Genomic DNA, 114063 nt, shown 5'->3' on the forward strand with positions numbered 1-114063 from the left:
CGCGGACCGTCGAGGTCGACCTCCATGATCTCAAGCGGCTTTCCGGCAGCAACGGCCACGGCGGCGCGGGTTTTCATTTCTCTCTCCCAAAACTTACTTGCCGGGACGATCGCCCCGCCTTGCGATTGAAAATCATGCGGCCTTGGCCGGCCCCGCCGGGAACACGCCCGACATCACGGTAAAGCCTTTGATGCGCTTGACGCGATCGCACCAGCGCCGGATCGCCGGATAGTCCTGGCGCCCAATGCCGCCTTCCTCCGACAGCATGACATAAGGAAAACAGGCAATATCGGCGATGGTCGGATGATCGGCCGAGCAGATCCAGCCGCGGCCCTGCTGCTCGCCGAACCACAGATGCTCGTCGAGGATACGGAACAGCCGGTGCGCGCCGGAGCGCGCGGCATCGATGTCGAAATCGTAGAACAGCGCGTCGTGCAGGCGGGCGGCCGACGCCGTCGAAGTGATGCCGTCGGCGAAGGCCAGCCACTGGCTGATCTCGCCGAGCAAGGCCGGGTTGTCCCGGGGGTACCATGTGCCCGACGGATCGTATTTCGACGCGAGATAGACCAGGATCGCCTGGGCGTCGCGCAGGATCAGCCCGTCATCATCGATGACCGGCAGTTGGCCGAGTGGATTGAGCTTCAGGAACCATTCCGACTTGTGCTCGCGGCCGGGGTAGAAGTCGACCGGCACGGTCTTGTGGTCAATGCCGAGAAAACTCATCAGCAGCCGCAGCTTGTAGCAATTGCCCGACAGCTCGTAGTCGTAAAGCGTGATCATCGGCTGCTCCTAGATGTCCAGCACGAGGCGTGCCGATTTGGCGCGCGAGACACAGGTCATGATCTTGGTTCCGGCCTTGCGCTCGGCATCGTTGAGGTAGACGTCCTGATGGTCAGGCTCGCCTTCGATCACGGTGGCGACGCAGGTGCCGCATGCGCCCTGCTCGCAGGATGAAGCAACGTCGATGCCGTTCTCGCGCATGACCTGCATAATGGACTTGCCGGCCGGCACCTGAAGCGTGACGCAGGACCGCGCCAGCGCCACCTCGAAACTCGAACTGTCGTCGATCTTGTTGGTGTTCTTGAAATATTCGAAATGGATGGCGGTATCCGGCCAGCCCTGCTCGGCGGCGATCTTGCGCGCGGCTTCCAGCATCGGGCCGGGGCCGCAGATGTAGAGGTGCATGCCGTCCCGGTAACCGGCGAGAATCCCTCGAAGTTCGGCGCCGGTCGCGTGCGGCGAAAGCCCGAGATGCGGCTTCAGCGCATCGCCGAGATGCTTCAGCCGATCGGCGAAAGCGAGGTGCTCTTCGCCTTGCGCGAAATAGTGAAGCTCGTGCGTCAGTTCCTGGTTCTTCAGCGCCTGCGCCATTGCGAGAAGCGGCGTGATGCCGATGCCGCCGGCGACGAACAGCGTCTTGATCGCATCACGGCGCAGCGGGAAATTGTTGCGCGGCTCGGAAATCGCCAGCACGTCACCCTCGCGCACGGTCTCGTGCATGCATTTCGAACCGCCCTTGGAATCGCGCTCCAGCTTGACGCCGATGACAAAGCTGTCGGTCTCGCCGGGGCCGTTGGTTATCGAATACTGCCTGATCTCCCCATTGGGCATGTGGACGTCGATATGGGCGCCAGGCTGGAAGGTGGGCAGCAGTCCCTTGACAGGGCGAAGCTCGAATGCGGCAACGCCGTCGGCCGCCTGCCATTTCCTCGCCACGCTGACGCGCAGCGCCGCCTTGCGGCCATGCGCGGTCACCGCGGGCATTTCGGAGAGTTCGGCCGACACCCTTTCGTAGACCGGTTCGATCGGCGCCGGCGAAGGTGCATTTGCCGCCTCCCGCTCGGCCTCATCGCGCAGCTTGGAAAGCCGCTCATTGTGATGGCGCAGGATGGCGATGCGCGCGGCTGCTTCGACCTCCTGATCGAGCACGCCACGGATCACCGAACGGTTTGAATCGACTGGCTGCACGAAGAACACGCCGCGCGTCTCGGCACTACCATCGTGCGAGCGCAGCGCCACGGCAAAATCCCGCGCGGCCTCGATGGTGGTTTCCGCGCCCTCGCCTTCGATCGCTGCGTTGGGCTGAAAGCGATAGGCTCTCAGCCTTTCCACGACCTTGTCGGCCGGCGCGTTGACCGGAATTCCGCGCAAGACGAGCAGCTTGCCTTCGGTCAGCGCGGCAACCGGCACCTCGCCACGAGGCTCCTCGGACGACCAGACAAGACCGTAGCGTTCGACCGCCGGGAAGGTGCGGTTGGTGATGGTGCGGGCCGGCGCGTCGGCAGGATGCGCGGGAATGTAGGTGCAGCCGGCGGTGCGGTTCGAATAACGCCAGCCGTGATACTGGCACTTCAGCTCGCGCCCGTCATTAATGCCGATCGACAGCCTGACGCCGCGATGCAGGCAGCGGTTTTCCCAGATGTTGACGTAGCCGTCATCGGCACGCCAGACGGCGAATTCCCGGCCGAGCAATTGACCATGGAAAACGTGGCGGTACGGCAAATCATCGGAAGCGGCGATCGGATGCCACTGGCTTCTGGCTTCTTCCAACATCAATCGTCTCCAAGAATCTCGTCAGGCCGCAACCGGAATGACACCGTAGGTCACGCCCTTCTGGCTGAGCCAGCGCCGGTAGGCGATGGCCGACTTGTCGGCCCGGATGGGCGTTTCGGCGCGCGGATCGAGCGGCAGGCGTTTGGGCACCTGATTTTCCAGGATCGGCTTGTCCTGGCCGAAGATCGTCTGCTGAAAGCGCTTAATCACCTTGTCTTCATTATCTTCGTCGAGCACGCAAAGCAGCATGTGAGCGCGCACGTGCTCCTGGTCGACCGGCTGCAGGAAGATGGCGATGACGTCTCGCCGTGCCTCGTCGACCGGGCTCGATTTATAGAGCACGGAGCAATAGGGGTGCGGCACTCGATAGACATAGTCCACGTCGGCGCCGCCACCGGAAGCCGTCGAAGCCATCGGCTGGAAGAAGCGGCAGCGCGTGGCCAGGATCTCGTCACGATCTACCGAGATCTCGACGTCGTATTCCTTGACCTCGGTGTGCGGCTCGACACCCAATATATCGGCATGGACATAGGGGAAGTGACCCATGTCGAGAAAGTTCTCGATGGCGCGCGGTGCCGAGACGTTGACGCCAAACGTGGCCGCGTTGAGCTTGCGGCGGTCCGGCTCTTCATATTCCGGGATCGGAAACAGCTCGGCCGGTGGAGAGCCGAGCGAAGTCCAGACATAGCCGTAGGCGCTTCTTGCCGGCAGCCTGTCGGCGCCTGGAATACGATCCACCCCTTCTACATCGGGACGTGAGCGCCAGACGACGGGCTCACCATCCGTATCGACCGCAAAACTGAGGCGCTCCTCGAGCAGAACGGTGTCGTGGACACCGCCGGGAACGGTCTCGGCGATCGCCCCTACGGGATGCCAGAGATTGAGGATCACGGGATCCGAGCATTTTGTCATCGTTTTATCCTCTGGATGTCCTCAGACGTCATCAGGCTTGTGCCGGTATCGCGCCATAGGTGACGGCCCGATCACGCAACCAGCGCCGGTAGGAAACCGACACGGCATCGGCACGGATCGGGGTCTCGGCACGCGGATCGAGCGGCAGGCGCTTGGGTACCTGGTTCTCCAGGATCGGTTTGTCCTGGGCGAAGATCAATTGCATGAAGCTGCGCACCGTTGCCGCCTCCATGCCTTCCTTAAGATAGCAGAGGTAAGGATGCGCGATGCAGTTTTCCTCGTCCACCGGCTGCACGAACAGGGTAATGACGTCGAGCCGGTCCTTCTGGATCGGGTTGCTCTTGTAGAGAGCCACCGTGTAGGGCCGGATCACCTTGTAGATGTAGTCGACGACAAAGCCTTGCTTGGCGGTCGGCGAAGCCACCGGCTGATAGAATTTGCACTCGGTCGCCAGCACTTCGTCCTGCGCTGTGATCTCAACCTTGTAGGGCGCGACCTCGGTATGCGGCTCCTCGCCGAGCCAGCCGGTGTGAATGAAGGGAAAATGCCCCATGTCGAGAAAATTCTCGACCGCGCGGAGGCCCGACACCTTGACCGCGATCGAACCGCCGCTGACAAGATGCCGGTCTGCCTCATTGGCCTCGGGGATATAGATGATGTCGCGCGAGGGCTTGTCCAGACAGGTCCAGATGAAACCATAACGCTGGGCGCTTTTCAGCGTGGCGCCCGTGTCGCTGCGAACGACTTCGATCTTGTTTGAACATTTGTGGACGGAGAGATCGACTCCAAGCAGGCATGTGGCGAACGGCGTATCCTGGCTTAGCGATTCCTGATCCGCGACGATGTGCCAATCATTCAGAAGCTCGCGGTCAACGCAACGGGTTGCCATCGGCTTCCCTCCCAACTCGGCTAGCCCTTCACCATGAACCTAGCCCGACGTTTCGAGATGACGAAACCACAAGATTGGATACCAATCAACATTTTTTTGTCGTCCAAAATCCCTTTTTGTGTTGACAGATTATGATGATTGAATTCCGATATGGGAAAGCTGAACTTGGGATATGTCGTGTCCTGACGGGGCATGTCGCCATCACGAAAGCCTGCTGATCATGTCGTCGAAATGGCGGAGAACCATGCCTTGAGCAGCCGTTCCCAGACCATCGCGGATACGCTGACCCGCGCCATCATCGACCATCGCCTCGTGCCCGGCTGCAAGCTCGGCGAACGCGAACTCTCCGAAATATTCAACGTGAGCCGCATTGTGGTGCGCCAAGCCCTGATCCGGCTCGCCGATGACGGGCTGGCCCAGATCGAACGCAACCGCGGTGCCTTCGTCGCCAAGCCGAGCATGCAGGAGGCGATGGAGATCTACGACGCGTTGACGCTCGTCGAACAGGGCGTCGCAGCACAGCTCAGCGATCGCCTCGGGCCGGCCGGCTGGGCCGAGCTGCGCCAGCATGTCGAGCGCCAGCGCCAGGCTGTTGCCGCCGGCAACGATGCGCTGGCCGACGTGCTTGGCCAAGAGTTCCACACCGTGTTCGTACGCCTCAGCCGCAACAAGGTCATGCAGGAGATCCACGCGCAGCTGGTGCGCCGCACGACGCTGCTGCGCTCCCTCATTTCAGCCGATTTCGACTATTGCAATCTGCTGGACGACCACTCGCGGGTCGTCGACCTGCTGGAGAAGGGCCGGCTGAAACCGGCCATGGACTTGATCGACACCCACCACCGCGCGGTGGTGCGCGGCTACATCATGGATCGCGCAGTGTTTCCAGAGATGACGCCTGCCGAAGCGCTGGCGCCCTATCTCGACGGCAAGGCCGACGGCGCGACTGTGCCGCTGCGAAGGTTGTCGAATGCGTCCGGCGACGGCGACGCGGCAACGCATCTCCACCTCCATCTCCCCAGAACAGACCGGGCACCGACAAGCCGGGCATCAACAAAAAAGACCAACAGAGGGCTACCATCATGAACAAATTGACGAGACGCGAATTCCTGAAATACAGCAGCGCGGCCGGCGCGGCTCTTGGCGCGGGAGCGCTGAGCACCATCGCACAGGCGCAGGAGGTGCTGAAGATCGGCGCCGTCTACGTCTCGCCGGTCGCCGAGATCGGCTGGACCAAGCAGCACAGCCTCGGCGTCGAGGCCATCAAGGCCGAATTCGGCGACAAGGTCGAGCTCACCGTCATCGACAACATCTTCATGCCGCAGGACGCCGAGCGTGTATTCCGCGAACTGGCCAGCGCTGGTAACAGGCTTATCTTCGGCACAAGCTTTTCGCATGGAACGCCGATGCAGAAGGTGGCGCCGCGCTTTCCCAAGGTGGCGTTCGAACACTGCTCGGGCATCGTCCACCTCGCCAATCTGGGAACCTTCGAAGCGAAATATTACGAAGGCACCTTCGTCGCCGGCGCGGCGGGTGGCTACATGTCCAAATCGGGCAAGATCGGTTTCATCGGCGGCTTTCCGATCCCCGACATCGTCGGTCCGGCAAATGCGCTGCTGCTTGGCGCGCAGAGCGTCAACCCAAACGCGACCTGCAACACCATCTTCCTGAATTCCTGGTTCGACCCGGGCAAGGAGAAGGAGGCGGCCAAGACGCTGATCTCTCAAGGCTGCGACGTGGTCTGCTCGATGACGGACACCGCGACCGGCGTACAGGTCGCCGGCGAAGGCGGCGCCTGGTCGATCGGCTATGCCAGCGACATGTCGAAATTCGCCTCGGGCAAGCAGCTGACCTCTTTCGTTCTCGATTGGACCAGCGACTATGTCGGCGCAGCCAAGGCCGTGGCCGCCGGTACCTGGAAGCCGGAAGTACGCTGGGACGGATTGGCGGCCGGCGTGGTGAAAATGGCCCCCTACAATGAGGGTATCCCCGCCGATGCGCGCGCCAAGCTCAAGCAGCTCGAGGCCGACATCGGCAGCGGCAAGCTTCATCCCTACGCCGGGGAGTTGAAGGATCAGGACGGCAACGTCAAGGTTGCCGCCGGTTCGGTTCTGGCCGATGACGACATTCGCGGCATGAACTGGTTCGTGAAGGGGATGATCGGCAGGCTGAGCTGATCGCCGTAAAAGTGCCGGGAGACGCCCAAGTCCATATCTTCGGCGTCTCCTTGCCTGGTTCCCGTCCAACCTCGCTTCACGCCACGGCAGGACCCGCCATGCATCCGCGACTAGAACTGCGCAACATCTGCAAGCGTTATCCCGGCGTCGTCGCCAATGACGATGTGTCGCTCTCGATTCAACCCGGCGAGATCCATGCCGTGCTGGGCGAAAACGGCGCCGGCAAATCCACTCTGATGAAAATCATCTATGGGGCGACGCAAGCCGATTCCGGCGAGATCTTTTGCGATGGCAATCCGATCGCCACGCACACCCCGGCGATGTCGCGCGCGCTCGGCATCGAAATGGTCTACCAGCATTTCGCGCTGTTCGAATCCGTTTCGGTGGTCGAGAACATAGCGCTCTCGGCCAGCAGCGCGTACGACCTGCCCTTGCTCGCCGACAAGATCCGCGATCTGTCACGCCGCTACGGCATGCCCATCGACCCGCATCGCCAGGTGCACGACCTGTCGGTCGGCGAGCGCCAGCGCGTCGAGATCGTGCGCTGCCTGCTACAGTCGCCGAAACTGCTGATCCTCGACGAGCCGACCTCGGTGCTGACGCCCCAGGCGGTGGTGAAGCTGTTCGAGACGCTCCGCCAACTTGCCGCCGAGGGCTGCAGCATCGTCTATATCAGCCACAAGCTCGACGAGGTGCAGGAGCTCTGCGACACCGCCACCGTGCTGCGCAACGGCAAGGTCACCGGTACCGCGCGTCCGAAGGAGACGACATCGCTGGAGCTTGCCCGCATGATGGTGGGTTCGAAGCTGCCTGAAATGCATGTCGGGCCGCCGACGCCAAGCGACAGACCGGTGCTCGAGGTCAACAGGCTTTCGGTGAAGGCCCGGGATCATTTCGGCGTCGACCTGAAGGACGTTTCCTTCAGGGTGCATGGCGGCGAGATCGTCGGTCTGGCCGGGGTTTCCGGCAATGGCCAGGCCGAGCTGATCGCCTTGCTCAGCGGCGAGCGCACGCATGAGCGCAGCGACGCCATCCGGATTTGCGGAACCGGCGCAGCCCGCCTTCGCCCGCACGAGCGCCGCAAGCTCGGCGTTGCCTTCGTTCCCGAAGAGCGGCTCGGGCGCGGCGCCGTGCCCTCGCACACACTGTGGGAGAATGCGGTGCTGACCGCGCACCGCTTCGGCACGGTGCGCAACGGGCTGGTCGACCGGCGCCGGGCCAAGGCGTTCGCCGCAGGCATAATCGACAGGTTCAAGGTCAAGGCCAACGGGGCGCAGGCGATCGCGCAAAGCCTGTCCGGCGGCAATCTGCAGAAATTCATCGTGGGGCGTGAAATTGCGCTCCAGCCGAAGCTCCTCCTGGTGTCTCAGCCGACCTGGGGGGTCGATGTCGGCGCGAGCGCCTTCATCCGGCAGACCATCGTCGATCTCAGCCGCGCCGGCGCGGCGGTGCTCGTCGTCTCCGAGGAACTCGACGAGTTGTTCGAGATCTGCGACCGGCTGCTGGTCATTTGCCAAGGGAAGGTTTCCCCGCCGCTGGAGCGCAAGACGACCGATCGCGAGGAGATCGGACTTCTGATGACGGGCCGCGGCATGGGCAACGGCGCATTGGCGAACGGAGGTGGCAACAATGCGCTTCAAGATTGAACAAAGGCCGGAGCCCTCCTCGCTGATGCGCGTCGCCGCGCCGGCACTGGCGACCCTGTTGACCGTCGTCGTCGGATCGATTTTCTTCGCCTCCCTCGGACATGATCCGCTGGCTACTCTCCATGCCTTCTTCATCGAGCCGCTCTCTTCCCTGAACGGCGTGTCCGAATGGCTGCTCAAGGCCTCGCCGCTGATCCTCATCGCTTGCGGGCTGGCGGTCGGCTTCCGCGCCAATGTCTGGAATATCGGCGCCGAGGGCCAGTTCACCATGGGGGCAATCGCGGCCAGCGGCGTGGGGCTTTTCTGGCCGAACCCCGAAAGCGTGCTGCTGTTGCCGCTGATGTTCATCGCCGGTATGGGCGCTGGCATGGCCTGGGCGGCAATCCCCGCCTTTCTGCGCGCCCGCATGAACACCAACGAGATCCTGGTCACGCTGATGATGACCTATATCGCGACGCTGTTCCTGTCCTATCTCGTGCACGGACCGTGGCGAGATCCGGCCGGCTTCAACTATCCGCAGACGGCACTTCTGCCGACGGCGGCCCTGTTCGAATCTTTTGACCCCGCCTATCGGCTCAACCCGTCGATCTTCATCACGGTCGTCGCCGTGCTCCTGATGTGGCTGTTCACCGACCGCAGCTTCCTCGGCTACAAGATGTCGGTGAGCGGGGCTGCACCGCTTGCCGCCCGCTATGCCGGCTTTCGCGAATCGGCTGCGGTCTGGATCGGACTGCTGGCGGGAGGTGCCGCGGCCGGCATCGCCGGCATGGCGGAAGCCGCCGGGCCGCTCGGGCAGCTCTCGCCTCAGATTTCGCCAGGCTACGGCTTCGCGGCCATCATCGTTGCCTTCGTCGGACGGCTGAACGCCTTCGGCATCGTGCTTGGCGGGCTGTTGATGTCGCTGCTTTTCCTCGGCGGCGAAGGTGTGCAGATGACACTCGGCCTGCCTTTGGCCCTGACGCGGATCTTCCAGGGCATCCTGCTGTTCTTCCTGCTCGCCGCCGATTTCTTCATCTTCTATCGCGTTCGGCTGGTGCGACCCGTCCGGCACACGCATGCGCTGGAGACGGCACGATGAGCGGATTTCGGATCGTGCGGGAGATAGCCTGATGGACCTGTTCATCGCCATCTTCACCGGCACCGTCATTGCCGCCACACCGCTGATCTTCGCGGCGCTCGGCGAACTCGTGGTGGAGAAGTCGGGTGTCCTCAATCTCGGCATCGAAGGCATGATGCTGATGGGCGCCGCATTGGCATTCTGGGCCGTCACCGCAGGCTATCCCATGCCTGTCGCGATCCTGGCCGGCGCGTTGGCGGGTGCCGCCGCCTCGCTGCTGTTCGGCGTTCTGGCGCTGACGTTCCTGACCAACCAGTATGCAGCCGGCCTGGCGCTGGCGATCTTCGGTTCGGGCGTCTCGGCCTTCCTCGGGCGCGGCTTCGGCAGCGAGCCTATCGAGGCACTGCGCCGCCTCGACATCCCCGTTCTGTCCGATCTGCCACTGATCGGTCCGCTACTGTTCCGCTTCGATCCAATGGTCTATCTGGCCCTGCTGATGTTCGTCGCCATCAGTTGGTTTCTCTACCGGACCAAGGCTGGCCTGGTGCTGCGCACGATCGGCGAGTCGCCGCAGACATCGCATGCGATCGGCTACCCCGTGATCAGGATCCGCTACATGGCCGTGGTGTTCGGTGGGCTGATGGCAGGCCTGGCAGGCGCATATTTGTCGGTCGCCTACACGCCGCTCTGGGTCGAGAACATGACCGCCGGCAAGGGCTGGATCGCGCTTGCGCTGGTGGTCTTCGCCACCTGGCGGCCGCTACGCATCCTGCTTGGCGCGTGGCTGTTCGGCGGCATGACGATCCTTCAGCTGCAAGGTCAGGCGCTGGGGCTGGACATGCCGTCCGAACTGTTGTCGGCGCTGCCGTATCTCGCGACCATTATCGTGCTGGTGCTGATCTCACGAAACCGCCAGATGCTGGCCCTGCACTTCCCGGCCTCGCTGGCAAAACCCTTCCGCCCGACCAGTTGACCTTCTGCGAAATGCTACTTCTCTTGCTGGAGAAGGCTCAAGTCGATTTCGGTAATATGCCAGCGACCCAGATTGGCGGTATAGAGTTTGTCGCCCTTGAAGGCGATGTTGGTGGGGTGCGCCAACGTGGTTGCGGCGGGATCCTCGATCAGCACTTCGAGACCTCTGTTCTTTTGCCAGCGATAAATCCGGCTGGGCTCGTAACACGAGATGAACAAGGAGCCGTCGGGCGCAAAGGCAACTCCGTCCGGAACATTGTGCACGCCTTCGACGACGATCTCACGAGCCCCCGCCGTCCCGTCAGAGAGGACCGGTACATAGCTGACGCACGGCGCGTCGCTTTCCACCACGTAGAGACCACAACCGTCCGGCGCCATCGCCATGCCATTGGCGAACGACATGGGCTCGCTGCACCAAAGACCGCCCTCGCCCGTCTTGAGGTCGTAGCGAAAGATGCCGGAGCGATTGTCCTGGCCAACGCTGTCCGAAACGAAGAGCCAGCCCCTTGCCTCGTCGACGATCGGATAGTTCGGCACGCGAATGCCGGCCGACGCGAAGCGCTCCATGCGCGCTGTCGCGACGTCCCAGCGGAAAATCGCGGCATGCCTGAGATCGCAGGCAAAGCAGTTTCCCGCGCTGTCGAAAGCAATGCCGAGCAGAAAACCGTCGGTGCCGCCCATGCGCTCGACCGAGCCGCCATCGGCGGCCAGCCGCAGCAGGTCTCCGGTTTCGGTGCCGCACCAGATCGAGCCATCGAGGTGGACGGCGACGCCCTCCGGATGCGCGACGCGCGGGCTGGTGAAGATGCCATCGAAGAAAACGCGCGCGGCCGATATGTCGAGCAATGGTTTTGCCATGGGGTCTCAGCTTTCGACAAATGCTCTCTGCGCGGCGATGCAGCGTTCAACCATGGCGCGGTCGGCTTCAAGAATCTCGGCGATAAGCGCGCCGCGGTCCTTGGCGCTGACGAACTCCAGACGGCGCAGGCCGAGCGGGTCGATGCGGTTTCGCAAGGTGGCGAGCGTGCCGTCGAAAGGCAGCGAGACCTCGCGGCAGTCGGGATCGAACGACACCGCAAATCCGGTGGCGTCACGGATCCGCTGCTGCGTGACGCCAGGCATGGTTTCGACAACGATCAATTCCCTCGAAGTCTGATCGAGCCGGAAGACACAGAGATCGGTGAAGACCAGCGCCCTGCCGGTGCGATAGCCCATCGGCGCGCGCTCGGCCGGAGTCAGCACCCCGCGAGCCGAGCTGACGATTTCGACCTCATTTACCAGCGACTGGATCGAGTGGCGGGGGATGTAGAGCAGGTAATCGCGGTGCATGTTGGCAACATCGGCCATGCCGCCTTGCCCCGGCAACCGGATGAGGCCGCCGCTTGGTTTGCGCAGTGCGATCGTGTTGACCCGGCCGCGCCGGTCGACCTGTGCCGCGCCGACGATCTCGTGCGTCACCGCGCCGGCCTGGTAGTAGGTCGAGTAGGTGTCGTCGCCGCCGGCATGCGCCACCGCTGTTTCGCAATCGAGGCTTTCGATCAGCGACAGGACCATCGGGCTCGGCGCGATGTCGAGATGGCCGCAGCTCATCGTCGCGATGATCATGTCCGGCGCGTGCGTCGCCTTGGCCAGGCGGTATGCGACATTGGCCAGCGGCGAGACCGCACCCGCGCTGGCGAAGCTCTCATCGTCGAGTTCGGCAGCGATGCGGGCGGCAATGATCTCGTCGACGGACGCTTTCTTTTCGGCGTGCGCGAGCGCGGGCATGGCGAGCACTGTCGCCGCGCGTACCTTCGCGGCGCTTTGCAACAGCTTCGGCACGCCCTCGGCAGGGAGGCGCAGATTGTCCGCCAAGGGCGTTTCCCGGTCGGCGAACGCCTCCGACAATCGCTGATAATCGGTGACGTAAAACGGCAGACAGGAGGCCGGATAAGCGCCGCCCGGCGCCAAGGCAATGGCCGAAACCTGATTGCGGGTCAGCACGCTTTGGCGGCCGTCCCGGCGCAGCGTCCCGACCGGAACGATTTCCTCGACGGTGACCAGCACCTGGCGCGCCGCACCCGCCATGGCGAAGTCCAGCGCGCGGGGCCCGATGATCTGCACATTGCCGCTTTCATCCGCGCGCTGGGCATGGACGACGAATGTGTCGAGCCGCAGCGGCGGGACGAATCCGTTTTCGGTACCGGCAATCGGATCAGGTCTGGCGCTCGCTCCCGGCACGCGCGCCAGCATGTCCGATCCCAGCGGAAGCTGGAACGACATCGAGGGCAGGTTCTGCTGCGCCGCCCGCAGCGCCTGGATCATGGCCAGTGCCGTCCAATCGCGAACCGGTATCGCGCCGCTCTCGGCGGCTGCGCGGAATTTTGGCGGCAGGCCGAAAATGTCGAGGCTGGAGAAACAGAGGTCGATCTCTGCCACGGCATGCGCTTCGAGCAGCAGTTCGAGGGGCAAGCCGCCGGCCCAGCAGATGTAATGCAGATCCTTGACGCCCGACCGGGCTATCGCACGCAGCAATGCGATCGGCAGCCGGGCGAAATGGTGACCGCCGACGCCGAGCAAGTCGCCATGGCCGACCATCGCTGCCAGTCCCTCGACATCCGTGAAGCGCGGCCGGTTCGGCTTGACCAGGGACATTGCGGCACGGTTCGTCATAGCGCGGATGCCTCGATGCGATAGCGGGTGACGAACGGCTTTTCCGGCGAGAATTCGAGCGCGGTCGCAATGCCGGATTGTGCGATCGGATTGTCGGCCAACGCCGTCGCCGGGCCGAGCCCGAAGGGCGAGCAGATCGGCTCGATGCCGATGGCGAGATGGCGCTCGCTCCAGGGTGCCGCCTTGCGGCCGCGATTGGAGTACCAGAGCAGAAGGCTTGGGAAATGCTCCTTCTGCCAGGAAAGGTCCACCCGGTAGCCCTCCTCGTGGTTGACAAGCGCCGCCGCACCGTCGGTGCCCTCGATCTGCAGCAACTCCTCCGTAGCGGCAGCCAAAGGCAGCCGGGAGGCATCGACCGCTTTGCCGTTGCGCGACGGCACGGCCGTCAGTTCAAAGAACGTCTTGTTCCGGGCAAACAGCGCAGCGCCTGGTTCGACATCGTGAGGATAGGTGCGGCCCTCGTCGAAGCCACCGAATTGCAACGTGGCCGCGCCCGTCTCGAACGGCAGCCGAAACACCGGATGCAGGCCGATCGGCAGGCGGCAGGCACGGCGAACGACGATCTTCAACACAATGTCGATGGCGGGCGCCAACGGGTCGGGCCGCACGGTCCGTTCAACGTGCTCGACCGGACTTCCCTCGGGATAGGTAAGCGTCAGCGACAATGATCCGCGACTACTGGGACGCCATGTCCACTCATGATTGGAGCTATGGCCATGGATTTCTTCGCCTGATTCCGGCGGACCCATCGCCCGCGCCCAGTCCTCGGGCCATCCATCGGCCGGCACCGAATAGCCGAAGGGCACGCAGGGCCATTCGCCGCGAAGCTTGCGCAGGATGCCTGGCAGTGCTTGCGCCTGCGGTTCGTTCGACCACGGCGCAATGTGCATCGGCGATATCTGCCGACCGTCCTCCAGAATGAACGTAACCGGCGCCAGCATCGCGCCAAGCCGCTGGATAGTCAGCGCGCCATGCGCCCAGCCCAATCCGCGATAGTCTTCGCCCGCGTTCACGGCCCGCCCTTCTTTGCCTTTGTCGTGCTCCGCTCGGCGAACTCCCTGACGCGCTGCTGGCCGATCTCGCTTCGGTAGAGCTCACCCAATATGTTGCGCTCCATGGCGAGACCCTCCGCCAGATCGCCTGACACGGCATGCGCCGCCAGGACCTTCAGCCCTTCGATCGCGGCAGCGGGCTCGGCGGCGATCATTTCGGCCAGTTCCAGCGCGCGCGGCATCAGCCTGTCGACATCGACAATTTCGTTAACCAGACCCGCATTGACGAATTCAGAAGCCGGCACGATGGCGCCGGTCATCAGCAGGAAATTGGCGCGGTTGCGGCCGAGCTTGGTCACGCTGCGTTGCGTGCCGCCGCCGCCCGGGATCAGCCCGAGCTTGATCTCCGGCAGGCCGAGCTTGGCGAACTGATTGGCGATCACGAGGTCGCAACACAGCACCAGCTCCATGCCGCCGCCCAGCGCGAAGCCGTTGACCGCCGCGATCACCGGTTTGCGGTTGTTCTCGATGGCTCCGTACATGCGTGTGCCGGCAGCCTGGAAAATGTCGAACTCCGGTCCGGTCTGGGCAGCATATTCCTTGATGTCGGCGCCGGCCATGAAGCCGCGCCCTTCGCCGGTCACCACGATTGCGCCAACGCTCGCATCGCCCGACAGCGCCTCGAAGGCCTCGGTGATCTCGCCCTGCATCAGCCGGTTCATGGCGTTGAGCTGATCGGCGCGGCGGAAGGTGACGACGGCGACGCGGTCCGCGGTCTCGACCGTGAGTGTCTGGTAGGCGCGCATGGTCAGGCGGCGTCCACGGTCATGTCGCCGGATGCCTCCAGGGCCGCGATCTCGTCCTTCGAGAGGCCGAACTCCGCCAGGATCTCGCGACCGTGCTGGCCGACCAGCGGCGCCGGCCGTTCGATGGTCGCTGGCGTCTCGCTCATCTTGACCGCGGGTGCGACCACGCGCACCTTGCCGCCGCGCGGATGGTCGTAGCTGGTGATCATGCCCATGTGCTTGACCTGCGGGTCCTCCGCGGCGCGGCGAATATCCTTCACCTCGGCGCACCAGATGTCGGCCGCCAGCAACCGCGCCAGAAGATCCTGGGTCGCAAATTTCCTGGTCTCGGCATTCACCTTCTCGAAGACTTCATCGCGCTTGTCGAACAAAGTCTTGAGATCGTCGTAGACGGCAAGCTGCGGCGCCTGCAGCACTCCATACAGCGTCTTGAACGGGCTCATGGCGATCGACACGTAGCCGCCATCGCTGGTCTCGTAGATGCCGAACGGCGCCTGCATGCCGGGATGACCGATGCCGGAATTCGGCCGCACGAAATCCTCGCCGAGATTGAGCACGGCGACATATTCCTGGTTGAGATGCGCCAAGAGGCCGGCCAGCAGGTTGACCTCGATCTTTTGGCCCTTTCCCGTCTTCTCGCGATAATAGAGCGCCGACAGGATGCCGTAGACCATGTTCATGGCGCCGATCTGGTCGGCGAGGCCGGCGCCGGCGGGAACCGGGGCCTGGTCGCCGCGGCCGGTGTTGGCGATCAGCCCTGCGAGCCCCTGGATCAGCATGTCCTGGCCGGGGCGCTCGACATAAGGCCCTTCCTCGCCATAGCCCGAGCCCGAGCAATAGATGATGCGCGGATTGACGGCCTTGAAATCCTCATAGCCATAGCAGAGCTTGGCCAGCACGCCTGGGCGGAAATTCTGCACCACCACGTCAGCGCTTTTCGCCATCTCCATGATGATAGCATGCACCTTGCGGCTCTTCAGGTTGAGTGCGATCGAACGCTTGTTGCGGTTCCAGGCGAGGAAGTTCGGGCTCTCCGAACCGCCGACCCACTTGGCGAAAAAGGTCATGCCACGGAACATGTCGCCGGCGCCGGCGCGCTCGATCTTGATGACATCGGCGCCCATGTCGCCGAGCAGCTGGGTAGCGAACGGTCCCTGCAGCAGATGGCTGAAATCGAGGATGCGGACGCCTTCGAGGGCCTTGTTCATGTCATGTCTCGTTTCAAAATTTTCAAAGCAGTTCGGGAACGTAGCGCGGTGCCGCCGTCAGCCCGCCATCGACGCGCAGGTCGGTGCCGGTGGTGAAACCGGCGGCATCGGAGGCAAGATAGACGGCGGCCTCGGCCACTTCCGAAGGCTCGCCGATACGGCCGAGCGGATGCATCTTGACCCAGGCCTTGGCGAGATTGCCGCCGATCTCCTTGATGAGTTTATCGTTCATCGGCGTGTTGATGGTGCCCGGCGAGATCGAATTGACACGGATGTTCAGCGGGCCGAATTCAACCGCCATCTGGCGCGTCATCGCCATTACCGCGCCCTTGGCGCCGGCATAGGCGGTCCAGCCATCAAGCCCGATATGGCCCTGGGCGGAGGCCATGTTGATGATCGAGCCCGATTTCTGCGCGATCATGTGCGGCAGCGCGTATTTGCAGCCGCGAAACACGCTCGTTAAGTTGACCGCTATCAGCCGGTGCCACTGCTCGTCGGTCATCTCGTGCACCGGCATGCCGCCAATGGCGATGGCGGCATTGTTGACCAGTATGTCGAGGCGTCCCGTTTTCCTGACGGCGCTGTCGATGAGACCTGAAATGTCGACCTCCTGCGAGACGTCGCAATGCAGATAGTCGGCGCGGTGGCCGGCAGCGCGAAGCGCGGCCGCGAAATCCTCGCCCGCGCTGTCGGCGATGTCGCCCAGGAAGACATGCGCCCCTTCGCGCGCCATCGCCTGCGCGATCGCGTGGCCGATGCCGTCGGCCGCACCCGTGATGACGGCGATTTTTGCTTCAAGACGAGCCATATTCAGCCTCCATTCGCACGTCGGCGTTTCGCTTCATCGAGGGCGACCGCGGCAATGATGATCATGCCGGTGATGACCAGCTGCCATTCGGTCGGCAGGCCAAGCCCGCGCAGGCCGTTGGACAGGAATTGCAAGATCAGCACGCCCAGCGCCATGCCGGTCAGGCTGCCGATGCCGCCGGCAAGGCTGACCCCGCCGAGCACGGTGGCGGCAACCACCTGGAATTCGAAATTCAACCCCGCCGTATGCTGCGCCGAGCCGACGCGCGCGGCCAGGATGATGCCGGCGACCGTGGCCAGCAGCGCGCTGATGATGAAGCAGATGAACTTGACCCGCCGCACGTCGTAGCCTGCAAGGCGGGCCACTTCCTGATTGCCGCCGACGGCATAGATTTGCCGTCCGAACGGCCGGTGCTGCATCATGTAGGCGAAGGCGGCGAGCAGGACGATGGCGATGACAGCCGAATAGGGGATGATGTTGAAGAGCCGGCCATCCGACAGGGCAATGAAGCTGTCGAGGGCGGCATCGTCCGGGATCGCGCGCTGGCCGGTGTAGAGATAGACGCCGCCGCGCATGATGAACATCGTGCCCAACGTCACGATCAGCGAGTTGATGCCGGCATAGGCGGTGAGATAGCCGTTGACGACACCGATGATCAGCCCGAACAACAGCGCGCCGCCGACGCCGAGCAGCAGCGAATTGGTGTCGTTCATGATGATGATCAACGGCAGCGCAATGGTCGCCAGCAGCGAGCCGATCGAAATATCGACCTCGCCGGAAATGAAGACGATGGCGCAGCCAATGCCGGCGGTGAGCGCGAGCGAGGCCTGACCAAGCACATTGGTCATGTTGCGCACGGAGAAGAAATTCTCGACGGTGATGGAGAAGAAAGCCAGCACCAGCACGAGACATATCAGCAGCGCCAGTTCCTGCCGGGCAAAGAACCGCGCCAGCACGGACGGCTGGGCTTTCGCGGAGACTGTATTTGCAAGGCTCATGGTTTATCCGATCGCCGCATTGAGGATCTTCTCCTGCGTGGCTTCGTCACGCGGCATGATCGCGGTCAGGCGGCCTTCGCACATCACCGCGACCCGGTCGGCAAGACCGAGCAGCTCCGGCATCTCCGACGTCATCATGACGACAGCCAGGCCTTCGCCGGCGAGCCGGTCGATCAGGGCGAATATCTCCGACTTGGCGCCGACATCGATGCCGCGGGTCGGCTCGTCGACGACGATCACTTTCAGGCCGCGCATCAGCCAGCGTGAGATCAGCACCTTCTGCTGGTTTCCGCCCGACAGGTTCTTCACCTCTTGGAACAGGCTGGGCGTCTTGATGCGGAAGCGGTCGACATAATCCTGCACCGCTTTGTGTTCCCTGGTCTTGTCGACGAAACCCATGCGGGCGAAGGCGCCGAGCGAGGCGAGGCTGGCATTCTGGTAGACAGGCAGCTCGCCCATCAGCCCTTCGCTCTTGCGATCCTCGGTGAGCAGGCCGATGCCTAACCTGACGCCGGTGCGCGTATCGTGCGGCGAGAGGCGTTGACCGTCGACGGTGATCGTGCCCGAAGTGATCGGATCGTAACCGACGATCGCCTTGGCGAGTTCGGTGCGGCCGGCGCCCATCAGCCCGAAGAAGCCGAGCACCTCGCCGGCGCGCGCCTCGAACGACACATCGTTGAGCTTCTTCGCCGTGCCGAGCTTGTCCACGGACAGGGCTATCTTGCTAGCTGGCGCGCCGCGCTTGCGGGGAAACAGATTTTCGATGCGCCGGCCGATCATGTCCTGAATCAGCGTGTCGTTGGTGTGTTCGCCGATCGGCTTGGTCGAGATGTGGCGCCCGTCGCGCAGCACCGTCACCGTGTCGGCGATCTCGAACACTTCGTCGAGCTTGTGGCTGACATAGACCACCGCGATGCCGAGGCTGGCCAGCCGGCGGATGACTGTGAACAGCAGCGAAACTTCGTTCGGCGTCAGCGAGGATGTCGGCTCGTCCATCACCACCACGCGGGCCTCATGGGCGAGCGCGCGGGCGATCTCGACCATCTGCTGCTGGCTGACCGGCAGCGAGCCGGTGCGCGCCGCCGGATCGACATTGAAGCCGATGCGGTCGAAGAGCGCGGCTGAATCGGCGCGGATCTTCTTCCAGTCGATGGAGCCCGTCCTGCCGGCCGGATAGCCTTCCAGGAAGATGTTCTCGGCAACGGTGAATTCGGAGATCAGCGCGATCTCCTGGAACACGACCTTGATGCCTTCTTTCAAGCTGTCGCGCGGCGACTTGATGTCTACCTCGCGTCCGCGCATGCGGATGGAGCCGGCATCCTTGCCGTAGACGCCGGCCATGATCTTGATCAGCGTCGACTTGCCGGCGCCGTTCTCGCCCATCAGCGCATGGATCTTGCCGGGCTCGAGGGTGAAGTCGACATTGTCGAGCGCCACGACGCCGGGAAAGCGCTTGCCGATGCCGCGCAGTTCCAGCGCCGGTACATCGGTGTCGATGGCCGCGCCTTCGCCGGGATGCAGGAAATCAACGGACATTGGCTCTGTTCCGGATGATGTCGAGATAGGTTGCCAGGATGATGACGATGCCCGGCACCACCATTTGCAAATCCTGGTTCCAGCCGAGGATGATGATGCCGTTGTCGATCACCTTCAGCACCAGAACGCCAAGCAAGGTACCGAACAGCGAACCGCGGCCACCAAGCAGGCTGGTGCCGCCGAGGATGACGGCGGCAATCACCGTCAGCTCGAAGCCACGGCCGGCAGTCGGCTGGCCGGCGTTCATCAGCGACGACAGGATCATGCCGGCAACACCGACGCACAGGCCGGTAACGACGAAGGCCAACAGCTTGAGCCGTTCCGAGCGAATGCCTGACAGGCGCACCGCCTTTTCATTGGCGCCGACCGCGTAGAGATAGCGGCCGAGCGTGGTGAAGCGCAGCGTCACATAGGCAACCACGAAGATCAGGGCCGCCAGGATGACGGGGACCGGCACGGGGCCGACATAACCGGCGCCGAGATCGGTGAAGCTTGCCAATTGATTGTGGTTCTGCACCGCCTCGCGCGTGAACAAATAGACGCCGCCCTGCAGCATCATCATCGTGCCGATGGTGGCGATCAGCGAATTCACCCTGAGCCTGGTGACGACCAGCCCGTTGAACAGGCCGACCCCGCCGGCAAAGGCGAGCGCCGCCAGCATGCCGAGCGCAAGGCTATGGGTTGCATTGAGCACCGCCATGCCGATGCAGCCGACGAAGGCGAGCGACGCGCCGACCGACAGGTCGACCTCGGCGGTGATGATGAGCATGGTCATGCCCGAGGCGACGATCAGCACCAGAGCGCATTGGCGCAGGATGGCGATGATGTTGGCCTCCGAATAGAATTGCGGCGCCGCTATCGAGATGGCGATGCACAGCACGGCCAGGATTGCGCCCAGCACGAGCTGGCTGCTGCCCAGAAGGTTGCCGCCGATGAAACGCTTCGACGCGGAGACCTGTGTAAGCTCGCTCATTTCAGTCCATTCCCGGCCGTTTGCCTGGTCCCTCTGGAACCTGTCGTGTCGAACCCGGCATTTGTCTTGGCCACCGAAAGATCCTGACCGCCTGCCCTTCCCGCGACGCGGGAAGGGCGATGTCGGCCGGCCTTATTTCTTCAGGTCGGCGGAGGTCTTCATGCACTTTGCCGGCGGCTGCAGCGCGTTGACGGCATCCCATTTGATGGTGCGGGTGGTGCCGTCATAGTCATAGAACTTCTTCCAGTCGTCGCCGTTCATCGGCGCGGTCGGGCTGACGATGTGCTCCGGCACTTCCTCATTGTTGAAAAGCTTCACCGCGGCATCAATGGCGGTAAAGCCTTCCTTCTCGGGGAACATCGCGGCTTCGATGCGATAGGAAGGCTCGTTCTGCATCGCGTTGATGAAGGCAAGTCCCTCGCCGCCCGTGCCGACCGTCAACAGGCCATCCTGCGACTTGCCCGCCGCTTTCCAGGCCTGCAGGCCACCCAACGAAGAAGAATCGTTGATGCCGTAGATGATGTTGATATCGGCGTTCTTGGCCAGTGCCGCGGAGGACACTTCGAGAGCGCGGTCCGGATTGCCGCCGCCGTCGAGATCGTGGACCATGACTGCATCGGGGATGATGGTCTTCAGCCCGTCCATGAAGCCGTGCGAGCGCAGCACGGTGGCGGAAAGCAGCGGCAGGCCGACATTCATCACCTTGGCAACGCCGCCAAGCTTTTCCTTGGCGTATTTGCCGGCCTCGACGCCGGAGAAATAGCCGGTGTCGTAGTCGCAGATGGCGACCATGGTCGTCATGCCCTTGACCGGATTGCCTTCCAGCACGACCGGGACATTGGCGGCCTTTGCCTGGCGCAGAAGCGGCACCACGCCCTCTTCATTCACTGGGGTGATGATAAGCACGTCGACGCCCTTAGCGATGAAGTCTTCGGCCGCGGCGACCTGCTTGGCTATGTCGAGATTGGCATCCTGCACCTCGACCTCGATGCCGAGTTCCTTGCCGTGAGCCTTCATGCCCTTGATGACGTTCTGATACCACTCATGGGTGGCGTAGTTGGTGACGTAGCCGATGCGCTTGGGCATGTTCTCGGCATGCGCGGCGGCGGCGCCGAGCGCCAACACGGCGGCGGACGCAAACAGGATTGACTTGGACCAGAGCATTTTCTTCTCCCAGATTTATCGCTTTTGTTAGTCGCTGAACGGATAGTCCCGCCGTTCCGGGTCGGCACGTAAGGAGTTGGTGGCTTCGCCCCAGCCGAGTGCCGCCGAGATCTTCTCGGCGGCGGCGCGGGTGCGTTCGAAGACGGTTTCGCTGTCGAACCGCGCCGCCTTCTGCGGCAGCAGCGGCACGGTTAGCGCGGCGATGACGGCACCGGTGTGATCGCGCACAGGCATGGAGATATTGGTGCAGGCAGCAACGGCCAAGGAAGCGCGCATCTCATAACCGAGCCTGGCGACCTCGTTCAGCCGAGCCTCGATTTCGGCCCGCGTGCCCTGGCCCTCGCCGGCGGCCACGATGCGCTCGACGATGCGGTCGCGCTCGGCGCGGTTCGAATGGGCGAGCAGCACGGCACCCGAACTCGTTTCGAGGATCGGGAAATGCGACCCAAGTGCTACCGAGTAGCGCATCGGCAGCGGCGAATCGATCTGCAAAACCACCAGTGCGTTCTGGCCTTCGCGGACCACGAGATGGCAGCTCTGGTCGGCATTAGCGGTCAATTCGCGCATCACCGGCAGAGCGCATTCCACCAGCCGGTTTACCGGCGGATGCATGTGCGCCAGTTCGAACAGCTTCAGCGAGAGCCGGAAGCGGTCCGATTGCGTGCGGAAGATATAGCCCCGCTTCTCCAGCAGAAGCAGGATGCGGTAGATCTCGTGTATTGAGCGGCCGAGGCCGGTCGCGATCTCCGTCTGGGTCAGGGTTTCGGCGCTGGAGGCCATGAACTCCAGAACGTCGAGCGCCTTTTCCACCGCTGGCACGCGATAGCCGTTGCGGCCGCTTTCGCCCTCGTCCAGCGTCTGGGCAACGCTGGCGGCCATCAGGCGACGCTCCGTTCCGGCTGGACTTGCCTGGTTTCGCGGTAGAGGCTGTTGACGTGGCCTGCGAGTTCGGTCGCCGACATATCACCGGCTATGGCGGCGGCGGCATGCGGCGCGCATTCGCGGAAGAAGGCGATGAAGCCCGGATGGGTCGGACGCAGATAGGACGAGGCGATCGTCCGCAACGTCGAGCCGAAGAAATCGCCGGCAAGACGATTGACCCCAGCATCCTTCCAGGCCGCCAGAGAACCCGGTTGTCCGCCCGATTTCACATAGTCGCCGCGCTGGTATTCGGGCGAGCACAGGAACAATGCGTAGTCGATCGCAGCCTGCTTGTGCTTCGATTGGGCGCTGACGCCGATGCCGGCACCGCCGAGCAAGGCGCCGGCGGCTTGCGGGGTGGGCACGTCGGCGAAGCGCAGATGGGGCCTGTCGGGTTTCGAGGCGTAATTCACATAACCGAAGGCGAACGGCACGTAGACCACGTCGTCATGCGTGATCATGTGGTCGTAGCAGCGGATCGGATTCCACTTCGACGAGTCCGGGTGCGAAAGCGCCGCAAGCTCGCGCAATTGCGCAATCGCCTGCTCGACCATTTCCTTCGCCATGAATTGCTCGCCGTCTTCCTGGGGGCGGCCGAGCGTCAGAAGCAGGCACATGGCGTCGGTCGGCACAAAGGGCAGGCCGAGCCACTTGCCGTCGCTGCGCGCGCGCCGGCCAAGCTCCAGCACGTCTTCGTGCGTGCCGGGCACCGGACCGTAGCGCTCCAGCAAATCCGGCCGATAGGAGGCTACCTGGCAGGCGGCATCGATCGGCAGCGCCCACTGGCGGCCGTTCTTCTGGTAGGAGCGCCAGGACGCACCGACTGAATCACGCTCGAAGAAATGGATCTGTTCGGCCGACAGATAAGCGTCGAACGGAACCATCAGTTCATCCTGCGCGATGTCACCGATGAAGGGATGGTCGAACACGACCAGATCGTATGTGCCGAGCACCGGGCCGAGGGCGCCCTCACCGAATTCATAGAGGCTGCGGCGATCCCATTGGATTTCCAGGCCGGGATGCGCGGCGCAATAGGACTCGATGCTGCCGTCCAGCGGACCCCAGCATCGTCTATGATCCCACGCCAATCCGCGCAGCTTCGTCATGCCACTAAAAACCTCCCGGCGCCGGCAACGGCCGGCTCGCCATCGACACTAGCACTATTTTTCATATGCGCAACTTGTTTTCATTTGCGCAAAAAGCGCATACATCCTCCCGGCTGGCCGGTGCATGCTTCAGGCCAGATCGAAACGCTCCACGGCGCGCATGATGCCGCGCAGTTCAGCCAAACCCTTGAGCCGTCCGATAAGCGAATAGCCGGGGTTGATCTTTTTCTTGCCGATGTCGTCGGCAAGCAGATGCCCATGGTCCGGCCGCATCGGGATTTGCCAGTCGGCCCGGCCTTGCTCGCGACGGCGCTTTTCTTCCTGCATCAGAGCTAGGATAACGTGCGCCATGTCAGTGCCGCCTTCGAGATGCTCGGCTTCATAGAACGAGCCGTCCTCCTCGATGGTGATGTTGCGCAGGTGGACGAAGTGGATGCGGTCAGCGAATTCCTTGACCATGGCGACGATGTCGTTGTCGGCACGCGTGCCATAGGAGCCGGTACAGAAGGTCAGTCCATTGGCGGGACTGTCGACGGCGTTGAGGATAAAACGCGCATCCTGCGCCGTCGAAACCACGCGCGGCAGGCCGTAGAGCGAGAATGGCGGGTCGTCGGGATGGATGCACATGCGCACCCCCTCCTCTTCGGCCGCCGGAACGATTTCGCGCAGGAACCAGGCAAGGTTGTCGCGCAGTTCGTTGGGCCCGATCGAATCGTATTCCGCCAGGGCTTCGCGAAAACTGTCCCTGTTATAGCTGCGTTCGGTCGCCGGCAGGCCGGCGATGAGATTGCGCTCGATCCGGTCGATCTGCTCCGGCGTCAGCGTCTTCAGCCGCTTCTCGGCCTCGGCGATACGCGCCGGCGTGTAGCTAGCGGCACCATTCTTGCGCTGCAGCACGAAAAGATCGTAGGCCGCGAAATCGATAGCATCGAAGCGCAACGCATAGCCGGTTGTCGGCAGGCGATACATCAGGTCGGTGCGGGTCCAGTCCACCACCGGCATGAAATTATAACAGATCGTCTCGATGCCCGCCTTGGCGAGCACCCGGATGCTGTCGCGGTAGTAGCCGGCATAGCGCTCACGCTCGGGCGCGCCGATCTTGAAGGAATTGTGCACCGGAATGCTTTCGACGACCGACCATTTCAGGCCGGCCGCTTCGATGATCCGCTTGCGCTCGAGCACATCGGCCTCGGGCCAGGCGCGGCCGTCATAGATCTGATGCAGTGCTGAAACCACGCCGGTGGCGCCGGCCTGCCTGACATGTTCAAGCGTCACCGGATCATCGGGACCATACCAGCGCCAGCACTGTTCCATGAAGCCTCCTCAAGGTTTGGCGGTGACCATATTGTCGGACCACATAGCTGTCAACGGAGCCTTTCCACAGCCTTGCAGTTGATTTCCTGCCGATCGAGCCCTAGTCTGGTCCAACAAATAGCAAGGAGTTCTGCTGTGGAGCAGGCAAGCCACGATTTGATGGAGGCGGCGGACGAAGCCGGGATCAGCAGTTCCGCCGTCGACCATACCGTTCGGCAGATTCTCGACCTCATTCGCAATCGCGCCCTATCCGTCGGCGACGTGCTGCCCACCGAACGGGAGCTTGGCGAACTGTTCGGCGCCAGCCGCAACACGATACGCGAGGCGCTGCGCACCATCCGCACCTATGGGCTGATCGATCCCAAGCCACGCGTCGGCGCGGTGCTCGCCGATCGCCAGAACGTCGCGATCCAGAATTTTTTCGCCGCGCAGATGGACATATCGAAAACGTCCTTTCACGACATACAAGGATTTCGCCGCATCATCGAAGTGAGCGTCGGCGATCACATCATCCTCAATGCCAGTGCCGCCGAACTTGAAGCCCTGGACGAGGTCAATGGCCTGATCGAGACCAGCAAGGATGTCCAGGAAGCCGCGCAACGCGATTTCGATTTCCATCTGGCGCTGATGAAGCTCGCCGGCAACCGCATGTTGGTGCAGACCTATCAGTTCCTGTCGCCTGTCATCCTGCACATCATGACCGTCGGCAAATCCATCCGGCCGGTGCTGAGCGAAACACGCCACGCACATGGCGAGATCATCGCGGCGCTGCGCGCGCGCGACCGCATTGCCTATTGCTATCTCATGAGCCGGCATCTCGATTTCGGCTTGCGCTTCGTTCCCGACGACCTCGAACACGCCCGTATCTCGGCGGCAAACCCGGTGCAGCCGGGTCCGACATCTTCCAAGGATCTGCATCATGTCTGATTTTGAGAACAAGGTGGCGCTGATCACCGGCACGACCGGCATCGCGCTCGCCACTGCGCGCCGGCTGGCGCAAGGCGGCGCTGCGATCATCGCCTGCGGCATCGACCGGGCGGCCAATGCCGCCATGCAGGAAAGCCTCGCCAAGGCTGGAGCGAATGCGCTGGTGCAAACGGTGGACGTCTCCGTTTCCGACCAAGTGCGCGACGCGGTCGCGGCGGGCGTCGCGAGGTTCGGCGGCATCGACATCATCGTCAATTCGGCAGCGGTCCACCCCTACGGCACGGCGACCACGACCGACTGGGAAACCTGGAACCGGACGATGACAGTCAATGTCGGGTCGATCTACCTAACCGCGCATTTCGGCATTCCCGAAATGATCCGCCGAGGCGGCGGTGCCATCGTCAATGTCGCCTCGGTGCAGGGGTTCGCCTGCCAGCAGAACGTCGCCGCCTATGCCACGACCAAGGGCGCCATCCACACGCTGACGCGCTCGCTGGCGCTCGACTACGCCGCGGCCGGTATCCGGGTGAATTCGGTCAGCCCGGGCTCGATCCGCACGCCAATCCTCGAGAAGGCGGCGCGTGGCGACAATGGCAGCGACGCCGATGTCGAAGAAGCCTACAGGCGCTTCGGCGCCGCCCATCCACTCGGCCGTATCGGCGAGCCGGAGGAAGTGGCGGAGCTCATTGCTTTCCTGTGTTCATCGAAAGCCGGCTTCTGCACCGGCGCTGACTACAAGATCGATGGCGGCCTCACCGCCGGCATCGGCGTCAAGTAGGATGAAGATCGGACTTGGCCTCTATCGCGATTCGCTGACGCCGGAAAACTTCCGCTTCGCCCGGCAGGCCGGCGCGACGCATGTCGTTGCGCATCTGACCAACTATTTTCGCGGCCGCGATCCCTCGCTGTCGGCCGGCACCGAAACGGATGGCTGGGGCGATTGTTCGACGGATCGATTGTGGAGCTACGAGGATTTCACCGGGCTGGTGAAGACCGTACGCGACAATGGCCTGGAGATCGCCGGCATTGAAAACCTGTCGCCGCGCTTCTGGTCCGACGTACTGCTCGGCGGCCCCGACAGGACGAAGCAGCTCGAAGGCCTCAAGCGCCTGGTGCGTGACGCGGGCCGGGCCGGCATTCCCTGCATCGGCTACAACTTCTCGATCGCGGGCGTGTGGGGCTGGCAGCGCGGGCCATTCGCGCGCGGCGACGCCATGTCCGTGGGGCTCGATTTGTCCAACATCGATCCCGACCTGCCGCTGCCCGACGGCGTGGTCTGGAATATGCGCTACCGGCCGGGCCGGGCCGGCGCCGCGCCCGTCAGGGTCTCGCAAGAAGAACTGTGGGAACGGCTTGGCGTCTTCCTGCGCGAAATCGTACCGGTGGCCGAAGAGGCCGGCGTCGTGATGGCTGCGCATCCGGACGATCCACCCGCCGAGGCGCTGCGCGGCACGGCGCGCCTCGTCAACCGGCCGCAGAAATATGATCGGCTGATGGATATCGTCGACTCGCCCGCCAACGGGCTGGAGCTCTGCCTCGGCTCGCTGCAGGAGATGCCGCAGATCGAGGAGATCTACAGCCATGTGCGCCGTTTCGCGCGGCGTGGCCGCATCGGCTATATCCATTTCCGCAATGTGCGGGGCAAAGTGCCGAAATATCACGAGACCTTCGTCGACGACGGAGACATCGACATGGCCGAGATCGTGCGCATTCTGCGCGACGAGAACTATCAAGGCGTCATGATACCCGACCACACGCCTGAGATGGCCTGCGACGCTCCATGGCACGCCGGCAAGGCCTTCGCATTGGGCTACATGCGCGCACTGGTGCAGAACGCCGACGCGCTAGGTCCGGTACGAACCCGGGCACCCGACATGGCAGCGGAGTGAGTAGGGGACGCACGACTGACATTTTCGCGCCCGAAGGCGCCGCAAAAGCCCGCTTTCGATCGAGAGCGGGCTTTTGTTAGTCGGCTTCAGCTCCTAGCTCAGGATAGCGACGATCTCATATGAGTTCGGATCGACAATAACAATCCTGCCATCGGCCAGGAGGAAATATTCATAGCTCTCATAGGCAGGAACGATTTCGACGATCCGGTGCGGAAGTCGATGCAGCCGCACCTTCTGCTTCGGCACTTTCACGCCGACCGAAATGTCCACGTCGAGGTTCGAGACCGGTTCCACCTTCGTCTCCCGGATGACGTTGGTGATTTCGGTCTTCTGCTCGACGGATATATTGTTGATTGAAGCGGTTGAACTCTGGTCGGTCGTCGTACCGGCCTTGCCTTGCGCCTGCTGGTCGGTCGTCGCGCCAGCCTTGCCCTGCGCTTGCTGATCAGTAGTCGTACCGGCCTTGCCTTGGGCTTGCTGATCGGTAGTCGCGCCGGTTTTGCCCTGCGCCTGCTCGTCGGTCTTCATACCGGGCTTGCCTTGCGCCTGCTCATCGGTCTTCACACCCGCCTTGCCCTGGGCTTGCTGATCGGTCTTCACGCCCGCCTTGCCTTGCGCCTGCTCATCGGTCTTCGCTCCGGCTTTGCCTTGCGCCTGCTCGTCGGTCTTCACACCCGCCTTGCCTTGCGCCTGCTCATCGGTCTTCACTCCGGCTTTGCCTTGTGCCTGCTCGTCGGTCTTCATGCCGGCCTTGCCTTGCGTCTGCTGCTCGGTGCTGCCGCCCTTCTGGCAATCGGCCGAGCCGGCTGCGCAAGTGTCTGCCCCACGCGATTGGGTCGCTTCGCCCGACTGCTGCTGGGTCTGCGCGATTGCCGCCCCACATCCGAGGGTAAGCGCTAACATGCTGGTGATCAAAGTGGTTCTCATGGGAGGTCTCCTAGGATGGCAGTCCCTTCGCGGCAAAACTTTGCCACCCCGCGATTGTTCCACCGAAGGCTAATATATTCCGGAGCGGATGGAACTGCCGGCATTTTGCGAAGTTCGGCGCATGGGGCGTACCTGCCGAAATGCCGGTGGCGTCGTCGGCTCGGCGCCCTGCGCAACATCTGATGGAGACAGAAGTGGAAAAATATCTACTGGGAACGGCAGTGGGCATCCTGTTTCTTGCGGGGGCCGGAGTGGCCGCGGCGCAAGATGTGGTTATCCAGCCGGAGCAAGAAACCGTTATCAAGGAATATGTGAAGAAGCAGCCGCTGGCCTCGGTCAAGCTGCCCGGCGTGGAGCTCAATATCGGATCCACCGTGCCCGACACGGTCGAACTTCATGAGGTTCCGGATGTGAAATACCGCTACGTCGTGGTCGACAATCGAACAGTTCTGGTCGACCCGGAAACCCGGAAAATCGTTCAGGTCCTTCAATGACCGCATCTTCCAAAGCGCCCGCCCCGGCATGCGTCGAGGCGGGCGACGTGCGTCAGGATTCTGTTTTCATGCTCTGTTTTTCATGCATGTCTATGTTCCAAAACCAAGGCGTTTTGGACGACATGTATGGGCATGGCTACGACAACAGGTCAAATGCGATGTTGCGGTGCTTTTGAATTGCTGAGCTGGCAACAATGTCCGCCAGTTCTTTGTCGGAGAGAGTGCATTCTGGCAGTTCGTAACGGATGGCTGACACCGCCTGCGCCGTGGAAATCGGCCATTCGAGATTTCTGCGGGAATTGATGTAGTGATCGACAGCCCGGATCAGTTCCTTCGAGGTCATATCGATCACAGGCATCGGTTCCTCCTCCTCGTTTTTTTCCCCGGTTTTCTCACTGTGTTAACGGACGCCGAAGGCCGCCATCACAATTGTTAAGATGGCGGGCGAAAAGCTGTCGACTCCGAAAAAATAATTGACGGCAGGCGGTGGCCCGGGGTGCGCCTCCGGTTGCATCGGTGGAAATAGAACTGGGAGTGCAGCGGGTTGCGGTGTAGTGTCCCAAGTGACGGCCGCTGCAAAGGGAGAGTGCTTGCACCATGGACGGGGAAGCGGCGAAATCAGCCTTTCTGGGCGGGATTCGCGTTTTGATCGTGGAAGACGAATATTTTCTCGCCGATGACCTGCGTAAGGCTCTCGTCACACAAGGGGCGATAGTGCTCGGCCCGGTCGCCACGGCCGAGCCCGCAATCAAATTGCTGAACAGCGGTCAATGCGACTTTGCGATTCTCGATATCAACTTGCGCGGCGAGCAGACATTCGAGATTGCCCGAGAATCGTTGGCGAAAGGCGTTCCGACCGCCTTCGCCACCGGCTATGATCAGACGGCCATTCCAGCAGAGCTCGGCGGTATCAGGCGATTTGAAAAGCCCCTCGAATTCGGTAGCATTGTCGAGTTCGTTGCCGCGACAGCACACGATACGCGATGAACGAGAGAAGCGAGCCGGCGGTTGGCCTGAGAGCGAAGACCTTACGGCACCCGCTTATCCGCAAACTGTCCAATTTCACGGTCCTGTCCGTGGAAGAATGCGACGCCATCGAGAGCGCGACGACAAAGATCGCTGAATTCGCCGCCGGCGATGACGTCATCCAAAGGGGTGACAGGACAGGCGGGGTCAACCTGCTGCTCGAAGGATTTGCCTGCCGCTACAAGATTCTCGAGGACGGTCGACGACAGATCCTTGCCTATTTGGTGCCGGGCGACCTTTGCGATCTTCACGTGTTCCTGCTGCGGCGCATGGACCACTCGATCGGTGCTCTCAGCCGCTCCAAGGTTGCGGCGATCCCGCAGAGCGCCATCCTCGGCTTCACCAACAGCTATCCCAATCTTACGCGTGCGCTCTGGTGGACCACGCTGCTCGACGAGGCGATCACCCGCGAATGGGTCGTCAACATCGGCCAGCGGACTGCTTATGAGCGGATGGCTCACCTTTTTTGCGAGCTGTTCCACAGGCTTCACGCAATTGGTGAAACGGCCGGCAAGAGCTATCCCCTACCGGTGACCCAGGCGACCCTGGGCGATACGCTCGGTCTTTCGAACGTGCACATCAACCGTACGCTTCAGGATCTCAGGCGCGACGGCCTCATTTCGTTCAACAACGGCACCGTAACGATCAAGAACCTGGTGAAACTGGAGGCGGCGGCTTTTTTCAGTCCCGATTACCTTCATCTTTTAGACGTCACGGAGCCTTTTGCATGACCAGGCACGGGCTCATCGAGTGGAGCGCAAAATGAAGCATCATAGGGAACCTGGCCGGCTTCTGCCGGTTCGGCGTGACCGGAAGCGGTAGTGAGCGATGGCCAAGCGCGATTTGATCGGCGGTTCGGTAGGTACGATCGATCCGCTGGGGGCGATCCTCGATGACATCGCTGGGGAGTTGGCCGCTGCGATCGTCCTCCATATTTCCGCCGACGCGGCGATATTAATGCTGCTACCGGTTCGATGGTATCATTCCCGCCGGCTGAAAACCGCGCGCGACGGCACGAAAGCCAATCCTGGGCGCGTGAGCGCGAGCCAAAGGCCGACGAGACGATGCGCCTGGCATCGTGCATCATCGAGGAACGGTTGAAAGATTGACAGGTGGCTGGAAAAAGACCTCGCAAGAAAGACGTCACGGGTACTTTCTCCCGTCCGCAAGGCCTGTCGGCCGAAGAACGCGATGCTTCCACGTCGATGCGGCTCAGCCATGTCGATGAACAGGTGGACGAACGTGACGATCATATCGCCCGGCTCGAAGCCGAACTCAAGATCGCCCGCGACGACCTCCAGAAGACGAAGGCGTTAGCCGCCGAATTGCAGCACCGCGTTCGCAACACGTTGAGCATCGTCCGTTCGATCGCCCGCCGGTCGGTTGAAAACAGCGACGATGTCGAGGACTATGCCTTTCACCTCGAGGGCCGCATCAATGCGCTTGCACGCACGCACAATGTGCTGATGCGATCGGCCTCGGCCACCGTGCAGCTTGACATGCTCGTCCTTGACGAGCTTGCGTCCCAAGGCGGCCGGACGGAAGATCAGTTCACCATAGATGGCCCGGATATTTCCTTGTCCGGAAAGGCGGCGGAGACCTTGGGCCTGGCGTTCCACGAACTCGCTACCAACTCGATGAAATATGGCGCGCTGTCGGCAGCCGACAAATCAATCAGCGTAAGCTGGAAAGTGGATGGCACGCCCGCCAGACAGGAGCTGAAGATCCGCTGGATCGAGGACCTGCATGGTCCGGCAGCAATACCTGCTCGACGCGGCTTCGGATCCGAGCTGATCGAAAAGGTGGTGCCCTACGAGATCGGCGGAGCTGGCTCGCTGCGCTTCACCGATGCCGAGGTGATCTGCACGATGGATATCCCCCTCTCGAACGAAATTCACCCCAGCACGAGCCTGGAGGAGCCGCCAGACGATTTCCAGCATTGAACACCGGCACTCCTGCGCCGGAAGGCGGCCGGGGCCAGGAGCGCGGAGTTGGAAGGGCTGACCCAACACCGACCGAGGTGACGCAACGGCCCCGGGTTGCCGAGCTGCCGCCGCATCGGGCTTCAAATTCTCAAAATGATGGAACTTCAGCGACAACAAAGAGTTCGGAGCGCGGCGACGGCGAGCGCGCTGTCGTGATCTCGCGACTCACCTTGAAGCGGGAGGAACCTGGATCAACAGGAGCTGACCATGAAGTCCCATACACTCGAACAACTACACGCAATCGCGGAAGTTGATACGGTGTGCCCGACAATGACGCGGAACCAACGCCTGGAGCGCTGGGCAAGTCTTCTTGAGCGTCATCCTGAACGGCGCCTCGGAGCGCTTCCGGGCACCGAATATATGAGCCCCGACATGCGCGAAAACGCCTACTGCGTGCAATCCCCCATCAGCGTCGCGTTCGAAGATCCGATACTGCGGGCGCAGGGGCTGGAAGGCGACACCTATGGCGAGGCAAAGCGCTTTTTCGAACTGTCCAACTGGCAGTTGCACAACATCGTCTGTGATTGCCACGTCGGTGCGACCATGAAAGCCGGGTGGGTCGCCGTTCGCGTGCGCGCCGCCATGGGCGAAGGTTTCAATATATTCGCCAGGCTCAGGGCGCTGCTCGGACGTTGACCGAGACGCTATCTCGAATGCGTCGACGGAATGAACAGTCGGTCGACGCATTTTTCCTCCTTGGCGGCAATTGACGTCGCTTCAGGAGCTTCGAGGCTCCGACCCGCTGCCGATGGTCGGATCGGGCACTACCGGACCGCGCTCGGCTTCCGATCCTTCCGCCTCTATTTCCTGCACGGCCTGATCCCAATGCTCCTGCTCTCGGCCCTGCGGGCGACCTTCGCGCTCCCAGATCTCGTAGGCTCGTCGCTTTATGAGTTCTTCCTTGTCCATTGGAAACTCCTCCTGCGTGCCCCAATCTCCGGCAGACCGCTTTGTTCCCTCCGGGAACAAGGCAATGCCTTGGAGCGATCCGGACCAGCCGCCCCGGAGCGACACGGAACCCTTGGGGGATTAGGTCGTTTCCGAGCATCGGCGCGGTGGTGGATGACTTGGAAATGCCCGCCGCCGAACTCTTGGCGACGAACACGCCAATGATGTGCCTGCGCCACGCATTGCCGCCTGTGTGGCCTCGGCCAATCAAAGCCGTGCAGCGGGACCCCAAAAGGCGGAAGCGGCGCAAATATGGGCTTGAGATCATGGCTATTGTCTTTGCGGATCGTCGCGAGGCCGGACGCGTTCTTGCTGGTAAGCTCGGCCACTTCGCAGCGCGCGACGATGTCACCGTGCTGGCGCTGCCACGCGGCGGCGTGCCTGTCGCCTACGAAGTCGCACAGGCATTGAAGGCACCGCTCGACGTTTTCGTCGTGCGCAAGCTCGGCGTTCCCGGTTACGAAGAGTTGGCCATGGGCGCAATCGCGACCTCCGGTGTACGCGTCCTGAACGACGAGATCGTGGAAGGCCTCGCTGTGCCGGCCCACGTCATCGACGCGGTCACTGCCAGCGAGGAGAGGGAGCTTTTACGCCGCGAGCACCTCTATCGCGGCGAGCGGGTGCCGCTCCTTGTTGAGGATCGAATCGCCATTCTCGTGGACGATGGGCTCGCCACTGGGTCGACCATGCGCGCGGCGGTCAGGGCGCTGCGGGAAAAGCGGCCTGCCCGTATCGTTGCGGCCGTTCCGGTCGGCAGTCCCGACACCTGCGAGGCGATGGAGAGCGAGGCCGACGAGGTCGTCTGTGCGACGACGCCGCAGCCGCTCATCGGCGTCGGGCGCTGGTATGAAGACTTCTCCCAAACGAGCGACGACGAGGTCCGCGCTCTTCTCGCCAAGGCGGGGCGACCAACCGCATCGTCCGGACGAGATGCGCCGCAGGATACGGCCAGCCGATTGCACAAGCACGTCGTTCGGCTCTCTGGAGACGCGGGAGACTACGACGAGCTTTTGGCGGCGATCGGCGAGGCGCGCTTTGTGTTGCTCGGTGAAGCTTCGCATGGCACGCACGAATTCTACGAGGAGCGCGCGCGGATCACCCGGCAGTTGATCGAGGAGAAGGGTTTTGCTGCCGTTGCTGTCGAAGCCGACTGGCCCGATACATACCGGGTCAACCGCTATGTTCAAGGAACAGGCGAGGATATCGACGCCGGAGAGGCGCTCGCAGATTTCCGGCGCTTCCCGACCTGGATGTGGCGGAACAGGGTCGTCGTCGATTTTGTCGAATGGCTGCGCCGGCACAATGAAGCGCCCGGCAAGGGCAAGCCGAAAGCCGGGTTCTACGGGCTCGACCTCTATGCCCTGCACGGTGCGATGAAGGCGGTGCTGCGCTATCTCGAAAAGGCCGACCCGGCCGCGGCGGAGATCGCGCGTCGCCGCTATGCCTGTTTCGACCATTTCGGCCCTGACCCGCAGGCTTATGGCTTCATAGCCGGCAATGACGTCGACAAATCTTGCCAGGAGGCTGTGGTCGCACAGTTGGCCGAGATGCTGAAGCAGCGCCCGGCGAAAGCCGAGCCGCGCGAAGGCGCCATCGCGGACGAACTCTTCGCGGCGCAGCAAAACGCCCGCCTGGTGAAGAATGCGGAGGCCTATTATCGCGCCATGTTCCTGGCGCCCGAATCGACCTGGAACCTGCGCGACCGGCACATGGCCGAGACGTTCGAAGCCCTCACCGCTTATCTCGGCCGGCTCGGGCGATCGCCAAAGATCGTGGTTTGGGCGCATAACTCCCATCTCGGCGACGCCAGGGCAACGGACAGGAGCCTGCATGGCGAAATCAACCTAGGACAGCTCATTCGCGAAAAGCATCAGCGCGAGGCCTTCCTCGTCGGCTTCACCACGTATCAAGGAACGGTGACGGCGGCATCGAACTGGGACGGCCCGGCGGAGCGCAAGGCTGTCCGGCCTGCCTTGGCGCGCAGCTATGAGGCGCTGCTGCATGCAGTCCCGGCTGATCGCTTCCAGCTCGATCTGCGCGGCGACGGCGAAGCCCTGCCGCGACGGCTCCTGGAGCGCGCGATCGGCGTCATCTACCGGCCTGAGACCGAACGGGCCAGCCACTACTTCCATGCCGACCTTGCCGCGCAATTCGACATGCTGCTGCATTTCGACGAGACCCGGGCGGTCGAGCCGCTGGAGCGCAGCTCCCAATGGGACGCCGGCGAGCTCGCGGAGACCTATCCGTTCGGGGTTTAGGGACCGATCCAATCGAGTTGGAGATCGCCATGGTCTCAGTCCTGAAGACAAACGAGAAGGCCGTGCAGGTCCCCGCCGGCGGCGCAATGCTCGCAGGCAACCTGTCGCTGCCGCGGGAAGCCCGTGGGCTCGTCCTCTTCGCTCACGGCAGCGGCAGCAGCCGGCACAGCCCGCGCAACCGCTATGTGGCCGGACGGTTGAACGAGGCGGAACTCGCCACGTTGCTCGTCGACCTGTTGACGACCGAAGAGGAGCGTATCGACCAGATTACCGCCGAGTTGCGGTTCGACATCCGCTTGCTCGCCGATCGACTGGTTCAGGTTACCGACTGGCTGCACATGTCCAACGAAACGTCGGCGCTAAGCGTCGGTTATTTCGGCGCGAGCACAGGGGCTGCCGCTGCCCTGATGGCCGCGGCAGAGCGCCCGAATCGAGCGGCCGCCGTCGTCTCGCGCGGCGGGCGTCCGGATCTTGCGGCACCTGCCCTGCCCCGCGTCCGGGCACCAACGCTGCTCGTGGTCGGTGGCGCAGACACGCAGGTGATCGCGCTCAACCGTTCCGCGTTCGCGGCGCTGCGGTGTGAAAAGGAGCTGGCCATCGTTCCGGCTGCGACGCATCTGTTCGAGGAGCCCGGCGCGCTGGAAGAAGTCGCGGACCTCGCGATCCAATGGTTCCTGCGCCAACTGCCCGCGTGACGCCGGCGCCAACGCCATCGCCTCATCAGAGAGCCAGATCGATTGGGGCGTCGGCGCGTTAAAATCATTCCGCGGAGAAGGTTCCATGACGGTCAGGGTTCTGCAATTTCTCGCCATTGTCATTTCGGCCCTCGCTCTCATCCCGGCAGGGGCTCATCTCGCCGCTCTTCCCAACAAGATATCTCTGCCGCAACCGGAATATTTCACCGTCCAAGGCATCTATTACGGATGGGCGGTCCTCGGGTTGCTCTGGCCTTCCGCGCTGATCGTGAACGCATTGCTGGCGATCTCCGTGCGCTCACAGGCTTGGCCGTTTTGGCTCGCGCTGCTCGCGGCGCTCTGTTTCGCGATCATGCTTGCGATCTTCGGTGTCTGGACGCTTCCTGCCAACCAGGCGACGCGGAACTGGACGACAGTTCCTGCAAACTGGGAAGCGCTCAGGCGGCAATGGGAATATTCTCATGCGGCAAACACCGCGATTGTATTCGCAGCGCTCTGTCTCACGACGATGTCGGCGCTCTCGTGGCGTCCGGCCGGTCCGTAGATCTTCGCCGGAGCAAGTCTCTTTTCCTCCGGATCATTTGCGCCATCGACGCGTTAGGTTGTCTGGTCCCGACGTCGCACGGCCACCAGTCCCGCTGTAGCCAACAAGGAGAAAGCGATGCCGGATAAGAAAACCATCGAGAAGGCGCAAAAAGACAAGCGCGAAGGTAAGTCGCCCACCACGCAGGCCGGCGAGTTCGTGCATGACGAAATCGAGAAGATCCGTCGCGGCAAGCATGGCGCGCGCTCGACCAAGCAGGCGATCGCCATAGGCCTTTCGGAGGCGCGCCGCGCCGGCGTCGACCTGCCTCCACCCAAGAAACGAAGCGTCAAGGAGAGTACCCGCAAGAGCGCCGAATACGCCTATGAAGTTGGCCAGGGCGAACGTAAGCCAAAACGCCGCCCCAAGGTCTCGAAGGCCGTTTCCGAGGTTCTCGAACGCGAACCCAAGAGCACGGCATCCCATGAGGCGCTCTCGAGACAGACCAAACAGGCGGCGTCGCGCCGGACGGCCGAGGAGCGCTCGGCCGCAGCCAACAAGGCCTCGGAGACGAAGGGCGCTGCCGGCCGGTCCGCCGCCGCACGCAAAGCGGTCCGCACCAAGGGTGCTGCCGGAAGAAGGAAAGCAGCGCAGAAGGCCGCCAGCACGCGTGCCGGCCGAAGCTAGAAGGTCGAAGACCCGCCACGCACTCTCTCCAGCCGGCTGGTGACAGGTAGTTGGACCGCAGCCAGCTTCAATCGATGCCCACTATGGCGGCTGGCACAATGCGATCGTGTGAGATACGGCCGTCCTTGTCTTTGTCTCGATCCGGCGGGAACAACGGCCCGTGTTCAAGGTTATGGAAAAGCTGCACCGGTGGTGGAGCTTTCACGACAACCTTAGGGAGACGAAAACATGGCGACTGCGAAGAAGGCGGCGACGAAAGGGCTGGAAGCCCTGTTCCTCGACGGGCTGAAGGACATCTATTACGCCGAAAAGAAAATACTCAAGGCGCTGCCCAAAATGGCCAAGGGCGCCGAGTCCGAGGAGGTCGCGGCGGCTTTCGAGAAACATCGCGTGGAAACCGAAGGCCAGGTCGACCGCCTCGAACAGGTGTTCGAGCTGATGGACAAGCCGGCCCGTGGCAAGACCTGTCCGGCGATCGACGGCATTCTCGAAGAGGGGTCGGAGATTCTCGACGACTATAAGGGCGACCCAGCATTGGATGCAGGACTGGTCGGAGCGGCACAGGCGGTCGAGCACTATGAAATCGCGCGCTACGGCACGTTGATCGCGTGGGCTGAACAGCTTGGCAAGAGCGATGCGGTCAAACTCCTCAACGAGACGCTCAAAGAGGAAATGGCAACCGATGAAGCGCTTACAGGCTTGGGCGAAGGCGGGGTCAATGAGCGCGCCCTTGAGAAAGCCGCTTAACCGCCGGGCAGCCCGGCGCTAGGCGCCTGGCAGCCTTCCTGTCCAGAGCGGGATGCGTTCGAGTTGAATTGCGCGTCTCGCTCTGGATTTGGCTGCCGGGAACCTCGATCCGCGCAATGCCGGAAGACCTGTCTCGCGAGAAAGAGCAACGCGGTACCGGAAAGCTCATCGCCTGGGGCGTCGCGACGCGGCCGTGATGCGATCGATGCTTCCCCGAAGGAGTGCGAACCATGCCCCTGACGCTCAGCAGTCCCGCCTTTGCCGAAGGCGGAGAGATCCCCGAAAGCTACACTCGTGGCGGCAAGAACGTATCTCCGCCGCTAAAGTGGTCCGGGGTACCGGACGGCACAAAGAGCCTCGTCCTTGTCGTCCAGGATCCCGATGCGCCGAACGGAACGTTCAGCCATTGGGCGGTGTTCAACATTTCGCCGGAGGTTCTGGAGTTGCCCGAGGCGGAAAGCGGCAGACCGGGTCCACAGGCCCTCAGGCAAGCGCGGAATGATTTCGGCAACGCCTATTACGACGGCCCGGACCCGCCTGTCGGACACGGTATCCATCACTACCACTTCCGGCTGGCCGCGCTCGACACGCCGAACCTTGCCATCCCCGCGAGCACGGGCGTGGAGCGTATCTGGCAGGAGGCGCAGAAACACTTGATCGAGCAGGCAGAGCTCGTCGGAACCTACGAACGCGCCCGGTGATTGAAGGCAGACTGGTCCAGGTACCGTAGTCGACAAGCGGAACGGTTCTTCTCTCCACCGGTTTGTGAGGGGAAAGGAGACGTCCCATGTTTGAGAGTGTCATGTGGCTGATCGTCGTCGCCGGCGGGCCATTGTTATTGGTCGCATTGCTAGCGTATGTCGTCGTCACTCGCCGTCGCCGTGGCCCCGCAGAACGCAGAGAAAGCGACCGCGCCACCGATCGGCTTTATCGTCAGGACAAGGACTGACCGCGGCTACCATGGCCCGAAGCAAAACTCGACCAGCAGACCGAATACCCTTGCACATGTCACGGAGATTTCGGGCAAGCCACCCGAAGCCAGATAGGACGGCAAGTGCCCCGCTGCCCTGGCGGGTTTGTCCTTCAGGGCCGGTTTATTGCCCTGCCGCCATCGTGTTCAGGGACGTATTCACCCGCGGTGACGTCAAAACCGGTCCAGCCATCTGCCTCATAGGCTCTGCGGCGTTCCATCAGGTCGACGGCGCTTGACTGACCCAGAATGTCCTCGGCTTCCGGAACAAGCTCATCATCCACCTTGGCCGTCACCAGCGTACCGCCGCGACGTACGCCCTCTGCATAGACATTTGCATCGTTTTCGGAAACGCCCGAGTCCGTCAGACCGCCAATTATGCCGCCGGCCGCGCCACCTGCTACTGCGCCGGCAACCGCGCCGGCGGCGGTAGCGGCAAGCCATCCGGCCGCGACCACTGGTCCAACGCCCGGAACGGCCATGACGCCCAACCCTGTCAGCAAACCGCCGGCGCCGCCGACCACGGCTCCTATACCTGCGCCGCTCGCGGCGTCTTCAGCGGCTTCGGAAGGATTTTGCTCGTACCAGCCATCCGAGTTGTTGGCCATGATGCTGATATTGGAACGTGGCACTCCCGTCGCTTCCAGTTCGCCGACCGCGTCGGCTGCGTCATCATAGTTGTCGAACAGTGCAGTTACGGTTTTCATTTTGATATCTCCTGATCGTGCTCACTTGCTGTCGGCGACGACGTTGCCCTGGTAGTCGAGCCCGACGGCGACACTTTGGCCCGACTTGGTCGCCTGGCCGCGCCAGATGCCTTGGTCGTCCTTGGCAAGCTTCGACACATTGGAATAGCCGGCATCCTCGATGCGGCTCTTTGCCTGGGTCTCGGTGAAACTGTTTGCGCCGGGCACGAGGCCGGCGGCATTGGGTGCATTGGTGGTTTTCACCGCGGGTGTGGTCGCCCCCGTGATGGAGTCCTGGGCGGCGGCGATCTTCTCAATCATCTGCTGATGCATCTTCAAGGTACCGACCGTTTGCTGGGCGAAGGTCTTGAGGGCCGCGTTGTCGCCGTCGCGCGCGTAGCTTTCAAACAGCTTCACGGCATCGGCGTGCGCTTTGCGCTGCATGTCCACATAGGCCGGGTCGATTGGCGGCTGTGCGTTCTGGAGCTTGTCCAGGTCACCTTGATGCGGCGCATCGAGCGCCGTCGGCACTTTCAACTTCTGGTCGCCGGCAATGGTTTCCAGCTTGGCGTTGGCCGCGCCGTGGTCCCGGATTATTGTCTGCGCGAAGTTCTTGATGCTTTGGTCCTGGGCCTTGTCCTGGGCGATCTTGCTCGAATCGACTTCGAACTTGCCGCCAATAGCGGCCTTGTCGACGAAATCCTGGGCGCTGTCGGCAGCCAAAGCAGGCATTGCGATAAGCATGGAAGCAGCGGCGAGCGAGGCAAGAAGGTGTCGCGGTTTCATAGGCTTTGTCCTTGTCGATGCGCGATATTACGATGCGTCCTAACAAGCCAAGATGTGCTTTGTTCCGGCGCCGGGCGATGCGCTGCCACCCCGAGCGAAGGCCCCCACAGGCACCCGGACCAACAAAACTTTCAACATCAGCACCCGCGGCGCGGAACAACAGCGAGCCTGCCGGATTTGATTTCGAGGAGAGAGATCATGGCCAAGATTTCAAATTCCACGCCTGCCGCAGCCAGGGGTGAAGTTCAGGCCGGAGCCACGCGGGACAAAACGCCCGGATTCGATCCAGCCATTGCCCCATTCGAGACCGACGCCGAGGCGGCGGACACGCAGAACCCGGTCACTGAGGCAGGTCCGCAACGTTCTTCCCGGCCAAAATTCGAAAACGATGCCAGCTTCGCCAACGCGATGCGGCCGGTGGAGAACGAGCCCGAGTTGCAGCCCCGCAGCAAATGGCCGCTAATGGTGATTGCGGCCGTCGTGCTGATAGCGGCCGCGGTGTTCCTGGCAGCCAGCCTGCTGCGGTAAGGCGCATCACCCTGAGTGCAGACAGCGTCGGACAACCCTTGGCTGAGATCGAGCACTTTTCGCGTGGCCCTCGGCCGGGACATCATCGATCCTGCTTTCCGCGCCGATGAGGTTCGGGTGCGCCCCTCATGCCGGAAAGCTCGGTTGTCGAACATAGCAGCCGCGGCCGTGCGGGATCGGAGATGTCGAGCTTGTCCCAAGGAATACGGTACAAGCCGTCGCGACGGCGCAGCTGGAAGAGGTCCAGCACTGCCGCACCGATGGTCGAGGCCGAGAGACGCTCGAAAGCGGCGTAGATACCGACATGGAATTCGGTAACGACGAAGTCGTCGCCGGCCGGTTCGGCACGTATCTCCTCGATATAGCCGATACTTTTGCCCTGCTGCGAGAGAACGCGTCGGCCGGCCAGATGTTCGAGGTTGACGGTGGACATCATCAAGCTCCCGGAATGCGCCCGATGATATGGTCGCGCAGCCAGTCCTGCCAGGCGAAGATCGACGTCTCGCGCACATCGATATCGAACTGGATGTCGACGCCTATGTCCTGAACCTTGGTCCAGGCGATCCGGTGCGGCTTGCCACGGCGTTTACCGCCCCACGCTGCCGCAAGCCGCGTCATCCAACGCCCGGGCCGCTCCCCGAGGCGGCGCGCAAGGGTGACGGAGCCGAGCTCGACCGCGACGATCCTCGGCGGGTTGCCCCGCCGCAACTCGGCCACCAGCCCGTCGATCTTGCCGATCTTGACCTGCTCGCGGTCGACGATCTGCTTGTCCAGGATGTCGCGCAGCAAATCCATCACGTGCCTCCGAATATCTGCAGGGGAATGGTCACCACGGCGAGCACGAAACCGAGCGCGATGATAAAGATCACCGCGGCATTCGAGACGATACCGTTGCGGTGCTCGCCGACATAGCGTTTGTCGTTCAGCAGAAAAAGGAAAGGAACGACCGTCAACGGCAGGCTGGCCGCGGTCAGCGCCATGGAAAAAATAGTGAGCTTCAGCGGATCGAGGCCAAGCATGATAGGGATGGCGGCCAGAAACAGTGACACCGTGTAGACGGCGCTGAAGCCGGGATCGTCGCGCGGCTTGAGGTCTTCACCCCAATTCCATCCGAAAACTTGCGCCACCAGATAAGCCTGTTGCAGCCCAACCTCGAGAGCGGCACCGAAGCAGGCAATGCCGAGTGAGGCAACGAACAGGACGAACCCCCAGAAGCCGAATATCGGAATCAACATCAACGGCAATTGATGATAGTCGTCGACCTGATCGATGCCGTGCGTTGCAAGCACGAGCGCGGCCACTATCAACACGCCGATCGAAATGGCGCCGCCGAAGGTCATGCCCAGTCCGGCGATGGCCCGATTGGTTCCGAGATAGCTTCTGTCCCACTGGTCCTCGATCGCCCCCGAGGAATAGAACATGAACAGGTAAGGCGATATCGAAGCGCCGAGAATGCTCACCGCCATGAACCAGTAGTTCGCCGCGTCGTGGGCCGGCAGCGTGGGCACCGCACCGGACGCGACAGCTGTCCAATCGGGCTTCAGCATCACCGCTGCGACCACGAAGCACAGCGTCACAAGGCCGAGCATCGACACGCCTTTCTCGATCAGTCCGAACGTGCCTTTCCACAGCAACAACCATGCCATCAAAGCCACCGGTAAAGCCCACCATTGAAAGCCGATTCCGGTGGCGAGCTCGAGCGCGATGGCAACACCACCGATCTCGGCGGACAGCACCATGAAATTGACCAACAGGGCGGCAAGCAAAGGCCACAGCGAAACGTTGAAGCCAAATCTTTCCCGGATCCCGTCGGAGATCGTGTGATGGCTCACGGCGGCAAACCGGCCGGCCATCTCGACCAGAAAGATGATGCAGATGGTGCCGAGAACGACCGCCCAGATCAGCTGAAACCCGAAGGCCGCACCTGCCTGGGCCGCCGTCGCCATTGATCCGACTTCCAGGAAGCCGCCAACACTGGTGACGATGCCCAGCGATATTTCCAAGAGCTTCTTCATGCCTTCGGCGCGAAATATCGGGCGTACGCGTCGGCCAGAACCCGCGTGGCCGTCCGAATATCCTCTTGAGCCTCCTGCACCTGCGGGCGGCGATCCGCTTGCAGTCCCGCACGGGCGCGGTCAACCGCGATCGACAAATCCTTGACCGCAGCCGCCAACGCAGCTTGCTCGGCAGGCTCAGCCGATGTGGTCGATCTGATCTTGGCGTCGATGTCGGCCAGCGTGGTGCCGGCCGATTGCAGCGTGCCAGAAACGTATGCGGTGGGGGCCGCTCCCGCAGACCAGGCATCAAGCGTCATCGATACGGTCCGCGCCGTGGAGGCGGCAGTTCGTGATTGCTGCTCGATCTGGTCGGACGACGAGCATGCGGTCGACATGGCCATCAGCAACAGCAGGCACGCGCTGTCGCGGCCAAGGCGATAGCCGCTAAGGATTAGAGCCGGCGTTGGATCCGCCACACGAATGACCTCCCCCACCGACGAAACCATGTTCGGCGTAGTTTGATCTAGCGCGCCCGCCCGGCCCGTCAACCGAGGCCACCGAACGAGCAACGGAGTGCAAGCCATGTCGGCCCTGACAGATGCCAAGCGGCCGCGGCAGGAACCGGCTCCAGCGGAACAAAGCCTCGATAGCCGGATTAACGAGGAGACGGCTGGGCAGTTCGACTTCCGCCCTGATCGTCGTGCCGCGAGAATGGTCAACTGGCAGGGAAAGGACCCCTCAATGCCCCGTCTCATTGCCTGGATAGCCATCGTGGTGATTGTGCTTGTCGCGGCTTGGATATGGTTCGGGCACGATACATCGGGCAGCGGGGGCGGCAGCCAACCCGCGCCTCACGCGATAGACCAGAACGGGTAGTTCAGTCTGGATGATCCTGCTCGGCCCCGCTCCGCTCGACCCTGTACTCGTGAATCAGGCCTAGGATCTGAGCCTTGACCGTCTCGCGCGCCTCAGGTTGGACGAAAGGCATCAGCCGTTCGACAAGTTCGCCGACCGTCTGCGGGAGATCCGCGGCGGAATCGGTAAGCTGGCTGCCATGTTCGTAGACATTGTCCGTCAATTTCTTGTCGAGGTCGGATAGAAATCCCATCGTCGCACTCCCCATAGCTGCTGCCCGCTTCCTCATGCTCAATGGCCGGCCCGGCAGAAATGTTCCGCACAGGACGCTGGCGTTACGGAGCGGCCGGATATCCGATGCCGGCGGGAAGGGGGTTGCCGGCGATCGCGTCAACGCAATGTCGTCTGTCCCGGATCCCCTCGCCTGGCTTTGGACGGGATCAGCCTGCCGGCATTGGCCCGCAATCCCCTGACGAATTCCTCCAGATAGGGAAGCAATTCGAAAAGCAGGATCACGGCCATCACGCAGACAATGTAGGTCACCGGCAGTTGCTGCGATTTCCAGACAAGTTCGAAGCGCGCGGTTTCCGTTCCCGCCCCGAACAGAGCAAGGAACTGTTCCCAGTGGAGGGAAATGACGCTGACCACCCCCATCAGCGGGATCATCTCCAGGAAGCTGTGAACGTGCTGCTCGATCGGCGTGACGGTGCGGGCCGTGGTGGCGTAGCTGACGTCCCACATCGCCGTCGCCTCGTGGATGAGGAAAGTGACGATCATGATGAGGATGATCAGGGCATTAACGTCAAGAAACATGGCGGCCAGCAAAGGTATTCCGACCTCGGCGAACATCAGAAGGTGGATCAAGGATTCCTTGGCGCCTGTCGTCGATTCGATGTGAGAGGCGCGATGGCAGAGCCAATCGGCAAATCCGGCGGCCAACCAGACTGGCAGCAGGAAATACATCAAAATCAGCACGGTGGGGTCTGACAGCATGACATCCTTTCACGAGTGGCCCCGTTCGAGGTGGCTATTGCTGCCCCGGCATTTCGGTGTTTTCCTGGGGATTTTTCCGGACGCCCGCGGCTGGGGAAGTATCCGTCGGCGCGTTACCGCCCTGGTTCTGTTCAGGCGCCCGCTTCAGAGGCGAAGTATTCCAGCCCATATCGGCGTAGAGAAAGCCTATGAGAAAGCCAATGATGATGATGGCGGCTATCACGAGCGAAAGCACTGCATTGCGTCGCACCATTGCCAGGCTCCCTTCCCAAGCCGAACAGCCGATCACGAAAATAGTTCCCAAAACCAGCCGCGATCGCACCTCGGTCGCGTCGGCTTCGACACGCAAGATTCGACGCCAACACTGCACGGAGCCGCGGGAACAATCGGTGACGGGCGAGGTTCGGTATTGGTTCTTCAAGGACGATCTCGATGAAACCTGCCGTAACCGACCGTATCGAGACAAAAAAATACAATCATCCCACGGGCGGATGGGGATCCCTGAGGTCATTGGTCCGCAAGGCATACGGCGAAGGCCTGCTGATGTCGGGCATATGGAGCACGCTGCTCAAGCAGAACAAGGCCGATGGCTACATGTGCATTTCCTGTTCATGGGCCAAGCCGGCCGATCCGCGGCCCTTCGAGTTCTGCGAAAATGGCGCCAAGGCGACCATGTGGGATCAGACGAAGCTGCGTTGCGGGCCGGATTTCTTCGCACGACATTCGGTCACCGAACTGCTCGACTGGCCGGATCGTGACCTCGAAAAACAGGGCAGGCTTACGGATCCCCTGCGCTACAATGCCGTCACCGACCGCTATGAACCGGTTTCCTGGGATGACGCATTCCTTGAGATCGGCATGGAGCTTCGGCGGCTCGATCCGAAATCGGTCGTCTTCTACACATCCGGTCGGGCCTCGCTGGAGGCTTCGTTCATGTATCAGCTCTTTGCGCGTATCTACGGCTCATCGAACCTGCCCGATTCTTCCAACATGTGCCACGAATCGACCTCGGTCGGGCTGCCCGAATCGATCGGCTCGCCGGTTGGAACCGTGCAGCTCGAAGACTTCTCCCAGTGCGACATGATGTTCTTCTTCGGCCACAACACCGGGGTGACGGCGCCGCGGCTCCTGCATCCGCTGCAAGAGGCTCGCCAGCGTGGGGTGCCGGTATTCACCTTCAATCCCTTGCCGGAAAGGGGGCTGAAGCGCTTCAAGAATCCGCAAGATCCCCTTGAAATGCTGTCGCCGGGCCCCGGCACGAAGATGTCCAGCGACTTCTTCCAGGTCCGCAGCGGTGGCGATATCGCCGCTATGACCGGCATCGCCAAGGCGGTGCTGGCGCTAGACGACGCGGCACGGGAACACGGGGATCCGCGTGTCCTCGACGTCGATTTCATTGCCGAGCACACGGATAGTTTTGCCGAATTCGAAGCTTACCTGCGGGCCGCCAGGTGGGAGGACATCGTCAGGCGCTCGGGAATTGCGCAGGCGGATCTCGAACATGTTGCCGAGGTCTACAGCCGCTCCAACGCGGTGATAGGCAATTACGGCATGGGTTTGACACAGCACCGGCACGGTACCGAGAACGTCCAGATGCTATGCAATCTGCTGCTGATGCGCGGCAACATGGGAAAGCCCGGCGCCGGCATTTCACCGCTGCGCGGCCATTCCAATGTCCAGGGCCAGCGCACTGTCGGCATATCCGAAAAACCCGAGCTCGTCCCGCTCGACAAGTTCGCCCGGTTCTATGATTTCGAGCCGCCACGCGAGAAGGGTCTCGACACGGTCGAGGCCTGTGAGGGCGTCATCGCAGGCTCGGTGAAAGGCTTCATCGGACTCGGCGGCAATTTCGTTCGCGCCGTTCCCGAAACCGGCCTGATCGAGAAAGCATGGCGTCGGCTTGGGCTGCATGTCGAAGTCGCCACCAAGCTCAACCGCAGCCATCTCCTGCCAGGGGCGGTGACCTATCTGCTGCCCTGCCTGTCGCGGCTGGAAAGGGACCAACAGGCGAGCGGCGACCAGACCGTTTCGATGGAGGACTCCACCGCCTGTATCCACGGCTCCTTCGGTTCGCGTCCCCCGGCTTCACCGCATCTGCTTTCCGAACCGAAGATCGTGGCGGAACTGGCCAAGGCCACCGTATCGGGGGTGAGTTCGATCCCGTGGGATAAATGGGTCGCCGATTATTCCCTTATCCGCGATGAGATCGAGCGTTGCTACCCGCAGCATTTTCGTGAGTTCAACAAGCGGTTCCTGACGCCGGGAGGCTTTCACCGCGATATCAAGGCGTCGAAACGGGTCTGGGAGACGCCGAACAAGAAAGCCAATTTCAAGCTGCCGACAACGCTTGAAACAGACCCGGACATCGATGTTTCGGGTCACAATGTGCTGACGCTGATAACGGTGCGCTCCAACGACCAGTTCAATACCACCGTCTATGGGTACAATGACAGACTGCGCGGCATACACGGCACACGCATGGTCCTGTTGATGAACGAGGCCGATATCCAGCGCTTCGGGTTGAGCGCCGGGCAGGAAGTTGATCTGGAGGCCCATGCCGATGACGGCGTGGAGCGGCGGGTTCGAGGTTTGCGCATCACCCCCTACTCCGTGCCCGAAGGCAACTGCGCCGGTTATTATCCGGAACTCAATCCCCTGGTTCCTCTGTGGCACCGGGCCAAGAAGGCTCACGTCCCCGCCGTAAAGTCGGTTCCCGTCAGAATTGTTGCCAGGGAACCCAAAACGAGAAGCTCGGCGCGCCACTAAAGCAACCCAGGAAAAGTGTGTACGGCTTTCCCGGGAAAAGCGCGGTGCGCTTTCCCCTAGGAATTGCGCAAAAACAACAACATAGAGTGGTTAGCCGTTTCCGCAGACGATGAACTGCTCTATGGCGGTCCCAGTCTGGTGGGCCAGGCCGGTAGCTAGCCGCCAGCCGGCTTAGGGGATGCCGGCTGGGCCGGTTGGGTGCCTTGCTGATCTCCGCCGGTGGTGGTTTGTGGGGTGGGGTTCGTGTCGGTTGTGGGGTTTTTGTCGACCGGCTGACTGTTCGTATCCGCTTTGGATTTGTCGGGATCGGGATTGTTGCACCCGGCCAGACAGACCAGTGCCAGCATCAGCAACACGGCTCTCATATCGATACTCCTTCGGTGGGAGATGGCGAAGCAGCCTGCCAAGCTTCCATCCGGTCGAATCGCACCGAAAGCCCCTGCCTGGCCGCGCTTCTGGCCAACATGCGATCCAGTTCGGCATCTTCGATCGGGCTGCGCATCACCTCACGAATGGCCCTGCAAGCCAGCTCCGTCGACACGAAATCATATCGCCTGCTCCTGGTCAGCACATATTGCTCGACCAGCATTTTCACACGCCGGAGCGCGATCTTATCAGCATGTTGCATCATGTTCCTCCTGCACGCGCCGAACTGCGGGACCAACCGGTTGTTCCCGCCCGAATTCCGAAAATCCATCGCCCGGCCAGGAGCAGAAGTCAGACTCCCGGCAGGCGCCGACCGGACGATACCGATCCACGGAACAATCATCTCCTCTGCTGGTTCGGCCGGCACGACGGAGGAAATCATGGCGGACGCAAAACTCGCAGTGGTCACCGGCGCCTCGAGCGGCATAGGCAAGGAACTTGCGAAACTCTGCGCGAAGGACGGCTACGATCTCGTCGTTGCGGCTGATGAACCGGCAATCCAGCAGGCCGCCGAGGCACTCGGCTCACATAATATCGGAGTCGAAGCCGTCGAGGCCGATCTCGCGACCGTCGAAGGCGTGGATCGGCTGATCTCCCGAATTGGCGAGCGTGACATCGACCTGCTGTTTCTCAACGCTGGACGCGGGCTCGGCAATGGCTTCGTCGACCAGGACTGGAGGAAGATCCGGCGCATCATCGACACCAATATCACCGGAACGGTGTATCTGGCGCATGAACTCGGCGCCAAGATGGCTCGCCGCGGGCGCGGGCGCATTCTTTTCACCGGGTCGATCGCCGGTTTCATGCCCGGGACTTTCCAAGCCGTCTACAACGGCACCAAGGCATTCATCGATTCCTTCGCGATCGCCTTGCGTCACGAATTGCAGGACACCGGCGTCACGGTGACCGTGTTGATGCCCGGCGCCACGCAGACACGCTTCTTCGAACGCGCCGAGATGATGGACACCAAGGTCGGCACCGACGAGAAGGACAATCCGGCCGACGTTGCCAAGGCCGGCTACGAAGCAATGATGACTGGCGAAGAACAGGTGGTCAGCGGCTGGAAGAACAAGCTGCAGGTCGCCGCTGCGCATGTCACGCCAGCAGGTACGCTGGCCGAACAGCACCGCGAGATGGCGGCGCCGGGCTCGGCGTCCCAGGACTGATCGGCGGCATCTTCGGCGCCACGCACGAGAAACGCGCGTTTCACCGATGAAACGCGCCCTCCAAACTCAGGAGCAACATCGTGAAAGCCCTTACATGGCACGGCAAAGGCGACATACGCTGCGACCAAGTGGCCGATCCCGTCATCGAGGATGACCGCGACGTGATCATCAAGGTTACCTGCTGCGCCATATGCGGCTCCGACCTCCACCTGATGAACGGTTACATGCCGACGATGAAATCGGGCGACGTGCTTGGCCACGAGACGATGGGCGAAGTGGTGGAGGTTGGTCAGGGCCATTCGAAGTTCAAGAAGGGTGACCGGGTGGTGGTGCCGTTCAACATTTCCTGCGGCGAGTGCTGGTTTTGCCAGAACGGGCTGTTTTCGCTTTGCGACCGCTCGAATCCCAACGCAAAACAGGCCGCCGAAGCGATGGGGCAATCGCCGGCCGGCCTTTTCGGATATTCGCATCTTGTCGGCGGCTATTGGGGCGGACAAGCGGAATATCTGCGGGTTCCGTTCGCCGATGTCGGTCCGATCAAGGTGCCGGAGGGAATGGAAGATGAACAGGTGCTGTTTCTCTCCGACATCTTCCCGACCGGCTACATGGCGGCAGAGAACGCCGGCATCGAGCCGGGCGATACGGTCGCGATATGGGGTTGCGGCCCGGTTGGCCAATTCGCCATCCAGAGCGCGTGGATGCTCGGCGCCGGCCGTGTCATCGCCATCGACAAGGTGCCGGAGCGGCTGGCCATGGCGCGTGAACACGGCAAAGCCGAGACGCTCGACTTCAGCAATTCCAATATCTACGACGCACTGATGGCGATGACCGACGGCCGCGGCCCGGATCGCTGCATCGACTGCGTCGGCACTGAATCCGACCCCGGCGCGAGCGCCGACGCCATGCTCGACAAGGTGAAGGCCGCCGTCTATCTCGGCACCGATCGGCCGCATGTGCTGCGAGAGGCGATCTATTGCTGCCGCAAGGGCGGCACCATCTCGGTTCCCGGCGTCTACATCGGCCTGGTCGATCACATCCCGTTCGGCGCCGCGATGAACAAGGGGCTGACCTTTCGAATGGGCCAAACCCATACCCAGCGCTATCTCGAACCACTTCTGGCCAAGGTCCAGAATGGCGAGATCGACCCGTCCTTCGTCATCACCCACAGAGCCGAGCTCGAAGCCGGGCCGGACCTCTACAAGACCTTCCGCGACAAGCAGGATGGTTGCATCAAGGTGGTTATGCGGCCGCATAGTTGAGATGTCGCGGTTCCAGAGGCAAGAGCTATCTCATTCCCGGCATCCGTTGGACGCCCGCCCGATCGACATTGGCAGTTCGGAACCTTCTGCTGTGTCGGCGATTGACCCGCTGAGGTCGATTCAGAAGAAGGGCGCCACCATGGCTAACGAGAATTCTCGCTCGAAACCCGTTATTCGGTCTCCGAACACCGATGGTTTGCCACACCCGAGGCGAGACGCCGGTGATACGGACGCAGGGGCGAAATCGCCGACGCCGAAGACTGCCGGAGGATCTCGCCCTTCAGCTCCTCCCCTGGACAATCCCGCAGCCAATCGAAATTCCGGTCGCCCCCGCCAGGCCAGCACGACTCCGCGACCGACGGACAAGCCCTTGGACTGATCCTGCGGCGCCATTGGAGTAACCGTCAACGCGAAACGTCGGGCAGCGACCCCAGATCGGCCAGCGCAGCCAGGATGGTTGCTTCAGTCGCCGGCTTGGGCACGAATTTGCAGTCGCGAAAGGATGCCGGTAAGTCGCGCGCGCCAAATCCCGTCATGAGGGCGAAGGGAACACCCTGCGCCTGCAATATCTCCGCGAGGGGCAGGCTCGTTTCACCGTTCAACTGGATGTCCAGCAACGCCATGTCGATCTTGTCCGAGCCGACGAGACGAAGCGCCGCGGCGACCGAAGGCGCGGGACCGACCACCTGGTAACCGGCGCTACGCAGGACTAACGCGGTGTCTTCCGCGATCAGCCATTCGTCCTCGACGACCAGGACGCGCGGTCCGTCGTTCACGACTCCTCCTTCCCGTTAACGGGAAATGCGATCTGAACGTTGAGGCCTTCCTTGCGAAAAGCGGTTTCAACATGGCCGCCAAGCCTGTAGCCGATCTCTCCCTGCAGCAGCGTGAGGCCGAAGCCGCTGCCGACGGGTTCCTTGACAGGGGGACCATCCTTCTCGCGCCAGGCAAACGTGAACATGTCGTCAGCGATCGACCACATCACCACCACCTTGCCACGAGGTTTGGAAAGAGCGCCATATTTGGCCGCGTTGGTGGCCAGTTCGTGGACGGCCATGCTGAGGGAAAGACCCTGTTGCGGTCCAAGTTCTATCTCCTGGCCGTTCAGTTCGAACCGTTCAATGCCAAACGGTTCGAGTTCCTGGTGAAGCAGTTCGCTGACCGAAGCTTCCTTCCAGCTTTTCCGGCTCAACAATCCATACGCCCGCGACATCGCATGCAAGCGTCCGATCAAGGCCTCCGCGAATTCATCCTTCGACACGGATTTCTCCCGCGTGCGGCTCGCAATGCTGACGATCACCGCCAGCATGTTCTTGACCCGGTGGTTGAGCTCAGAGATGAGAACCTGCTGATGCTCTTCCGCCTGAGCCAGGATGGTGACGTCGACCAGTGTCACGACTACACCCTGAACCCGGTTGCTCTTGTCCCGGTAGGGATTGATATGGACCATGTGAAACCGCCCGGCGCTGTCGCGCGCGAGGTGGTGGTTCAGGGTCTCGCCGGTCTCGAACACCTCGGCGATATGCTGCTTCAACTCGGGATAGTCGAGCTGGCTCGACAGGTCCGTCAGCGGCCGGCCGACGTCGGAGGGACGCAGACTGAAGAAGGACGAAGCCGCAGGCGTGAAGGTCCGCACCACCAGATTGCGATCGAGGAAAATGGTCGCGATTTCGGTGCTTTCGAACAGGTTGCGCAGATCGCTGTTGGCGTGATCGAGTTCCTCGATCTTGTTCGTCAACTCGGCATTGATGGTGTTCAGTTCCTCATTGAGCGACTGCATTTCCTCCTTCGAGGCCTCAAGTTCTTCATTGGTCGATTGCGCTTCCTCGTTGACGGAGACGAGTTCCTCATTGGAGGACTTCACCTCTTCCAGTGCGGTCTCATATTCCTCGATCGTCGATTGCAGACGCTCCCTCGTATCGCGCAGTTCCCGCTCGAGATCGGCGGTGCTGTCGGTGTCATGGCTGCCGCCTTCGTCTGTGCGGATCTGCGTAGGTCCCGACGGTTCGAACAGGACGAGATAGAGCGGCTCGCCATTGTCGCGTTCCGCCAGCGGCTCGATGGTGAGCTTGATCGGCTGGATCCGCTCATCATCCTCCTCGACCGTGAGATTTTCCCGCACGACGGTCCGGCGCGTCGACGTCGCCTCCCGCAGTGCGGCGCGCAGGTCGAGCCGCAGCCCGCGGCGTGCCATTGTCAACAATTGCCGGCTGGGAATGCCTTGCGGCGCCTCGAGATATTTTCCGGTGCGAGCTGAGTAGTAGACGACATCGCCTTCGGCGTTGACCAGCACATGCGGGGGGGCGAAGCGCTCCAGCACCTGCGCCTCGACCGCCTGGCGCAGCGGATAACCGGCGGCTCCCTTCCTCAAGCCGGTGCTCTCGGACGGGAATGCGCCCGAATGGCTATCGCCGATCAGGGCGGGCAGCCTGACATGCGGCGAGGCATGCTCCCGCGCCTGGAAGATACGATGTTTCTTGTCGACGGTGGCAAACAGATTGTCGTTCTGTCCGACGCTCTCCGAGGTGCCGAGAAAAAGGTAACCGCCGGGCTTCAGGGCGTAATGGAAAATAGGGATGACCCGGTTCTGAATGGCAGGGCCGAAATAGATCAGCAGGTTACGGCACGACACCAGGTCCATGCGTGAGAAAGGCGGGTCGCGAACTACGCTGTGCGGCGAAAAGATGCACAGCTCCCGTATTTCGTTGCTGATGACATAGGTGTCGCCGTCGCCATTGAAAAACCGCTGGCGGCGTTCGGGGGAAAGCCCTTGCAGCAAGGCTTCGGGATAGCGCCCTGCCCGCGCCACCGCCAGCGCCGGTTCGTCGATGTCGGTCGCGAATATCTGGATTCGCGGAACGACAGGGAGCTTATCCGCATGCTCGCGCAGCAGGATACCGATGGAGAACACTTCCTCGCCTGTGGCGCAGCCGGGAATCCACACCCTGACGATGTCGTTGGCGGTCTTGCCTTCGAAGAGTTGCGGTACGATCTTTCGCTCGAGCAGTTCGAAAGCCTCGGGATCGCGAAAGAAGTTGGTGACGTTGATCAGCAGGTCGCGAAAAAGGTTCATCACCTCGCGAGGGTCCTTTTGCAGCCATTCGACGTATGCGCCAATGGATTGCATCTGTGCGATCTGCATGCGCCGCTTGATGCGTCGCAGGAACGTCTTGGTCTTGTAGCCCGAGAAATCATGGCCTGAGTGGCTGCGCAGGATGCCGTAGATCTGGGACAGAACCTTTTCCATACCTGCCGTTCGGACGCTATCCTCCTCCGCCAACCCATTTAACGCGTCGAAGCCGCGGGCGAAGGCTTCCAGCTTCGTGCCGATCTCCTCGGCGGGCGCGGCTATATCGATAAGTCCGCTGGTGATGGCGCTCTGCGGCATATCGGGGTTGCGCGGGCCGTAGCCGTCGGAGATCTGCGCGACGGTGAGCCCCCCACGCTCCTTGATCGCCTTGGCGCCCAAGGTTCCATCGGAATCTCCGCCCGACAGGATGACGCCGACGGCATGTTCGCCCTGGTCTTCGGCTAATGCGCTGAAGAAGATGTCTATGGGTTTGCGTTCCTGGCTGAACCCGTTGGGCCGGCGCAGGCGCAGCATTCCCTTGTCGATGGTCAGGGTCACGTTCTGCGGCATGACATAGACGTGGTTCGGTTGAACGATCATGCCATCCGCCGCGACTTCGACCGGCATTTCGGTGTAGCGGCCGACGACCTCATGCAACAGGCTCTCTCGCTTAGGGCTGAGATGAGTGATGACGACGAACGCCATGCCGGGCTGATCGGCCATACCCTTGAACAGCCCTTCCATCGCCGGAATTCCGCCGGCGGACGCGCCGACGCCAACGATGGGAAATCTTTTCGACTGGGCTGTCACTGGAAGTTCCCCTTTCGGCACCTGTGTGCGAAATCACTTATGAAGCAGGCTGGACAGCAGGTAAGCATAGGCGCGGCGGAGATACGGAACAAGTCGCGACGGATGGCGTTGAATTTGCAGTTCACGTGTTCAATGACCAAACGTCCATCTGAAACAAAGCTCCCGACGCACATGGAGTCAGCGGCGTGGAATTGCTTGACGATTTCGGCCGGGCTCGTGCCGAAACGCCAGCAGGCTCGGCGAAGGAGACTGTTTCCACCAGGTACTGGTCGAGAAAGGATGACGAGGTGCGCGATCTGCAAGGGGTGCATCTTCTGATCGTCGAAGACGAATGGATGGTAGCCGGAGATCTCGCCCGTTATTTCAGCAATATGGGTGCGATCATTCTGGGACCGGCAGCGACGGTCGAACAAGCATCATTGCACACTGAATCGGCCGAGGCTGCCATCCTCGACGTCAATCTCAACGGGCGAAGGGTCTTTCCGATCGCGGACGAACTGATGCGCCGCGGCGTGCCGTTCGTGTTTTTCAGCGGCGACAGCGATATCGCCATTCCCGAACATCTCCGGCATGCCAGCAACCTGCGAAAATCCTCGGGCAGCGGGGCTGTATTCAATGCTCTTTTCCCGCCGCAAAACCCGGCTGCGGCGAGCGGCTTTGTGCCAAGTTCGCCGGACGACGTGTTTTCGCTCCTGCCCAAACTCAGGCTTGCGGCACGTCTGTTGCTGGGGGATGTGGAAGCCTCCGACCGGCTTGTCGAAAGGACGCTCGAGCGGGCGATCCGTGACATCGACCAAAGGCGGATCGGCCAGTCCACCGAAGACTGGCTTAACGCCATCATGCGCGATTTGGCAAGGTCCAGCGGCGCAAGGCTTCTGAACTGAGCCGACGAACCAGGTTTTCCGATTGATCGCCGGCCGGGCCCTCGGTCAGCCCTTTTGGTCACGCTCGACGAACTTGTTGAAACGGCTGGTTTGCCCGCCGCCGGTGTTGGCCTGGTAAAGAAAAGCCAGATGGTTCTCATCAAATATCCGAAAGAACTCATCCCATTCGACTGGTTCGAATGCCTCCTCGGGCTCGCCGAAATCGATCCGCAGGATGCCGCCCTCGCCCTTGGTTCGCACCACTACCGGCCGGCCGTTCCGCTCCTCGGCCCATTTGCGAATCTCCTCGTGATTGGTGGTCGTCTGCGATTGCGACATCGAAATCTCCTTTCGGCCTGCTCTCTCGCCGCGCACGCACCGCGGCAATTGTTGAGCGTCCTAACAGCACACGGCAGGCAATGTTCCAGCACCGGTGGTGCCGGTGCGATGCGGCTGCTGTGTGCCGGCCAGGAGAACTTTGTTGATGCGCAGGGAACAAAGCTTTTGCGGAGAAGTTCGGGACGCCGAGGTCACCAGTCCGAGGAGTTGTCGTGAAACGTATACTGGTCACAGGGGGCTGTGGTTTCATTGGTCGCCACGTCGCAAAAGAATTCGCCGAGCACGGTTATTCGGTTTGCATCCTCGATGCACTGCTGGATCAGGTCCATGCGGGTGAAGCGGTCAACCTTCCCGCGGGAGCCGAACTGATCAAGGCCGATGTGCGCGATCGCGAGGCCGTCACCAAGGCACTGGACGGCATCGACGGGGTGGTTCACCTGGCCGCGGAAGTCGGCGTCGGCCAATCCATGTACGAGATCGCCCGCTATGTCGGCGCCAACGATCTCGGCACCGCCACGCTGCTGGAAGCGTTGATCAAGCACCCGGTCGAGCGGATCGTCGTCGCCTCCTCGATGAGCGTCTACGGCGAAGGTCTTTACGCCACGCCCGACGGCCGGCGCATCGGCAACGCCCGGCGCAAGGCAAACGATCTCAAAAGCGGACAGTGGAATCCCATGTCTGCGGACGGTGAACCTCTCTCGCCGTTGCCGACAGACGAAGAAAAGCCGGTCGATCTCGCCTCCATCTATGCATTGACGAAATATGCCCAGGAACGCGCCGTGCTGATCTTCGGCGAGGCCTATGGTGTCGACGCTGTGGCACTGCGCCTGTTCAACGTCTTCGGCGCCGGGCAGGCGCTTTCAAATCCCTATACCGGCGTGTTGGCCAACTTCGCCTCGCGTCTCGCCAACGGCAAGCGGCCGATGATCTTCGAGGATGGCCAGCAGAAGCGCGACTTCGTTCATGTGCGTGACGTCGCCCGCGCCTTTCGCCTGGCGCTGGAGCAACGCCAGGCGAAAGGTCACGTCATCAACATCGGAAGCGGCCGGGCCTATGCTATCCGCGATGTCGCGCGCCTTTTGGCCAAGGCCATGGGAACGCCGGACCGCTCGCCCGAGCTGCTCGGCAAAGCGCGTTCCGGCGATATTCGCAACTGCTTCGCCGACATTTCCAAGGCGCGTGAACTGCTCGGCTTCGAGCCGGGGCGGCAATTGGAGAATTCGCTCGGCGACTTCGTTTCCTGGGTGCGCAACACGATTGCCATCGATCGCGGCGCCGACATGAAACGCGAGCTCGAAGAACGCGGGCTGGTGTCATGAAGCCGGGTAGGCGCAACCGTCGCGAGGCACCTGTCGCCGTCATCGGCGGCAGCGGCTTCATCGGGTCCAATCTCGCCGACAGCCTTTTATCAGATGGCGAGCCGGTGCTGGTGATCGACAATCTCAGTCGTGCGGGTGTCGAACAGAACCTCGAATGGTTGTCGCACAAGCACGGAAGCCGCCTCAAGGTGGAAACCATCGATGTGCGCGACGCCAACGCCTTGGCTTCAGCCCTGAGGGGGTCGAAAGCGATATTCCATCTGGCCGCGCAGACCGCCGTCACCACCAGCCTGGTTCGGCCGGGCGAGGATTTCGACATCAACCTTCGGGGAACTTTCAACGTCCTGGAGGCGGCGCGACAAAGCGGCGAGTGCGTCCCCGTGATCTTCGCCAGCACCAACAAGGTCTACGGCAGCCTTCCCGACATCGCGGTTCGCCAGGAAGGCGAGCGGTGCGTGCCTTGCGACCCTGCAATCCGTGCTGAGGGCATCGGCGAGGGCCGCAGCCTGGACTTCTGCACGCCCTATGGCTGCTCCAAAGGCGCGGCGGACCAGTACGTGCTCGATTACGCCAAGTCCTATGGCTTGCCGACTGCGGTCCTGCGGATGAGCTGTATCTATGGCCCGCGCCAGTTTGGAACGGAGGACCAGGGCTGGGTTGCGCATTTCCTGATCTGCGCGCTTTCGGGGCGGCCGATAACCATTTACGGCAACGGCAGGCAGGTGCGCGACATCCTGCACGTCTCCGATGCGGTTGCGGCCTACAGGGCCGTGCTCGACCGGATCGAGACGATCGCGGGCCAGGCGTTCAATCTCGGCGGCGGACCGGAAAATGCGCTCAGCCTGCGCATGCTGTTGGATGAGATCGGCAGCCTGACGGAACGAGCACTGTCGGTCCGCTATGAGGCCGAGCGGACGGGCGACCAGCCCTTCTTCGTCGCCGATACCAGGAAGATGAAAACCACGCTTGGCTGGACGGCGCGTGTTTCATGGCGCGAAGGCGTCCGCGACCTCGCCGATTGGTTGCACCGTCACCGGCTCGAACCCCAAGCCGAAGCCGTGAGGTACGTCGCATGAAAATCGCATTGGTCAACCCGTTCTGGACCTATGACGACAGCATCTATTTCGGCTGCCGCCAACCGCATCTGCCCCTGGAGTTCGGCTACTCGAAAGCCTTGCTCGAACGGGCCGGACATGAGGTGCTGATGCTGGACGGACAGCTTCAGAAGCTTGACAATTCCAGCCTTTCCGAACGGGTTGCCGAGTTCGCCCCGGCAATGACGGTCGTCAGCACCGCGCCGACCTATCTGTTCTGGCGTTGCGCGCCGCCGGAGCTGCGCGTGCCGGCCGACTTTCTCAACCGCCTTGCCGGGCGAGGTGGGCGCACCGTAGCGGTCGGGCCGCATGGCTCGGCGACACCGGCGCCAACTCTGCGCAAGCTCCGCGTTGACATCGTCGTGCGCGGCGAATGCGAGGAGGTTGTCGCCGACCTTGCACGGTGCGACGATTGGAGCGTGGTGCCGTCCACGGCCCACATCAGCGGAGCAAGGCTGGTCTCTAACGGCGGCGTCCACGCCAGTTCGTTCATCGACCATCCGCCGCTCGAATGGCCATCGGACTGGATAGCCGCGCACGCGCACCATCATCACAGGTTCGACGACCAGCAGGTGGGGTTCGGCGCGGAGGTCGAGGCGTCGCGCGGCTGCCCTTACAATTGCAGCTTCTGCGCCAAGATGGATTTCCGCGATGCTTATCGCCGCCGACATCACGAGGCGGTCGTGACGGAAATAGACCGGCTGATCGCCCAAGGTGTCGGCTACATCTACTTCATCGACGAGATCTTCCTGCCGCAGAAAGCCTTGCTGGAGGCACTGATCGACCGCGAGGTGAAGTTCGGCGTACAGACCCGCATCGACCTGTGGAAGCCCGAGCTGCTGGAATTGCTTGGCGCGGCAGGCTGCGTGTCCATCGAAGCGGGCCTCGAAAGCCTGACGGTAGAGGGCCGGGCCATGCTGGCCAAGCGCTGCCGGCTGGGCACGGAGGAACTCGCCGCGCTGCTCGTCGACGCGAGACGCCATGTTCCCTTCGTCCAGGCCAACCTGATCGGCGTGATCGAAGACGACCCTGCCCTGGTCGACCACTGGCGAAACCACCTGATAGACAACGGCGTATGGGCTAATGAGCCGGTACCGCTCTATCCCTATCCGAGTTCGCCCAGCTATCGCGAGCTTTGGGGCGAGCCCGACGACATCGCCTGGGAGCGCGCGCATGAGCACTATCTCGCATCGTTCCAAAAATTCAGCGACATTCAGGAGAAGCGCCCGCGTCCGCTGGCGGAGCTGGAGGCGACATGTTGCGGACACTGACCCCGCGTTCGCGGCGCATCTTGATGACGGTCGATGCCGTGGGCGGCGTGTGGCGGTACACGCTTGATCTGGCCCGGGAATTCGTCGATGGCGGAGGCAGCGTTTTGCTCGCCGGTCTTGGTCCGGAGCCGTCCAGGCAACAGGCCGAAGAAGCACAGTCTTTCGCGACGCTGACCTGGCTGACCACGCCACCGGATTGGATGACCCGCAATGCCAGCGACCTTGATGCGTTGCCGGGGGAGTTGCATGGGCCCATTCGTGACCACGCCGTCGACCTTGTTCATCTCAATGCGCCGACGCAGGCAGTGGGGCTCGATGCGCCCTGCCCCGTCGTGGTGGTCTCCCACTCCTGCGTGGTCACATGGTTCCATGCCGTCAAGGGACAGGCGGTGGACAGCGCATGGGACTGGCAGAAGCAGCGCAACAGGCGCGGCTTCGAAAGGGCCGACGCCGTCATCGCGCCGAGCCACAGCCACGCCGGCATGCTCGAAACCTGCTATGGGCCGATCGCGCGTCTCAACGTCGTCGCCAACGGCGCCCGCCCGATAGCGAAACCCGAAAAGCGTCAACCGCTCGTCTTCGCCGCCGCCCGCTGGTGGGATGAAGCCAAGAATGCCACGGTGATCGACCAGGCCGCGTCGATGACGCAATGGCCCGTCTTTGCAGCCGGTTCCACGCAAGGTCCGGACGGCCAGCGCGCCGGCTTCAGCCATGCCGTCGCTCTGGGAGCGCTACCGCATGATGAGATGCGCGCCCTGATGGCGCGCGCCGGCATCTTCGTGTCGTCATCGCTTTACGAGCCGTTCGGCCTGGCGGCGCTCGAAGCGGCCATGTCGGCGACGCCGCTCGTTCTATCCGACATAGCCACCCACCGCGAGTTATGGGGCGGGGCCGCGTTATTCTACGACCCGCGCGACCCGGATGATCTCGCCGCCTGCATAAACCGTCTCTCCGCCGATGCGCAGCACAGACGGGAGCTCGGCCGGGCAGCCCTGCGCCGGAGCCGCAGGTTTTCGTTGGCGAGGCAGGCAGCGGCCATGCGCGACGTCTACGACAAAGCGGCCTTAGCGATGGCGGAGCGCTGATCATGCGCTTTCTGTTCTATACCCATTCGGTCGTTTCCGACTGGAACCATGGCAACGCACATTTCCTGCGCGGCATCATGCGGGAGCTGGTCGCGCGCCAGCATCAGGCGATCGCGCTCGAGCCGGCGGACGGCTGGAGCCGCTCGAATCTACTGGCCGAGAAGGGCTCCTTCGCCATAGAGCGCTTCAGGAACGATTTCCCCGAGCTGATGCCGGTGACTTACGATGCCGGCTTTGACCACGAGGCCTGGATCGCCGATGCGGACGTGGTGGTCGTCCATGAATGGACTGATCCGGATCTCATCGCGCGCATTGGCCGCGCCAGGGCGAGCGGCGGCAACTTCATTCTCCTGTTTCACGACACCCACCACCGCGCCGTGTCGGCGACCGAGGCGATCTCGGCGCTCCAGTTGGAGCATTACGACGGCGTCCTCGCCTTTGGCGAAGCCCTGCGCGAGAGCTACCTGCGCGCCGGGTGGGGCAAACGCGTCTTCACCTGGCACGAGGCGGCTGACGACCGCCTGTTCAGACCGCACCCGGAGATTCGCCCTGCGTCAGACCTGATCTGGATTGGAAACTGGGGCGACGACGAGCGTACCGCAGAACTCAAGGAATTTCTGATCGAGCCGGTGCACGAACTCCGCCTCGAGGCCACCGTCCATGGCGTGCGCTACCCCAGGCAGGCGCTCGCCGATCTCGCAGCCGCCGGCCTGCGCCATGAAGGTTGGATCGCCAATGCCGACGTGCCGAAGGCGTTCGCAGCGCATCGTGTCACGGTGCATGTTCCGCGCCGCCCCTATCGGGAAGGCCTGCCCGGCATTCCGACCATCCGCGTGTTCGAGGCACTCGCCTGCGGCATTCCGCTGATTTCGGCGCCGTGGTCCGACACCGAGCAACTGTTCAGACCAGGCGTCGATTTCCTGTTTGCGGACAATGGCTCCCAGATGCGGCGACACCTCCGGGCTGTACTCGGCGACGCGGATTTCGCTGGCTCCTTGGCGGCGTCTGGTCTCGAGACCATCCGCCTGCGGCACACATGTCGGCACCGCGTGGACGAGTTGTTCGGCGTGCTCGCCGAATGCGGACCTCAACACATCACCAATCCGACCGCCGCAAAGGAAGCTGCTGAATGAAGATCGCTTTTTATGGATCGAGCCTGTTGTCGTCCTACTGGAACGGCGCCGCGACTTATTACCGTGGGTTGCTCAAGGCGCTTTCCCAACTCGGCTACGAAATCACCTTCTATGAACCTGACGTCTATGACCGCCGGAATAATCGCGACATCGAGGCGCCGGACTGGTGCGCCGTCGTCGTGTACGAGGCGACCCGGCACGCGCTGATGCAGGTGGCGGCGTGCGCCGCCGAGGCGGATATCGTCGTCAAGGCGAGCGGCGTCGGTTTCGAGGATGAGGCGCTGCTGCGCGCCGTGCTCGATCACGCGCGTCCTGACGCGCTCGTCGTGTTCTGGGACGTGGATGCTCCAGCGACGCTCGGCCAATTGCGCGACGAACCGGACCATCCGCTGCATGCCGCGCTGCGGCAAATCGATCTTGTGTTGACCTATGGCGGCGGCGACCCCGTGGTCTGGGCCTATCGTGCCATGGGAGCGAAGGAATGCGTGCCGATCTACAATGGGCTCGATCCTGAAACGCATCATCCAGTCGCCAGTCAGGCGCGTTTTGCTTGCGATCTCGCTTTCCTCGGAAACCGGCTGCCGGACCGTGAGGCGCGCGTCGAGGCGTTTTTCCTCGATCCCGCCAGCCGCTTGCAGCAGCAGCGTTTCCTGCTTGGCGGATCGGGCTGGGGCGACAAGCCGCTTCCCGCCAATGTCAGTTGGCTCGGCCACGTTGGCACCCGCGACCACAACGCCTTCAATGTCACGCCCAAGGCGGTGTTGAACATCAGCCGCGACAGCATGGCCGCAAACGGCTTTTCGCCCGCCACCCGCGTTTTCGAGGCGGCGGGCGCCGGTGCCTGCCTCATCACGGATGCGTGGCTGGGGGTCGAACTGTTCCTGAAACCCGGCGAGGAGATCCTGATCGCGCGCGACGGCGGCGATGTCGCCGAAATCATGCGCGCCTTGACCCCCAACCGGGCAAAGGCGATCGGCGCGTCCGCACTGCGCCGCGTCCGCGGTGAACATACCTACGCTATGAGAGCGGCCGTCACCGACGCGGTCCTGAGGCGGCACTTCGAACGCGGGACCGAGGAGGCGGCGTGATGACCAAGCGGCTCAATATCGTCTTTCTCGGCCTGTCCCTCTCCTCGTCCTGGGGCAACGGCCACGCCACGACCTTTAGAGGACTGCTGAAAGGCCTGCACGAACTCGGCCATCGCGTGACATTCCTTGAGCGTAACGTGCCGTGGTACGCCAATCATCGCGATTTGCGCGATCCCGATTTCTGCGCCCTGCGCTATTACGAAACCACCCGAGAGTTGCAACAGGACTGCGCGCGATGCCTGCAACAGGCCGATGTCGTGGTCGTTGGGTCCTTCGTTCCGGAGGGGCGCGCGGTCATCGACATTGTCGCGGCGCTCTGCAAGGGGGCGCTCTGCTTTTATGACATCGACACGCCGGTCACCCTGGCAAAACTTTCGACGGATGAATGCGACTATCTTTGTCGGCGCCAGATTCCGTATTTCGATGTCTATTTCTCCTTCACCGGCGGGCCGACGCTTGGCCGACTGGCGGAGGATTTCGGCGCGCGCCGCGCCGAGCCACTCTACTGTGCGGTCGACCCGGAACGGCATCATCGAACCGCCGACCCGGTCGGCTGGGATCTCGGTTATATCGGCACTTATAGCACGGACCGGCAGACAGCGCTGAACGCGCTGTTGCTCGAGCCCGCACGGCGCATGCCGGACCGCCGTTTTGTCGTCGCCGGCTCGCAATATCCGCCCGACATTGTCTGGCCCGAAAATGTCGAACGCATCGAACATTTGCCGCCGGCCGATCATGCCGCTTTCTATAGCCGCCAGCGCTACACGCTCAACGTCACGCGCAGATCGATGATCGCCGCCGGATGGTCCCCCAGCGTGCGCCTTTTCGAAGCGGCCGCTTGCGGTACGCCGATTATCAGCGATCGTTGGCCAGGTCTCGACAGCTTCTTTCCTTCTTCGACGATCCACACGGCCGACAAGGGGGATGACATCGTCGATATCCTGCTCAGGGAATCCGAGCGCGCCCGGCTCGCCATGGCCGACCGGGCGCGCGAACTCGTCCTGGGAGCACATACCGGCGCGGCCAGGGCCCGCGAATTCGTGTCGCTGCTGACAGCATCGAGAGCAGCGATGGTCGATCTCGATATCGGAACCGCAGCATGACTGAAAGACAGGAGAAAACAGCGATGCGGCAAACAAGAAAAGCGCGAAGGGCGAAGACAGTGCTTGTCGCCGGCGGCGCGGGTTTCCTCGGCTCGCATCTTTGCGAAACGTTGTTCCGCAACGGCTGGCGTGTGATCTGCGTCGACAATTTCCTTACCGGCCGCATGGACAACATCGTCTCGATCATGGACCAGCCGCGCTTCCGGCTGATCGAGCAGGATATCTGCCGACCACTGAACCTCGGCGAGCCGGTCGATCGCATTTTCAACCTGGCATGCGCTGCTTCGCCGCCGCGCTACCAGGCCGATCCGATACACACCACGCGCACCTGCGTCGTCGGAACGCTCAACCTGCTCGAACTCGCCGCCCGCAACAATGCGCGATTCCTGCAGGCGTCGACGAGTGAAGTTTACGGCGACCCCGAAGAACATCCGCAACGGGAAGACTATGTCGGCCATGTGAATTTCACTGGCCCGCGCGCCTGCTACGATGAAGGCAAGCGCACCGCCGAAACGCTTTGCTTCGATTATCTGAGAGCGGCAAAAGCCGATATTCGCGTGGCCCGCATCTTCAATACCTACGGTCCCAGGATGGATCCTGCCGACGGCCGCATCGTCTCGAACCTGATCATCCAGGCGCTTGAGAAGCGCTCGATGACGATATTCGGCGATGGGTTGCAGACAAGGTCCTTCTGCTACGTCTCCGACCTGATCGACGGTATGATGCGCCTGATGGATCTCGATCCCAATCCCGGAAAACCCGTCAACCTGGGCAATCCCGGAGAATTCACCATCATGCGGTTGGCATCCATGGTGAGGGACATGACCGGAACCAAGTCGGATCTGAAATTCCTGCCCTTGCCGCAAGACGATCCGCGCCGCAGGCAGCCCGACATCTCGCGTGCAAAGGCGCTGCTCGGCTGGACGCCGAAAGTGCCGCTCAGGCAAGGGCTGATGCAGACGATCGGATACTTCTCCAATCTCGAAACCAGCGGGATCGACGGCCGGATGACAGCTATTGCGACAAACGCAAGATCGGGCAGGTTGCAAAACCTTCCGGCCTGAAGCCAGGCCGCAGCCACGTGCTCCCGGCATGACCGCTCAAGCACGGTCATGCCTCCTGCCGCACTTTTGCGGATTGCCCGGAACATCCTGGCAAGCTCGGGGTTTGACGATGAGACCCCGCTATGGAGTATGGACCTGTGCAACCCAAACGATCCGCAAAGGATATCGAGCAGATTGCGGAAAGAGAGACGGCTGCCTTTCTGCGACGGGCCTCCATCACCTATCTCGAGTGCTGCGTCAGTCTGATGATGACGCATCTGCAGCGCGAGGAAGTGGCCACCATTCTCGAACGCGAAGCGGACATGCTGCGGAGACTGGACTGATCGTCACGGCCCGGACCTCTCCAGGAAGCGTAGCAGCCCATTCTTGTACCGCGTTGCCGCAGCTACCAGCCTTGGCTTCTCCGGGCCATGCTCGGATCGGGCAGCAACGTTCCAAAGGCCCAGTTGAAACGCCAGGTAGCAAGGTTCGAGATAGTCAATGAGGCCGGTATCGATATTGAGCCGCTCCCCGGCTTCCATGCGGTGGACCAACGTCGCTAGCGCGCTGTCGGAAAATCCATACTCGACGCGAGCGCCCGCAATGTCCCATTCTATGGGCTGGCAGCCGATCAAATCATGTCCCCGGCAGTGATCGACGGCATCCGTCTTGATCAACGTCCCGTCGGCACAAACGAGAAACTCCCACGGGTGAAGCCTTCCGTCGATCTCGACCCGTGGCAGCGCTTGCGCAGGGCCTTGCTTCGAGAACCAGTTCCGCAGTTCCGCCGCGCACTGCTCGCCAAGGGCTTCGGCGCCATTGTGGACGGCCATGTCAACGAGTTCCGGCAATGGAGCACCGGGCTCCGGAGTTCCCAGATTGGCCGCACGCCAGGCGAGATAGCGTGCGAGCCCCGCGACAAGTCTGTCTTTCGATAGGCTTGCCTGATCCATTGTCTTGCCGTCGACCCACCGTTCAACCAGAAAGCCGTGGCAAAGCCCGGCAACTTGCGGTGCGAAACCGGCTTCGTGCAGCATCTTGGCGGCTCGCATCTTGCGCTGCCCTGCTTCACCGAGGCCGGCGAATTTGACGAGCCATCGATCGCGGCCCGCAAACGCCAGGAACTTTCGCCGCTCGAAGCCGGGTTGACTAGGCGGCCAGAGCCTCTCCTCGGTGTAGTGGAGATGTCGCCACCCTCCAGCGGATATTTCGGTCAAGGCCAATTGCGGGCTGCCGGCCGCCTCCGCCACCCAATCGCGCAGCGTCGGGATTTGCGCGCCGCTCGGGAAGGTGCTTTCGAAGGCTATCGCCACATGTTTGCGGCAACCCGACCATGTCTCACGAACCTCCTCAGAGGCTTCGGCACCCGGCCCGCCGGAATGGCTGGGGAACAGGTGGATGCGGTTCCTATCGATGCCCAGCCGCCGCAACCATGCGACGACGGCGTGCATCGAACTGCCCGACAGGCCGGGGCCCTCGTCGACAACAGCGAAGCAAGCCGACGGCTTGTCCCTCCAGGCGCCGATCAGTTCCGGATCGGCGTTGACATGCCTGCGGAAAGGATGGCCGATCGGGCGCACGCTGATGGGTGCCGGCGCGTCGATCGCCGCGGCGACCAGGGCGGCAAGCCCGAGGCCGATGCTGCGGATGCCGATGACGCATGTGTTCCCCTCGAGGCCTGATGCCCGCGCCGCGCCGAGATAGCTTTCCGGATAAAGCGCATAATGGGCGTATCCCTCGGCCGTGCCGGTAAGAACCTTGCCCCGGCAGTCGAGCGCTGCCAGCATTTGCCTCAGCACGGGATCGACGGCGCCGCTTACCGCGAAGCCGCTTTGCCAGGACCTCGCCACTTCCGCCGCAAGGCCGACCAGCAGCTTGGCGCCTTGCCGTTGCCGCGGCGAAGGGGTGTCCCCGCCGCAGGCCTCGAACTCGATATCGGCCAGCGCCTGGACCAGTTCCGAGACCTTGACGAACAGCCCTACCAAGGCAGCGTGGCGTTGGATGCCACAGGGCCTGCAAGCGAGGCTTCCGGCCATTTCGATTGCAGCCTCGCGAAGCTGCCGCGCGTCTTCCGTTCGTTTGTGGTCGCCGTAGACGATCATCGATCGATTCCAAGCTTGCCGTGCGCCAACGCGGCATACGCGGCTTCGATCCATCCTGCCGCGCGCAATTTTTCCACATGCCAAGGAACATTCCGGCAAACTGGCGGTTCGGCCCCAGGAACTTACCTTGGACAGCACAGGACGGCAGTTTCGTGGGATCGAAGAAAGTTCGTGTCGGTATCGTCGGCGTAGGCAATTGCGCATCCTCCCTGGTGCAAGGCCTTTCCTATTACCGAGACGCAAAAGGCAACGAGCCGATCCCCGGGCTGATGCATGCCGATCTCGGCGGCTACCACGTCGAGGATGTCGAGGTCGTCTGTGCGTTCGACGTCGCCAAGGGCAAGGTCGGGCGCGACGTGGCCGAAGCGATCTACAGCGCCCCGAACAACACGTTCCGTTTTGCCGATGCGGTTGCAACCGGGGTTCGCGTCGAGCGTGGCCCCACGTTGGACGGCATCGGCAAATATCTGCGCACGGAAATCGAGGAAGCGCCGGAGCCGGTTGCCAATGTCAGCGAAATCCTGCGGGACAGCGGCGCCGATGTGCTGGTCTCGTACCTGCCGGTGGGGTCGGAGGAAGCGACGCGCTTCTATGCCGAATGCGCCCTCGAGGCCGGCTGCGCCTTCGTCAACTGCATACCGGTTTTCATCGCATCACGGCCCGAATGGCGCCTGCGTTTCGAGGAACGCGGGCTGCCGCTGGTCGGCGACGACATCAAGAGCCAGGTCGGCGCGACCATCGTGCATCGGTTGCTGGCCAATCTCTTCCGCGAGCGCGGCGTCCGCATCGACCGCACTTATCAGTTGAACTTCGGCGGCAACACCGATTTCCTCAACATGCTGGAACGCGAGCGGCTGGAATCGAAGAAGATCTCGAAGACGCAATCCGTGACCAGCCAGTTCGATGTTCCCCTGGAGCCGGGCAACATTCATGTCGGCCCCAGTGACCATGTGCCATGGCTCACCGATCGCAAATGGGCCTACATCCGGGTTGAAGGCACGACCTTCGGTGGAGTGCCGCTCAACGCTGAACTCAAGCTGGAAGTCTGGGATTCGCCCAACTCGGCCGGCGTGGTCATCGACGCCGTGCGCTGCGCCAAGCTGGCGCTTGACCGCGGCATCGCCGGCGCGCTGACCGGTCCGTGCAGCTATTTCATGAAGTCTCCGCCTGAGCAGTTCACCGATGCCGAAGCTCGGCAGCGCACGCTCGCGTTCATCACCGGCAGGGACGAGCCCATGCTCGATGCCGCGGAATGACGACGACCTTCTTCCTGATCCGGCACGCGGCACACGACAATGTCGGCTCCTATCTGGCCGGGCGGATGGGCGGAGTTCGCCTTGGCGAATCCGGCAGGGCTCAGGCGGCGCATCTTGGCCGCCGCATGGGCCGCGAGCCGATTGCCGCTATCTGGTGCAGCCCACGCGAGCGCACGCAGGAAACCGCCAAGCCGATCGCGACTGCCTGTAATGTCGGCGAAATCGCGATCTGCGCCGAACTCGACGAGATCGACTTCGGCATCTGGTCGGGAAAGACGTTCGAGGAGTTGAACGGCGATGCCGGCTGGCAGGCGTGGAACAGTCGGCGGCAGGAAGCAAGCACCCCAAGCGGCGAAACCATGCTGGACGTTCAACAGCGTATCGTCTCGCTCATGGACAAGGCTCGAGAGCGGCATCAGAACCAATGCGTCGCGCTGATCAGCCATGCCGACGTGATCAAGGCAGCCATCTGCAATGTGCTCGGCCTGCCCGTCGGCAACAGCTTTCGCTTCGATATCGACCCCGCCTCCATCACGACGATCGTGTCTGGAGACTGGGGAGCAAAGCTCATCCGCCTGAACGAACTTGCCTGACGAGGACATGCCGGATGCAGATGGTCATTTTCGGTCTCACCGTCACGTCCTCATGGGGAAACGGCCACGCCACCTTGTGGCGCGGGCTGATCCGTGCGCTGGCCCGGCACGGCTGGTCCATCACCTTTTTCGAGCGCGACACCCCTTACTATGCCGGTACGAGGGACCTCGATCAGTTGGACGGCGGCAACATCGTGCTCTACCCGGACTGGGAAGATATCCGAAGGGTCGCGGAGCAGACGATCAAGCAATCGGACGTCGTCATCATTACCTCCTACTGCCCCGACGCCGTGGACGCTTCGCGCCTGGCGCAGCAGGCATGCCGCGGGCTGCGCGTTTTTTACGACTTGGACACTCCGGTCACGCTGGCGCGCGTCGATCAAGGTGAACGCCCACCCTATTTCGGGCCCGAGGGACTTGCCGATTTCGATCTCGTCCTGAGTTACACGGGCGGCTCGGCGATCGACGCGCTCAAGACGGTCCTCGGTGCACGCCACGTGGTGCCGCTCTATGGCCATGTCGATCCCGACCAGCACCGGCCGGCAGTACCAAGGGCCGAATTTGCCGGCGATCTGTCCTATCTCGGCACCTACGCGGCGGATCGCCAGGCCGGCGTCGAAAAACTGTTGGTGCGTCCGGCCGCGCGCCTGCCTGACCACCGCTTCATCATCGGCGGCGCGCAATATCCGCAGGAATTCCCGTGGAGCGACAACATCTTCTTCGTCAGGCATCTTCCGCCGGCCGACCATCCGGCCTTCTTCTCATCGGCCCGCCTGACGCTGAATGTGACGCGCGAGGCGATGGCGCAGAAGGGTTGGTGCCCTTCGGGCCGGCTGTTCGAAGCGGCGGCATGCGGCGTACCGATCATCACCGACACCTGGCCCGGCCTCAGCAGCTTCTTCGACCCCGGCAGCGAGATTCTGCTGGCGCACGACACGGACGACGTGGTCGCAGCGCTCAAACTGCCAGCGCACGAGCTCGATGCCATCCGAAGCCGTGCGCGTGAACGGGTACTGGATGAACACACATCCGCACGGCGCGCGGCGGAGCTGGATCGCATCCTGAACGAAGCCTTGCAAAGGTCGGCCGGCGAACCGATGAAGGAAGCAGTCTGATGTTGGGCATCGTGCCCGCTGCCGGACGCGGCAGCCGCATTCAACCGCTCGGCTTCTCGAAGGAACTGCTGCCGGTCGGGAGCCGGATCGATGGACAGACCGAGCGCCCCTGCGCCGTAAGCGAATATCTGGTGCGGCGGATGGTGCGCGCCGGCGTCGACAAGATCTGTTTCATCATCGGATCGGGCAAATCCGATATCCTCGAATATTATGCCGCGGGCTACGGCGCGGCGACCGCTCTGTTCGTGGTACAGCCCACCCCTGTCGGCCTTTGCGACGCGATCTTCCGGGCGGCACCCCTCGTCGCACCGGACGAGACGGTGTTGATCGGCCTTCCCGACACGATCTGGTTTCCCGAGGACGGCTTCTGCCGTCTGCCGGACGACCAGCTGTCATTCCTGCTCTTCCCGGTGGAGCGGCCGGAATTCTTCGATGCCGTGGTTCTCGAAGAGGGAGGCCGGGTGCGGGAAATCCAGGTCAAGCGAGAGGACGCCGCCACGAACTGGATATGGGGCGCCTTCAAGATGCCGGGCCATGTCCTGCACCGGCTAGCGGCACTCTGGCGCGAGCGGGATTGCCATGACGAATATATCGGCACGTTGATCAACGCCCATCTGGCAGCGGGCGGTCAGGCCTATGGTGTCAAGGCAGGGGCCGCCTATGTCGACGTCGGTACCTTCAACGGTTATCGCGCGGCCCTTCGGCTGCTCGACGAAGATGCTGCGTCCAAAATGCGCCGGCCCACCATGATTGCGTCCAAGGCACATTCGCATGTGCCTGCCGTTCCGGGCGAAGGAGCCTAGCCATGCTGCATTCCCATGCTGAAATCCGACGCCGTATCGATGCCCTCGGCCCATGGTTCCACAACATGGAACTGGCCGGCGTCGAAACGGCCCCCGACCACTTTCTCGGCAATTACCCGCTGGTCAAGTGGCGCAAGTTCGCCGATGCCATTCCAGCCGACCTGGCCGGCAAGTCCGTGCTCGATATCGGCTGCAATGCCGGTTTCTACTCCATCGAAATGAAACGGCGCGGCGCCGGTCGTGTCCTCGGCATCGATTTCGACGAGGCCTACCTGGCGCAGGCGCGCTTTGCCGCCGAGATCGCGGACTGCGACATCGAGTTCCAGAAGCTTTCAGTCTACGACGTCGGTGCCCTGCGCGAGACGTTCGACATCGTGCTTTTCATGGGTGTGCTCTACCACCTGCGCCACCCCCTGCTCGCGCTCGACCTGATCCGCGAGCATGTCGCGGGTGAGCTGATGATTTTTCAATCGATGCAGCGCGGCAGCAAGGATCTGCCCACGCTGGAGCAGGACTATCACTTCTGGACGCACGACCTGTTCGACGAGCCGGATTTTCCGAAACTTCATTTCATCGAACATCGCTACGCCGACGATCCGACCAATTGGTGGATCCCCAACCGCGCCTGCACTGAAGCGATGCTGCGCAGCGCCGGTTTCGAGATCTTTCTTCATCCCGAGCAGGAGGTCTATTTCTGCCGTCCCGCCGGCGATCCGGCCGGCGGCGGCGCCGTCTACCCATCGAAAGGACAGCTCCATGATTGAAGCCGCGATGATCTGGAACGAGCCCAACAACAAATCGCACTGGGACCCCGAGCTCGACCCCGATTGGAGCCGCTTCGCCGCCATGGCAATGTTGTCGGCAGATGCGATCGCGTCCGAGAACCCGGCCTTGACCAAGGTACTCGGCGGCATCTCGCCGATCGACCCCGGTTTCATAACGCGCATGAAAGAATTCGGATTGCTGGACCATGTCGACGCCGTCGCGGTGCATGGCTTCCCGCTCGACTGGAACCTGTGGCAGATCCAGGAATGGCCGCAGAAGATCGGTGAGATCGCGGCCGTCACCGATCTCCCGATCTGGGTCAGCGAGGTGGGCGTATCGACCTTCGGCGCTGACGAGATCCAGGTCTGGGGCCTCAGGCGCACCGCTGAGCTGCTGCTCGGCAACGCTCCGCGCATCCAGTGGTACAGCCTTTATGATCTCCCGCGCGAATGGGAAGCAACGACGCGCCATCGCGAAGCGGAAGGCTCCTCCTACTATCGTCATTTCCATATGGGGCTGCTGCGCCAGGACGGCACGCCAAAACCGGCACTGGAGGAATTCCTGCGCCATACGCCCGAGATGGGGCTGGTGCAGTGGTTTCATTTCGAGGATCCGCGGCTGGATGACGCCGTCGCCTGGATGAAGCGGCTCGGGGTCACCAATATGCGGACCGGACTTTCCTGGGCCGACAGCTTCAGGCCGAATGCATTGGACTGGTTCGACCGGCAGATGGAAGCGCTCGCCGATTTCGACGTGACCGTCACCTTCTGCTTCACGCCGGAGCATCGCGGGATGATGCCTCACCATACCAGCCCGCCGCTGGTACCGGAGGAATTCGCCGAATTCTGTGCAGCCATGATCCGCCGCTACGCGCCCGCCGTGGCTTCCCCGTCGACGCGGCGGGCCTCGGCAGCGTGAGGCTCCCATGCATCAACAGTCGGCAACCCTGGGCGAATTCGCGGCCCTGTTGACGGGCAGTGATACGGCACACGGCTCCGCCATCATGGTCGTCGTCGCACATCCGGACGACGAGACGATCGGCATCGGCGGACATCTTGCCGGACTGCGGTCATGCCGCATCGTCCATGTCACGGACGGAGCACCACGCGATCTTGCCGACGCGCAGGCGCATGGTTTCGAGACCTGGCAGGACTATGCCGATGCCCGCCGTGCGGAACTGACGGGAGCCTTGGCCGCGGCCGGGCTATCGCCATCGGGCCTGACCGCCCTTGGCTATCCCGACAAGGAGGCTGCGGCGAATCTGGTGGCGCTCGCGCAGGAACTCGCCTGCCTTGTTTGCGAACCCGGCATCCGCTTCGTCTGCACACATCCTTTCGAGGGAGGCCATCCCGACCACGACGCGACCGCTTTCGCCGTTCACGCGGCCTGCCATCTTCTGCGCCGTGACCGCCGGCCCGTGCCCACCATCATCGAAATGGCCTTTTATTCGGCTGGCCCGGACGGCCCGGTATTTCAGGATTTCGCCAGCGGCACCGGCAGTGATTGCATAGAGGTCTGCCTGACCGAAGCAGCCTTCCAGCAAAAGCAGCGCATGCTGGCCAGCCATTTGACGCAGCAGCGAACGCTGGCGCCGTTCTCGACCCGGACCGAGCGTTTCCGGCTGGCGCCGACCTATGATTTCCTGAGGCTGCCCAACGAGGGCAGGCTCTACTACGAATCGCTGCCGCTGGGTTTCGAGCCCGGCACCTGGCTGCATGCAAGCGCCCGTGCTCACGAGGCGCTCCGGCTCGACCAGCCATGACGCTCACAGTGCTCAATGTTGCCTATCCTCTCGCGCAGGTGGGACCGAACGCCGTTGGCGGCGCCGAGCAAGTGCTGTCAATGCTCGATCAGGCCCTGACCCACGCCGGCCATCGATCCATCGTCATTGGCTGCCAGGGCTCCAGTGCGAGCGGCATTCTGGTGGAAACGCCCGTCGAAGCCGGCGTGCTCGACCAGGCGGCAAAGGACCGGGCGCAGCAGTCGCATCGCGCCGCGATCGCCGCCGCCCGCGCCCAATGGGCAATCGACGTGGTTCACCTGCATGGCATCGACTTCGACGCCTACCTGCCTGCCGACGGCCCGACCCTGGTGACCCTTCACCTGCCGCTCGACTGGTACCCGGCCGGGGTGCTGCGCCCGGTGCGCGACGACCTCTGGCTTCACGCGGTGTCGTCGGCCCAGCAGCGAACCGCGCCGCCGGACGCAAGCTTGATTGCCCCGATCGCGAACGGCGTCGACATCGACGCGCTCACCCAGCCGCGGACCAGGCGCGACTTCGCCCTCGTGCTCAGCCGCATCTGCCCGGAAAAGGGCATACACCTGGCATTGGATGCCGCCAAGCGGGCTGATGCGCCGCTGGTCATTGGCGGGCGGGTCTATCCGTACGAGACGCATATCCAATACTTTCGCGATGAAGTCGAACCTCGCCTGGACGGCCGGCGCCGCTTCCTCGGTCCGCTCGGCTTTAGCGCCAAGCGGCGCGTGCTCAATGCAGCACGCTGCCTGGTCGTTCCGAGCCTTGCCGCCGAGACCAGCTCTCTGGTCGCGATGGAAGCACTCGCCTGCGGCACGCCGGTGATCGCCTTTCCAAACGGTGCGCTTCCGGATGTGGTCGAGCACGGCAAGACCGGCTTTGTCGTCAACAATGTCGACGAGATGGCGCAAGCAATTGCCGCGGCACCCAGCCTCGATGCCGAGACGTGCCGGAGCGAGGCGCGCCGGCGGTTTTCGCTTGAGCGCATGGTCTCCTCCTACATGAGCGTCTATCTGGCGCTGGCCCGGCTCGGCGCCGACCGCAGGCGCCTCGCCGCGGCGCAGTGAACGAGCCGATGCTACGCAGCGAGATCATCGGCGATCCAGAGCGATTGCATGCGCTGGCGCCGCACTGGTGGAAGCTGTGGGAGCAAAGTTCGTCGGCGACACCCTTTCAATCTCCAGCCTGGCTGGTGCCGTGGTGGCGCACATTCGCCCCCGGGGAACTGGCGACGGTCGCCATCTGGAGCGGCGACGATCTGGTGGGCCTGGCGCCGCTCTACCTCGAACATGGGACGGCAGGTTCGAAACTGCTTCCGATCGGCATTTCGCTCAGCGACTATCTGGATGTGCTGTGTGTTCCCGGCAGGGAGGCCAAGGTCGGCGCTGCCCTTGCCGAGAAGATACTTTCGATCGAGTGGTCGCAGTGGATTCTGCCGGACCTGCCGCAGGGCAGTGCCGGCCTAGCGATCGAACATCCCAACTTGACGGCCGATGGACCTGTCGGCCACGCCGTTTGTCCCGTGCTCACCACTGACGGCGATGAAACGCTGGCGGGCTGCGTCCCCGCCCGGCGCAGACGCCAGTTGCGCCGGGCGCGGCGCGCCGCATTTAGACGCGGCCGGGTCGAGTTGTCGTCGGCAAGGGATGATCCTCAGCTGTTCCTCGATCACCTGATAGGCCTGCACGGCGCGCGCTGGGCTGGAAACGGAGGCGGCGTGCTGGCCGACCCGGCGGTGGAGCGATTCCACAGGCGCTCACTTCCCCTGCTCGACGCCCGCGATCTGACCCGGTGCTGGTTGCTCGCCATCGACGGCAAGCCAATCGGCGCCTATTACGGATTTCACCATCGCGGCCGTGCCTATGCCTATCTTGGCGGCTTCCATCCTGCCTATGCCGAGGAGAGCCCAGGCGCGATCCTGGTCGGCCACGCTATCGCCGAATCGATCCGCGAAGGTGCGCGCGAATTCGACTTCCTGCGCGGCCAGGAGCCTTACAAATATGGCTGGGGCGCCGGCGACAGGTGGACGATGCGAAGGATTTGGACGCGGAAATGACACGATGGGTTCGATAGGACCGACATCCGTACGCCGCCGGATAGCGGTCAGGCTGGCGGTCGAGGACTGCATGGCGGACGCTGTCAGTGCCGAGGCCGTGATCGCCAGGCTGGCGCTGCATCTGCACGCAGGCATCGGGGCAGCCGAATTGGCGGAGATCGTGGCGGAGATCGATCCGGCCGATTCCCGAGACAGGGAAAGGCTGCGGCAGATAGCCGGGCTGCTTCGCCGCGGATCGGAGGTCTTTGCCACGTTGCAGAAAACAGGTTCTGCCGTTCGTCACGAACGCGACGACGACGAGACGGATGCCGACGTCGTCACGCGGCTGGCCTCGGGCTTCGACGCCGCCGCAGCAATTTCCCGGGTGGCGAGTGTCCAACTGGCTTCTCTCGGCGATGAGGAGAGGCTGGCAGCCACGACCGATGAAATCGTCGCATGGCTGGAAGCGCATGACTTTACCGGAGCTGGACGAAAGATTCTGGACATCGGTTGCGGCATCGGGCGTTTCGAGCGCGCCCTGTCGGCATCCTCTGGCCGGGTCGTCGGCATAGACATATCGTCGAGGATGATCTCCATCGCCCGTGAGCAATGCGCAGGACTTGGCAATGTAGAGTTGCGGCGGACCTCGGGCCTCGATCTGGCGGAGTTCGGCGACGCGAGTTTCGACTGCGTTCTGGCGGTCGACAGTTTCCCCTATCTGGTGCTGGCGGGCGTGGCGGAGCGGCATTTCGGCGAAATCGCGCGCGTCCTCAAAAGACCGGGCAGGCTTGCCTTGCTGAATTACTCATATCGCGAATCACTGTTTTTGGACCGCGCCGATATCCATCGCCTGGCGCAACGTCACGGATTGCGGATCGCCGTCGATGGCGAAAAGCCGTTTCGGCTGTGGGACGGCGACGCCTTCCTGCTTGCCGGCGTGACGGAACATTACCAGCCAATGCCAGTTCGGGGCTCGAACACAGAGACGCTGAAGAGCGCCGCCAATTCAATGGAGGACAGCATGGCATCCGGCAGCAAGAAACATGTCGGCAGCGGCAGCCACGGCAAAGGTGCCGGCTCCGGAGCAATGACCGAACTGGCCAAGGACAAGATCGAAGAAAACGCGGTTTTGTCGAACAGAGACAAGAAGCAGCACAGCGAGGAACGCGGCCTGGATGGCAATCAGATCAAGTCCGATCAATATCAGGATCACGCCGCAAATCGATTGCCGAAGGACTGAAAGGCGCCGCGCTGCATCCGCGACTCTCGGCAATCGAGAATAGAAGAAAAAAACTGTGCAAGGGCTACCTGGCAACGGTCTCTGCGCCGGCCATCTGCTTGTAATGCCCGGCGCTTGTCATCACAGTAGGATGAAGGACTGCCATCCATCCAGAGAATACGATGTCCCGTTCGAGCGATGATACCATGGACCCGCGCGCAGGCATGGCGATGGATCAGGAGATTGCCTCTCTGCTGATCGCCATCGAACAGGAAAAGGTTCCCGATCGCCTGACCAGACTGGCGATCGAACTGCAAAACGCGCTCGTCGCGAAACGCCGGCGCGACGTAAAGAACTGACTATCTGCGGCTGTCGGCATCGATATCGAACTGTCCGTTCGACAGATGATTTCGTCTTTCCACCAGCGTCTGCAGCGAACTCTCCCCCAGGAACTCAAGGACGGCGGCGCGGGCACGATTGAGCCGGCTTTTGACCGTCCCCACCGCACAGCCACATATCTCGGCCGTTTCCTCATAGCTGACACCAAGAACGCCGATCAGCATCAGCACCTCGCGTTGGTGCTCAGGGAGCCTCTGGATGGCGCCGTGAACTTCCTTGCTCTGAACTGTCCATTCCTGGGTGGCTTCCGAAATCGGCCTTGAGGACGCGCAGTCGAGCAGGCCAGGCGCTTCCCTGGCAGCGACCTTGATGCGAGTGTAGTAGGTGTTGCGCATGATGGTGAAGAGCCACGACTTCATGCGCGTGCCGGGTTCGAACTTGTCGATGTTGGCGAGCCCCTTCGTCAGCGTCTCCTGCACCAGATCGTCGGCATCGTCGGGGATGCGGCAGAAGGTGCGCGCGAAAGCCCGCAGCGCGGGTATCAGGTCAACGATGGAAACTTCATGGGTTTCCTGGTCGGCCAAAACATAGCCTTCGCCTGACAATGGTCCAGCTCCCAGAAAGAAGTATGAATGCAGACCCCAGCTAAATGCATGGACGTTTGTATCGTTCCGGGCGTTGAAGACAACTCTCCAGAAAATTCTGCACTGCCAGGATACCGGCCGAACGATCCTGCCGCGCCTGCGCCCCCCTGGCGCGCGTGCACCGGCGTGTCCGCGCTGGCTTCGGGTAGAGGCGGCGCGCCGTTTGTGCGGGAACAAAGCCATGCGCCAGCAGTTCGGCGCCTTGAGCCAAGTCAGCCCGCGGGCGTCAATCGAGGAAAAATTCATGGCCAAATCCGCACACCGTTCAGCTCCCAAATCGGCGAGCGTGCACGATCAGAATGCCGCGCGAGGAAATGGCGGCGAATTGCACCAGATCGCGGGAGCCGAAACGCCGGCTCTTACGACCTCCCTGGGAACTCCTGTCTCCGACGACCAGAACACATTGCGGATCGGCGAGCGCGGACCGTCTTTGATCGAGGACTCCCACTTTCGCGACAAGATCTTCCACTTCGATCACGAACGCATCCCGGAAAGGGTGGTGCATGCCCGCGGTTACGGCGCTCACGGCTATTTCGAGACCTATGAATCGCTGGCCAAATACACGCGCGCAGACATTTTCCAGCGCGCCGGCGAAAAGACGCCAGCCTTCGTGCGGTTCTCGACCGTTGCCGGCAACAAGGGCTCGTTCGATCTCGCCCGAGACGTACGCGGCTTTGCCGTCAAGCTCTACACCAAGGAAGGCAATTGGGACCTCGTCGGCAACAACATTCCCGTCTTCTTCATCCAGGACGCCATCAAATTTCCGGACCTCGTCCATGCCGCCAAGCAGGAGCCCGACCGGGCTTTCCCGCAGGCCCAGACCGCACATGACAATTTCTGGGATTTCATCAGCCTGATGCCGGAATCGATGCACATGGTCATGTGGATCATGTCGGATCGAGCGATACCGCGCTCCTTCCGTTTCATGCAAGGCTTTGGCGTCCATACGTTCCGCCTCGTCAATGCCGACGATGAATCCACATTCGTCAAGTTCATCTGGAAGCCGAAACTCGGCATGCAGTCGGTGATCTGGAACGAAGCGGTCAAGATCAATGGTGCCGATCCCGACTTCCACCGCCGCGACCTGTGGGAAGCAATCCAATCAGGAAACTTCCCGGAATGGGAGCTGACGGTGCAATTGTTCGACCAGGATTTTGCCGACAGCTTCGACTTCGACATCTTGGACGCCACGAAGATCATCCCTGAAGAGATCATCGAGCCAATCCCGGTCGGGCGGCTGGTGCTCGACCGCATGCCGGACAATTTCTTCGCCGAGACCGAGCAGGTCGCATTCATGACCCAGAACGTGCCGCCCGGGATCGACTTCTCCAACGACCCGCTTCTGCAGGGCCGCAACTTCTCCTATCTCGACACCCAGTTGAAGCGGCTGGGCAGCCCGAACTTCACCCATATCCCGATCAACGCTCCGAAGTGCCCCTTCGCGCATTTTCAGCAGGACGGGCACATGGCCATGCACAATCCGGTCGGCCGCGCCAACTATGAGCCGAATTCGTGGGGATCGGGGCCTCGCGAGGATCCGCAACGCGGCTTCCGCTCTTTCGCCGACGGAGAAGAAGGTCAGAAGGTGCGTCTGCGGGCTGAGAGCTTCGCGGACCACTACAGCCAGGCGCGGCAATTCTTCAACAGCCAGACACCGCCGGAGCAACGCCATATCGCCATGGCGCTGACGTTCGAATTGAGCAAGGTGCAGGCACCGACGATCCGCGAACGCATGGTGGCGCATCTGCTGAACATAGACGAAACGCTGGCGACTCAAGTCGCCGACAGGCTAGGTATTCGAAACATGCCCGACCCCGCCGAGGCCGCCGTCCCGCCGCGCGACGACCTGCCGCCGTCTCCGGCTCTCAGCATCATCGAGAACGGCCCCGACAGTTTCAAAGGCCGCAAGGTCGGCGTGTTGCTGAGCGACGGGGTCGACGCGGCCCTTTTCGAACAACTCCGCTCGGCCATCGAAACGGAAGGCGCGGTCATGGAGGTGATCGCACCCAAGGTGGGCGGCGTCGAGGCCGCCGACGGCACCCACATCGAAGCCAGGCACATGATCGACGGCGGTCCATCGGTCCTGTTCGACGCGGTGGTACTGCTCCTGTCCGAGCCGGGCGCCGAGTTGCTGGTGAAGGAGGCAGCCGCGAAGGACTTCGTGTCGGATGCCTTCGCACATTGCAAGTTCATCGGCTTCACACCGGGAGCCGAGCCGCTGCTGGCCAAGGCAGGCGTCGCTGCCGATGCCGATGAGGGATTGACGCGCCTGGACTCCGCAGCCTCCGCCAAGGCATTCGTGCAGGCTTGCCGCAAGCTGCGGCTGTGGGCCCGGGAAGCGGCCGTCAAGCTGTGACGATCGGCGCCGCGCGGATTCCCCTGTCCGTGAGCGGCGGTCCGGATTCCAGCCGGAGGAAGGCTATGGGCGGTCTTGCTCCTTGGCCTTTTCCCGCTGCTTTCTCAGCACCTCGTCGGTTCCGACCAGCTTCTTGGCTCCGCCCGGAATGGCGGTGGACACCACCGCGGGCGGGTCGCTTGCCGGAAAGGAATCTTCCAGACCCGCCTGCAGCTGATCCTCCAGGGTTTGCGACTCTTCAGAGCGGCCGGACGTTCTGCGATCGCCTATCTTTTCCAGCGGTTGTTTCTTCTTTGGCGACTCGTTCGCGTCCCTGATCCAGCCATAAAGCTGTTCGATCGCGAATTCCTTGATCGCCTCGAAATCAGCCCGATCGTCCTTGGTCGCCTCGATCTGATCGACCATAGCTTTCTCGAACCGGGCAAGGCTATCATCCCCGCAGGCCCGGGAAAGACGCAACAATGCCTCATGCAGCATCATCGGGGCGAAACGAGCCGAAGCCTCGAGTCTCAGTTGCTCTAAATGCTCTTGAGTGGCGGCTTGGAGCTTTGACATGGACAGCCCTTTCTCTCACACGCATTTCAACGAGAGTTGACCGTGGATGTTCCACTGCGCCTGAACGTCCTTTCCGCGCCGGCGGACTACATGAACCAGGTCGCCACCAATCCCGCGGACGCCGCAAAGACCGCTATGGTCGTCACGCCGCCCAGAATGTTGGTGGCCCTGCTGTTGACCTTGTCGCCCATGATCTTGCGATTGTTGGTCATGATGAGCATGAGAAGCAGCAGAGGTGGCGTCGAAAAACCCTGCACGATGCCGGACCAGACCAAGGCTTTCATCGGGTTGAAGCCAAGGAAATTGAGACCCACCGCCACCAGGGTGATCACTCCCGTCGCGATGTAGAATTTGGGCGCGTGCCGGGGCTTGGCGTTCAAGCCATTCTTCCATCCCATGGCTTGGGCGAAATCGAAAGCGGCGCCGGCCGTCATGACCGGCACCGCCAGGAAGCCGACGCCGATCACCCCGGCCGCAAAGAGAATTCCGGCCGCGTCGCCGGCAAGCGGCCGCAGCGCTTCGGCCGCCTGCGCTGCCGTTTCGATCTGGGTCTGCCCTGCCTCGTACAGCGTCGATCCGGTCGAAAGGATGATGAAATACATGATCAGATTGGAAAAAGTCATGCCGATCAGGATATCGCGCCGGGACCGGCGGAGTTCACCTTCGGTGGCTCCCTTGCGCTCTTCGAGGCTCGTCCTGCCCTTGGCGATCTCCTCCTCCACCTCCTGGTTGGACTGCCAGGTGTAGAGATATGCCGAGAGCGTCGTGCCGATGATGGCGACGATGATGGACAGGTATTCGCGGCTGAACTCGATTTTCGGCAGCAAGGTGCCGCGCAGCACAGAGATCACGTCCGGCTTGGCGAGCACGGCGGAGACCACATAGGCAAGCAGGGCCAGCGCCAACCATCGGAATATGTTGCGGATCAGCTTGTAGGATCCGAACACCTGCAAGGCAAAAATGATCATCGCAACGACAATGACGACCAAGTTTGAAGGCAGCGGAACGAACAGCACGACAGCAGCCGACATCGCGCCAAGATCGGCGGCTGCCTCGATCGTGTTGCCGATCAGCACGCCCACCAGCACGGACCACAGCAGCCAACGCGGATAGAAATCGGAAATGACCTTGAAAAGACCGCGGCCCGAGACTTGGCCAAGTTTGGACGAGAGATAGACGACGATGTACATCATCGGGAGAGTGACGGGAGCCGTCCACAAAAGGTCGGGCCCGAACCGGGCTCCGGCACTCGCATAGGTGCCAATGGCCGAGCAGTCGTCGTCGGCCGCCCCGGTGATCAGTCCAAGCCCGAGCGCCCGGGTGATGCCGCCGTTTTTCCGCTGCCTCTCACTTTGGTCGGCATTGTCAGCTGATCCACTCATTGGAGATGCGTGTCCAACGAGGCCACACAGGAGAAAATCATGTCGATTGTTCCGACCGGATGCCGTTGCTGAGATTGAGGCTCGAACCCCCGGTCAGGCTTTTTGTTCCTGTGGAAGCCTGATGGAACGCAGCGGCCGCATTGGCCCTTGATGCCGCTGGAGCATATCGGCTTTGATCGACATGGATATGCACGGGGCCGACGAGGAGAACGCAGCGCGATCATGCACCTCGCTGCATACCGGCCTGCTCGTTGCTGGTGGTCTCGACAAGGCTCTGGTATCCGGAAAATGGCGTCGGCTCGAGCTTGCGGGGTCTCAGCCCGCTGGAGGACCAGCAACTTGCCCGGTGATGTGGGTTCCCGCCGGCCCGATCCATGGCGGGGCCGCGCTGCTCGTGGCGGCTCTCTCTGGATCTGCCCAAGCGTAAGGCGGCGAGCCCGGCACGGGGCGATCTACAGGTACTGTCAGGCCGAGCCTCGTCCGGGCAATTGCGTCTGTTCGCTGACCTGTTTCCGCAGCTCCTCCCGCGCGCGTTCCACCTGGCCCTCGCCCGCGGATTGCGAGGCGCTGCGCCCCGACCGGTCCAGCCTGTCCAACTCGTGCTCGACCGTTTCGCGAGAACCCTCCGCCGGATCCTCTTCCGGATGGCTGTCGTCCGCGGCCTGTTCCTGCCGCGTCTCTTCCCTGCCTCGGCGGTCGTTGCGCGTCGCGTCCTGGACGCGATCGTCCTTGCCTGCGACGCTTCGATTTCCGCCGGCCGTTTTGTCTGTGTTGCTCATGGCTAGTTCCTAAGCTTTCGCGGCGCGGACCCATCCGATGTGCGTCCCGCACCTTTGCCTGGAGAAACGGGCCTATCCGCCATTTGGTTGCGCTCGCGGCGCGCAAGCATCGGCCCGGCGCCAATCGCATGACGAAGAAATGCCGGCCATCGTTGCCAAGCATCCTTTTACAGCGATCCGCGTTATCGCCTTCATCGATGGTGGATTTTACATGGCAAGATGCACGGGCCCGTCATCCGCTCCCGGCAACGGCGGCGATCATCGGTTGCGTCGGCCTTTACACGTCCAGCCCGAACCGCGTCCGGCAATCGTCTTCCCAGGCATCCTGAAACGGATCGGCCCCGCGTCTACATTGGTGTCGACGCCGGTCCTGAGCGGGTGCAGCGACTGGCAATCCGCGCTCCATGCACATGGTGCGAATGCCCGTGCGATTCTCGATCTCATCTGGTCCTTTGGCGCGGTGGCGACGATCACCTGGCTGCTCGTCATGCTGGTCCTGGCAATGGCGCTCTTCCATGAGCGCCGGGCACAAGCAGCGCCGCCGCCGCTACGCATAGACAGCCATCAGGAACGCCGGTTTGGCCGCGCGATCGGCAGCGCCGTCGCGGCGACCGTGCTGGTTCTCGCCGCGCTGACGATAACAAGCTTCTTCGCCGGCAAATCCATTGCCTCGCTGGGCCGAAAGGAGACGCTCGCCATCCGCATCACAGGGCATCAATGGTGGTGGGAGATACGCTATCCCAACGATGATCGGTCGCGGACGATTGTCACGGCGAACGAGATCCATCTTCCCGTCGGCGAACCGGTCAAGGTCGAGCTCGATTCGATCGATGTCATTCACAGTTTCTGGGTGCCAAGCCTCGCCGGCAAAAGGGACCTCATTCCGGGCCGCCCGAGCGAGATCACCCTCATTGCCGACAGGCCCGGTATCTATCGCGGCCAGTGCGCCGAGTTCTGCGGCTACCAGCATGCCCACATGGCCATCACCGTCGTCGCGGAAAGCCGCGAAGCGTTCGAGGCATGGCGATCCAGACAAGACGCAGCCGCCATCGCGCCCGCCAGCGAGGAGGAACGCCGCGGCCAGCAGGCTTTTCTTTCTACCGGTTGCGCTCTCTGCCACACGATAAGGGGCACGCCGGCCAAGGGGACGGTCGGGCCCGACCTTACCCACCTCGCAAACCGGCGTGCATTGGCCGCCGACACGCTGGCCATGGCGCCCGGCTCACTTGCCGCGTGGATCGCCGATCCGCAATCCATAAAACCCGGCGCGAAGATGCCGCGCATTGCTCTCAGCGCCGACGATCTTCATGCGGTCGTCGCCTATCTTGGAAGCCTTGAATGAGTGGCGTTGCCGGGAAGACGGCCGGGCAAAGACAGGAAGCGGCCCTGAAAGGCATCCGCGACACCGGCCTCGACGAGGCAAGACTGCACGACTATCTGGCGCATGCCTGGCGGACGCCGAACGGTCTCTATGGCTGGCTCGTCACGGTCGACCACAAGCTGATCGGACGGCGCTATATGGTGACGGCCTTCCTGTTCCTCGCCCTTGCAGGCCTGTCGGCACTTGCCATGCGGTTCCAGCTTGCCACGCCGGAGGCACGCCATATCGGCCCCGATCTCTACAACCAGCTCTTCACCATGCATGGCACGACGATGATGTTCCTGTTCGCCGTACCGGTCATGGAAGCGTTCGCCATCTACCTGGTGCCGCTGATGATCGGCACCCGAAACGTCGCCTTCCCACGGCTCAATGCCTTCAGCTACTGGGTCTATCTTTCAGGTGGGTTGATGATCTGGATCGCCTTCGCTTTCGACACCGGCGCGGATGCCGGCTGGTTTTCCTACGTGCCACTCGCCGGACCTGAATATGGGATCGGCAAGCGCCCCGATTTCTGGGCGCAGATGGTGACCTACACCGAAGTATCCGCGCTCGCGGTCGCCGTCGAGATCATCGCGACCGTATTCAAGCAGCGCGCGCCGGGCATGTCACTCGATCGCATCCCGCTCTATGTCTGGTCGGTCCTCGTCACGGCTTTCGTCATATTGTTCGCCATGCCCGCCGTGATGGTGTCGAGCACGATGCTGATCCTCGACCGCCTGGTCGGCACCAGGTTCTTCGACCCGGCGGCGGGGGGCGACGCAATGCTCTGGCAGCACCTGTTCTGGTTCTTCGGCCACCCGGAGGTCTATATCATCTTCATTCCCGCGACCGGCTTCGTCTCGGCTATCCTGCCGACCTTCGTGCGCCGTCCGGTCTTCGGCTATCTCGGGATCGTGCTGTCGCTGGTTGCGATCGGCTTTCTTTCCTTCGGCCTGTGGGTGCACCATATGTTCGCCACCGGCCTGCCGCAGCTCGGCGAGAGCTTTTTCACCGCCTCCTCGATGATGATCGCCATTCCGAGCGGCATCCAGATCTTCTGCTGGATCGCGACGATCTGGGGCGGCCGGCCGATCTTTGCAACGCCACTGCTTTTCGTGCTCGGCTTCATCTTCACCTTCGTGATCGGCGGGTTGACCGGGGTCATGGTCGCCTCGGTGCCGCTCGACCTGCAGGTGCACGACACCTATTTCGTGGTCGCGCATTTCCACTATGTGCTGGTCGGAGGCGCCGTCTTCCCCCTGCTCGGCGCTGTCTACTACTGGTTTCCCAAGATCACCGGCCGCATGCTGTCCGAGCGGCTCGGTCGCTGGAATTTCTGGCTTGTCTTCATCGGCTTCAATCTCACCTTCTTCCCGATGCACATGCTTGGCCTGCAAGGCATGCCGCGGCGCGTCTACACCTATCCGCCGGCGAGCGGCTGGGGCGGCACGAACCTGTTCATCAGCATCTCGTCGCTGGTGGTGTTCGCCGGCTTCGCGCTTTTCGTCCTGAACGTGCTGCTCAGCCTTCGCAACGGCCGCATCGCGGGAGACAATCCCTGGGGGGCGAGCACACTGGAATGGGCAACGACGTCGCCGCCGCCTTCCTACGATTTTTCGCGCCTGCCGGTGGTGACCCATCGCGAGCCGCTCTGGGCCGAAGCAGACATACTCCCGGTCGTCGAGGGCCTGCGCGTCGACGCGCGCGAGGTGCTTGCCGGCACGGTCGCCGATGCGGTACCGCAGCTGCGCGTGCCATCGGCCGACAATTCGATCTGGCCGCTGCTCTCGGCCATTGCCGTGGGCGGCGCGTTTCTGGGCTCGATATACACGCCATGGGCGGTGGTCTGGGGCGCGATACCGGTCTCGATCGGCTTCATCTGCTGGTTCTGGCCGAAAGGCGAGCCGGAGGACGAAGAATGAGACACCGGCCAACCGTCGACGTCAGCCACCTGCCCACCTATGATTTTGGATCGGCGAGCCCGATCTGGTGGGGAACGGTGGCCTTCATCGCCCTTGAAGCGACCGGTTTTGCCCTGGCGATCGGCACCTATTTCTACCTGGCTGTGCAGGCGCGGCATTGGCCGATCGGGGCGCCGGCACCCGATCTCCTGCCGGGCACGGCAATATTGGTCATTCTGCTTGCCAGCGCCGTTCCCAACCGTCTGATCGATCTTTGGGCGCGGCGGCAGGACCTTGTGAAGGTGCGCATCGGCATCCTCGTCATGTCGATCGCCGGAATTCTTCCCCTGATCGTGCGCATCTGGGAATTTCCCGCGCTCCGGATCTCCTGGGACCAGAACGCCTACGGGTCGATCGTCTGGTTCCTGCTCGGCCTGCACACGACACACCTCCTCACCGATGTCGGGGACACGATCGTGCTCGCCGTTCTCATGTTCACCAAGAAAGGCAACACCGGACGTCACTTCAGCGACGTGTCGGACAATGCCTTCTACTGGGACTTCGTGGTCGTCTCATGGGTCGTGCTCTATCTCGTAATCTACTGGGTCCCGAGGATGTAACATGCAGGCGATCCGCACGGGCGTTTCCTGGGCAGGCCTGGTCACCGGACCAACAGCATGGGCGGTATCGCTGCAGCTCGATTATTCAATCGCATACTGGCAATGCAGCGCCGGGTTTCGGCCCACCGCCCTGTTCTCGCTGACAGGCGCCGCCGTCGCGGCGCTGGGCGCCCTGGCGTCATGGCGCGCCGTTCGTGATCCAAGGCACGGCACGAGCCCGCCCCTGAAGGCGCGCACGCGCGCGTTTCTGGCCAAGACTTCGGTAGGCATCGGGGCCCTGTTCACGCTCGTCATGCTGGCGCAAATGGCGGCCGGATTGATCTTCAGCGGGTGCGAACTGTGACTGTGCAGCGGAGCCAACGAGCGGTCATCCGCCAGGGGCAGCGTTCGCGTCGGCCTGCCGCAGGGATTCCGTTCCTCGCCGTCCTCCTACGCGTAGTCGCGGCCGTCATGGCGTCGCTGGCGCCTGGCACGCCGCTGCGGGCGAACGAGATCCAGAAAGGCGAATATCTTGCCCGAGCCGCCGATTGCGTCGGCTGCCACACGTCCAATCCGAGCCGGCCTTTCGCCGGAGGCTATCGGGTACCGACGCCGTTCGGCGATGTCTATTCCACCAACATCACACCGGACCCCGACACAGGCATCGGGCGCTATTCCGCCGACGAATTCGTGCGAGCCGTGCAGAAAGGCGTCAGACGCGACGGGGCCGATCTCTATCCCGCCATGCCATACGACAGCTTCGCCGGGATGAACCGCGAGGACGTGCTCGCGATCCGAGCGTACCTGCTCACGAAGGCGCCGATTTCTCAGCCGCGGCCGCCAAACATCCTGCCTTTTCCATTTAACCAGCGCTGGACGCTCTGGTTGTGGAAACTTGCCAACCTCCACGCTGGTGGCTTCGGGCCAAATCCAAGCCGAACCGCCGCGTGGAACAGGGGCGCCTACCTGGTGGAGGTGCTTGGGCACTGCGGCGCCTGCCACACGCCGAGGAATACGACCTTCGGCATGGATGAAGACCGCAAGCTTGCCGGCGGCAGCGCCGGCATCTGGCAGGCGTTCAACATCAGCAGCGACAAGATCGCGGGCATAGGCGGCTGGAGCGATGAGGAGCTGTCTCGGTTTCTCAAGACCGGCGCCGTGCCTGGAAAGGCGTATGCGGGCGGTCCGATGGCGGAAACGGTCATGAACAGTCTGCAATATCTTTCGGACGACGATATTCGTGCCATCGTCGCCTATCTCAGGACCGTGCCCGCCCGATCGGGAGACGAGAAGCGGCCGCGCTTCGCGTGGACCAATCCGCCCGCAGCCGCCCGCGATGCCGGGACGAAGACCAGCGTGCAGGGTAGCGGGGTCGCGGTGGGCGACGATCTCTACCGGTCGCTCTGCTCGGGATGCCACGGCCTGAATGGAGGCGGATCGGCGGATGGCACCTATCCATCACTGACCAACAACAGCACTCTCGGCGTAACCTCGCCCGAGAATGTCGTCATGACCATCCTTGAAGGCGTCAAGGCAGGCGGCGTCGCGGGCCGCAAATCGATGGCGGCCTTTGACGGCTGGCTGGACGACGGCCAGGTGGCGGCCCTTGCAAACTATGTGACCGCGCGCTTCGGGGACCCGGAAGTCAGTGTCACGGCAGCCGATGTGCGCCAGATGCGGGCAGGCTCGACGACGGAGCAGACAGTCATGGTTCTGGCGGCCCAGGCGCTGGTGGCCGGCAGCGCCGTGCTCGTGCTTAGCCTGGCGCTTTTGCTCGCCAGACGCCTTCGCCTGAGAATGCACCGGCGGCATCTCACATTCATGCATAGAGACGGGCGATGAGACGGCGTGCCGAAGCGTGGCCTACCCGTTCCGCCTTTCCGTGCAACGATGAACTGCCTCAGCTTGATATCTCGACCGAGCCCTTCTGAGAGGAACTCCCGCCAGCGCCGCGAGGGGCGCGAAAGACGTCCGCCAGCCAATCGATGAACACCCTGATCCGCGAAGACAGATGGCGGCTCTGGGGATAGAGCACGGATACGGGTATCGCCGGGGGTGGAAAGGTTTCCAGTACCGGAACCAACTGTCCGGCGGCGATCTGATGCTCTACACGATAGCGCGGGACCTGTATCAACCCGAGCCCGGCAACGCCGGAGGCCGTGTAGATTTCGGCGCCTCGGACGACGATATCGTAGGGTAGTGGAACCTCTCTTGCCGCGCCGTCCTTATAGAATTCCAGCGGGTATGGCTGCCCTGTCGCGGAGGCGGTATAGGCAACCATTCGATGGCCGCCGAGATCATCCGGTGTCGAAGGGACGCCGTGACGTTCGAGATAGGCTGGGCTCGCCAAGGTGAGTTGCTCGAAGGCGGTTATGCGGCGACCGATCAGAGACGAGTCGGACAGTTCGCCGGCTCGCACGACGCAATCGACGCCTTCAGTGATGAGGTCGACCATCCGATCGCCTTCGCTGAGGCTGAGCGAGATGCCGGGATAGCGCGTCATGAACTCGGGCAAGACCGGCATGACGAAAAACCGCGCGATGGTCCCCTGCATATCCACACGAAGCGGACCCTTGGGTTCGGCATTCCTGAAGACACTCTCCACCTCATCCAGGTCCGCAAGGAGCCGGATGCAGCGTTCGTGGTAGAGCGCGCCATCGAGCGTCGGCCTCACAGTTCGGGTTGTCCGTTCGAGGAGCCGAACGCCGAGATCCGCTTCCAGGCGCTGGATCGCATGGGTGGCGGTGGGCCGCGGAACCCGCAGGTCCCGCGCGGCCTGAGCAAAGCTCCCGCGCTCGACGATCCTAACGAAGAGCCGCATGATGTCGATGCGATCCATAACCATCTCGTAGTCGATTGTTATGGATTTTGAAATGGTGATGTTGAAATCGGCTTTCTAGTGCTGGTTTTAAAAACAGCTATCTTCACACCATTCAAGTCATCAGATCGACAGGAGTGAAGATCATGCCCTTCGTCAATTTCAAGGTCCCCGAGGCGGCGCTGAACCGGGCCCAGAAAGAAGAGATCGTCCATCGGGCCACGGCGATGCTCGTGGAATATTTCTCCGAGGCCGCTCGGCCGCACACCATGGTCCTGATCGAGGAGGTCAAGGACGGCGGTTACGCCCGCGCCGACGAGGTCTTCGTGATCCCGCAGGAATATCGAGCGAAGGATTGATGTCGGCAGCAACACGGCAAAGGAACAACGACAATGACTAGCCCAACGAACAGGGTTGCGATCGTCACGGGAGCGTCTCGCGGCATTGGAGCGGCCATCGCCCGCCGGCTGGCGAGCGACGGCCTCACGGTCGTCGTCAACTATGCAGGCAGTGCCAACGCGGCCGCCAAGCTGGTGGATGAGATCGAAAAAGCCGGTGGTCGAGCCACCTCCTTCCAGGCCGATGTCAGCGACCCGCAAGCTGTGAGACGGATGTTCGATTCCGCCGAAGCGGCCCATGGCGGCGTCGACGTGCTGGTGAACAATGCCGGCATCATGAAGCTCGCGCCGGTCGCCCAATTTGATGATGCGACCTTCGATCAGACCATCGCGATCAACCTCAAGGGCACGTTCAACGGCCTTCGCGAGGCGGCGAGGCGCCTGCGCGACGGCGGCCGCATCGTTAACTTCTCGACCAGCGTCGTCGGACTCTATCAGCCGACCTATAGCGTTTACGCGGCCACCAAGGCCGCGGTCGAAGCGCTCACCCACATCCTGGCGAAGGAGTTGGGATCCCGCGCCATCACGGTCAACGCGGTTGCGCCGGGGCCGGTGGCCACCGAGCTTTTTCTCGAAGGCAAGGATCAGGCTACGCTCGATCGTATCAAACAGATGAACCCGCTCGGCCGTCTGGGCGGGGTCGACGACATCGCGCGCGTCGTCTCCCTGCTGGTCGGGCCGGACGGCGGCTGGATCAACGGCCAGATCGTCCGAGCGAATGGCGGGGTCATCTGAGGAGCAGGATCATGAAGCCGTCATTCCCATCACTGGCGGATCGGGCAGCTTCGGCCGGCTGATGGCCAATGCCCTGGCGGCGACCGCTTTCGCGAACAGGCAAACGAACGCCTGCCTTGGAGGGAAAGTCTTCCCCTCCAACGCAGGCGCCTCGATCGCCCCGGAGAGACCCCAAGCCATGCCAGGACTTACGGGATCCGCTGCCGCAGCCAGGATCCGCTGCCGCAGCGTTGAAGCGTCGTCGACAAGAGCGGCCCAACGGTCGCATGCCGAGGAACCCGATCGCGCCGTCGTCGTTGGACAGGGATGCAGAGATGCGCGCTGCTGCACTGCTGGCCCGACCACGCTATCTCGAGCAGAAGTGGTTAGAATGTGTCGGCCAAGGAGACGGGACGAACAAAGCGCTCGAAATCCTTGTCGAGCGGCCAGAGCGGGCGCGGCGCGTGGATATAGGGGCGCCGTTCAGCCCGCGGCGTTGCGAGCGCGCCCGCATCGCAGACGATGACCTTGCCCGCTATCGGCTCAAATGCCGCCCGGAAATGCTGCATCGACTTCAGGATCAACACGCGGCGAGCCGTCGGTTCTATCCCGAAAGCCCGCAATTGCTGAAGGTCGACCATCTGCTGCGCTTCTGAAACGACCAGGACTTCGATCCCGTCGACATCGATTACGGCGGTGAGCCCGAAACTATGGGTGAGCCCGCCCTGAATCGGTCCGTCGCCGACATAGGTGCCGTCCGAAAGCCTGGTCAGCACACCCGTCACCGTCAGCGGGCCACCGCCGAAGTTGGCGTCGCCCTTGCCTCCAATCGTCACCGTCACGGTTTCGCCTTGCCGGCGACGGTGCAATTCATTTGCCGCTTGAGGATCGATCATCGGCGCGAGTACCGCACCCCTCACTCCCGCATCAAGCAGGCCCTTCAACAGCGCGGTCGAGTCGCCGTAGGAACCGGCGCCGGGATTGTCGGCATAATCGGCAATGACCAGTGGCTTGTCGCCGCGCCAGGCATGCGCCTCGGCAGCAGCCTGGTCGACCTCGATGAAAACATTGCGTTTCTTGGTCCGACCCTGCCAGATCTTGTCGGCAAGTTCCTCTGTCACACGCATGGCGGCTGCCTTGGCGCCAGGATCACGGCTGTCATAGGTTGCGAGCACGGTGGGACCGACGCAGGACACGTCTGCCCCCGTGAAGGCTGCGTTGACGGAAACCGCGAGCAAGCCCTCGGCCTCGGCCTCGCGGGCGCGGTCATAAAGGGCCAGAGTCTCGGGAATATCGGTGCGGCCAGAATTCGCTTCGTCCAGCATCGGCACATGCGCCCTGACGGTCCGGGGCGCGATTTCACCTCTCATTGCGCGATCCAGGATACGGGCGGCATGCGCGCCGATTTCGCGCATATCCACATGCGGATAGGTCTTGTAGGAGACAAGGATCTGCGCGTCCCGAACCATGTCTTCCGACACCATCGCATGAAGATCGAGCGTTGCCGCAACAGGAGTGTCCGCTCCGAGTTCGGCCCGCAGAAGGCCCAGCAGATACCCTTCCCCGTCGGGGCAAAACTCGGGCACCATCGAGCCATGAAGTCCAAGCAGCACTCCGTCGAGGCGGCTCTTGTTCGAACGCGCCGCCTCCAGGATAATACCGGCGATGTGGTCATAGGCGGCTTTCGTCACCCGCCCCCCGGGCACGGCATGTGCCGAAATCGCGTGGATCACATTCCAGCCCGCCGGTTCCGCCACATCCATGAATCCGGCAAGTTCGGTATTGGCGTTGCGCCGGGCGCGGATCGCGTCGTCGCCAAGGAGAAGCGTGTCCACCTGAAACTGCGGCAAGTCGGTACGGAAGCGCGAGAACGTATTGCTCTCATGCATGAATTCGCAGGTAAGGACATTGAAGGTCATGGGCAATTCCTATTGCGCGAGGCGCACGCGATGACCGCGGCCGATCTCGACAAGCTCGCTTTGCTCGGGTTCTTCGTCGGGATCCGGACGGCGCGAAATGTCGGGCGAAAAGCGGGTGGCGCCTGGAACGAAGGCAGCATCCGGCAAGGCACGTGCCCCGGTCAGGATCGCGTCGGGATCGGGGACCGAACCGATCAGGCGACGCGTGTAGGGATGCGTCGGGCGGCTGAAAATCGAATGCCAGTCACCCTCCTCCACCACGCGGCCGAAATACATGACGGCAACCCGGTCGCTGACATGCTCGACCACGCTCAGATCGTGGGAGATCATGATGTAGCTCAAACCCAGCGTTTCCTGCAGGTCCATCAGCAGGTTGATGATCTGCGCCTGGATGGACACGTCCAACGCCGACACCGGCTCGTCCAGCACCAGGATCTTCGGGTCAAGCATCAACGCCCGCGCGATGCCGATCCGCTGTCGCTGCCCACCCGAGAATTCATGCGGATAACGGTCGGCGTGATCGGGCGTCAGGCCAACGCGGATCAGCATCTCGGCAACGCGGCGGCTAGCCTCGCTTCCCTTGGCGATTCCATGCAGAGAAAGCTGCGAGGACAGCATGCGGCCGATGGTCTGGCGCGGATTCAGCGACGCATACGGGTCCTGAAACACCATCTGGGCGATGCGCGCGCGCTCCTTGCGGGCGGGGGCGCCAGGGCCTGTCAACGGCTTGCCCTGGAACAGGATCTTTCCCGAAGTCGGCTCCTGCAGGCCCATCACGGTCAGCGCGGTGGTGGATTTTCCGCAGCCGGATTCACCGACGATGGACAGGCACTCTCCCTCGTTCAGCGTCAGGTTCACGCCCTGAACGGCACGAAGCGTCCGTTTTGGCCCCAACAATGAGCGACGCGGCAGCGGGAAATGGACAGTGAGGTCGCGGATTTCCAGAAGAGGCTGGTTCATGCGGTCGCCTCCAGGCCAAAGCCGCGCGGCGTGGTCAGCGTCGGTGCGTCGCGTCCACGCTCCTCGCCGGTCACGATCTGGTCAAGCTCGGTCAGGCGGGCGCGTCCCACCAGCGTTCGCGACCCCAGGCGTGGACGCGCCGCGAGCAGGCCGCGGGTATAGGGATGCAGCGGATTTTCGAACAGAGCCTTGGTGTCCTGCTCCTCGACGAGCCGCCCCCGGTCCATGACCCCGACGCGCCGGCACATATTGGCGATCACGCCCAGATCGTGACTGACCAGCAACACGGCCGTTCCTTCAGCCGTGCAAAGCTCGGCAAGCAATTCCAGGACGCCTGCCTGGACCGTCACATCAAGTGCGGTGGTCGGCTCGTCCGCAATCAGCAGGTCGGGACGGCAGGCCAGTGCAATGGCAACCATGACGCGCTGACGCATCCCTCCCGACAGTTGATGGGGGTAGGACAGGGCGCGTTCCTCGGGCGCCGGCACCCGAACGCTTTCCAGCGCCTCGACGGCTTTCCTGCGCGCATCCGACCATCCGAAGCCCCTGTGAACGACGAACATTTCCGCGATCTGACGGCCAATTGCCATCAGCGGATTGAGCGCCGTCATGGGCTCTTGAAACACCATCGCCATACGGTCGCCGCGCAGACGGCGCCTGCCGCGGCTGCCGAGCTTCAAGACGTCCTGGCTCCGGAAGAAGATCGAGCCGCCGGTCACCTCCAGCGGGCGCTTAAGCAACCCCATCACCGAAAGGCCGGTGATGCTTTTGCCTGAACCGGATTCGCCGACAAGTCCGTAAGTTTCCCCAGGCAGGATATCGAAAGACACGCCGTGAAGGATTTCGTTCCGCTTGCCGACCCCGATGCGCAGGTCGCGGACGGACAGAACAGGGTCGGGAAGGATGCCGCTCATGCCTGCCTGATCCTCATATGCGGATCCAGCATGTCGCGCAGCCCGTCACCGAGCAGGTTGAAGCCAAGGACCGTGGCGAAGATTGCGAGGCCGGGGAACAGCGAGGCCCAGGGGGCGGTGCGGATCAGTTCGCGCGCATCGGTCAGCATGTTGCCCCAGCTCGGCTGCGGCGGCCGGATACCGACGCCGAGGAAAGACAGTGCAGCTTCCGCCAGAACCGCGCCGCCGATGCCAAGTGTCGCGATGACCAGCACCGGACCGACGATATTCGGCAGTATCTGCGTGCGCATGATATTGGCGTCGCTGAAGCCGGCCGCCCTGGCAGCCTGCACGAAGCCCTGATTCTTGAGCGACAAGGTGGAGCTGCGTGCGATGCGGCAGGTCCAGGACCAGTTGGTCAGGCCCAAAGCGATCAGGAGGCTTGGCAAGCCGGGTCCCAACACCGCCATGATGGCGAGCGCGAATACCAGGGACGGGATCGCCAGCATGACGTTGGTCAGCCCGTTCACCAGATCGTCCCACCAGCCTCCGAAATAACCCGCCGATACCCCAAGCGCCATACCGATGCACGAGTTGATCAACTGTGAAACGAGGCCGACGGTCAGCGATACCCTGGCGCCGTAGAGGATACGGGAAAAGACGTCGCGACCCTGCCCGTCCGTGCCCAAAAGATGGTCCCAGCTCGGTGGCATTTCAGAATTCATCAGGTCGGCGTCGAATATCGGGTTGTACGGGGCAATCCAGCCGGCGCTGACAGCTGCGGCGACCACGAGCAACGCCAGCGCCAGCCCAAGGGCGAAATTGAAACGCAACCGCATGGATCAGGCCACCTTAATGCGCGGGTCGATCATGGCATAGGCGATATCGACCAGCATGTTGATGACAAGGAACCACAACACGATCACGATGACCGTACCCTGAACCACGGGAATGTCGCGTGCCGACACGCTGTCTACCAGAAGCGACCCGATCCCTGGCCAGGAAAACAGTTTCTCGATCACGATCGCCTGCCCCATGAGCGAACCGATCTGAAGGCCAAGCGTGGTCAGGATCAACACCAGCACGTTGCGGGTAACGTGACTGCGCACCAGACGCGGTTCGGTCAACCCTTTGGCTCGCGCCGTGCGCACGAAATCCGCGTTCATCACGTCCAGAACGCCCGCGCGGGTGGTTCGCGCCAAGAGCGCCATCGGCGATACGCCGAGGGCGATGGCAGGCAATATGATGTAGCGGATGCCGCCGGGCTGGTAGCCGAAGCTCGGCAGCAGGCCGAGCTGCAGCGCAAAGACGTACATTAGCAGCAAGCCTAGCCAGAATTCGGGAACCGACAGGCCGGAAACCGCCAGCATCATCGTGCCGGTGTCCAACACGCTGCCGGGCTTCAAAGCGGCCAGAAATCCCAGGGGAATACCGACTGCTGCGGCAAAGCCCATCGCCGCCAGCGCCAATTTGATCGAAGGCCAGAGCCGCGGCTCGATCACGTTCCACACCGGTTCGCGGGTGCGGTAGGAAATTCCAAGGTCGAAATGCGCCAGCCCCCACAGATAATCCCACAGGCGGACCGGCAGAGGCTTGTCCAGCCCGAACTGCTCGTTCAGATGCGCCATCACATCGGCATTCGTGGCGTTGCGCCCCTCCGACATCAGGCTCGATATGAAGCTGCCGGGGACGACGCTGAATATCACGAAAATGATCAGCACGACCGCCAGCAGGGTCGGGATCATCTGCAGCGTGCGACGAAAGATGAAGCGCGACATCCGCGAATCCTGCCTTTCAACAAGTGGGCGCCATGCGGCGGGCGGGAAGTGGGCGCAATGCGGCGGGCGGGGCCGTACAAACCGGTCCCGCCCGCCAGCCATGCCATCGCGCTACTTGCGTGACGCGGGTGCGCTGTCGTCGATCCAGATGTCCTCGTAATCCTGGATCGCCAGTTCCGCGCCGTTCGGCTTCAGCCCGTGAACCCATGGCTGATAGGCCATGACGGCCTTGTTGTAGTTGAAGAACCAGACCGGAGCCTCGTCCTGCAGCAGGTTGTTGGCTTGCCTCAGAAGATCGTTCTGCTTGGCCGGATCGGTTTCGTTGCCTGCCTGCTCGATCAGCTTGTCGAAGTCGGCGTTGTTGAACTTGACGTAGTTGCAGGCAGTTTGCGACGTCTTCGAATAGAAGCAGTTCAGATATTTCAGCGGATCCGGGCCCGACGAGTTCGACCAGATAAAGGCATCAAAATTGTCGGAGAGGATCTTGTCGGACAGGACCGAGCTTTCCACCGGGTCGGTCGTCACGGTGACGCCCACCTTGGCCAGCATCGGGATGATCGCCTCGACGATCGGCAGGCCCCAGCTTTCGTTCGAGGTCGCGGTGACCGAGAAATTCAGGCCGGTCTCGAACCCTGCCTCCTTCAGCAGTTCCTTGGCCTTTTCCGGATCATAGGCATAGGGCTTGGCGTCCTTGTCGAAGGCCGGCGATGAAATCGGCAGCCAGGAGACCGCGGGATAAGCCTTGTTCTTCAAGAGCTTCTCGACAATCAGGTCCTTGTTGATCGCATAATTGATCGCCTGCCGGACGCGCTTGTCCTTGAATGCCTCGACCTTCGGATTGAAGCCGATATTGCGGGTGTAGACTTCGGCCACCTCAAGGATGTGATCCTTCAGCGCCGGATCCTGGCTGTAGGCCTCATACTGCACAGGGCCGAGAACGTTGGTATCGATCTCCGCGTTGCGGAAGGCGACGTCGCGAGCCGAAGCTTCGCCCATCAGCATGATGTCGAGCTTGTCGAGATGCGGCTTGCCCTTCTCATAGTAGCCGTCGAACTTCTCCAGTTCGACCTTCGAGCCCGCGACGTAGTTGGCGAGCTTGAACGGGCCAAGGCCGTTCGGCTTGGAGGCGAGCTGATCCTCCGGATAGTCTTTGGAGTAGATCGGCGCATAGTTCGACATCAGGTTCCAGCCCGGATCGGCCAGGTTGATGAAGGTGATTTCGATGGTCCTGTCGTCGATCTTCTTCAACCCGGAAATATGATCGGCCTTGCCTGCCTGAAATTCGGCGACGCCGGCGATCTGCAGCATCTGCTCGGCGCCCGGCAGCGCCTTCTTGGGATCGGCCAGACGGTTGTAGGACCAGATCACGTCATCGGCGTCGAGCTTGTCGCCATTGTGAAAGGTCGCTTCCCGGAGCTTGTAGGTATAGGTCTTGCCATCCGCCGACTTCTCTACCGTTTCGGCGAGGTCGAGCTCAGGCTTGCCGCTTTCCGGGTTCCATTTGTAGAGCGAGCGGTTGATCGCTTTGGCCACGATCTCGTCTTGCGTATGCGGTGTCGCCGTGATGTCCAGCGATGTGATGGAGTTGCCATAGGGTGCGGTAAACACCAATTTCCCCCCATCCTTCGGTGTGGCGTCCTGCGCCAGCGCGGCGGTCGCCGTTCCAAGCGCAAGCGCCGCGATCAAGCCAAGTCTGTTCAACATCCCTCAATTCCTCCCTGTGGTTCGTTGTTGATTTCCTGCCAGAGGCGGGCCCAACCGGCATCCCGCCTCAACTTCCTTCATAGACGATGCGCCCGTCCAGAATTGTCATCTCACAGCGCGTTTCACGCAGGATTTTCTCCGGTGCGGCCGTCAGGAGGTCATTGGAGAACACGGCGATGTCCGCGAGCATTCCAGGCTCCAGCCGGCCTTTCACCGTTTCCGCGCCCTGGGAGTAGGCACCATGTTCGGTATAGGCGCGCAACGCCTGTTCGGGCGTCAGTATCTCGGAAGCGTCCATTACCGTGCCCTTGTGCGTCTTGCGCGTCAGCATGGCATAGAGGTCGGGGAAGGGATTGGGCGAACAAACCGGCGAGTCGCTGCCGGTGGACGGCTTCATGCCCAGACGATCCCAGGTTCCGATCGGATAGGAGCGCAAGCCGCGCTCCGGCCCGAGAACCGACACATAGGCGTCGCCGAAATCGTAGATGAAAGCCTGCTGAGGCGCGGGCAGGATGCCCGCCTTGAGCATCCGCTGGTTGATGGCATCGTCGACATAGCCGCAATGCTCGATCCGGTGCCGGTGGTTGTGATCCGGGTTGGCGGCGCGCACACGTTCATAGGCGCGCACGAGCTGGTCGATGGCGGCGTCGCCAATGCCATGACAGACCATGGTGTAGCCCATTGCCGTATAGCGGTCGACCAGTTCAAACAAGCGGGTGTCCGGCAGCATCCGGACACCGAAATTGTCGGGCTGGCCAATATATGGCTGGCGCATCCAGGCCGTGCGTCCGCCGGCCGAACCGTCCGTGAACACCTTCACGCCGCCGATGCGGAACATGTCGCTGCCGACACCGGTGACGAGGCCCTCGGCATGACAGGGCTCGACGATGGACGAACCGGGATCTCCCAGGAGCGTCGCCCAGACCCGGACCGGCAGCCGGCCGCCGCGCTCGGCCTGCCAATACGCTTCGATCTCGGTCATTCCGTCGATCTGGCCGACAGCCGCGTCCATGCAGGAGGTTATGCCGAATTGTAGCAAGTGCCGGCCGCCCGCCTCGATGGCGTCGATGATCTCGGGAAGCGAGGGCGTGGGCTGGACATCGTAGACGAGGTTCTGGGCGTTCTCCGCCAGCAATCCGGTCAGTTGTCCGGCTTCGCGGCCGATGAGGCCGCCATCCGGATCGGGCGTGTCGATGTCGATCCCCGCCAGCGCCAGCGCCCGCGAATTCGCGACAGTGACATGGCCGCAGGCGCGCGTGACGGAAACCGGGTGATCGGGCAGGGCTGCATCCAGCTCCTTCGCGGTGGGCATCAAACCGTCGGGATAGCGGGTCTGGTCAAACCCGCGCGCGGTCACCCATGCGCCTTTCGGCGTTTCGGCGGCACGTGCCTGCAAGGCCGCCATGAGCGCGCCGCGGGTCGGCGCGGCATCGGGCGTCACATCGACCTTGCCACGCAGGAGCCCCGTCGAGATCAGATGCAGGTGCGCATCGTTCAGACCAGGCATTGCGAAGCGCCCGGCCAGATCCACGACCCTCGTGCCCTTTCCGATCAGGGGCTTGATATCGGCGTTGGAGCCGCTGGCCACGACCTGGTTGCCCAAGACCGCAATCGCCTCCGCGATCGGATTTCCGTAACCGGTCCAAATCTTGCCGCCATGCAAAACGAGATCGGCTTGGTTCTGCGAATTCATGCTGCCTTTTCTTCTCCCCCGGCGTTCACGGACGTCGCCGACATAGATTGACTTTGAGTGGCATTCCGTTTCGCACGCGGTCAGATTCTCCTCCCGCGCTCGACTTCACGTTCCCCCTGCCACTGGCTCCAATTGCCAGCTTTTCGTTTTGCAGACGTTGGGGCGTCAGCGATCACAAGGCCAATTCGGTTTTCGCAATCAAGCATGCAAAATTTGCATAACACAGCAATTATAATGAAATATGTTCCCCATTGCGGTTCGACCAATGCTCGAACGCAGTGGAGGAGAGGCCGCGTGGAAATCAAATGGCTCGAAGATTTCGTGACGCTTGCAGAAACATCGAGCTTTTCGCGGGCAGCCGAAATCCGCAATGTCACCCAATCGGCCTTCAGTCGGCGCATCAAGCAACTTGAGACGTGGCTCGGAGCACCGCTCATCAGTCGTGCCACCATGCCGGCCGAACTGACATCGGCCGGACGCAATTTTCTTCCGATGGCGCAGGACGCCATCAGGATGTTCTATTCGGTGCGCGAGTCTCTGCGCCCGCCCGCGGAACAGGGGCTTGTACGTTTTGCGGCCCTTCACACATTGACGATCACGTTCTTTCCGGTTTGGCTGCGGGAGGTGCAGCGGAACACTCGCACCTTCGGCACGTCCTTCATGGCTGACAGAGGCGGCATCGAGGCGAACCTGGCCGCACTGACCGATGGCGAAACCGACTTCTTCCTGACCTATGCGCACCGCGAGGTGCCGTTTCACCTGGATCGCGACAAGTTTTCTCATCTGGCTATCGGATCGGATCGGCTCATCCCGGTCGCGGCGCCGGAACTGCGCTTCGACAAGTCGACCGTGCCCGCGGCGGGCATTCTGGACAGTCCGGAAACGGCGAAGCTCGCTCTGCCTTATCTCGGCTACGGTTACAGCTCTTTCTTTGGCGTCGCCCTCGGAAAACTCTTCTCGAAGCACTCGCCATTCCGGCGTCAGACCGTGCATGAAAGCACAATCAGCGCCGGGCTCAAGGAACTTGCCCTGACCGGCGCGGGCATCTGCTGGCTGCCAGAAAGCCTCGTCGAGAACGACATCTCCAATGGCGCCCTTGTCATCTGTTCGAATGACAGCACATGGACGCTCGATCTCGAAATACGATTGTACCGCAGCTCGGAGAAGACGCGAAGCACCATGGTGGAGGCTCTTTGGCAATCATCGAAGGCGCTGGCGCAAACGTTGAAGCCCGCCGCGCCAGCCGCGGGCACAGCGACCTTCAGCTCTTCATGAAGCGGAAGGCGCGCAGCACCTCGAAATAGTCGTTCGATGCAAAGGCGACGGCACGTGGCCCGTGCCGGCGCACCCCGGGATACCAGGAGGCGCGATAGGCATCGACGGGGTTGCTGAATTCGATGACGATCTCGACCCTTTCCGGCATTGGCGGCAAAGCTTGCCGGGCCCCGTCGCGCAACGCCTGTTCGACGCCCTCGCGTATTGCGCCGCGCGCTGCCGCAGGGGCCAGGGAGATGGTGGCCGAGCCGACGCCTTTGAGGGTTTCGACAGTGGCTATCCCCGGGACGAGGGCTCTGGCGTCCGCGCAAATGCCTTCGTCGCCGGAAAGAAATACCGAGCGCACGCCATAGCGCGCGGCGCACAACGCATTCAATGTGAATTCGGACGCTGTTTCGCCATTCAGGATCAACCGCGATATGCGCAATGTCGATGTGTGTGCGAGCGGGTTGTCCTCGACGCCGGCCTTGGAATGGTAGCCGGTGTAGAGCGCGGCATCGAAGCTTTCATCGATCCCGAACATCATTGCGTCCGGATGTCCCGACCAGCCCCTCACGATGCGCGCAAAAGGCGGCATGCGTTCGAGAATAAGGTTGCGCCCGCTGTCATGCGCATCCTTGATCATGATTTCAGTTGCGCCAGCGGCTCGCGCTCCTTCGCAGGCGGCCAGGACCTCCCCGGTCATCAGTTCGCGGAATTCCCTATGGTCGGCATGCGTTCTTTCCGCCTCGTCCCAGGATTGAATGCCCGCAGTGCCTTCGATATCGGCCGAAATGAAAATCTTCATGCTCAAAGGGGCTCCTTCAGCCAGTCGGTCAAAGCCGGAATCCTGCGTCCATTTCGTCCAACCACGCTTTGCGCGGCGCACAGGGCGTTCAGAACGGCCTCGACCGTGGTTTCCACAACCGCTTCGAAAACGAGGTCTATGTATCTGTCATCGACACGCGAAATCGAACCGAACGGTGAAGGCGGGACGTGCGGCAGAGGATCGGCGGTCGTGAAGGCGATGGCGATATCGCCACTGCCGTGTCCCCAATAAGAACCGAGGCGGGCAATGCCGGCGCCGGCCCGGCCGGCGGCACGGTTCAATTGCCGGTCGTCAAGAGGAATATCGGTGCCGAGAATGATGATGATCGACCCGCTTTCAGGCTCGCCGAGCCCTTTGGGATCGGCTCTGCGGCCATCCGGGAGGACAAGATCCCCTGCCCTGCCGAAGTTGGACAACACCAGAGCGCCGAGCGTGAAGGCAAGAGAGCCGATCTCGACCGACCTGGATGCGCTGCCGATACCCGCCTTGAAGCCAAACGACGTCATTCCGGTGCCGGCGCCGATGCTGCCCTGTTCGACCGGACCGGCGCTCGCGGCATCCAGCGCCGCTTCGGCATCATGCCGGGTGACCGCCATTGCCTGAATATCATTAATGCCGCCGTCATTGCATTCGCAAACGACGGGGTTGACCGTGCTGGTCTTGCGCCCGATCTCCGGGTTGGCGGCAATGGCACGCTTGATCAGCGCCTCTGTACATGGCGCGACCGAAAAGGTGTTGGTCAGAAGGATCGGCGTTTCGATCGTGCACAGTTCGGCCAATTGCATAAGCCCGACAGACTTGCCGAAACCGTTGATAATATCGACCGCCGCCCTGACCTTGGATCTGAACAGGTCGCCGCCATGGGGCAAGACGGCGGTAACGCCTGTCGCAAGTCCGTCGGCGATGATCGTCTTATGGCCGACCAGGACACCCGGCACGTCCGTGATCGCATTGTTCGGGCCGGGCGGCAGCCGCCCCATGCCAAGGCCTAAACGCCGTGCCGCACCCATGCTCACATCCCGCTCATCAAGCAAGGGCCGTTCGTCCGGCCGCATGCCCGTTCATCTCTGCAAAAGCTGTCTGGACGTAAATTTCCTGCAGGCGGCGTGTCAATGGACCAGGTTGGCCGTTTCCGATCCTGTGGCCGGCAATACGGATGACGGGAGTGACCAGGCTCGAGGCGGAGGTCAGGAACGCTTCCGCCGCCGAAAAGGCCTCCTCTGGCGAGAACGCACGCTCTTCAAACAAAATGCCCTGGTCTTCACATAGACGCGCCACTGCTCGCCGCGTGCAGCCGGGCAGGATGGCTTGAGAATTGGCGCGAGTCACGACACGGCCGTCGTGCGTAACGATGAAAGCCGTCGCCGACGCGCCCTCGGTCACCTGTCCACCTTCGACAAACCAGACATCATCGAAGCCTTTCTCGCTTGCGGCACGCTTTGCCAGAACCTGCCCCAGCAGCATGACGGTCTTTATGTCGCGCCGTGCCCAGCGCGGATCAGGCGCCAGGTCGACGGCGACGCCTTCGGCCTGAGCCTTGGTTCCTACGAGTTTGCGGGCGCTTGTGAAGGCGACCATGGTCGGCTCAAGATCATCGGGAAACAGGAAATTGCGCTTGGCTTCACCGCGCGAAACCTGGAGATAGACCGTTCCTTCATCCAATCCGTTGAGCGAGATCAGTTCCAATTGAATGGCTTCTATCTCAGCCAGCGTCACGGGCATGGGAATACATATTTCGGCAAGCGACCGCTGAAGACGATCGAGATGGAAATCATTGTCTATCAGCCTGCCGTCGATCACGGCGGTCACCTCGTAGACTGCGTCTGCAAAGAGGAACCCCCGATCGAAGAGACCGATGCGCGCCTCGTCTTCGGGCATGTAACGTCGATTGCAATACACTTGCGCCACTTTGGTCATCCTCGATCCCAGCATCAACTGACGTGCTTCGATAAATGCCAAGGCAGGTGGGCAAAGGCCAATTCAAAAAATGCAATTCGGTATGCCGATACCGTCAAAGCGCAACTGGCACTCCCTGCGACGGCCGCCACGAGAGAGCGCAGGTCGCTGACTGGTTTCCTTTAATCCCGCGGAGCCGGATGGAAGCTTGGACGACGAATCGTTGACCTCCCGATATTGACAGGTCGCGGCCATCGATCTAAGTTCGCGTTAGTGGTTACTAACGCGAACTACTGGACAGCGCTTGGAGATCCGACAAGGCGCACGATCTTCGAACTGTTGGTCGAACAGCCGTGTTCGGTCAGCGGCCTTGCTCGTGCCCTGCCTGTAACCCGGCCGGCCGTCTCTCAGCACTTGAAGATACTCAAGGCTGCCGGGCTTGTGGCCGACACGCGCTCGGGCAAGGAACGCATATACCGTATCGATCAGGATGGGCTGGCAGGCCTGCGCGCGGAAATCGACCAGTTCTGGAGCAAGACCCTGGCGGGCTACAAATTAGCCGTCGAGCATCCAAAAAGGACCAAGCATGAGTAAGGATCCTGCACTCGCGCCCGTAAGGCATTTCGTCGTCGTCGAGGCATCCATTGCGCGTGCCTTCAAGGTTTTCACCGAGGATTTCGGGAGGTTCAAACCTCGAGAGCACAATCTTCTTGCCGTTCCAATCGCAGAAACGATCTTCGAACCCCGGGTCGGAGGGCACGTCTACGACCGAGGTGTGGATGGCAGCGAGTGCCGCTGGGCTCGCGTGTTGGCCTACGATCCGCCCACCCGGCTGATTCTGAGCTGGGACATCAGCCCTCGGTGGCAGATCGAGACCGACCCGAACAAGACGAGCGAATGGGAGGTCCGGTTCACGGCCGAGACCGAGAACAGAACCCGGGTTGAGATCGAGCACCGGCATCTCGAGCGCCATGGCGAAGGCTGGGAGGGCGTCAGGGGTGCAGTTGATAGCGATCAGGGCTGGCCGCTCTACCTGCAACGGTTCCACGACTTGTTCAACCATCGGGCAGCCTGACAACCGCGTTGTGGTCATGGGGTGTGACTCGCAAGCACCTTATCGCCCACTGCGTTCCAGGAGCAGAGACAACATGGAAGTCTATTGGTTAAGCATCCTCGGCGTGCTTACGCTTTGTTTGCTGTCGGTGGTGTTGGCGGTCTATTCCGGTTCGTCCAAGGGATTTGCAGGGGTACTTTCAGGACCGGTAGTCCCGGCGGACGACCACAACCCGCTCTACAGGATCGACCGCGTCCACATGAACTCGGTTGAGGCTCTGGCACCCTTTGTCGTGCCCGCGGTGCTGGCGATGATGGTTGGTGTTGGGCCGACCACTTTGGCGACGCTTGTGTGGCTGCACCTGGCGATACGCCTGGTTCATCTGGGAATCTACCTACGTGGCGGAAACGCCGCAAAGGGAGGCAGTGTCAGGACGGTTCTGTACGTTTCGGGAGCACTGGTTACGCTTGCTCTTATTCTTGTGACTGGATGGGCAGCACTCCATTGACGCGTCATCGGCACTTATCGGAGGCTATATCCGTTTTATAATCCGCGTCCGGCTCCCCGTTCGGCAACAGCGCCACCGTCTCGGGCCCGGGCAAGCGCGTCCAATTATTGGGAACCATTGCGCGGTTTTCAAAAAAGTGCCCTCGCCGCTCCAGCCAAGGCATTTTCTGTTGCATCCGATCGGCATTCTCCCACCCCCATCGGCCCCGCTGTTGTGTGTTATTTTTGCTACATGTCACTGCTCATGACTGGGAAAACCCATTTAGAGTCATCTAAATTAATATTCGCTCACGTATTTTCTGAATATATCGGGTAATTCGGCAATGGTGGGCCTGGGGTTGGCCCGCTTAAGCGCCTTGAGAAAGGCGTTGGGGAAACGGGTGGGCTAAATGAACAGAACTGGCATGTCGGCCATAGGCAAGCGCCTTGGTCTTTTGATGGCGGCTACGATGCTGACTTGCGGCGGGGCGAACGCCCTCACGCTCAAAGAGGCCGTGGCGGTAGCGGTCGAATCCAATCCAGAGATCGGCCAGGCGATAGAAAATCGCGAAGCGATCGAGTTTGAATTGCGTCAGGCAAAGGGCCTCTATTTGCCCAGCGTCGACCTGCAGGCGTCGGCTGGCGCTCGCCGTCTCGACAATTCGTCACGGCGCGCACTCTCGATAGAGGACGACGCGCTTTATCCGGCGGAAACCGACCTGACCGTTTCGCAGACGCTCTATGACAGCGGCGCAAGGCGCGCAGAATTGAACCGCCAGGCCTCCCGCGTCGATGGCGCGTCGTTTCGGGTGCTGGAACGGTCGGAATTCATCGGCCTCTCTGTTGTCCAGGACTACCTCGAATACATGCTCCAGGCTTCGATTGTTGCCGAGGCAAAGAAGAACCTGGGCTTCCATCAAGCAATCCTCCACGACATCCAGGAAGGCATTGCCGGCGGTGGGTTGAACGAAGCCGACCGGCAACAGGCCGAGGAGCGGCTGTTCGCGGCCAAGGCCCGCATGCAGGAAGCGTCGGAGGAACTGGAGGCCGCGCGGATACGGTTTTTCAAGACTGTCGGCAAGCCGCTGACCAATGCAGCGAGGCCGGCCGACGTATCCGGCACGCTGCCAAGGTCGCTGGACGATGCGCTGGGCCTTGCGCGCGAGAGCAACCCGCGCGTCCACATGGCCAACAGCGATATCGCCGCGGCGGCCTCGCTGGTGGACGCGGCGCGGGCGAAATACGGTCCTTCGATCATTGCCGAAGGCTCTGCCCGGGCGGGCTACGACATTGACGGCGACAATGGAGACGCATCCGATCTGCAGGCACGTCTGGTGTTGCGCTGGAATCTCTATCGGGGCGGCATCGACAAGGCCAATGAGCAGGAGCAGATCCGCCGCACCAGCGAGCAGCGGCTCGCGATGCACCAGGTTCTCCGAGAGATCGAGGAAGCCGTTCGCACGTCATGGGATCGTCGCTTCCGGCAGGCCGATCTGGCCAAGACCCTGAAGCTACAAGCGGCCTCCAACGAAAAGCTGGTCGCGTCCTATCGCGAACAGTTCAAGGTCGGTCAGCGTTCGTTGCTCGACGTGCTCGATGCGCAGAACACGCGGTTCAACACCGCGACTCTGGCCGACACCGCGTCCTACGCATCCCTTTTCGCGCAATATCGGCTTCTGGCGGCGACCGGGCAGTTGCTGAAAACGATGGACATCCACCCGCCAAAACAGGCTACGGCATACGCGCGGACCGAGTTCGCCGCGCCGGAAACGGCCGACACCGAAACCTATGCGCGCACGCCTTCGGAACAGAAGAACGACGTGCCGTTCGATATTCTGGCGCCGGTCAGGAAAAAATAGGCGAGCCTAAGGATCGATCGAGAGTCCCCGCGGGCGGATCGTGAACCAGCAACCCAACATCCTGTCACCGAAAGAGGCTTTCAAGGCCTGCTTTTCGGCCGTAGCCGCGTATCTCGGCCGCCCCAGCGCCGAAACCGTGCTCTTTGCCGGCGTGCCGCTGGCCGAAACGCGCATCGATATCGACGCGATCCGGCATCTTGCCGAGCGCGTCGGCCTTGAAATCACAGAGTTCAGCCATCGCGACTTTGTTCGGGGGCGCATCGACCTCCCCGCGATCGTCTTTCGCGTCAGCCAGCTGCCGGTCGCGCTGCTGGCTGATGGTGAAGCCGGCGAATATTTCACCGCTCCCCAGGAGGACGGGCGCACCACGATCAGCCGGTCGGAACTGGCCAACAGCTATATCAGCGGCGGTGCGTCCTTCTCGATCACCTACGCCAACGCAACGGAGGCGATGAGCGTCGGCTCGGCGCCGAAGATCGAGCGACGACATTGGCTGACGGGAACGATGGGGCCGTTCTGGCGCACCTATTCGAAGGTTATCCTGTCGGCGGTGTTCATCAATCTGCTCGCCATCGCCTCGCCGATCTTCACTATGAACGTGTACGACAGGATCCTGCCGAACAAGGCGATATCGACGCTCTGGGTGCTGGCCATCGGCATCAGCGCGGTCATCCTGTTCGACCTGCTGCTGAAGACCTCCAGGGCATCGCTCATCGACTATGCCGGGCGCAAGGCGGATCTGCGCATTTCATATATGCTGTTCGAGAAGGTGCTGAACTCGTCTCTGGCGGCACGGCCGGGCTCGACGGGCGAATACGCAAATCGCGTGACCCAATATGAATTCGTGCGCGAATTCTTCACATCCAACACCATCAGCGTGTTCATCGACACGGCTTTCGTGTTTGTTTTTCTCCTCGTCATCTATGCGATAGGCGGCTGGCTGGTCATGATACCGGCACTGGCCTTCGTCGCGTCGGTGATCGTCGGACTGGTCACGCAGCGGCGCATCGGCAAGCGTGTGGCGGCGTCCATGAACGAGGCCTCGCAACGGCAGGCCCTGCTGGTCGAATCCATCTCCACGCTGGAAACGATCAAGTCGCTGCGCGCCGAGGCCTACCTGTTGCGAAAATGGGGAGAGCATTCCAAAAACGCCTCCAACACCTCCGAGAAGATCAAGCAGCTTTCGGCCGCCGCCGGCAATATAACGCAGGCCATCCAGCAGATGGTCACGGTCGCGCTGGTAGTGGCCGGCGCCTACGCCTTCTCCGAAGGACATGTCTCCACCGGAGCCATCATCGGCACCGTCATGCTGGCCAGCCGGGCCGTCGCCCCGCTCGGTCAGATCGCCATCACTCTGTCCAGATTGCGCCAGGCCATGCTCTCTTTGCGGATGGTGAATTCGATCATGGGCCAGCCGGAGGATCGCCCGGACACCGTGGGCTTCGTCAACCGGCCCATCCGCAACGGCGCCATGGTGTTCCGGAACGTCGGCTTTACCTATCCCGGCTCCGAAAACGAGGTCCTGACCGGCCTGAATTTCTCGGTGAAGCCGGGCGAGCGGATCGGCATCATCGGCCGCATAGGATCGGGAAAGACGACGATGGGCCGATTGATCGGCAGACTTTTCTTGCCGAGTTCCGGCGAACTGCTGCTGGATGGCATCGACATCCGCCAATACCACCCCTCCGAGGTTCGCGCCGCCGTCGGCATCGTCGCGCAGGCGAACGATCTGTTTTCAGGCACCATCAAGGAAAATCTTTTGATGGCCTGTCCAGAGGCGACCGATGAGCAGATCGTCGAAGCGGCCAAGGCCGCCGGCGTCGACGATTTCGTCTCTCGCCACCCGCGTGGCTATGACATGAATGTCGGCGAACGCGGCACCAATCTCTCGGGCGGCCAGAGACAGACGATGGCGATCGCCCGGCTGTTGCTGACGAAACCGAAAGTCGTCTTCCTGGACGAGCCGTCCGGCTCGATGGATCTGGCTTCCGAGCGGCAACTGATCAAGCAGCTCAAAGTGGCTTTCGATCGAAATACGACGCTGATCGTCTCGACGCACCGCTTCAGCATGCTCGAACTTGCCGACCGGCTTATCGTCATCGAGCAAGGCAGGATCGTTGCCGATGGGCCAAAGGACCAAGTAATACAGGCGCTGCAGAAAAAAAGCACCTGAAGAACGAAAACTATCAAAGTATTCAATGCGTTGGGGCCGTGGGAAATGCTTGCAAGGGAAGACCGGCCGCCGCTCTTTGCGTCGGCGTCCATATTCATCATAGGTGCACTCTTCGTGTCTTCCGTTGCTTGGGCGTCCTTTGCCGAGGTGGATGAAATCGCACGCGGCGACGGTAAGGTCATACCTGCTTCCAAAACGCAGATCATCCAGGCCAGCGAGCCGGGTGTCGTCCAGGAAATTGCCGTCAAGATCGGGCAGGTCGTGAAGAAGAACGACCTCATCATCCGCCTGGACAATACGTTCAACACCTCCAGCCTTGGCGAGCAACAGGCCAAGGCACGGGCATTGCAGACCCGCATTGCACGGCTGAAGTTCGAGCAGAGCGGCAATCTGCAAGGGGAATTTCCGTGTCCGGCCGAAATCCAGAAGGTCGCCCCGGAAATCTGCGACAACGAGCAGAAGCTGCTCGTCGCCCGCCGCGACAACTTCGAAGTCAAGCTGTCGGTTCTCAAGTCGCGCCTCGATCAGCGCGAGAAGGAATTGGACGAGGCGACCGCCAATTCCGATCGCCTTACGAAGAATCTGATCGTCAGCGACCAGGAGGCAAAGCTGGTCGAAGCGATGGTCAAGAAAGGCCTGATGGCGCGAACCGAGCAACTCCGGGTCGAACGCGAGCAGACAGAGCTCAACGGGCAGCTGACGCTTGCAGGAGAAACCACCAAGAAAGCCAAATCGGCCATCACCGAGGCCCAGCTTCAGGTCGATGAGCTCGGTCTGCAGCTGCAACAGGAAGCGCTGAGCGACCTGACGCAGGCGCTGGCTGACCTCTCGGTGGTCGATGAAACCATACGCGGCGCGACCGACAAGGTGGCCCGCACCGACATCCGTTCTCCAGTCGACGGTATCGTCAACACGCTTGATATCAATACGGTTGGCGCCTTCGTGCAGCCCGGCGCGGCCGTCGCCGGCATCGTTCCGACTTCGGAGACCTTGCTGGTCGAAGCGCGGGTTTCGCCCCGCGACGTTGCCTTCATCCGGCCGGACCAGGAGGCGCTGATCAAGGTCACCGCCTATGATTTCTCGATCTTCGGCGGCATCGAAGGCAAGGTCTCGAACATCACCGCCGACAGTCTCGTCGACCAGAAGACAGGGGAGCCCTATTATCAGGTGCGCGTCGCGACCGACAGGTCGACGCTGACGCGGGACGGCAAGACTTATTCGATCATCCCGGGCATGATCTGCTCCGTCGACATCAAGACCGGCCGCAAGACGATCCTGACCTACCTGCTGAAGCCCATCAACAAGGCACGAGAGGAGGCGATGAGTGAACGATAGCGCCACGCCTCCCGCTGTCCTCGAGCGGTTGCTCGTGCCGATGGCCACGGAAGACCTCGGTATGGAGTTCCGGGTTGTCGCGCGCCGCGGCATCCGCCGCGGCATCCGCCTGGAGCGGACGTTCTGGACGTCACTCAAGCAGATGGCGGAAAGCCGCAAATGCACGATCGGCATGCTTGTCGATGAGATCGCCGAGAGCCAGTCTCCCGCTGGCAACCTGACATCGGCGATCAGAGTTGCCTGCATTCGGGACTTGACGGAGGAAAACCTGACGTTGAAGAGGCTTGCATCAATCAGGACGATCACCGCGATATTGGTCGCCTGCCCCTCGCCCGCCTTCGCCCTTTCATCGTCGAAAAAGATCCTGACCTTCAACGCTCCGTTCCAACAATTGGTAAAGCGCCAATTGCCGACGGCGCCGAGCGATGACGGCCGTCAGGATCTGAGGCTGGCGCTCGATCTCAACGTCGCGGACATCTTCGCGCGGCTGGATGCCAATGGCGAGATTCCGGTCGCCAGCGGGTTCGTCATCGGCGCCGGCGAACGCCGCTATCGAGGCCAATTGAACGCCGTGCGGGCACCGCTGGTCGGGCAGGACCTGCTGATGGCATTCGTCAGCGGCTAGAAGCAATTCCAGGTGCGAAACGCTTTTCCGTCAGGAATTGTGCAAAACAAAGAGATAGAGCGGTTCGGCGTTCCATAAAAAACGGCGAACCGCCGTTGCTCACCGACGGGCAAGCGCTCCAGAAGCCGTGTCGGACTGCAATCCCTCGCCGGGCGCGACGCCTGCGAAACCGCCCTTAATCTCCGCGACCTGCGCGTTGCCCGATCTCGAACCATGGATCCAGGCTCGGTCCGTGCTGAAGGAATAAAGCGGCACATAGTCGGGGAGATCGCTGTCGCGCAGCACGGTGTTGTTGAGGCTGTCGAGAATGAACACGCCACTTGCCGTGCTTACCGACAGGACCGCATGGAAGAATCCCCGCCTGCGATCTTGGAGAACAACCAACGCCATGCTTTGCGCGGGGATGCCGGCCCTCAGCAGCGCCGTCATCTTCAGTATGACGAAATCCTCGCAGTCGCCGGCGCGCTTATCAAGCACCTCGGCGGGCTTTGCCCAGTAATCGAGCTTGCCATAGATGACACCGTCCTTCCTGTAGGCGATCAGGTGATTGATGCCGCTGTTGACGAACGACAGTTTCTCGCTGAATCCTTTGCCCTGTGCCGACGAGATCAGCCTGGCAAATGTCGCGCTCTTCTGTTCGCAAGCACTGCCCGCCGAGCAGCCGACAATTGCCTGGTAGACCGGCGCCCACCGAGCGGCGACGGGAAAGTTGTGCATGGACAATGCGACCGAGCCGAACACGCCGGGAATGATTGCCGCCGTTTTGATGGGATCGATTCCGACATCGGCAGGCCCCGGCGCAACGCCGGCTTGGGCATCATCGATCGTGTAACTCATGGAAACCACGCCGGGCTGGTATCCTGCCGCCGGTCGCCAAGGATGGGATCTTTCCAGGGAAACGCCGCCCAGGCTGAACGGCATCCGCACGTCCTCAACAAGCCCGCCGACCGAAACGGTGTCCTCTAAATGGACGCTCGCGAGCGATGGCTGCGGCAGGCCCGCAAGGCTGATCGTCAGCAAGAGTAGCTTGAGGCCGGCTGTTCCCGGCGTGGTTTTTTCTTTTTTCATAACGCCCACCTTTTGACTGTGGACGGTACCAATCTTGTCTCAAATTATTGACAACGAAGGTAGATAATGGCGACAAAACTTACTTGTCCCATTTTTCGTAAAATTTTATTATAATTTATACTTCTATTTACCATGCGACAGGAGGCGAGCCCTCATCCGCACCGACGGATATTCGACTTATATAACAGAATATATGCTCCCAGTTTACCACGCGTAAAAAATGCCTTTGTACGCATATAATAGTATATAAAGCAGATTGAGGAACTGTTGCAAAGTAATGGTTGCCGCTGTCTCTTTCCGGGAAATGCCGGAGGGGTACAAGCAATGACCATCAATAACGAATTGGACGCCGTTTCGGGTTCGTGGGACGAGCATTCCATGGCCAGTGACCGTCACGACCAGACCTCGCCGGCAGAGTTCCAGGTCGCCCAAGCGGCTTCGACGCAACAGGCCGCGCCGGCAGCGGCCGAACCAGTGCCGGTCGATGTAGGCAGCGGTGCGCCGGCGGAAGCACCAGCGGAGGCTAAGGCTCCGGCGGCAGCAGCGCCGCACGAATACGTCGCCGACGCCAGCAACGTCGTGAAGCTTCCGGCGAACGTCTCGATCGACAACATCAAGGTCGACGGCCACAATCTCGTGCTCGAACAGGCCGATGGCTCGGTCATCGTGATCAAGGACGGCGCGCTCAACGTGCCGACCTTCGTCCTTGGCGATGTCGAGGTGCCGCGCGTCGCCTTGATCGCCGCGCTCGAGGCAAGCCATGTGGATGTCGCCTTCGGCGCCGATGGTTCGATGTCTGCTGGCCCTGGAGGTTCGACCTCGAGCGCCGGCGGAAATTTTGAAATTCCTCCCGGCGGCATCGGCGATGGATTTGATCTTTCGGCGCTCTTGCCGCCGACCGATCTGCAGTTCGGGCAGGCCGAGAGGCGGGAGCTGTTCCTTCCCAATGCGAACCCGGAATTTGGCGATCTCACCGTCCGCGTGTCGGAAGAAGGGCTTTCCGGCGCAAACCCGGACAGCGATCCCGGCTCACCCTTCGACGAATCGAATCTCTCGGTCATCAACGGCAGCTTCGGCGCTACGGATCCCAATGGCGATCCGCTGACCTACGGCCTCGGCGTGCCTGCCACGACGCTCACCTCGCACGGCACCGACGTCGTCTGGGAACTGGTCGATTCGACGCATCTTGTCGGCAGGGTCGGATCGGACGTCGTGATCAGTGTCACCATCACGGATGCGAGCGCGGGAACCTTCCAGATCGCTCTGCTCGGTCCCCTCGACCACCCGCTGGCCGGCTTCGAGGATGACCTCTCCATCGTCGTCCCGGTTACCGTGCAGGATCCGTTCGGCGGCTCGGCAACGGCCAACATGACCGTGGTCGTCGAGGACGACAGCCCTGCCCTGACTGTGGGCAACACGGCAGCCAGTTCCGCGGTGCTCGATGAAACCAACGCCGGTTCGCCGGCTGGCTTTCCGATCGCCGTGACGAGCACCAACCCGATTATTTCCATTGCATCCAATTTCGGTGCCGACGGCGCCGCCGCCGGCGGCGGCATCGCCTATGCGTTGGGCCTGACCGGCAATGCCGCATCGCTCGATTCGGGGCTGAAGACGGCCGTTGGCGATTTTGCGATCACGCTGCTGCAGACCAATGCGACGACGGTCACCGGCACCTATCAGAACGGCGGCACCCACACCGCCTTTACCATCGTCATCAACGGCAACGGCACGCTTACGGTCACCCAATACGCTCCGCTGGAGCACACCGTCGATGGATCGACCGCTGCCGCCCATGACGACGTGCTGACCCTCTCGGGCAAGATCACAGCCTCGGTGACGGTCACCGACTTCGATGGCGACAGCGCATTCGGCGGCGCCCAGATCGGCGGCGCGATCCAGTTCCACGACGATGGGCCTTCGGTGACGGTGGTCGCCGACGCCGGCGCCGTGGTCTCACTCGACGAGACACAGGCCTTGAGCATGGCGGCTGCGATCGACACCGGAACCATCGTCAAGGGCGAGGATCCCGACGTCGGCGGTACCGGGGCGATCACCTCCGGCACCAGCAGCGGCGCCCTGGTCGACGTGACGGCGCTGTTCGGCGGCGACGGCCCGGCGGCGAGTAGCGCCACGGTCTATCAGCTGAGCGTAACCAACGCCGTTTCCGGCCTGACCGTCACCGACGGCTCGACGATCACCTTGCAGACGCTTGCGAGCGGAGTCGTTGTCGGAGTCGTGCAGGGCGGCGCGTTCAAGGGCGAGGCGGCGTTCGCGCTATCGATCGATCCGGCCACCGGCAAGGTGACCGTCGAGCAATATTTGTCGCTCCACCATTCCGACACCGGCAATCCCGACGACACGGTTGCACTCACCGCCGGCTCGCTGGCCGTGAAGGTCACGGTCACGGATGGCGATGGCGACACCGCCAGTGCCAGCGCCGACGTCTCGGGCCAGATCAGTTTCGACGATGACGGCCCGAAGGTGACGGCTGTCGCCGCCACCAGCGTTACGGTTTTGCTTGACGAGACGGCGAGCACGAGCACCCCGGCTGGGATCGACACTGGTGCGTTCACCAAGGGCGAGGATCCCGATGTCGGCGGCACCGGTGCGA

112 protein-coding genes and 1 pseudogene are annotated in these 114063 nt (G+C 62.3%); 64 read left to right on the forward strand and 49 right to left on the reverse strand.

What is annotated here, in order from left to right; genetic code table 11:
- Positions 1–132: 132 nt before the first annotated feature.
- The 4 genes from FJ964_RS26820 to FJ964_RS26835 are packed head-to-tail and all read right to left on the reverse strand — an operon-like array spanning position 133 to position 4354.
- Positions 133–780: a glutathione S-transferase gene (locus tag FJ964_RS26820; RefSeq protein ID WP_140553360.1), complete on the reverse strand. Its 648-nt coding sequence runs from the start codon at positions 778–780 to the stop codon at positions 133–135.
- Between the two features lie 9 nt (positions 781–789).
- A complete protein-coding gene (locus FJ964_RS26825) occupies positions 790–2553 on the reverse strand; it encodes a Rieske 2Fe-2S domain-containing protein (RefSeq protein WP_140553362.1) in 1764 nt (587 codons plus the stop codon).
- A gap of 21 nt (positions 2554–2574) precedes the next feature.
- Complete coding sequence (locus FJ964_RS26830; RefSeq protein WP_140553364.1) at positions 2575–3465, reverse strand: aromatic ring-hydroxylating dioxygenase subunit alpha; 891 nt, start codon at positions 3463–3465, stop codon at positions 2575–2577.
- Between the two features lie 31 nt (positions 3466–3496).
- Positions 3497–4354: an aromatic ring-hydroxylating dioxygenase subunit alpha gene (locus tag FJ964_RS26835; protein ID WP_140553365.1), complete on the reverse strand. Its 858-nt coding sequence runs from the start codon at positions 4352–4354 to the stop codon at positions 3497–3499.
- A 249-nt stretch (positions 4355–4603) separates the two neighbouring features.
- On the opposite strand from FJ964_RS26835, the gene FJ964_RS26840 reads away from it, so the two are divergent.
- From FJ964_RS26840 to FJ964_RS26860, 5 genes are all read left to right on the forward strand, one after another.
- On the forward strand, positions 4604–5437 hold the full coding sequence (locus tag FJ964_RS26840; RefSeq protein ID WP_140553367.1) for a GntR family transcriptional regulator: 834 nt from the start codon (positions 4604–4606) through the stop codon (positions 5435–5437).
- On the forward strand, positions 5434–6528 hold the full coding sequence (locus FJ964_RS26845; RefSeq protein ID WP_140553368.1) for a BMP family ABC transporter substrate-binding protein: 1095 nt from the start codon (positions 5434–5436) through the stop codon (positions 6526–6528). The genes FJ964_RS26840 and FJ964_RS26845 overlap by 4 nt, the downstream gene beginning before the upstream one ends.
- Positions 6529–6626: 98 nt before the next feature.
- Positions 6627–8174: an ABC transporter ATP-binding protein gene (locus FJ964_RS26850; RefSeq protein ID WP_140553370.1), complete on the forward strand. Its 1548-nt coding sequence runs from the start codon at positions 6627–6629 to the stop codon at positions 8172–8174.
- A complete protein-coding gene (locus FJ964_RS26855) occupies positions 8158–9252 on the forward strand; it encodes an ABC transporter permease (protein ID WP_140553371.1) in 1095 nt (364 codons plus the stop codon). Before FJ964_RS26850 ends, FJ964_RS26855 begins: the two co-directional genes overlap by 17 nt.
- Before the next feature lie 31 nt (positions 9253–9283).
- Complete coding sequence (locus FJ964_RS26860) at positions 9284–10204, forward strand: ABC transporter permease (protein WP_140553373.1); 921 nt, start codon at positions 9284–9286, stop codon at positions 10202–10204.
- Between the two features lie 14 nt (positions 10205–10218).
- Here FJ964_RS26860 and FJ964_RS26865 read toward each other — a convergent pair whose 3' ends face one another.
- The 13 genes from FJ964_RS26865 to uxuA all read right to left on the reverse strand — a co-directional run bounded on the left by FJ964_RS26865 (position 10219) and on the right by uxuA (position 24681).
- Complete coding sequence (locus FJ964_RS26865) at positions 10219–11061, reverse strand: SMP-30/gluconolactonase/LRE family protein (RefSeq protein WP_140553375.1); 843 nt, start codon at positions 11059–11061, stop codon at positions 10219–10221.
- A gap of 6 nt (positions 11062–11067) precedes the next feature.
- Positions 11068–12855 carry a CoA-transferase gene (locus FJ964_RS26870; protein WP_224713394.1) on the reverse strand — a complete coding sequence of 596 codons (1788 nt, stop codon included), beginning with the start codon at positions 12853–12855 and terminating at the stop codon, positions 11068–11070.
- A complete protein-coding gene (locus FJ964_RS26875; RefSeq protein WP_140553377.1) occupies positions 12852–13868 on the reverse strand; it encodes a hypothetical protein in 1017 nt (338 codons plus the stop codon). Before FJ964_RS26875 ends, FJ964_RS26870 begins: the two co-directional genes overlap by 4 nt.
- Positions 13865–14653 (reverse strand): enoyl-CoA hydratase/isomerase family protein, encoded by a 789-nt coding sequence (locus tag FJ964_RS26880; protein WP_140553379.1) that lies wholly within the window; start codon positions 14651–14653, stop codon positions 13865–13867. Before FJ964_RS26880 ends, FJ964_RS26875 begins: the two co-directional genes overlap by 4 nt.
- Positions 14654–14655: 2 nt before the next feature.
- On the reverse strand, positions 14656–15861 hold the full coding sequence (locus tag FJ964_RS26885; protein WP_140553380.1) for a CaiB/BaiF CoA-transferase family protein: 1206 nt from the start codon (positions 15859–15861) through the stop codon (positions 14656–14658).
- A 22-nt stretch (positions 15862–15883) separates the two neighbouring features.
- Positions 15884–16669, reverse strand: a complete 786-nt coding sequence (locus tag FJ964_RS26890) for an SDR family oxidoreductase (protein WP_140553382.1) — start codon at positions 16667–16669, stop codon at positions 15884–15886.
- Positions 16670–16671: 2 nt separating this feature from the next.
- Positions 16672–17667 (reverse strand): ABC transporter permease, encoded by a 996-nt coding sequence (locus tag FJ964_RS26895; RefSeq protein ID WP_140553384.1) that lies wholly within the window; start codon positions 17665–17667, stop codon positions 16672–16674.
- A gap of 3 nt (positions 17668–17670) precedes the next feature.
- Positions 17671–19203 (reverse strand): sugar ABC transporter ATP-binding protein, encoded by a 1533-nt coding sequence (locus tag FJ964_RS26900; RefSeq protein ID WP_140553385.1) that lies wholly within the window; start codon positions 19201–19203, stop codon positions 17671–17673.
- Positions 19193–20176, reverse strand: a complete 984-nt coding sequence (locus tag FJ964_RS26905; RefSeq protein WP_140553387.1) for an ABC transporter permease — start codon at positions 20174–20176, stop codon at positions 19193–19195. Before FJ964_RS26905 ends, FJ964_RS26900 begins: the two co-directional genes overlap by 11 nt.
- A 132-nt stretch (positions 20177–20308) precedes the next feature.
- Complete coding sequence (locus FJ964_RS26910) at positions 20309–21340, reverse strand: sugar ABC transporter substrate-binding protein (RefSeq protein WP_027027652.1); 1032 nt, start codon at positions 21338–21340, stop codon at positions 20309–20311.
- Between the two features lie 27 nt (positions 21341–21367).
- Complete coding sequence (locus FJ964_RS26915; protein WP_140553389.1) at positions 21368–22219, reverse strand: IclR family transcriptional regulator; 852 nt, start codon at positions 22217–22219, stop codon at positions 21368–21370.
- The gene (locus FJ964_RS26920; protein WP_140553390.1) at positions 22219–23367 is read right to left on the reverse strand and encodes an extracellular solute-binding protein; all 1149 of its coding nucleotides are present in this window, start codon (positions 23365–23367) and stop codon (positions 22219–22221) included. The genes FJ964_RS26915 and FJ964_RS26920 overlap by 1 nt, the downstream gene beginning before the upstream one ends.
- Positions 23368–23496: 129 nt before the next feature.
- The gene (uxuA, locus tag FJ964_RS26925; protein ID WP_140553392.1) at positions 23497–24681 is read right to left on the reverse strand and encodes a mannonate dehydratase; all 1185 of its coding nucleotides are present in this window, start codon (positions 24679–24681) and stop codon (positions 23497–23499) included.
- Between the two features lie 135 nt (positions 24682–24816).
- Between uxuA and FJ964_RS26930 the strand changes: the two genes are divergently transcribed.
- The 3 genes from FJ964_RS26930 to FJ964_RS26940 are packed head-to-tail and all read left to right on the forward strand — an operon-like array spanning position 24817 to position 27497.
- Positions 24817–25608 carry a FadR/GntR family transcriptional regulator gene (locus tag FJ964_RS26930; protein WP_140553394.1) on the forward strand — a complete coding sequence of 264 codons (792 nt, stop codon included), beginning with the start codon at positions 24817–24819 and terminating at the stop codon, positions 25606–25608.
- A complete protein-coding gene (locus FJ964_RS26935; protein WP_140553395.1) occupies positions 25601–26386 on the forward strand; it encodes an SDR family oxidoreductase in 786 nt (261 codons plus the stop codon). The genes FJ964_RS26930 and FJ964_RS26935 overlap by 8 nt, the downstream gene beginning before the upstream one ends.
- A 1-nt stretch (position 26387) precedes the next feature.
- Positions 26388–27497: a mannonate dehydratase gene (locus FJ964_RS26940; protein WP_140553397.1), complete on the forward strand. Its 1110-nt coding sequence runs from the start codon at positions 26388–26390 to the stop codon at positions 27495–27497.
- Positions 27498–27590: 93 nt separating this feature from the next.
- Here FJ964_RS26940 and FJ964_RS26945 read toward each other — a convergent pair whose 3' ends face one another.
- Entirely contained in the window at positions 27591–28241 is a 651-nt protein-coding gene (locus FJ964_RS26945) for a DUF1236 domain-containing protein (RefSeq protein ID WP_246676225.1), read from the reverse strand.
- A gap of 377 nt (positions 28242–28618) precedes the next feature.
- On the opposite strand from FJ964_RS26945, the gene FJ964_RS26950 reads away from it, so the two are divergent.
- Positions 28619–28918, forward strand: coding sequence for a DUF1236 domain-containing protein (locus FJ964_RS26950; protein ID WP_140553399.1), 300 nt, complete (start codon positions 28619–28621; stop codon positions 28916–28918).
- Positions 28919–29054: 136 nt separating this feature from the next.
- Here FJ964_RS26950 and FJ964_RS26955 read toward each other — a convergent pair whose 3' ends face one another.
- Entirely contained in the window at positions 29055–29276 is a 222-nt protein-coding gene (locus FJ964_RS26955; RefSeq protein WP_140553400.1) for a hypothetical protein, read from the reverse strand.
- Positions 29277–29515: 239 nt separating this feature from the next.
- Here FJ964_RS26955 and FJ964_RS26960 point away from each other — a divergent pair, with 239 nt between their 5' ends.
- From FJ964_RS26960 to FJ964_RS26980, 5 genes are all read left to right on the forward strand, one after another.
- Entirely contained in the window at positions 29516–29905 is a 390-nt protein-coding gene (locus tag FJ964_RS26960; protein WP_140553402.1) for a response regulator, read from the forward strand.
- On the forward strand, positions 29902–30675 hold the full coding sequence (locus FJ964_RS26965) for a Crp/Fnr family transcriptional regulator (protein WP_140553403.1): 774 nt from the start codon (positions 29902–29904) through the stop codon (positions 30673–30675). Before FJ964_RS26960 ends, FJ964_RS26965 begins: the two co-directional genes overlap by 4 nt.
- Positions 30676–30772: 97 nt before the next feature.
- Positions 30773–31045 carry a hypothetical protein gene (locus FJ964_RS26970; RefSeq protein ID WP_140553405.1) on the forward strand — a complete coding sequence of 91 codons (273 nt, stop codon included), beginning with the start codon at positions 30773–30775 and terminating at the stop codon, positions 31043–31045.
- 11 nt (positions 31046–31056) lie between these two features.
- A complete protein-coding gene (locus FJ964_RS26975) occupies positions 31057–31887 on the forward strand; it encodes a sensor histidine kinase (RefSeq protein WP_140553407.1) in 831 nt (276 codons plus the stop codon).
- Positions 31888–32136: 249 nt separating this feature from the next.
- The gene (locus tag FJ964_RS26980) at positions 32137–32565 is read left to right on the forward strand and encodes a hypothetical protein (RefSeq protein WP_140515225.1); all 429 of its coding nucleotides are present in this window, start codon (positions 32137–32139) and stop codon (positions 32563–32565) included.
- A gap of 81 nt (positions 32566–32646) precedes the next feature.
- Here FJ964_RS26980 and FJ964_RS26985 read toward each other — a convergent pair whose 3' ends face one another.
- Complete coding sequence (locus FJ964_RS26985) at positions 32647–32838, reverse strand: DUF2934 domain-containing protein (RefSeq protein WP_140553408.1); 192 nt, start codon at positions 32836–32838, stop codon at positions 32647–32649.
- A 305-nt stretch (positions 32839–33143) separates the two neighbouring features.
- On the opposite strand from FJ964_RS26985, the gene FJ964_RS26990 reads away from it, so the two are divergent.
- The 7 genes from FJ964_RS26990 to FJ964_RS27020 all read left to right on the forward strand — a co-directional run bounded on the left by FJ964_RS26990 (position 33144) and on the right by FJ964_RS27020 (position 38736).
- Entirely contained in the window at positions 33144–35135 is a 1992-nt protein-coding gene (locus FJ964_RS26990; RefSeq protein WP_224713393.1) for an erythromycin esterase family protein, read from the forward strand.
- Positions 35136–35164: 29 nt separating this feature from the next.
- Complete coding sequence (locus FJ964_RS26995; protein WP_140553410.1) at positions 35165–35830, forward strand: dienelactone hydrolase family protein; 666 nt, start codon at positions 35165–35167, stop codon at positions 35828–35830.
- An 85-nt stretch (positions 35831–35915) separates the two neighbouring features.
- On the forward strand, positions 35916–36374 hold the full coding sequence (locus FJ964_RS27000; protein ID WP_140553411.1) for a DUF1772 domain-containing protein: 459 nt from the start codon (positions 35916–35918) through the stop codon (positions 36372–36374).
- A gap of 117 nt (positions 36375–36491) precedes the next feature.
- Positions 36492–37040, forward strand: a complete 549-nt coding sequence (locus FJ964_RS27005; protein WP_140553412.1) for a DUF6496 domain-containing protein — start codon at positions 36492–36494, stop codon at positions 37038–37040.
- A 228-nt stretch (positions 37041–37268) separates the two neighbouring features.
- Positions 37269–37787, forward strand: a complete 519-nt coding sequence (locus tag FJ964_RS27010; RefSeq protein ID WP_140553414.1) for a ferritin-like domain-containing protein — start codon at positions 37269–37271, stop codon at positions 37785–37787.
- A 230-nt stretch (positions 37788–38017) separates the two neighbouring features.
- Entirely contained in the window at positions 38018–38488 is a 471-nt protein-coding gene (locus tag FJ964_RS27015; protein WP_140553415.1) for a YbhB/YbcL family Raf kinase inhibitor-like protein, read from the forward strand.
- Between the two features lie 86 nt (positions 38489–38574).
- Complete coding sequence (locus FJ964_RS27020; protein ID WP_140553417.1) at positions 38575–38736, forward strand: hypothetical protein; 162 nt, start codon at positions 38575–38577, stop codon at positions 38734–38736.
- 134 nt (positions 38737–38870) lie between these two features.
- Here the strand turns inward: FJ964_RS27020 and FJ964_RS27025 are convergent, their stop codons facing one another.
- Positions 38871–39464 carry a hypothetical protein gene (locus tag FJ964_RS27025; protein ID WP_140553419.1) on the reverse strand — a complete coding sequence of 198 codons (594 nt, stop codon included), beginning with the start codon at positions 39462–39464 and terminating at the stop codon, positions 38871–38873.
- 21 nt (positions 39465–39485) lie between these two features.
- Positions 39486–40229 carry a DUF4142 domain-containing protein gene (locus tag FJ964_RS27030; RefSeq protein ID WP_140553420.1) on the reverse strand — a complete coding sequence of 248 codons (744 nt, stop codon included), beginning with the start codon at positions 40227–40229 and terminating at the stop codon, positions 39486–39488.
- A 198-nt stretch (positions 40230–40427) separates the two neighbouring features.
- Between FJ964_RS27030 and FJ964_RS27035 the strand changes: the two genes are divergently transcribed.
- Complete coding sequence (locus tag FJ964_RS27035; RefSeq protein ID WP_140553422.1) at positions 40428–40757, forward strand: hypothetical protein; 330 nt, start codon at positions 40428–40430, stop codon at positions 40755–40757.
- A gap of 82 nt (positions 40758–40839) precedes the next feature.
- Here FJ964_RS27035 and FJ964_RS27040 read toward each other — a convergent pair whose 3' ends face one another.
- From FJ964_RS27040 to FJ964_RS27070, 7 genes are all read right to left on the reverse strand, one after another.
- Positions 40840–41190, reverse strand: coding sequence for a hypothetical protein (locus FJ964_RS27040; RefSeq protein WP_140553423.1), 351 nt, complete (start codon positions 41188–41190; stop codon positions 40840–40842).
- A 2-nt stretch (positions 41191–41192) separates the two neighbouring features.
- Positions 41193–41552: a hypothetical protein gene (locus FJ964_RS27045; RefSeq protein ID WP_140553425.1), complete on the reverse strand. Its 360-nt coding sequence runs from the start codon at positions 41550–41552 to the stop codon at positions 41193–41195.
- The gene (locus FJ964_RS27050) at positions 41552–42772 is read right to left on the reverse strand and encodes an Nramp family divalent metal transporter (protein ID WP_140553427.1); all 1221 of its coding nucleotides are present in this window, start codon (positions 42770–42772) and stop codon (positions 41552–41554) included. The genes FJ964_RS27045 and FJ964_RS27050 overlap by 1 nt, the downstream gene beginning before the upstream one ends.
- The gene (locus FJ964_RS27055; protein WP_140553428.1) at positions 42769–43230 is read right to left on the reverse strand and encodes a hypothetical protein; all 462 of its coding nucleotides are present in this window, start codon (positions 43228–43230) and stop codon (positions 42769–42771) included. Before FJ964_RS27055 ends, FJ964_RS27050 begins: the two co-directional genes overlap by 4 nt.
- Before the next feature lie 401 nt (positions 43231–43631).
- Positions 43632–43862, reverse strand: a complete 231-nt coding sequence (locus FJ964_RS27060) for a hypothetical protein (protein WP_140553430.1) — start codon at positions 43860–43862, stop codon at positions 43632–43634.
- 137 nt (positions 43863–43999) lie between these two features.
- Positions 44000–44602 carry a diguanylate cyclase gene (locus tag FJ964_RS27065; protein ID WP_140553431.1) on the reverse strand — a complete coding sequence of 201 codons (603 nt, stop codon included), beginning with the start codon at positions 44600–44602 and terminating at the stop codon, positions 44000–44002.
- Positions 44603–44636: 34 nt separating this feature from the next.
- Positions 44637–44951: a hypothetical protein gene (locus tag FJ964_RS27070; RefSeq protein ID WP_224713392.1), complete on the reverse strand. Its 315-nt coding sequence runs from the start codon at positions 44949–44951 to the stop codon at positions 44637–44639.
- 83 nt (positions 44952–45034) lie between these two features.
- On the opposite strand from FJ964_RS27070, the gene FJ964_RS27075 reads away from it, so the two are divergent.
- The 3 genes from FJ964_RS27075 to FJ964_RS27095 all read left to right on the forward strand — a co-directional run bounded on the left by FJ964_RS27075 (position 45035) and on the right by FJ964_RS27095 (position 50219).
- The gene (locus FJ964_RS27075) at positions 45035–47368 is read left to right on the forward strand and encodes an FdhF/YdeP family oxidoreductase (RefSeq protein ID WP_140553433.1); all 2334 of its coding nucleotides are present in this window, start codon (positions 45035–45037) and stop codon (positions 47366–47368) included.
- Between the two features lie 806 nt (positions 47369–48174).
- A complete protein-coding gene (locus FJ964_RS27090) occupies positions 48175–48960 on the forward strand; it encodes an SDR family NAD(P)-dependent oxidoreductase (RefSeq protein WP_140553435.1) in 786 nt (261 codons plus the stop codon).
- Positions 48961–49040: 80 nt separating this feature from the next.
- Positions 49041–50219 carry a zinc-dependent alcohol dehydrogenase gene (locus FJ964_RS27095; protein ID WP_140553436.1) on the forward strand — a complete coding sequence of 393 codons (1179 nt, stop codon included), beginning with the start codon at positions 49041–49043 and terminating at the stop codon, positions 50217–50219.
- Positions 50220–50623: 404 nt separating this feature from the next.
- Here FJ964_RS27095 and FJ964_RS27100 read toward each other — a convergent pair whose 3' ends face one another.
- Positions 50624–50995 (reverse strand): response regulator, encoded by a 372-nt coding sequence (locus FJ964_RS27100; protein ID WP_140553438.1) that lies wholly within the window; start codon positions 50993–50995, stop codon positions 50624–50626.
- Complete coding sequence (locus tag FJ964_RS27105) at positions 50992–54099, reverse strand: CheR family methyltransferase (RefSeq protein ID WP_140553440.1); 3108 nt, start codon at positions 54097–54099, stop codon at positions 50992–50994. The genes FJ964_RS27100 and FJ964_RS27105 overlap by 4 nt, the downstream gene beginning before the upstream one ends.
- Positions 54100–54284: 185 nt before the next feature.
- Between FJ964_RS27105 and FJ964_RS27110 the strand changes: the two genes are divergently transcribed.
- A complete protein-coding gene (locus FJ964_RS27110) occupies positions 54285–54983 on the forward strand; it encodes a response regulator (protein WP_224713391.1) in 699 nt (232 codons plus the stop codon).
- A gap of 45 nt (positions 54984–55028) precedes the next feature.
- Here the strand turns inward: FJ964_RS27110 and FJ964_RS27115 are convergent, their stop codons facing one another.
- Positions 55029–55301: a hypothetical protein gene (locus FJ964_RS27115; RefSeq protein ID WP_140553441.1), complete on the reverse strand. Its 273-nt coding sequence runs from the start codon at positions 55299–55301 to the stop codon at positions 55029–55031.
- A gap of 212 nt (positions 55302–55513) precedes the next feature.
- On the opposite strand from FJ964_RS27115, the gene FJ964_RS27120 reads away from it, so the two are divergent.
- From FJ964_RS27120 to FJ964_RS27160, 9 genes are all read left to right on the forward strand, one after another.
- Positions 55514–56620 carry an SDR family NAD(P)-dependent oxidoreductase gene (locus FJ964_RS27120; protein WP_140553442.1) on the forward strand — a complete coding sequence of 369 codons (1107 nt, stop codon included), beginning with the start codon at positions 55514–55516 and terminating at the stop codon, positions 56618–56620.
- The gene (locus FJ964_RS27125; protein ID WP_140553444.1) at positions 56617–57696 is read left to right on the forward strand and encodes an NAD-dependent epimerase/dehydratase family protein; all 1080 of its coding nucleotides are present in this window, start codon (positions 56617–56619) and stop codon (positions 57694–57696) included. The genes FJ964_RS27120 and FJ964_RS27125 overlap by 4 nt, the downstream gene beginning before the upstream one ends.
- The gene (locus tag FJ964_RS27130) at positions 57693–58985 is read left to right on the forward strand and encodes a TIGR04295 family B12-binding domain-containing radical SAM protein (protein WP_140553446.1); all 1293 of its coding nucleotides are present in this window, start codon (positions 57693–57695) and stop codon (positions 58983–58985) included. The genes FJ964_RS27125 and FJ964_RS27130 overlap by 4 nt, the downstream gene beginning before the upstream one ends.
- Positions 58970–60070 carry a glycosyltransferase family 4 protein gene (locus FJ964_RS27135; protein ID WP_140553448.1) on the forward strand — a complete coding sequence of 367 codons (1101 nt, stop codon included), beginning with the start codon at positions 58970–58972 and terminating at the stop codon, positions 60068–60070. The genes FJ964_RS27130 and FJ964_RS27135 overlap by 16 nt, the downstream gene beginning before the upstream one ends.
- A gap of 2 nt (positions 60071–60072) precedes the next feature.
- A complete protein-coding gene (locus tag FJ964_RS27140) occupies positions 60073–61203 on the forward strand; it encodes a glycosyltransferase (protein ID WP_140553449.1) in 1131 nt (376 codons plus the stop codon).
- On the forward strand, positions 61200–62291 hold the full coding sequence (locus FJ964_RS27145) for a glycosyltransferase (protein ID WP_140553451.1): 1092 nt from the start codon (positions 61200–61202) through the stop codon (positions 62289–62291). Before FJ964_RS27140 ends, FJ964_RS27145 begins: the two co-directional genes overlap by 4 nt.
- Complete coding sequence (locus FJ964_RS27150) at positions 62291–63394, forward strand: glycosyltransferase (protein WP_140553453.1); 1104 nt, start codon at positions 62291–62293, stop codon at positions 63392–63394. The genes FJ964_RS27145 and FJ964_RS27150 overlap by 1 nt, the downstream gene beginning before the upstream one ends.
- 23 nt (positions 63395–63417) lie before the next feature.
- A complete protein-coding gene (locus tag FJ964_RS27155) occupies positions 63418–64458 on the forward strand; it encodes a UDP-glucuronic acid decarboxylase family protein (RefSeq protein WP_140553455.1) in 1041 nt (346 codons plus the stop codon).
- 137 nt (positions 64459–64595) lie between these two features.
- Positions 64596–64781: a hypothetical protein gene (locus FJ964_RS27160; RefSeq protein WP_140497402.1), complete on the forward strand. Its 186-nt coding sequence runs from the start codon at positions 64596–64598 to the stop codon at positions 64779–64781.
- A gap of 3 nt (positions 64782–64784) precedes the next feature.
- On the opposite strand, the gene FJ964_RS27165 is transcribed toward FJ964_RS27160, so the two are convergent.
- Complete coding sequence (locus FJ964_RS27165; protein ID WP_140553457.1) at positions 64785–66539, reverse strand: hypothetical protein; 1755 nt, start codon at positions 66537–66539, stop codon at positions 64785–64787.
- 152 nt (positions 66540–66691) lie between these two features.
- On the opposite strand from FJ964_RS27165, the gene FJ964_RS27170 reads away from it, so the two are divergent.
- The 12 genes and pseudogenes from FJ964_RS27170 to FJ964_RS27225 all read left to right on the forward strand — a co-directional run bounded on the left by FJ964_RS27170 (position 66692) and on the right by FJ964_RS27225 (position 76440).
- Entirely contained in the window at positions 66692–67795 is a 1104-nt protein-coding gene (locus FJ964_RS27170; RefSeq protein WP_140553458.1) for an inositol-3-phosphate synthase, read from the forward strand.
- Positions 67792–68388 carry a histidine phosphatase family protein gene (locus FJ964_RS27175; protein ID WP_140553460.1) on the forward strand — a complete coding sequence of 199 codons (597 nt, stop codon included), beginning with the start codon at positions 67792–67794 and terminating at the stop codon, positions 68386–68388. The genes FJ964_RS27170 and FJ964_RS27175 overlap by 4 nt, the downstream gene beginning before the upstream one ends.
- A gap of 14 nt (positions 68389–68402) precedes the next feature.
- Complete coding sequence (locus FJ964_RS27180; RefSeq protein WP_140553462.1) at positions 68403–69503, forward strand: glycosyltransferase; 1101 nt, start codon at positions 68403–68405, stop codon at positions 69501–69503.
- Positions 69503–70306: a sugar phosphate nucleotidyltransferase gene (locus FJ964_RS27185; RefSeq protein WP_140553464.1), complete on the forward strand. Its 804-nt coding sequence runs from the start codon at positions 69503–69505 to the stop codon at positions 70304–70306. Before FJ964_RS27180 ends, FJ964_RS27185 begins: the two co-directional genes overlap by 1 nt.
- A 2-nt stretch (positions 70307–70308) precedes the next feature.
- Positions 70309–71070: a TIGR04290 family methyltransferase gene (locus FJ964_RS27190; RefSeq protein WP_140553466.1), complete on the forward strand. Its 762-nt coding sequence runs from the start codon at positions 70309–70311 to the stop codon at positions 71068–71070.
- Complete coding sequence (locus tag FJ964_RS27195; protein ID WP_140553467.1) at positions 71063–71989, forward strand: beta-xylosidase; 927 nt, start codon at positions 71063–71065, stop codon at positions 71987–71989. The genes FJ964_RS27190 and FJ964_RS27195 overlap by 8 nt, the downstream gene beginning before the upstream one ends.
- 7 nt (positions 71990–71996) lie before the next feature.
- On the forward strand, positions 71997–72833 hold the full coding sequence (locus tag FJ964_RS27200; RefSeq protein ID WP_140553469.1) for a PIG-L family deacetylase: 837 nt from the start codon (positions 71997–71999) through the stop codon (positions 72831–72833).
- Between the two features lie 8 nt (positions 72834–72841).
- On the forward strand, positions 72842–73894 hold the full coding sequence (locus FJ964_RS27205; RefSeq protein ID WP_246676226.1) for a glycosyltransferase: 1053 nt from the start codon (positions 72842–72844) through the stop codon (positions 73892–73894).
- Between the two features lie 8 nt (positions 73895–73902).
- Positions 73903–74883 (forward strand): GNAT family N-acetyltransferase, encoded by a 981-nt coding sequence (locus tag FJ964_RS27210; RefSeq protein ID WP_181172635.1) that lies wholly within the window; start codon positions 73903–73905, stop codon positions 74881–74883.
- Positions 74884–74953: 70 nt separating this feature from the next.
- Positions 74954–75682: pseudogene (locus tag FJ964_RS27215) on the forward strand (class I SAM-dependent methyltransferase); the annotation flags it as partial.
- 201 nt (positions 75683–75883) lie between these two features.
- Positions 75884–76102 (forward strand): hypothetical protein, encoded by a 219-nt coding sequence (locus tag FJ964_RS27220; protein WP_140553530.1) that lies wholly within the window; start codon positions 75884–75886, stop codon positions 76100–76102.
- A gap of 185 nt (positions 76103–76287) precedes the next feature.
- A complete protein-coding gene (locus FJ964_RS27225; RefSeq protein ID WP_181172636.1) occupies positions 76288–76440 on the forward strand; it encodes a hypothetical protein in 153 nt (50 codons plus the stop codon).
- Here the strand turns inward: FJ964_RS27225 and FJ964_RS27230 are convergent, their stop codons facing one another.
- Positions 76441–77004 carry a sigma-70 family RNA polymerase sigma factor gene (locus FJ964_RS27230; protein ID WP_140553532.1) on the reverse strand — a complete coding sequence of 188 codons (564 nt, stop codon included), beginning with the start codon at positions 77002–77004 and terminating at the stop codon, positions 76441–76443.
- Positions 77005–77308: 304 nt separating this feature from the next.
- Here FJ964_RS27230 and FJ964_RS27235 point away from each other — a divergent pair, with 304 nt between their 5' ends.
- Positions 77309–79420, forward strand: coding sequence for a catalase (locus FJ964_RS27235; RefSeq protein WP_140553475.1), 2112 nt, complete (start codon positions 77309–77311; stop codon positions 79418–79420).
- A gap of 63 nt (positions 79421–79483) precedes the next feature.
- Here the strand turns inward: FJ964_RS27235 and FJ964_RS27240 are convergent, their stop codons facing one another.
- From FJ964_RS27240 to FJ964_RS27255, 3 genes are all read right to left on the reverse strand, one after another.
- A complete protein-coding gene (locus FJ964_RS27240) occupies positions 79484–79975 on the reverse strand; it encodes a hypothetical protein (RefSeq protein ID WP_140553477.1) in 492 nt (163 codons plus the stop codon).
- 86 nt (positions 79976–80061) lie between these two features.
- Positions 80062–81357 carry an Nramp family divalent metal transporter gene (locus FJ964_RS27245; RefSeq protein WP_140553479.1) on the reverse strand — a complete coding sequence of 432 codons (1296 nt, stop codon included), beginning with the start codon at positions 81355–81357 and terminating at the stop codon, positions 80062–80064.
- 464 nt (positions 81358–81821) lie between these two features.
- Positions 81822–82136, reverse strand: coding sequence for a hypothetical protein (locus FJ964_RS27255; RefSeq protein ID WP_140553481.1), 315 nt, complete (start codon positions 82134–82136; stop codon positions 81822–81824).
- Between the two features lie 355 nt (positions 82137–82491).
- Here FJ964_RS27255 and coxB point away from each other — a divergent pair, with 355 nt between their 5' ends.
- From coxB to FJ964_RS27280, 5 genes are all read left to right on the forward strand, one after another.
- Complete coding sequence (gene coxB, locus FJ964_RS27260; RefSeq protein WP_246676227.1) at positions 82492–83478, forward strand: cytochrome c oxidase subunit II; 987 nt, start codon at positions 82492–82494, stop codon at positions 83476–83478.
- Entirely contained in the window at positions 83475–85418 is a 1944-nt protein-coding gene (gene ctaD, locus FJ964_RS27265; RefSeq protein ID WP_140553485.1) for a cytochrome c oxidase subunit I, read from the forward strand. The genes coxB and ctaD overlap by 4 nt, the downstream gene beginning before the upstream one ends.
- The gene (locus FJ964_RS27270; RefSeq protein ID WP_140553486.1) at positions 85415–86017 is read left to right on the forward strand and encodes a cytochrome c oxidase subunit 3; all 603 of its coding nucleotides are present in this window, start codon (positions 85415–85417) and stop codon (positions 86015–86017) included. Before ctaD ends, FJ964_RS27270 begins: the two co-directional genes overlap by 4 nt.
- A 1-nt stretch (position 86018) precedes the next feature.
- A complete protein-coding gene (locus tag FJ964_RS27275) occupies positions 86019–86360 on the forward strand; it encodes a hypothetical protein (RefSeq protein WP_140553488.1) in 342 nt (113 codons plus the stop codon).
- A gap of 107 nt (positions 86361–86467) precedes the next feature.
- The gene (locus FJ964_RS27280; protein WP_140553490.1) at positions 86468–87838 is read left to right on the forward strand and encodes a cytochrome c; all 1371 of its coding nucleotides are present in this window, start codon (positions 86468–86470) and stop codon (positions 87836–87838) included.
- Between the two features lie 58 nt (positions 87839–87896).
- Here the strand turns inward: FJ964_RS27280 and FJ964_RS27285 are convergent, their stop codons facing one another.
- Positions 87897–88835: a LysR family transcriptional regulator gene (locus FJ964_RS27285; RefSeq protein ID WP_140553492.1), complete on the reverse strand. Its 939-nt coding sequence runs from the start codon at positions 88833–88835 to the stop codon at positions 87897–87899.
- Positions 88836–88960: 125 nt separating this feature from the next.
- On the opposite strand from FJ964_RS27285, the gene FJ964_RS27290 reads away from it, so the two are divergent.
- Both FJ964_RS27290 and FJ964_RS27295 read left to right on the forward strand, forming a co-directional pair.
- On the forward strand, positions 88961–89173 hold the full coding sequence (locus FJ964_RS27290) for a 4-oxalocrotonate tautomerase family protein (RefSeq protein ID WP_140497359.1): 213 nt from the start codon (positions 88961–88963) through the stop codon (positions 89171–89173).
- Between the two features lie 33 nt (positions 89174–89206).
- On the forward strand, positions 89207–89947 hold the full coding sequence (locus FJ964_RS27295) for an SDR family oxidoreductase (protein WP_140553494.1): 741 nt from the start codon (positions 89207–89209) through the stop codon (positions 89945–89947).
- Between the two features lie 365 nt (positions 89948–90312).
- Here the strand turns inward: FJ964_RS27295 and FJ964_RS27300 are convergent, their stop codons facing one another.
- The 7 genes from FJ964_RS27300 to FJ964_RS27330 form a co-directional block, all read right to left on the reverse strand.
- Positions 90313–91845 (reverse strand): M81 family metallopeptidase, encoded by a 1533-nt coding sequence (locus FJ964_RS27300; RefSeq protein ID WP_140553496.1) that lies wholly within the window; start codon positions 91843–91845, stop codon positions 90313–90315.
- Positions 91846–91854: 9 nt separating this feature from the next.
- Positions 91855–92805 carry an ATP-binding cassette domain-containing protein gene (locus FJ964_RS27305; RefSeq protein WP_140553497.1) on the reverse strand — a complete coding sequence of 317 codons (951 nt, stop codon included), beginning with the start codon at positions 92803–92805 and terminating at the stop codon, positions 91855–91857.
- Positions 92802–93719: an ABC transporter ATP-binding protein gene (locus tag FJ964_RS27310; RefSeq protein WP_140553499.1), complete on the reverse strand. Its 918-nt coding sequence runs from the start codon at positions 93717–93719 to the stop codon at positions 92802–92804. Before FJ964_RS27310 ends, FJ964_RS27305 begins: the two co-directional genes overlap by 4 nt.
- Complete coding sequence (locus FJ964_RS27315; RefSeq protein WP_140497347.1) at positions 93716–94537, reverse strand: ABC transporter permease; 822 nt, start codon at positions 94535–94537, stop codon at positions 93716–93718. Before FJ964_RS27315 ends, FJ964_RS27310 begins: the two co-directional genes overlap by 4 nt.
- Positions 94538–94540: 3 nt before the next feature.
- Entirely contained in the window at positions 94541–95476 is a 936-nt protein-coding gene (locus FJ964_RS27320) for an ABC transporter permease (RefSeq protein ID WP_140497345.1), read from the reverse strand.
- A gap of 111 nt (positions 95477–95587) precedes the next feature.
- On the reverse strand, positions 95588–97180 hold the full coding sequence (locus tag FJ964_RS27325; RefSeq protein WP_140553501.1) for an ABC transporter substrate-binding protein: 1593 nt from the start codon (positions 97178–97180) through the stop codon (positions 95588–95590).
- Between the two features lie 67 nt (positions 97181–97247).
- Complete coding sequence (locus tag FJ964_RS27330) at positions 97248–98873, reverse strand: amidohydrolase (RefSeq protein ID WP_140553503.1); 1626 nt, start codon at positions 98871–98873, stop codon at positions 97248–97250.
- 294 nt (positions 98874–99167) lie between these two features.
- Between FJ964_RS27330 and FJ964_RS27335 the strand changes: the two genes are divergently transcribed.
- Positions 99168–100148 carry a LysR family transcriptional regulator gene (locus FJ964_RS27335; protein ID WP_140553504.1) on the forward strand — a complete coding sequence of 327 codons (981 nt, stop codon included), beginning with the start codon at positions 99168–99170 and terminating at the stop codon, positions 100146–100148.
- On the opposite strand, the gene FJ964_RS27340 is transcribed toward FJ964_RS27335, so the two are convergent.
- Genes FJ964_RS27340 through FJ964_RS27350 form a run of 3 tightly spaced genes read right to left on the reverse strand, consistent with a single transcriptional unit; the run spans position 100135 to position 102873 of the window.
- Entirely contained in the window at positions 100135–100935 is an 801-nt protein-coding gene (locus FJ964_RS27340) for a M55 family metallopeptidase (protein ID WP_140553506.1), read from the reverse strand. The two genes, FJ964_RS27335 and FJ964_RS27340, sit on opposite strands and share 14 nt — an antisense overlap.
- 2 nt (positions 100936–100937) lie before the next feature.
- Positions 100938–101966 carry a P1 family peptidase gene (locus FJ964_RS27345; protein WP_140553507.1) on the reverse strand — a complete coding sequence of 343 codons (1029 nt, stop codon included), beginning with the start codon at positions 101964–101966 and terminating at the stop codon, positions 100938–100940.
- Between the two features lie 16 nt (positions 101967–101982).
- Positions 101983–102873: a D-amino-acid transaminase gene (locus tag FJ964_RS27350; protein ID WP_140553509.1), complete on the reverse strand. Its 891-nt coding sequence runs from the start codon at positions 102871–102873 to the stop codon at positions 101983–101985.
- A 252-nt stretch (positions 102874–103125) separates the two neighbouring features.
- On the opposite strand from FJ964_RS27350, the gene FJ964_RS27355 reads away from it, so the two are divergent.
- The 7 genes from FJ964_RS27355 to FJ964_RS27385 all read left to right on the forward strand — a co-directional run bounded on the left by FJ964_RS27355 (position 103126) and on the right by FJ964_RS27385 (position 110384).
- Positions 103126–103446: a metalloregulator ArsR/SmtB family transcription factor gene (locus FJ964_RS27355; protein ID WP_140553511.1), complete on the forward strand. Its 321-nt coding sequence runs from the start codon at positions 103126–103128 to the stop codon at positions 103444–103446.
- Positions 103439–103927: an SRPBCC family protein gene (locus tag FJ964_RS27360; RefSeq protein WP_140553512.1), complete on the forward strand. Its 489-nt coding sequence runs from the start codon at positions 103439–103441 to the stop codon at positions 103925–103927. Before FJ964_RS27355 ends, FJ964_RS27360 begins: the two co-directional genes overlap by 8 nt.
- 73 nt (positions 103928–104000) lie before the next feature.
- Positions 104001–104414: an MAPEG family protein gene (locus FJ964_RS27365; protein ID WP_140553514.1), complete on the forward strand. Its 414-nt coding sequence runs from the start codon at positions 104001–104003 to the stop codon at positions 104412–104414.
- 388 nt (positions 104415–104802) lie between these two features.
- Positions 104803–106251 (forward strand): TolC family protein, encoded by a 1449-nt coding sequence (locus FJ964_RS27370; RefSeq protein WP_140553515.1) that lies wholly within the window; start codon positions 104803–104805, stop codon positions 106249–106251.
- 40 nt (positions 106252–106291) lie between these two features.
- Positions 106292–108424 carry a type I secretion system permease/ATPase gene (locus tag FJ964_RS27375; RefSeq protein WP_140553517.1) on the forward strand — a complete coding sequence of 711 codons (2133 nt, stop codon included), beginning with the start codon at positions 106292–106294 and terminating at the stop codon, positions 108422–108424.
- 45 nt (positions 108425–108469) lie between these two features.
- Entirely contained in the window at positions 108470–109759 is a 1290-nt protein-coding gene (locus FJ964_RS27380) for an HlyD family type I secretion periplasmic adaptor subunit (RefSeq protein ID WP_140553519.1), read from the forward strand.
- Positions 109749–110384, forward strand: coding sequence for a ribbon-helix-helix domain-containing protein (locus FJ964_RS27385; protein ID WP_140553520.1), 636 nt, complete (start codon positions 109749–109751; stop codon positions 110382–110384). The genes FJ964_RS27380 and FJ964_RS27385 overlap by 11 nt, the downstream gene beginning before the upstream one ends.
- A gap of 99 nt (positions 110385–110483) precedes the next feature.
- Here FJ964_RS27385 and FJ964_RS27390 read toward each other — a convergent pair whose 3' ends face one another.
- A complete protein-coding gene (locus FJ964_RS27390) occupies positions 110484–111452 on the reverse strand; it encodes a transglutaminase-like cysteine peptidase (RefSeq protein WP_140553522.1) in 969 nt (322 codons plus the stop codon).
- 324 nt (positions 111453–111776) lie between these two features.
- Here FJ964_RS27390 and FJ964_RS27395 point away from each other — a divergent pair.
- On the forward strand, positions 111777–114063 hold a 2287-nt coding region (locus tag FJ964_RS27395; RefSeq protein WP_210243396.1), incomplete at its 3' end, for a DUF5801 repeats-in-toxin domain-containing protein.

The organism is Mesorhizobium sp. B2-3-2 (assembly GCF_006442295.1).
GTDB lineage: Bacteria > Pseudomonadota > Alphaproteobacteria > Rhizobiales > Rhizobiaceae > Mesorhizobium.

Excerpts from the sequence above, each read along its gene's own strand:
- FJ964_RS26820 (WP_140553360.1), bottom strand. The coding sequence starts at position 780 with ATGATCACGCTTTACGACTACGAGCTGTCGGGCAATTGCTACAAGCTG.
- FJ964_RS26825 (WP_140553362.1), bottom strand. The coding sequence starts at position 2,553 with ATGTTGGAAGAAGCCAGAAGCCAGTGGCATCCGATCGCCGCTTCCGAT.
- FJ964_RS26830 (WP_140553364.1), bottom strand. The coding sequence starts at position 3,465 with ATGACAAAATGCTCGGATCCCGTGATCCTCAATCTCTGGCATCCCGTA.
- FJ964_RS26835 (WP_140553365.1), bottom strand. The coding sequence starts at position 4,354 with ATGGCAACCCGTTGCGTTGACCGCGAGCTTCTGAATGATTGGCACATC.
- FJ964_RS26845 (WP_140553368.1), top strand. The coding sequence starts at position 5,434 with ATGAACAAATTGACGAGACGCGAATTCCTGAAATACAGCAGCGCGGCC.
- FJ964_RS26850 (WP_140553370.1), top strand. The coding sequence starts at position 6,627 with ATGCATCCGCGACTAGAACTGCGCAACATCTGCAAGCGTTATCCCGGC.
- FJ964_RS26855 (WP_140553371.1), top strand. The coding sequence starts at position 8,158 with ATGCGCTTCAAGATTGAACAAAGGCCGGAGCCCTCCTCGCTGATGCGC.
- FJ964_RS26860 (WP_140553373.1), top strand. The coding sequence starts at position 9,284 with ATGGACCTGTTCATCGCCATCTTCACCGGCACCGTCATTGCCGCCACA.
- FJ964_RS26865 (WP_140553375.1), bottom strand. The coding sequence starts at position 11,061 with ATGGCAAAACCATTGCTCGACATATCGGCCGCGCGCGTTTTCTTCGAT.
- FJ964_RS26870 (WP_224713394.1), bottom strand. The coding sequence starts at position 12,855 with ATGACGAACCGTGCCGCAATGTCCCTGGTCAAGCCGAACCGGCCGCGC.
- FJ964_RS26880 (WP_140553379.1), bottom strand. The coding sequence starts at position 14,653 with ATGCGCGCCTACCAGACACTCACGGTCGAGACCGCGGACCGCGTCGCC.
- FJ964_RS26885 (WP_140553380.1), bottom strand. The coding sequence starts at position 15,861 with ATGAACAAGGCCCTCGAAGGCGTCCGCATCCTCGATTTCAGCCATCTG.
- FJ964_RS26890 (WP_140553382.1), bottom strand. The coding sequence starts at position 16,669 with ATGGCTCGTCTTGAAGCAAAAATCGCCGTCATCACGGGTGCGGCCGAC.
- FJ964_RS26895 (WP_140553384.1), bottom strand. The coding sequence starts at position 17,667 with ATGAGCCTTGCAAATACAGTCTCCGCGAAAGCCCAGCCGTCCGTGCTG.
- FJ964_RS26900 (WP_140553385.1), bottom strand. The coding sequence starts at position 19,203 with ATGTCCGTTGATTTCCTGCATCCCGGCGAAGGCGCGGCCATCGACACC.
- FJ964_RS26905 (WP_140553387.1), bottom strand. The coding sequence starts at position 20,176 with ATGAGCGAGCTTACACAGGTCTCCGCGTCGAAGCGTTTCATCGGCGGC.
- FJ964_RS26910 (WP_027027652.1), bottom strand. The coding sequence starts at position 21,340 with ATGCTCTGGTCCAAGTCAATCCTGTTTGCGTCCGCCGCCGTGTTGGCG.
- FJ964_RS26915 (WP_140553389.1), bottom strand. The coding sequence starts at position 22,219 with ATGGCCGCCAGCGTTGCCCAGACGCTGGACGAGGGCGAAAGCGGCCGC.
- FJ964_RS26920 (WP_140553390.1), bottom strand. The coding sequence starts at position 23,367 with ATGACGAAGCTGCGCGGATTGGCGTGGGATCATAGACGATGCTGGGGT.
- uxuA (WP_140553392.1), bottom strand. The coding sequence starts at position 24,681 with ATGGAACAGTGCTGGCGCTGGTATGGTCCCGATGATCCGGTGACGCTT.
- FJ964_RS26935 (WP_140553395.1), top strand. The coding sequence starts at position 25,601 with ATGTCTGATTTTGAGAACAAGGTGGCGCTGATCACCGGCACGACCGGC.
- FJ964_RS26940 (WP_140553397.1), top strand. The coding sequence starts at position 26,388 with ATGAAGATCGGACTTGGCCTCTATCGCGATTCGCTGACGCCGGAAAAC.
- FJ964_RS26945 (WP_246676225.1), bottom strand. The coding sequence starts at position 28,241 with ATGAAGACCGACGAGCAGGCACAAGGCAAAGCCGGAGTGAAGACCGAT.
- FJ964_RS26955 (WP_140553400.1), bottom strand. The coding sequence starts at position 29,276 with ATGCCTGTGATCGATATGACCTCGAAGGAACTGATCCGGGCTGTCGAT.
- FJ964_RS26960 (WP_140553402.1), top strand. The coding sequence starts at position 29,516 with ATGGACGGGGAAGCGGCGAAATCAGCCTTTCTGGGCGGGATTCGCGTT.
- FJ964_RS26965 (WP_140553403.1), top strand. The coding sequence starts at position 29,902 with ATGAACGAGAGAAGCGAGCCGGCGGTTGGCCTGAGAGCGAAGACCTTA.
- FJ964_RS26970 (WP_140553405.1), top strand. The coding sequence starts at position 30,773 with ATGGCCAAGCGCGATTTGATCGGCGGTTCGGTAGGTACGATCGATCCG.
- FJ964_RS26980 (WP_140515225.1), top strand. The coding sequence starts at position 32,137 with ATGAAGTCCCATACACTCGAACAACTACACGCAATCGCGGAAGTTGAT.
- FJ964_RS26985 (WP_140553408.1), bottom strand. The coding sequence starts at position 32,838 with ATGGACAAGGAAGAACTCATAAAGCGACGAGCCTACGAGATCTGGGAG.
- FJ964_RS26990 (WP_224713393.1), top strand. The coding sequence starts at position 33,144 with ATGGCTATTGTCTTTGCGGATCGTCGCGAGGCCGGACGCGTTCTTGCT.
- FJ964_RS26995 (WP_140553410.1), top strand. The coding sequence starts at position 35,165 with ATGGTCTCAGTCCTGAAGACAAACGAGAAGGCCGTGCAGGTCCCCGCC.
- FJ964_RS27000 (WP_140553411.1), top strand. The coding sequence starts at position 35,916 with ATGACGGTCAGGGTTCTGCAATTTCTCGCCATTGTCATTTCGGCCCTC.
- FJ964_RS27005 (WP_140553412.1), top strand. The coding sequence starts at position 36,492 with ATGCCGGATAAGAAAACCATCGAGAAGGCGCAAAAAGACAAGCGCGAA.
- FJ964_RS27010 (WP_140553414.1), top strand. The coding sequence starts at position 37,269 with ATGGCGACTGCGAAGAAGGCGGCGACGAAAGGGCTGGAAGCCCTGTTC.
- FJ964_RS27015 (WP_140553415.1), top strand. The coding sequence starts at position 38,018 with ATGCCCCTGACGCTCAGCAGTCCCGCCTTTGCCGAAGGCGGAGAGATC.
- FJ964_RS27020 (WP_140553417.1), top strand. The coding sequence starts at position 38,575 with ATGTTTGAGAGTGTCATGTGGCTGATCGTCGTCGCCGGCGGGCCATTG.
- FJ964_RS27025 (WP_140553419.1), bottom strand. The coding sequence starts at position 39,464 with ATGAAAACCGTAACTGCACTGTTCGACAACTATGATGACGCAGCCGAC.
- FJ964_RS27030 (WP_140553420.1), bottom strand. The coding sequence starts at position 40,229 with ATGAAACCGCGACACCTTCTTGCCTCGCTCGCCGCTGCTTCCATGCTT.
- FJ964_RS27035 (WP_140553422.1), top strand. The coding sequence starts at position 40,428 with ATGGCCAAGATTTCAAATTCCACGCCTGCCGCAGCCAGGGGTGAAGTT.
- FJ964_RS27040 (WP_140553423.1), bottom strand. The coding sequence starts at position 41,190 with ATGTCCACCGTCAACCTCGAACATCTGGCCGGCCGACGCGTTCTCTCG.
- FJ964_RS27045 (WP_140553425.1), bottom strand. The coding sequence starts at position 41,552 with ATGGATTTGCTGCGCGACATCCTGGACAAGCAGATCGTCGACCGCGAG.
- FJ964_RS27050 (WP_140553427.1), bottom strand. The coding sequence starts at position 42,772 with ATGAAGAAGCTCTTGGAAATATCGCTGGGCATCGTCACCAGTGTTGGC.
- FJ964_RS27060 (WP_140553430.1), bottom strand. The coding sequence starts at position 43,862 with ATGGGATTTCTATCCGACCTCGACAAGAAATTGACGGACAATGTCTAC.
- FJ964_RS27065 (WP_140553431.1), bottom strand. The coding sequence starts at position 44,602 with ATGCTGTCAGACCCCACCGTGCTGATTTTGATGTATTTCCTGCTGCCA.
- FJ964_RS27075 (WP_140553433.1), top strand. The coding sequence starts at position 45,035 with ATGAAACCTGCCGTAACCGACCGTATCGAGACAAAAAAATACAATCAT.
- FJ964_RS27090 (WP_140553435.1), top strand. The coding sequence starts at position 48,175 with ATGGCGGACGCAAAACTCGCAGTGGTCACCGGCGCCTCGAGCGGCATA.
- FJ964_RS27115 (WP_140553441.1), bottom strand. The coding sequence starts at position 55,301 with ATGTCGCAATCGCAGACGACCACCAATCACGAGGAGATTCGCAAATGG.
- FJ964_RS27125 (WP_140553444.1), top strand. The coding sequence starts at position 56,617 with ATGAAGCCGGGTAGGCGCAACCGTCGCGAGGCACCTGTCGCCGTCATC.
- FJ964_RS27130 (WP_140553446.1), top strand. The coding sequence starts at position 57,693 with ATGAAAATCGCATTGGTCAACCCGTTCTGGACCTATGACGACAGCATC.
- FJ964_RS27135 (WP_140553448.1), top strand. The coding sequence starts at position 58,970 with ATGTTGCGGACACTGACCCCGCGTTCGCGGCGCATCTTGATGACGGTC.
- FJ964_RS27140 (WP_140553449.1), top strand. The coding sequence starts at position 60,073 with ATGCGCTTTCTGTTCTATACCCATTCGGTCGTTTCCGACTGGAACCAT.
- FJ964_RS27145 (WP_140553451.1), top strand. The coding sequence starts at position 61,200 with ATGAAGATCGCTTTTTATGGATCGAGCCTGTTGTCGTCCTACTGGAAC.
- FJ964_RS27150 (WP_140553453.1), top strand. The coding sequence starts at position 62,291 with ATGACCAAGCGGCTCAATATCGTCTTTCTCGGCCTGTCCCTCTCCTCG.
- FJ964_RS27155 (WP_140553455.1), top strand. The coding sequence starts at position 63,418 with ATGCGGCAAACAAGAAAAGCGCGAAGGGCGAAGACAGTGCTTGTCGCC.
- FJ964_RS27165 (WP_140553457.1), bottom strand. The coding sequence starts at position 66,539 with ATGATCGTCTACGGCGACCACAAACGAACGGAAGACGCGCGGCAGCTT.
- FJ964_RS27175 (WP_140553460.1), top strand. The coding sequence starts at position 67,792 with ATGACGACGACCTTCTTCCTGATCCGGCACGCGGCACACGACAATGTC.
- FJ964_RS27180 (WP_140553462.1), top strand. The coding sequence starts at position 68,403 with ATGCAGATGGTCATTTTCGGTCTCACCGTCACGTCCTCATGGGGAAAC.
- FJ964_RS27185 (WP_140553464.1), top strand. The coding sequence starts at position 69,503 with ATGTTGGGCATCGTGCCCGCTGCCGGACGCGGCAGCCGCATTCAACCG.
- FJ964_RS27190 (WP_140553466.1), top strand. The coding sequence starts at position 70,309 with ATGCTGCATTCCCATGCTGAAATCCGACGCCGTATCGATGCCCTCGGC.
- FJ964_RS27195 (WP_140553467.1), top strand. The coding sequence starts at position 71,063 with ATGATTGAAGCCGCGATGATCTGGAACGAGCCCAACAACAAATCGCAC.
- FJ964_RS27200 (WP_140553469.1), top strand. The coding sequence starts at position 71,997 with ATGCATCAACAGTCGGCAACCCTGGGCGAATTCGCGGCCCTGTTGACG.
- FJ964_RS27210 (WP_181172635.1), top strand. The coding sequence starts at position 73,903 with ATGCTACGCAGCGAGATCATCGGCGATCCAGAGCGATTGCATGCGCTG.
- FJ964_RS27220 (WP_140553530.1), top strand. The coding sequence starts at position 75,884 with ATGGCATCCGGCAGCAAGAAACATGTCGGCAGCGGCAGCCACGGCAAA.
- FJ964_RS27225 (WP_181172636.1), top strand. The coding sequence starts at position 76,288 with ATGGACCCGCGCGCAGGCATGGCGATGGATCAGGAGATTGCCTCTCTG.
- FJ964_RS27235 (WP_140553475.1), top strand. The coding sequence starts at position 77,309 with ATGGCCAAATCCGCACACCGTTCAGCTCCCAAATCGGCGAGCGTGCAC.
- FJ964_RS27240 (WP_140553477.1), bottom strand. The coding sequence starts at position 79,975 with ATGTCAAAGCTCCAAGCCGCCACTCAAGAGCATTTAGAGCAACTGAGA.
- FJ964_RS27245 (WP_140553479.1), bottom strand. The coding sequence starts at position 81,357 with ATGAGTGGATCAGCTGACAATGCCGACCAAAGTGAGAGGCAGCGGAAA.
- FJ964_RS27255 (WP_140553481.1), bottom strand. The coding sequence starts at position 82,136 with ATGAGCAACACAGACAAAACGGCCGGCGGAAATCGAAGCGTCGCAGGC.
- ctaD (WP_140553485.1), top strand. The coding sequence starts at position 83,475 with ATGAGTGGCGTTGCCGGGAAGACGGCCGGGCAAAGACAGGAAGCGGCC.
- FJ964_RS27270 (WP_140553486.1), top strand. The coding sequence starts at position 85,415 with ATGAGACACCGGCCAACCGTCGACGTCAGCCACCTGCCCACCTATGAT.
- FJ964_RS27275 (WP_140553488.1), top strand. The coding sequence starts at position 86,019 with ATGCAGGCGATCCGCACGGGCGTTTCCTGGGCAGGCCTGGTCACCGGA.
- FJ964_RS27280 (WP_140553490.1), top strand. The coding sequence starts at position 86,468 with ATGGCGTCGCTGGCGCCTGGCACGCCGCTGCGGGCGAACGAGATCCAG.
- FJ964_RS27285 (WP_140553492.1), bottom strand. The coding sequence starts at position 88,835 with ATGGATCGCATCGACATCATGCGGCTCTTCGTTAGGATCGTCGAGCGC.
- FJ964_RS27290 (WP_140497359.1), top strand. The coding sequence starts at position 88,961 with ATGCCCTTCGTCAATTTCAAGGTCCCCGAGGCGGCGCTGAACCGGGCC.
- FJ964_RS27295 (WP_140553494.1), top strand. The coding sequence starts at position 89,207 with ATGACTAGCCCAACGAACAGGGTTGCGATCGTCACGGGAGCGTCTCGC.
- FJ964_RS27300 (WP_140553496.1), bottom strand. The coding sequence starts at position 91,845 with ATGACCTTCAATGTCCTTACCTGCGAATTCATGCATGAGAGCAATACG.
- FJ964_RS27305 (WP_140553497.1), bottom strand. The coding sequence starts at position 92,805 with ATGAACCAGCCTCTTCTGGAAATCCGCGACCTCACTGTCCATTTCCCG.
- FJ964_RS27310 (WP_140553499.1), bottom strand. The coding sequence starts at position 93,719 with ATGAGCGGCATCCTTCCCGACCCTGTTCTGTCCGTCCGCGACCTGCGC.
- FJ964_RS27315 (WP_140497347.1), bottom strand. The coding sequence starts at position 94,537 with ATGCGGTTGCGTTTCAATTTCGCCCTTGGGCTGGCGCTGGCGTTGCTC.
- FJ964_RS27320 (WP_140497345.1), bottom strand. The coding sequence starts at position 95,476 with ATGTCGCGCTTCATCTTTCGTCGCACGCTGCAGATGATCCCGACCCTG.
- FJ964_RS27325 (WP_140553501.1), bottom strand. The coding sequence starts at position 97,180 with ATGTTGAACAGACTTGGCTTGATCGCGGCGCTTGCGCTTGGAACGGCG.
- FJ964_RS27330 (WP_140553503.1), bottom strand. The coding sequence starts at position 98,873 with ATGAATTCGCAGAACCAAGCCGATCTCGTTTTGCATGGCGGCAAGATT.
- FJ964_RS27340 (WP_140553506.1), bottom strand. The coding sequence starts at position 100,935 with ATGAAGATTTTCATTTCGGCCGATATCGAAGGCACTGCGGGCATTCAA.
- FJ964_RS27345 (WP_140553507.1), bottom strand. The coding sequence starts at position 101,966 with ATGGGTGCGGCACGGCGTTTAGGCCTTGGCATGGGGCGGCTGCCGCCC.
- FJ964_RS27350 (WP_140553509.1), bottom strand. The coding sequence starts at position 102,873 with ATGACCAAAGTGGCGCAAGTGTATTGCAATCGACGTTACATGCCCGAA.
- FJ964_RS27360 (WP_140553512.1), top strand. The coding sequence starts at position 103,439 with ATGAGTAAGGATCCTGCACTCGCGCCCGTAAGGCATTTCGTCGTCGTC.
- FJ964_RS27365 (WP_140553514.1), top strand. The coding sequence starts at position 104,001 with ATGGAAGTCTATTGGTTAAGCATCCTCGGCGTGCTTACGCTTTGTTTG.
- FJ964_RS27370 (WP_140553515.1), top strand. The coding sequence starts at position 104,803 with ATGAACAGAACTGGCATGTCGGCCATAGGCAAGCGCCTTGGTCTTTTG.
- FJ964_RS27380 (WP_140553519.1), top strand. The coding sequence starts at position 108,470 with ATGCTTGCAAGGGAAGACCGGCCGCCGCTCTTTGCGTCGGCGTCCATA.
- FJ964_RS27390 (WP_140553522.1), bottom strand. The coding sequence starts at position 111,452 with ATGAAAAAAGAAAAAACCACGCCGGGAACAGCCGGCCTCAAGCTACTC.